The organism is Robertmurraya sp. GLU-23 (genome assembly GCF_052983275.1).
This window is the reverse complement of record NZ_JBRKCV010000002.1, coordinates 173,015-288,357: the sequence shown is the minus strand read 5'-3', so window position 1 is coordinate 288,357 and position 115,343 is coordinate 173,015. Positions and strand designations below refer to the sequence as shown.

The 115,343-nt window shown below is 39.0% G+C and carries 121 protein-coding genes and 1 other annotated feature (2 of these 122 running past the window's edge); of the genes, 2 read left to right on the top strand and 119 right to left on the bottom strand.

Annotated elements, in window-relative coordinates:
• The 70 genes from ACVBAX_RS05805 to ACVBAX_RS05460 all read right to left on the bottom strand — a co-directional run.
• Nucleotides 1-215: the start of a DUF6115 domain-containing protein gene (locus ACVBAX_RS05805; RefSeq protein WP_447116213.1), read on the bottom strand. It extends 400 nt beyond the left edge of the window; only the first 215 of its 615 coding nucleotides appear in the window; the start codon lies at nucleotides 213-215; the stop codon falls past the left edge of the window.
• Between the two features lie 9 nt (nucleotides 216-224).
• The gene (locus ACVBAX_RS05800; protein WP_430773928.1) at nucleotides 225-533 is read right to left on the bottom strand and encodes a hypothetical protein; all 309 of its coding nucleotides are present in this window, start codon (nucleotides 531-533) and stop codon (nucleotides 225-227) included.
• Nucleotides 534-584: 51 nt separating this feature from the next.
• A complete protein-coding gene (locus ACVBAX_RS05795; protein WP_430773927.1) occupies nucleotides 585-1,346 on the bottom strand; it encodes a FliA/WhiG family RNA polymerase sigma factor in 762 nt (253 codons plus the stop codon).
• A gap of 157 nt (nucleotides 1,347-1,503) precedes the next feature.
• A complete protein-coding gene (locus ACVBAX_RS05790; RefSeq protein ID WP_447116212.1) occupies nucleotides 1,504-2,001 on the bottom strand; it encodes a chemotaxis protein CheD in 498 nt (165 codons plus the stop codon).
• Entirely contained in the window at nucleotides 1,994-2,635 is a 642-nt protein-coding gene (locus tag ACVBAX_RS05785) for a chemotaxis protein CheC (protein ID WP_447116211.1), read from the bottom strand. The genes ACVBAX_RS05790 and ACVBAX_RS05785 overlap by 8 nt, the downstream gene beginning before the upstream one ends.
• Before the next feature lie 4 nt (nucleotides 2,636-2,639).
• Nucleotides 2,640-3,110, bottom strand: coding sequence for a chemotaxis protein CheW (locus tag ACVBAX_RS05780; protein ID WP_447116210.1), 471 nt, complete (start codon nucleotides 3,108-3,110; stop codon nucleotides 2,640-2,642).
• A gap of 45 nt (nucleotides 3,111-3,155) precedes the next feature.
• Nucleotides 3,156-5,201 carry a chemotaxis protein CheW gene (locus ACVBAX_RS05775; protein WP_447116209.1) on the bottom strand — a complete coding sequence of 682 codons (2,046 nt, stop codon included), beginning with the start codon at nucleotides 5,199-5,201 and terminating at the stop codon, nucleotides 3,156-3,158.
• A 19-nt stretch (nucleotides 5,202-5,220) separates the two neighbouring features.
• Nucleotides 5,221-6,300 carry a protein-glutamate methylesterase/protein-glutamine glutaminase gene (locus tag ACVBAX_RS05770; protein WP_447116208.1) on the bottom strand — a complete coding sequence of 360 codons (1,080 nt, stop codon included), beginning with the start codon at nucleotides 6,298-6,300 and terminating at the stop codon, nucleotides 5,221-5,223.
• Nucleotides 6,301-6,309: 9 nt separating this feature from the next.
• Entirely contained in the window at nucleotides 6,310-7,173 is an 864-nt protein-coding gene (locus ACVBAX_RS05765; RefSeq protein WP_447116207.1) for a MinD/ParA family protein, read from the bottom strand.
• Between the two features lie 3 nt (nucleotides 7,174-7,176).
• A complete protein-coding gene (gene flhF / locus ACVBAX_RS05760) occupies nucleotides 7,177-8,391 on the bottom strand; it encodes a flagellar biosynthesis protein FlhF (protein WP_447116206.1) in 1,215 nt (404 codons plus the stop codon).
• Complete coding sequence (flhA, locus tag ACVBAX_RS05755; RefSeq protein ID WP_447116205.1) at nucleotides 8,388-10,424, bottom strand: flagellar biosynthesis protein FlhA; 2,037 nt, start codon at nucleotides 10,422-10,424, stop codon at nucleotides 8,388-8,390. Before flhA ends, flhF begins: the two co-directional genes overlap by 4 nt.
• A 33-nt stretch (nucleotides 10,425-10,457) precedes the next feature.
• Nucleotides 10,458-11,540 (bottom strand): flagellar biosynthesis protein FlhB, encoded by a 1,083-nt coding sequence (gene flhB / locus ACVBAX_RS05750; RefSeq protein ID WP_447116204.1) that lies wholly within the window; start codon nucleotides 11,538-11,540, stop codon nucleotides 10,458-10,460.
• 1 nt (nucleotide 11,541) lies between these two features.
• On the bottom strand, nucleotides 11,542-12,318 hold the full coding sequence (fliR, locus tag ACVBAX_RS05745) for a flagellar biosynthetic protein FliR (protein ID WP_447116203.1): 777 nt from the start codon (nucleotides 12,316-12,318) through the stop codon (nucleotides 11,542-11,544).
• A gap of 3 nt (nucleotides 12,319-12,321) precedes the next feature.
• Nucleotides 12,322-12,591, bottom strand: a complete 270-nt coding sequence (gene fliQ / locus ACVBAX_RS05740) for a flagellar biosynthesis protein FliQ (RefSeq protein WP_430773916.1) — start codon at nucleotides 12,589-12,591, stop codon at nucleotides 12,322-12,324.
• Nucleotides 12,592-12,605: 14 nt separating this feature from the next.
• The gene (gene fliP / locus ACVBAX_RS05735) at nucleotides 12,606-13,271 is read right to left on the bottom strand and encodes a flagellar type III secretion system pore protein FliP (RefSeq protein WP_066053298.1); all 666 of its coding nucleotides are present in this window, start codon (nucleotides 13,269-13,271) and stop codon (nucleotides 12,606-12,608) included.
• A complete protein-coding gene (locus tag ACVBAX_RS05730; RefSeq protein ID WP_447116202.1) occupies nucleotides 13,268-13,948 on the bottom strand; it encodes a flagellar biosynthetic protein FliO in 681 nt (226 codons plus the stop codon). Before ACVBAX_RS05730 ends, fliP begins: the two co-directional genes overlap by 4 nt.
• A gap of 25 nt (nucleotides 13,949-13,973) precedes the next feature.
• Complete coding sequence (locus ACVBAX_RS05725; protein WP_066053291.1) at nucleotides 13,974-14,336, bottom strand: response regulator; 363 nt, start codon at nucleotides 14,334-14,336, stop codon at nucleotides 13,974-13,976.
• 21 nt (nucleotides 14,337-14,357) lie between these two features.
• Nucleotides 14,358-15,647, bottom strand: coding sequence for a flagellar motor switch phosphatase FliY (fliY, locus tag ACVBAX_RS05720; protein WP_447116490.1), 1,290 nt, complete (start codon nucleotides 15,645-15,647; stop codon nucleotides 14,358-14,360).
• Complete coding sequence (gene fliM, locus ACVBAX_RS05715; RefSeq protein WP_447116201.1) at nucleotides 15,637-16,635, bottom strand: flagellar motor switch protein FliM; 999 nt, start codon at nucleotides 16,633-16,635, stop codon at nucleotides 15,637-15,639. The genes fliY and fliM overlap by 11 nt, the downstream gene beginning before the upstream one ends.
• 39 nt (nucleotides 16,636-16,674) lie before the next feature.
• Nucleotides 16,675-17,103 (bottom strand): flagellar basal body-associated protein FliL, encoded by a 429-nt coding sequence (gene fliL / locus ACVBAX_RS05710; protein WP_430773913.1) that lies wholly within the window; start codon nucleotides 17,101-17,103, stop codon nucleotides 16,675-16,677.
• Nucleotides 17,090-17,314 carry a flagellar FlbD family protein gene (locus ACVBAX_RS05705; protein ID WP_340903205.1) on the bottom strand — a complete coding sequence of 75 codons (225 nt, stop codon included), beginning with the start codon at nucleotides 17,312-17,314 and terminating at the stop codon, nucleotides 17,090-17,092. Before ACVBAX_RS05705 ends, fliL begins: the two co-directional genes overlap by 14 nt.
• A gap of 49 nt (nucleotides 17,315-17,363) precedes the next feature.
• Nucleotides 17,364-18,575 carry a flagellar hook protein FlgE gene (locus ACVBAX_RS05700; RefSeq protein ID WP_447116200.1) on the bottom strand — a complete coding sequence of 404 codons (1,212 nt, stop codon included), beginning with the start codon at nucleotides 18,573-18,575 and terminating at the stop codon, nucleotides 17,364-17,366.
• 79 nt (nucleotides 18,576-18,654) lie between these two features.
• Nucleotides 18,655-19,038 carry a TIGR02530 family flagellar biosynthesis protein gene (locus ACVBAX_RS05695; protein WP_447116199.1) on the bottom strand — a complete coding sequence of 128 codons (384 nt, stop codon included), beginning with the start codon at nucleotides 19,036-19,038 and terminating at the stop codon, nucleotides 18,655-18,657.
• A 13-nt stretch (nucleotides 19,039-19,051) separates the two neighbouring features.
• Nucleotides 19,052-19,687, bottom strand: a complete 636-nt coding sequence (flgD, locus tag ACVBAX_RS05690; RefSeq protein WP_447116198.1) for a flagellar hook assembly protein FlgD — start codon at nucleotides 19,685-19,687, stop codon at nucleotides 19,052-19,054.
• Nucleotides 19,688-19,696: 9 nt separating this feature from the next.
• Nucleotides 19,697-20,902, bottom strand: coding sequence for a flagellar hook-length control protein FliK (locus ACVBAX_RS05685; RefSeq protein ID WP_447116197.1), 1,206 nt, complete (start codon nucleotides 20,900-20,902; stop codon nucleotides 19,697-19,699).
• 36 nt (nucleotides 20,903-20,938) lie between these two features.
• Nucleotides 20,939-21,538 (bottom strand): MotE family protein, encoded by a 600-nt coding sequence (locus ACVBAX_RS05680; protein ID WP_447116196.1) that lies wholly within the window; start codon nucleotides 21,536-21,538, stop codon nucleotides 20,939-20,941.
• A gap of 8 nt (nucleotides 21,539-21,546) precedes the next feature.
• Complete coding sequence (gene fliJ / locus ACVBAX_RS05675; protein WP_119707539.1) at nucleotides 21,547-21,990, bottom strand: flagellar export protein FliJ; 444 nt, start codon at nucleotides 21,988-21,990, stop codon at nucleotides 21,547-21,549.
• A gap of 2 nt (nucleotides 21,991-21,992) precedes the next feature.
• On the bottom strand, nucleotides 21,993-23,306 hold the full coding sequence (fliI, locus tag ACVBAX_RS05670) for a flagellar protein export ATPase FliI (protein WP_447116489.1): 1,314 nt from the start codon (nucleotides 23,304-23,306) through the stop codon (nucleotides 21,993-21,995).
• Nucleotide 23,307: 1 nt separating this feature from the next.
• On the bottom strand, nucleotides 23,308-24,072 hold the full coding sequence (gene fliH, locus ACVBAX_RS05665) for a flagellar assembly protein FliH (RefSeq protein ID WP_447116195.1): 765 nt from the start codon (nucleotides 24,070-24,072) through the stop codon (nucleotides 23,308-23,310).
• Complete coding sequence (fliG, locus tag ACVBAX_RS05660; protein ID WP_340903197.1) at nucleotides 24,065-25,081, bottom strand: flagellar motor switch protein FliG; 1,017 nt, start codon at nucleotides 25,079-25,081, stop codon at nucleotides 24,065-24,067. The genes fliH and fliG overlap by 8 nt, the downstream gene beginning before the upstream one ends.
• A 15-nt stretch (nucleotides 25,082-25,096) precedes the next feature.
• Nucleotides 25,097-26,692 carry a flagellar basal-body MS-ring/collar protein FliF gene (gene fliF / locus ACVBAX_RS05655; RefSeq protein ID WP_447116194.1) on the bottom strand — a complete coding sequence of 532 codons (1,596 nt, stop codon included), beginning with the start codon at nucleotides 26,690-26,692 and terminating at the stop codon, nucleotides 25,097-25,099.
• A 66-nt stretch (nucleotides 26,693-26,758) separates the two neighbouring features.
• A complete protein-coding gene (fliE, locus tag ACVBAX_RS05650) occupies nucleotides 26,759-27,064 on the bottom strand; it encodes a flagellar hook-basal body complex protein FliE (RefSeq protein ID WP_447116193.1) in 306 nt (101 codons plus the stop codon).
• 14 nt (nucleotides 27,065-27,078) lie between these two features.
• Entirely contained in the window at nucleotides 27,079-27,507 is a 429-nt protein-coding gene (gene flgC, locus ACVBAX_RS05645; protein ID WP_317458104.1) for a flagellar basal body rod protein FlgC, read from the bottom strand.
• A 2-nt stretch (nucleotides 27,508-27,509) separates the two neighbouring features.
• Entirely contained in the window at nucleotides 27,510-27,902 is a 393-nt protein-coding gene (gene flgB, locus ACVBAX_RS05640) for a flagellar basal body rod protein FlgB (RefSeq protein ID WP_160545603.1), read from the bottom strand.
• A 405-nt stretch (nucleotides 27,903-28,307) separates the two neighbouring features.
• Nucleotides 28,308-29,087, bottom strand: coding sequence for a GTP-sensing pleiotropic transcriptional regulator CodY (codY, locus tag ACVBAX_RS05635; protein ID WP_251515732.1), 780 nt, complete (start codon nucleotides 29,085-29,087; stop codon nucleotides 28,308-28,310).
• 130 nt (nucleotides 29,088-29,217) lie between these two features.
• Complete coding sequence (hslU, locus tag ACVBAX_RS05630) at nucleotides 29,218-30,624, bottom strand: HslU--HslV peptidase ATPase subunit (RefSeq protein ID WP_447116192.1); 1,407 nt, start codon at nucleotides 30,622-30,624, stop codon at nucleotides 29,218-29,220.
• Between the two features lie 10 nt (nucleotides 30,625-30,634).
• Nucleotides 30,635-31,177, bottom strand: a complete 543-nt coding sequence (gene hslV, locus ACVBAX_RS05625; protein ID WP_160545606.1) for an ATP-dependent protease subunit HslV — start codon at nucleotides 31,175-31,177, stop codon at nucleotides 30,635-30,637.
• Nucleotides 31,178-31,194: 17 nt separating this feature from the next.
• On the bottom strand, nucleotides 31,195-32,097 hold the full coding sequence (gene xerC, locus ACVBAX_RS05620; RefSeq protein WP_447116191.1) for a tyrosine recombinase XerC: 903 nt from the start codon (nucleotides 32,095-32,097) through the stop codon (nucleotides 31,195-31,197).
• Nucleotides 32,098-32,158: 61 nt separating this feature from the next.
• The gene (gene trmFO, locus ACVBAX_RS05615; RefSeq protein ID WP_447116190.1) at nucleotides 32,159-33,466 is read right to left on the bottom strand and encodes an FADH(2)-oxidizing methylenetetrahydrofolate--tRNA-(uracil(54)-C(5))-methyltransferase TrmFO; all 1,308 of its coding nucleotides are present in this window, start codon (nucleotides 33,464-33,466) and stop codon (nucleotides 32,159-32,161) included.
• A 162-nt stretch (nucleotides 33,467-33,628) separates the two neighbouring features.
• Nucleotides 33,629-35,704 (bottom strand): type I DNA topoisomerase, encoded by a 2,076-nt coding sequence (gene topA, locus ACVBAX_RS05610; RefSeq protein ID WP_447116189.1) that lies wholly within the window; start codon nucleotides 35,702-35,704, stop codon nucleotides 33,629-33,631.
• A 309-nt stretch (nucleotides 35,705-36,013) separates the two neighbouring features.
• Nucleotides 36,014-36,826, bottom strand: coding sequence for a DNA-processing protein DprA (gene dprA, locus ACVBAX_RS05605; protein WP_447116488.1), 813 nt, complete (start codon nucleotides 36,824-36,826; stop codon nucleotides 36,014-36,016).
• A complete protein-coding gene (locus ACVBAX_RS05600) occupies nucleotides 36,801-36,872 on the bottom strand; it encodes a hypothetical protein (RefSeq protein WP_447116487.1) in 72 nt (23 codons plus the stop codon). Before ACVBAX_RS05600 ends, dprA begins: the two co-directional genes overlap by 26 nt.
• A 91-nt stretch (nucleotides 36,873-36,963) precedes the next feature.
• Nucleotides 36,964-37,866 carry a succinate--CoA ligase subunit alpha gene (sucD, locus tag ACVBAX_RS05595; RefSeq protein WP_447116188.1) on the bottom strand — a complete coding sequence of 301 codons (903 nt, stop codon included), beginning with the start codon at nucleotides 37,864-37,866 and terminating at the stop codon, nucleotides 36,964-36,966.
• 15 nt (nucleotides 37,867-37,881) lie between these two features.
• Nucleotides 37,882-39,039 (bottom strand): ADP-forming succinate--CoA ligase subunit beta, encoded by a 1,158-nt coding sequence (gene sucC / locus ACVBAX_RS05590; RefSeq protein ID WP_430773897.1) that lies wholly within the window; start codon nucleotides 39,037-39,039, stop codon nucleotides 37,882-37,884.
• A 218-nt stretch (nucleotides 39,040-39,257) separates the two neighbouring features.
• Nucleotides 39,258-39,545 carry a FlhB-like flagellar biosynthesis protein gene (locus ACVBAX_RS05585; RefSeq protein WP_430773896.1) on the bottom strand — a complete coding sequence of 96 codons (288 nt, stop codon included), beginning with the start codon at nucleotides 39,543-39,545 and terminating at the stop codon, nucleotides 39,258-39,260.
• Nucleotides 39,542-41,299, bottom strand: coding sequence for a hypothetical protein (locus ACVBAX_RS05580; protein ID WP_447116187.1), 1,758 nt, complete (start codon nucleotides 41,297-41,299; stop codon nucleotides 39,542-39,544). Before ACVBAX_RS05580 ends, ACVBAX_RS05585 begins: the two co-directional genes overlap by 4 nt.
• A 20-nt stretch (nucleotides 41,300-41,319) precedes the next feature.
• Nucleotides 41,320-42,093 (bottom strand): ribonuclease HII, encoded by a 774-nt coding sequence (locus ACVBAX_RS05575; protein WP_447116186.1) that lies wholly within the window; start codon nucleotides 42,091-42,093, stop codon nucleotides 41,320-41,322.
• Between the two features lie 87 nt (nucleotides 42,094-42,180).
• The gene (gene ylqF, locus ACVBAX_RS05570) at nucleotides 42,181-43,056 is read right to left on the bottom strand and encodes a ribosome biogenesis GTPase YlqF (RefSeq protein ID WP_430773893.1); all 876 of its coding nucleotides are present in this window, start codon (nucleotides 43,054-43,056) and stop codon (nucleotides 42,181-42,183) included.
• A gap of 16 nt (nucleotides 43,057-43,072) precedes the next feature.
• Nucleotides 43,073-43,624 carry a signal peptidase I gene (gene lepB / locus ACVBAX_RS05565; protein ID WP_430773892.1) on the bottom strand — a complete coding sequence of 184 codons (552 nt, stop codon included), beginning with the start codon at nucleotides 43,622-43,624 and terminating at the stop codon, nucleotides 43,073-43,075.
• A gap of 186 nt (nucleotides 43,625-43,810) precedes the next feature.
• Nucleotides 43,811-44,155: a 50S ribosomal protein L19 gene (rplS, locus tag ACVBAX_RS05560; protein WP_430773891.1), complete on the bottom strand. Its 345-nt coding sequence runs from the start codon at nucleotides 44,153-44,155 to the stop codon at nucleotides 43,811-43,813.
• A 136-nt stretch (nucleotides 44,156-44,291) separates the two neighbouring features.
• Nucleotides 44,292-45,038, bottom strand: a complete 747-nt coding sequence (gene trmD, locus ACVBAX_RS05555; protein ID WP_447116185.1) for a tRNA (guanosine(37)-N1)-methyltransferase TrmD — start codon at nucleotides 45,036-45,038, stop codon at nucleotides 44,292-44,294.
• Entirely contained in the window at nucleotides 45,035-45,553 is a 519-nt protein-coding gene (gene rimM / locus ACVBAX_RS05550) for a ribosome maturation factor RimM (RefSeq protein ID WP_447116184.1), read from the bottom strand. The genes trmD and rimM overlap by 4 nt, the downstream gene beginning before the upstream one ends.
• A gap of 17 nt (nucleotides 45,554-45,570) precedes the next feature.
• Nucleotides 45,571-45,957 (bottom strand): YlqD family protein, encoded by a 387-nt coding sequence (locus tag ACVBAX_RS05545; RefSeq protein ID WP_430773888.1) that lies wholly within the window; start codon nucleotides 45,955-45,957, stop codon nucleotides 45,571-45,573.
• A 68-nt stretch (nucleotides 45,958-46,025) separates the two neighbouring features.
• On the bottom strand, nucleotides 46,026-46,256 hold the full coding sequence (locus tag ACVBAX_RS05540) for a KH domain-containing protein (protein ID WP_430773887.1): 231 nt from the start codon (nucleotides 46,254-46,256) through the stop codon (nucleotides 46,026-46,028).
• A 10-nt stretch (nucleotides 46,257-46,266) separates the two neighbouring features.
• The gene (rpsP, locus tag ACVBAX_RS05535; RefSeq protein WP_447116183.1) at nucleotides 46,267-46,539 is read right to left on the bottom strand and encodes a 30S ribosomal protein S16; all 273 of its coding nucleotides are present in this window, start codon (nucleotides 46,537-46,539) and stop codon (nucleotides 46,267-46,269) included.
• Nucleotides 46,540-46,648: 109 nt separating this feature from the next.
• On the bottom strand, nucleotides 46,649-48,001 hold the full coding sequence (ffh, locus tag ACVBAX_RS05530; RefSeq protein ID WP_430773886.1) for a signal recognition particle protein: 1,353 nt from the start codon (nucleotides 47,999-48,001) through the stop codon (nucleotides 46,649-46,651).
• Between the two features lie 13 nt (nucleotides 48,002-48,014).
• Nucleotides 48,015-48,332, bottom strand: coding sequence for a putative DNA-binding protein (locus ACVBAX_RS05525; RefSeq protein ID WP_447116182.1), 318 nt, complete (start codon nucleotides 48,330-48,332; stop codon nucleotides 48,015-48,017).
• Nucleotides 48,333-48,461: 129 nt separating this feature from the next.
• Nucleotides 48,462-49,454: a signal recognition particle-docking protein FtsY gene (ftsY, locus tag ACVBAX_RS05520; protein WP_430773884.1), complete on the bottom strand. Its 993-nt coding sequence runs from the start codon at nucleotides 49,452-49,454 to the stop codon at nucleotides 48,462-48,464.
• Between the two features lie 14 nt (nucleotides 49,455-49,468).
• On the bottom strand, nucleotides 49,469-53,035 hold the full coding sequence (smc, locus tag ACVBAX_RS05515) for a chromosome segregation protein SMC (RefSeq protein WP_447116181.1): 3,567 nt from the start codon (nucleotides 53,033-53,035) through the stop codon (nucleotides 49,469-49,471).
• Between the two features lie 19 nt (nucleotides 53,036-53,054).
• On the bottom strand, nucleotides 53,055-53,834 hold the full coding sequence (gene rnc, locus ACVBAX_RS05510) for a ribonuclease III (protein ID WP_251515796.1): 780 nt from the start codon (nucleotides 53,832-53,834) through the stop codon (nucleotides 53,055-53,057).
• A gap of 151 nt (nucleotides 53,835-53,985) precedes the next feature.
• Entirely contained in the window at nucleotides 53,986-54,219 is a 234-nt protein-coding gene (locus ACVBAX_RS05505; protein ID WP_119707510.1) for an acyl carrier protein, read from the bottom strand.
• A gap of 67 nt (nucleotides 54,220-54,286) precedes the next feature.
• Nucleotides 54,287-55,030, bottom strand: a complete 744-nt coding sequence (fabG, locus tag ACVBAX_RS05500; RefSeq protein WP_447116180.1) for a 3-oxoacyl-[acyl-carrier-protein] reductase — start codon at nucleotides 55,028-55,030, stop codon at nucleotides 54,287-54,289.
• A complete protein-coding gene (gene fabD / locus ACVBAX_RS05495; protein WP_447116179.1) occupies nucleotides 55,027-55,974 on the bottom strand; it encodes an ACP S-malonyltransferase in 948 nt (315 codons plus the stop codon). Before fabD ends, fabG begins: the two co-directional genes overlap by 4 nt.
• Before the next feature lie 2 nt (nucleotides 55,975-55,976).
• On the bottom strand, nucleotides 55,977-56,978 hold the full coding sequence (plsX, locus tag ACVBAX_RS05490) for a phosphate acyltransferase PlsX (RefSeq protein ID WP_447116178.1): 1,002 nt from the start codon (nucleotides 56,976-56,978) through the stop codon (nucleotides 55,977-55,979).
• Nucleotides 56,979-56,996: 18 nt separating this feature from the next.
• Nucleotides 56,997-57,560 (bottom strand): transcription factor FapR, encoded by a 564-nt coding sequence (fapR, locus tag ACVBAX_RS05485; protein ID WP_447116177.1) that lies wholly within the window; start codon nucleotides 57,558-57,560, stop codon nucleotides 56,997-56,999.
• A gap of 120 nt (nucleotides 57,561-57,680) precedes the next feature.
• Nucleotides 57,681-59,738 carry an ATP-dependent DNA helicase RecG gene (recG, locus tag ACVBAX_RS05480; RefSeq protein WP_447116176.1) on the bottom strand — a complete coding sequence of 686 codons (2,058 nt, stop codon included), beginning with the start codon at nucleotides 59,736-59,738 and terminating at the stop codon, nucleotides 57,681-57,683.
• On the bottom strand, nucleotides 59,719-60,615 hold the full coding sequence (gene sdaAA / locus ACVBAX_RS05475; protein ID WP_430773877.1) for an L-serine ammonia-lyase, iron-sulfur-dependent, subunit alpha: 897 nt from the start codon (nucleotides 60,613-60,615) through the stop codon (nucleotides 59,719-59,721). The genes recG and sdaAA overlap by 20 nt, the downstream gene beginning before the upstream one ends.
• A gap of 63 nt (nucleotides 60,616-60,678) precedes the next feature.
• Nucleotides 60,679-61,341, bottom strand: coding sequence for an L-serine ammonia-lyase, iron-sulfur-dependent subunit beta (gene sdaAB, locus ACVBAX_RS05470; RefSeq protein ID WP_447116175.1), 663 nt, complete (start codon nucleotides 61,339-61,341; stop codon nucleotides 60,679-60,681).
• A 168-nt stretch (nucleotides 61,342-61,509) separates the two neighbouring features.
• Complete coding sequence (locus ACVBAX_RS05465; protein WP_447116174.1) at nucleotides 61,510-63,186, bottom strand: DAK2 domain-containing protein; 1,677 nt, start codon at nucleotides 63,184-63,186, stop codon at nucleotides 61,510-61,512.
• A gap of 82 nt (nucleotides 63,187-63,268) precedes the next feature.
• Nucleotides 63,269-63,631 carry an Asp23/Gls24 family envelope stress response protein gene (locus ACVBAX_RS05460; protein WP_119707502.1) on the bottom strand — a complete coding sequence of 121 codons (363 nt, stop codon included), beginning with the start codon at nucleotides 63,629-63,631 and terminating at the stop codon, nucleotides 63,269-63,271.
• A 317-nt stretch (nucleotides 63,632-63,948) separates the two neighbouring features.
• On the opposite strand from ACVBAX_RS05460, the gene rpmB reads away from it, so the two are divergent.
• A complete protein-coding gene (rpmB, locus tag ACVBAX_RS05455) occupies nucleotides 63,949-64,137 on the top strand; it encodes a 50S ribosomal protein L28 (protein ID WP_066053137.1) in 189 nt (62 codons plus the stop codon).
• A 185-nt stretch (nucleotides 64,138-64,322) separates the two neighbouring features.
• Here the strand turns inward: rpmB and spoVM are convergent, their stop codons facing one another.
• The 17 genes from spoVM to ACVBAX_RS05370 all read right to left on the bottom strand — a co-directional run bounded on the left by spoVM (nucleotide 64,323) and on the right by ACVBAX_RS05370 (nucleotide 81,943).
• Nucleotides 64,323-64,403, bottom strand: a complete 81-nt coding sequence (gene spoVM, locus ACVBAX_RS05450; protein ID WP_019381739.1) for a stage V sporulation protein SpoVM — start codon at nucleotides 64,401-64,403, stop codon at nucleotides 64,323-64,325.
• A 93-nt stretch (nucleotides 64,404-64,496) separates the two neighbouring features.
• The gene (locus ACVBAX_RS05445) at nucleotides 64,497-65,135 is read right to left on the bottom strand and encodes a thiamine diphosphokinase (RefSeq protein ID WP_430773874.1); all 639 of its coding nucleotides are present in this window, start codon (nucleotides 65,133-65,135) and stop codon (nucleotides 64,497-64,499) included.
• 56 nt (nucleotides 65,136-65,191) lie between these two features.
• On the bottom strand, nucleotides 65,192-65,836 hold the full coding sequence (gene rpe, locus ACVBAX_RS05440) for a ribulose-phosphate 3-epimerase (RefSeq protein WP_430773873.1): 645 nt from the start codon (nucleotides 65,834-65,836) through the stop codon (nucleotides 65,192-65,194).
• 2 nt (nucleotides 65,837-65,838) lie between these two features.
• Complete coding sequence (rsgA, locus tag ACVBAX_RS05435; protein WP_430773872.1) at nucleotides 65,839-66,723, bottom strand: ribosome small subunit-dependent GTPase A; 885 nt, start codon at nucleotides 66,721-66,723, stop codon at nucleotides 65,839-65,841.
• A 45-nt stretch (nucleotides 66,724-66,768) separates the two neighbouring features.
• Nucleotides 66,769-68,736 (bottom strand): Stk1 family PASTA domain-containing Ser/Thr kinase, encoded by a 1,968-nt coding sequence (gene pknB, locus ACVBAX_RS05430; protein ID WP_447116173.1) that lies wholly within the window; start codon nucleotides 68,734-68,736, stop codon nucleotides 66,769-66,771.
• Nucleotides 68,730-69,491: a Stp1/IreP family PP2C-type Ser/Thr phosphatase gene (locus ACVBAX_RS05425; protein WP_430773870.1), complete on the bottom strand. Its 762-nt coding sequence runs from the start codon at nucleotides 69,489-69,491 to the stop codon at nucleotides 68,730-68,732. Before ACVBAX_RS05425 ends, pknB begins: the two co-directional genes overlap by 7 nt.
• Nucleotides 69,492-69,497: 6 nt before the next feature.
• A complete protein-coding gene (rlmN, locus tag ACVBAX_RS05420) occupies nucleotides 69,498-70,583 on the bottom strand; it encodes a 23S rRNA (adenine(2503)-C(2))-methyltransferase RlmN (protein ID WP_430773869.1) in 1,086 nt (361 codons plus the stop codon).
• Nucleotides 70,584-70,587: 4 nt separating this feature from the next.
• Nucleotides 70,588-71,934, bottom strand: a complete 1,347-nt coding sequence (gene rsmB, locus ACVBAX_RS05415; protein WP_447116172.1) for a 16S rRNA (cytosine(967)-C(5))-methyltransferase RsmB — start codon at nucleotides 71,932-71,934, stop codon at nucleotides 70,588-70,590.
• Nucleotides 71,931-72,881, bottom strand: a complete 951-nt coding sequence (gene fmt / locus ACVBAX_RS05410) for a methionyl-tRNA formyltransferase (protein ID WP_447116171.1) — start codon at nucleotides 72,879-72,881, stop codon at nucleotides 71,931-71,933. The genes rsmB and fmt overlap by 4 nt, the downstream gene beginning before the upstream one ends.
• A complete protein-coding gene (gene def, locus ACVBAX_RS05405) occupies nucleotides 72,878-73,363 on the bottom strand; it encodes a peptide deformylase (RefSeq protein ID WP_447116170.1) in 486 nt (161 codons plus the stop codon). The genes fmt and def overlap by 4 nt, the downstream gene beginning before the upstream one ends.
• Before the next feature lie 66 nt (nucleotides 73,364-73,429).
• The gene (gene priA, locus ACVBAX_RS05400; RefSeq protein ID WP_447116169.1) at nucleotides 73,430-75,832 is read right to left on the bottom strand and encodes a primosomal protein N'; all 2,403 of its coding nucleotides are present in this window, start codon (nucleotides 75,830-75,832) and stop codon (nucleotides 73,430-73,432) included.
• Nucleotides 75,829-77,037, bottom strand: coding sequence for a bifunctional phosphopantothenoylcysteine decarboxylase/phosphopantothenate--cysteine ligase CoaBC (coaBC, locus tag ACVBAX_RS05395; protein ID WP_447116168.1), 1,209 nt, complete (start codon nucleotides 77,035-77,037; stop codon nucleotides 75,829-75,831). The genes priA and coaBC overlap by 4 nt, the downstream gene beginning before the upstream one ends.
• A 108-nt stretch (nucleotides 77,038-77,145) precedes the next feature.
• Entirely contained in the window at nucleotides 77,146-77,358 is a 213-nt protein-coding gene (gene rpoZ, locus ACVBAX_RS05390; protein WP_119707491.1) for a DNA-directed RNA polymerase subunit omega, read from the bottom strand.
• A gap of 3 nt (nucleotides 77,359-77,361) precedes the next feature.
• On the bottom strand, nucleotides 77,362-77,976 hold the full coding sequence (gene gmk, locus ACVBAX_RS05385) for a guanylate kinase (protein WP_447116167.1): 615 nt from the start codon (nucleotides 77,974-77,976) through the stop codon (nucleotides 77,362-77,364).
• 10 nt (nucleotides 77,977-77,986) lie between these two features.
• Entirely contained in the window at nucleotides 77,987-78,250 is a 264-nt protein-coding gene (remA, locus tag ACVBAX_RS05380) for an extracellular matrix/biofilm regulator RemA (RefSeq protein ID WP_066053091.1), read from the bottom strand.
• A gap of 59 nt (nucleotides 78,251-78,309) precedes the next feature.
• Nucleotides 78,310-79,194 (bottom strand): YicC/YloC family endoribonuclease, encoded by an 885-nt coding sequence (locus ACVBAX_RS05375; RefSeq protein WP_447116166.1) that lies wholly within the window; start codon nucleotides 79,192-79,194, stop codon nucleotides 78,310-78,312.
• Between the two features lie 70 nt (nucleotides 79,195-79,264).
• Nucleotides 79,265-81,943: a calcium-translocating P-type ATPase, SERCA-type gene (locus ACVBAX_RS05370; protein WP_447116165.1), complete on the bottom strand. Its 2,679-nt coding sequence runs from the start codon at nucleotides 81,941-81,943 to the stop codon at nucleotides 79,265-79,267.
• A 342-nt stretch (nucleotides 81,944-82,285) separates the two neighbouring features.
• Between ACVBAX_RS05370 and ACVBAX_RS05365 the strand changes: the two genes are divergently transcribed.
• Nucleotides 82,286-83,995 (top strand): Rqc2 family fibronectin-binding protein, encoded by a 1,710-nt coding sequence (locus ACVBAX_RS05365; RefSeq protein ID WP_447116164.1) that lies wholly within the window; start codon nucleotides 82,286-82,288, stop codon nucleotides 83,993-83,995.
• Between the two features lie 80 nt (nucleotides 83,996-84,075).
• On the opposite strand, the gene pyrE is transcribed toward ACVBAX_RS05365, so the two are convergent.
• The 32 genes from pyrE to murG all read right to left on the bottom strand — a co-directional run.
• Nucleotides 84,076-84,711, bottom strand: a complete 636-nt coding sequence (gene pyrE, locus ACVBAX_RS05360; RefSeq protein ID WP_430773859.1) for an orotate phosphoribosyltransferase — start codon at nucleotides 84,709-84,711, stop codon at nucleotides 84,076-84,078.
• A complete protein-coding gene (gene pyrF / locus ACVBAX_RS05355) occupies nucleotides 84,692-85,423 on the bottom strand; it encodes an orotidine-5'-phosphate decarboxylase (RefSeq protein ID WP_447116163.1) in 732 nt (243 codons plus the stop codon). The genes pyrE and pyrF overlap by 20 nt, the downstream gene beginning before the upstream one ends.
• Nucleotides 85,395-86,336 carry a dihydroorotate dehydrogenase gene (locus ACVBAX_RS05350; protein ID WP_430773857.1) on the bottom strand — a complete coding sequence of 314 codons (942 nt, stop codon included), beginning with the start codon at nucleotides 86,334-86,336 and terminating at the stop codon, nucleotides 85,395-85,397. The genes pyrF and ACVBAX_RS05350 overlap by 29 nt, the downstream gene beginning before the upstream one ends.
• Complete coding sequence (locus tag ACVBAX_RS05345; RefSeq protein WP_447116162.1) at nucleotides 86,333-87,112, bottom strand: dihydroorotate dehydrogenase electron transfer subunit; 780 nt, start codon at nucleotides 87,110-87,112, stop codon at nucleotides 86,333-86,335. The genes ACVBAX_RS05350 and ACVBAX_RS05345 overlap by 4 nt, the downstream gene beginning before the upstream one ends.
• On the bottom strand, nucleotides 87,109-90,324 hold the full coding sequence (carB, locus tag ACVBAX_RS05340; protein ID WP_447116161.1) for a carbamoyl-phosphate synthase large subunit: 3,216 nt from the start codon (nucleotides 90,322-90,324) through the stop codon (nucleotides 87,109-87,111). The genes ACVBAX_RS05345 and carB overlap by 4 nt, the downstream gene beginning before the upstream one ends.
• Nucleotides 90,303-91,406 (bottom strand): carbamoyl phosphate synthase small subunit, encoded by a 1,104-nt coding sequence (locus tag ACVBAX_RS05335; RefSeq protein ID WP_430773854.1) that lies wholly within the window; start codon nucleotides 91,404-91,406, stop codon nucleotides 90,303-90,305. The genes carB and ACVBAX_RS05335 overlap by 22 nt, the downstream gene beginning before the upstream one ends.
• Nucleotides 91,403-92,689, bottom strand: a complete 1,287-nt coding sequence (locus ACVBAX_RS05330; RefSeq protein WP_447116160.1) for a dihydroorotase — start codon at nucleotides 92,687-92,689, stop codon at nucleotides 91,403-91,405. Before ACVBAX_RS05330 ends, ACVBAX_RS05335 begins: the two co-directional genes overlap by 4 nt.
• On the bottom strand, nucleotides 92,652-93,584 hold the full coding sequence (locus ACVBAX_RS05325; RefSeq protein WP_430774053.1) for an aspartate carbamoyltransferase catalytic subunit: 933 nt from the start codon (nucleotides 93,582-93,584) through the stop codon (nucleotides 92,652-92,654). Before ACVBAX_RS05325 ends, ACVBAX_RS05330 begins: the two co-directional genes overlap by 38 nt.
• Nucleotides 93,585-93,742: 158 nt before the next feature.
• A complete protein-coding gene (locus tag ACVBAX_RS05320; protein ID WP_430773852.1) occupies nucleotides 93,743-95,044 on the bottom strand; it encodes a solute carrier family 23 protein in 1,302 nt (433 codons plus the stop codon).
• A 142-nt stretch (nucleotides 95,045-95,186) separates the two neighbouring features.
• The gene (pyrR, locus tag ACVBAX_RS05315; RefSeq protein WP_119707477.1) at nucleotides 95,187-95,729 is read right to left on the bottom strand and encodes a bifunctional pyr operon transcriptional regulator/uracil phosphoribosyltransferase PyrR; all 543 of its coding nucleotides are present in this window, start codon (nucleotides 95,727-95,729) and stop codon (nucleotides 95,187-95,189) included.
• Nucleotides 95,730-95,908: 179 nt separating this feature from the next.
• The gene (locus ACVBAX_RS05310) at nucleotides 95,909-96,820 is read right to left on the bottom strand and encodes an RluA family pseudouridine synthase (RefSeq protein WP_430773851.1); all 912 of its coding nucleotides are present in this window, start codon (nucleotides 96,818-96,820) and stop codon (nucleotides 95,909-95,911) included.
• Entirely contained in the window at nucleotides 96,795-97,283 is a 489-nt protein-coding gene (gene lspA, locus ACVBAX_RS05305) for a signal peptidase II (RefSeq protein ID WP_430773850.1), read from the bottom strand. The genes ACVBAX_RS05310 and lspA overlap by 26 nt, the downstream gene beginning before the upstream one ends.
• An 82-nt stretch (nucleotides 97,284-97,365) precedes the next feature.
• A complete protein-coding gene (locus ACVBAX_RS05300) occupies nucleotides 97,366-97,650 on the bottom strand; it encodes a hypothetical protein (protein ID WP_430773849.1) in 285 nt (94 codons plus the stop codon).
• A gap of 175 nt (nucleotides 97,651-97,825) precedes the next feature.
• On the bottom strand, nucleotides 97,826-100,597 hold the full coding sequence (gene ileS, locus ACVBAX_RS05295) for an isoleucine--tRNA ligase (protein ID WP_447116159.1): 2,772 nt from the start codon (nucleotides 100,595-100,597) through the stop codon (nucleotides 97,826-97,828).
• Nucleotides 100,598-100,685: 88 nt separating this feature from the next.
• Nucleotides 100,686-100,922: a binding site (T-box leader), on the bottom strand.
• 46 nt (nucleotides 100,923-100,968) lie between these two features.
• Nucleotides 100,969-101,493, bottom strand: a complete 525-nt coding sequence (locus ACVBAX_RS05290) for a DivIVA domain-containing protein (RefSeq protein ID WP_430773847.1) — start codon at nucleotides 101,491-101,493, stop codon at nucleotides 100,969-100,971.
• A 92-nt stretch (nucleotides 101,494-101,585) separates the two neighbouring features.
• A complete protein-coding gene (locus ACVBAX_RS05285; protein ID WP_430773846.1) occupies nucleotides 101,586-102,359 on the bottom strand; it encodes an RNA-binding protein in 774 nt (257 codons plus the stop codon).
• Nucleotides 102,360-102,428: 69 nt separating this feature from the next.
• Nucleotides 102,429-102,692, bottom strand: coding sequence for a YggT family protein (locus tag ACVBAX_RS05280; RefSeq protein WP_430773845.1), 264 nt, complete (start codon nucleotides 102,690-102,692; stop codon nucleotides 102,429-102,431).
• A 7-nt stretch (nucleotides 102,693-102,699) separates the two neighbouring features.
• Nucleotides 102,700-103,152, bottom strand: coding sequence for a cell division protein SepF (locus tag ACVBAX_RS05275; protein ID WP_430773844.1), 453 nt, complete (start codon nucleotides 103,150-103,152; stop codon nucleotides 102,700-102,702).
• A gap of 17 nt (nucleotides 103,153-103,169) precedes the next feature.
• A complete protein-coding gene (locus tag ACVBAX_RS05270; protein ID WP_447116158.1) occupies nucleotides 103,170-103,844 on the bottom strand; it encodes a YggS family pyridoxal phosphate-dependent enzyme in 675 nt (224 codons plus the stop codon).
• Nucleotides 103,841-104,671, bottom strand: coding sequence for a peptidoglycan editing factor PgeF (gene pgeF / locus ACVBAX_RS05265; protein ID WP_447116157.1), 831 nt, complete (start codon nucleotides 104,669-104,671; stop codon nucleotides 103,841-103,843). Before pgeF ends, ACVBAX_RS05270 begins: the two co-directional genes overlap by 4 nt.
• Before the next feature lie 76 nt (nucleotides 104,672-104,747).
• Nucleotides 104,748-105,020, bottom strand: a complete 273-nt coding sequence (locus ACVBAX_RS05260; RefSeq protein WP_119707466.1) for a YlmC/YmxH family sporulation protein — start codon at nucleotides 105,018-105,020, stop codon at nucleotides 104,748-104,750.
• A 99-nt stretch (nucleotides 105,021-105,119) separates the two neighbouring features.
• Nucleotides 105,120-105,899: an RNA polymerase sporulation sigma factor SigG gene (sigG, locus tag ACVBAX_RS05255; RefSeq protein ID WP_119707465.1), complete on the bottom strand. Its 780-nt coding sequence runs from the start codon at nucleotides 105,897-105,899 to the stop codon at nucleotides 105,120-105,122.
• 174 nt (nucleotides 105,900-106,073) lie between these two features.
• The gene (sigE, locus tag ACVBAX_RS05250; RefSeq protein WP_066053008.1) at nucleotides 106,074-106,793 is read right to left on the bottom strand and encodes an RNA polymerase sporulation sigma factor SigE; all 720 of its coding nucleotides are present in this window, start codon (nucleotides 106,791-106,793) and stop codon (nucleotides 106,074-106,076) included.
• Between the two features lie 44 nt (nucleotides 106,794-106,837).
• Entirely contained in the window at nucleotides 106,838-107,776 is a 939-nt protein-coding gene (spoIIGA, locus tag ACVBAX_RS05245; protein ID WP_447116156.1) for a sigma-E processing peptidase SpoIIGA, read from the bottom strand.
• A 240-nt stretch (nucleotides 107,777-108,016) separates the two neighbouring features.
• Nucleotides 108,017-109,162, bottom strand: coding sequence for a cell division protein FtsZ (ftsZ, locus tag ACVBAX_RS05240; RefSeq protein ID WP_430773840.1), 1,146 nt, complete (start codon nucleotides 109,160-109,162; stop codon nucleotides 108,017-108,019).
• Between the two features lie 51 nt (nucleotides 109,163-109,213).
• A complete protein-coding gene (gene ftsA / locus ACVBAX_RS05235) occupies nucleotides 109,214-110,497 on the bottom strand; it encodes a cell division protein FtsA (protein WP_447116155.1) in 1,284 nt (427 codons plus the stop codon).
• Between the two features lie 128 nt (nucleotides 110,498-110,625).
• The gene (locus tag ACVBAX_RS05230) at nucleotides 110,626-110,976 is read right to left on the bottom strand and encodes a small basic family protein (protein WP_119707461.1); all 351 of its coding nucleotides are present in this window, start codon (nucleotides 110,974-110,976) and stop codon (nucleotides 110,626-110,628) included.
• A 2-nt stretch (nucleotides 110,977-110,978) separates the two neighbouring features.
• Entirely contained in the window at nucleotides 110,979-111,707 is a 729-nt protein-coding gene (locus tag ACVBAX_RS05225; RefSeq protein ID WP_447116154.1) for a DUF881 domain-containing protein, read from the bottom strand.
• Between the two features lie 52 nt (nucleotides 111,708-111,759).
• The gene (locus tag ACVBAX_RS05220) at nucleotides 111,760-112,461 is read right to left on the bottom strand and encodes a DUF881 domain-containing protein (protein ID WP_447116153.1); all 702 of its coding nucleotides are present in this window, start codon (nucleotides 112,459-112,461) and stop codon (nucleotides 111,760-111,762) included.
• Nucleotides 112,439-113,233, bottom strand: coding sequence for a cell division protein FtsQ/DivIB (locus ACVBAX_RS05215; protein WP_430773836.1), 795 nt, complete (start codon nucleotides 113,231-113,233; stop codon nucleotides 112,439-112,441). The genes ACVBAX_RS05220 and ACVBAX_RS05215 overlap by 23 nt, the downstream gene beginning before the upstream one ends.
• 164 nt (nucleotides 113,234-113,397) lie before the next feature.
• Complete coding sequence (gene murB, locus ACVBAX_RS05210) at nucleotides 113,398-114,306, bottom strand: UDP-N-acetylmuramate dehydrogenase (RefSeq protein ID WP_447116152.1); 909 nt, start codon at nucleotides 114,304-114,306, stop codon at nucleotides 113,398-113,400.
• 75 nt (nucleotides 114,307-114,381) lie between these two features.
• Nucleotides 114,382-115,343, bottom strand: the 3' portion of a protein-coding gene (gene murG, locus ACVBAX_RS05205) for an undecaprenyldiphospho-muramoylpentapeptide beta-N-acetylglucosaminyltransferase (RefSeq protein WP_447116151.1). It continues 145 nt past the right edge of the window; 962 of the gene's 1,107 nt are visible here — the last part of the coding sequence; its start codon lies beyond the right edge, outside the window; its stop codon occupies nucleotides 114,382-114,384.

The window sequence follows — 115,343 nt, the reverse complement described above, 5'->3', positions numbered from 1 at the left end:
TTGGTAGCTATCTTTGTCATTCTTTCAATAAAGCTTTCATTTTCTTCTTTCATTTCAGCCAAATATGTTGAAATAACATCTTCCATTTCCTCAATCATTCTTTGTTGCTTTTTCTCCACTTCAAACAGCTTTGACTGACGGAGGTATAAGATTACAATGGAAAACAACGCAATTATATTTAATACGATACTGATAAACAAAAATACACTCGTCATATCATCCCTCTATCCGGAAAAGTCAAAAAAGTTTCCTTTATATGGATGAACTTCTTTCACTGACTGACTCTCTTTATTTTTCCGATTTTTCTTCCCCTCTTGGTTCCCTTTCTTATCTCGTTGTTGATCCTTTAGGCGAACCTGTTCCTTTTGCTCATGCTTAGTAACTGAGATTCTATTTTTTTCTACTTCTTTTGCGACGCTGTTTGCAGCAACCTCATTTTGCTGTTGTCCACGCTGTTGTATTTGTTCTTGAAGCTTGCTAGCATCTTGCATCCTAGGAAGAGCAATTTGCATTTCTATTGCTTTTAAACTCATACCCGGTTGCCATCTCCCAACCTAATTATGTACAGATAAAAATAACATCTATTAAACGATTTTTTGTAATGTTTGTCTTAGCTTAAATATAGCTTTTGAATGTATTTGCGATATTCTTGACGTCGATAAGTCCATCACTTGGCCAATTTCAGTTAATGTTAGCTCTTCCTGATAAAACAGGCTTAATACAAGCTGTTCTTTATCATTTAAATGAGAAATCATAGATGATAGCTCTGAAATTAACTCATTTTTAATAATTGTATCCTCTGGTATTTCAGCACGCTCATCCTTTAACGAGAATCCAGCACCGTCTTTTTCCTCACCATCGGGTTGCTCATCAATTGATAATACATTAGCAAAAAAATGCTCGTTCATCGTATTGTGAACATCGTCCTCGCTCATATTTAACTCTTCTGCAATTTCTTTAGAAGTCACATTTCTCATTAATTTTTGTTCTAACTTTTCAATCGTTTGCTCAATTCGTTTCGATTTATCTCTTGTATTCCTAGAGAGCCAATCTTCCTTTCTTAATCCATCAATGATGGCTCCTCGAATACGAAAGGACGCATATGTATCAAATTTCAAGTCCCTTGTTGGATCAAATTTTTCAAGTGCATCGTACAAACCAATCATTCCTAAGCTCTTTAAATCATCTCGTGAAACATTCTTCGGTAAACCAACGGAAATCCTTTGGACATGATAGCTAACAAGCGGCATATATTTTCTTACTAAATAATCACCTGCATCACTGTCTCTTTTGGAAGTCCATTTTTCCCATATGTTTTGTTCCTCGATCGAAGGTGCCTGTCCCATGCTTTCCTCCTCCAAACGACATTGTTCAAATCAATCGTTAGTTTAAATACTTTCTTAATATAAACAGTCCTTATTTCTTTCAAACAATAATCGATTTTTTAGTTGCAAAAAAAATCAGCCATTCCAATAAAAGGCTGATCGTTCATTGTTTTCCATTCTAACATTCCTGAGTGCCTTTGTTAACCGTTCGAATGTGTAAGATTTTTGACTTTGGACAAAACTCAATTGTTCGTCCACTATTTCCTCCAACATCCTCTGCCATGATAGCAATTTTTAACTCAGCCAGCTCTCTTTTTACCGCTTCTACATTTCTCGGACCAATTCTCATCATGTCACTTGTGTTGCTAAATTGAAACATTTGCGCTCCACCTGCGATTTTTGCTTTAAGCATAGAAGGTCTTGCGCCTGCTTGAACGAGCCTTTTCACCAGCTCTTTCACCCCTGTATCGGCGTATTTTGCAACATTCATTGTACCAGCTTTAGATAGGGATGAGTCGGGGAGCATAATATGAACAAGGCCTGCAATTTCTTTAATTTGATCATATATGACGACACCCACGCATGATCCAAGACCAGATGTTCTAATTCGGTTAGGAGCAGATACTATATTCATATCTGCTATGCCAACCTTAATAATCTCTACTTTTTCATCCATTATCCCTAACTCCTAAAGATTCAAAGATAATGTGAAAGGAATCCGGGTCAGGCAACAGGAAGAAGTGGCCTCGTACACTTTCACTTATTTCAACATCATCTTCATTAAGTGCTGTATCAATAACTATCGCATAATCACTTACCTGTGATAGTTCAATCAATCCAAAGCTTATAATAGCCCCAACCATATCAACGCTTAATGCAGGAACGGATGGATACAAAGCAAGGCCAGTAAAATCGGATAGTGAAGACAAATAAGAACCAGATAAGATATTTCCAAGCTCCTGCAAGGCAGAGGTAGCAATTTCACTGTCTTCTAATTGATCAAAGGTAAATTCTTCATCACCAATCATCTGCTTAATGAAGACAGTTGCCTGCTCAGGAGGTAGGACAAAAAACATACTGCCAGGTGCTTCTCCTTCAATACGGAGAAACACCGCTGCAACCACATGATCTGCTCCACCCGAGAGCTCCATCATTTCATCAAAAGTTACAATTTTAACATTAGGAACCTGCATATCTATCTTTTTATTTAATAGTTTAGAAAGAGCAGTCGCTGCGTGGCCTGCACCAATATTGCCTATTTCTTTTAAAATGTCCAAATGAATAGAAGAAAGATTGCTAATAAACCCCATTTGTTTATCCTTCAATCCCTTGAGTTGCATTAACTTCTTCTGGTTTTAAGACCATTTCAAGGTCAAGTAAGATCATTAAGCGCTTGTCGACCTTTACCACACCACTAATATAGTTCGCCTCTTCTGTTCCGACCACATCTGGCTGAGGTTCGATGGATTCTGTTTGGACATCTAGAACGTCGTTGGCTGCATCTACGATTAAGCCAACCTCCATATCCTCTAAAGTAACAATAATAACTCTTGTACTATCCGAATAGGCTTCCTCTTCGATTCCAAAGCGGCTTCTTAAATCTATAATAGGAGTGACAACTCCTCTTAAATTGATCACACCCTTTACAAAGTGCGAGCTACTAGGGACTCTAGTAATATGCTGTACCTTTTCAATGGAACGAACCTTGCTTACTGGAATCGCATATTCTTTTCCTTTTAATTGGAAGATAATAAGCTTTAAATCTGCTACTGATGTCTCACTCATGAGACTTCCCCCTCTTTCCTAACATGCTAGACACACTAGTAATTGTTATTTAATTAGTGCATTGCAATCTACAATGAGTGCCACTTGTCCGTCTCCAAGAATTGTTGCTCCTGAAATAGCAAATACATTTGTTAAATAGTTTCCTAGCGACTTTAACACTACTTCTTGCTGTCCAATAAATGAATCAACCACAAGGCCTGCCATTTTGTCGCCTTTTCTTACGATAATCACGGAGAAAAACTCATCCTCTTCTTCAAAAACAGGAACTTCAAAAATGTCCTTTAAATATAGAAGTGGGACTACTTTCCCTCTGAAATCAATCACCTTTTGATTGTGCGCGTTCAGAATATCTTCCTTTTTAACAATTGCTGTCTCAATAATTGAAGAAAGCGGAATTGCGTATTTTTCCTTCTGAATTTCTACTAACATTACAGAAATAATAGAAAGAGTAAGAGGAAGTTGAACGGAGAATACAGAGCCTTCTCCTTCTTTCGAATCAATTGACACGGTTCCACCAAGTGCTTCAATCGTATTTTTCACAACATCAAGACCAACGCCTCGTCCAGAAACATCGGAGATTTTTTCCGCAGTTGAGAAACCTGATGCAAAAATTAGTTCATACACTTGCTTGTCTGTTAATGTTGCAGCCGTTTGTTCAGTAATAATACCGTTTTTTAATGCTTTATTTAATACTCTATCACGGTTAATTCCAGCACCATCATCAGATAATTCAATAAACACATGGTTCCCACTGTGGAAAGCCTTTAAGATAACGGTTCCTTCTTCACTCTTACCCTTCGCTCTTCTTACCTCAGGTGTTTCCACCCCATGGTCTAATGCGTTTCGAATTAGGTGAACAAGCGGGTCACCGATTTCATCAATTACGGTACGATCTAGTTCCGTTTCTGCACCGATAATTTCTAAATTAATCTTTTTCCCTAGATCCCGTGCTAATTGTCGTACCATTCTTGGGAAACGGTTAAATACCGTCTCAACTGGTACCATTCGCATATTTAAGATAATATTTTGAAGATCTCCAGAAATTCGGCTCATACGCTCCACGGTTTCATGAAGTTCTGAATTATTTAGATCCCTAGAGATTTGCTCTAATCTTCCTCTGTCAATGACAAGTTCTTCAAACAAATTCATTAAAATATCTAGTCTTTCAATATTTACGCGAATTGTTTTATTACTAGCTTGTTTCACCGATGTTTGCTTTTTCTGTTCCTCTTGTTGAGCAGGTTCTTCCATTTTCACTTCTTCTGTATGGATTACTTCCTGTTTGATTGGTTCAGAAATTGTTTCCGCAGTGGGACGGAGTTGTTCAATGGAGATAGGGTGAATATCTACTCTATCAACCTCTGATACTTTCATTACCTTGCTTTGAATATCTGACATTGGTTCTTTTGATACAATCGTTACCGTAAACTCTTGATCAAATTGTTCCTCTTCTAGCTGGTCAACCGAAGGAGTCGATTTAATTACTTCTCCTAGCTTCTCAATCACTTCGAATACCATAAAAACTCTTGCAGCTTTCAACAAGCAGTCTTCTCTCAGTGCAATAGTTATTTCATATGTTTGAAACCCTTGTTCGATTGATTGTTGTAGTACTGTATACTCAAACTCATCGTATTCGCCTTTTAATGCACGAGGAGCATCTGGAGCTAATGTTGCAGCTACCTCCTTCGCCCCTTGAGACATAGCAGGACTTTCTCCCTTTTCAATCAACTTAAGCTTATCCACTACGATAGCTACATCACGTTTTCCGTCGCCTCCATCAGCAATCGAAAACACCATCGCCTCTAAATCATCTGTAGCTTCAAACACAACATCAAGAATTTCAGGTGTAACAGAAATTTTTTGGTTTCGGATGGCGTCCAACACGTTTTCCATCTGATGAGTTAAACTAGCTAAGTCTTCATACCCCATTGTTGCTGACATTCCTTTTAACGTGTGTGCTGAGCGAAAAATATCATTAACAATGCTAAGATCACTTGGATTTTTCTCAAGATCAAGTAATCGTTCATTACAGTTTTGAAGATGCTCTTTACTTTCCTCGATAAAAACCTCTAAATATTGGCTCATTTCCATGCCCAACAGCTCCTTGGAGTTATACGTATTTCATAATTGTTTCAGCAATATTATCAACGTTTTTGATTTCATCTACTAACTTTGTTGCTATAGCTGCTTTCGGCATTCCAAAAACGATGGATGTTTCCTCTGATTCCGCGATAGCAACTACATTTCCTGACTCTTTTAACTTGATTAGTCCTTTTGTACCATCCGATCCCATCCCAGTCATGATAACGGAAATTTTCGCATGGGAAGATAGCTCACTACAGGACTCAAACATCACATCCACAGAGGGACGATGACCATTTCTTGGAGGGGATTGATCTAAATGGATCGCTAAGTTTGCTCCTACCCCTTTAAGTTTCAAATGAAATCCACCTGGTGCAATATAGACTGTTCCTTTTTGAATAATGTCTCCTTCTTCAGCTTCTTTAACATGAACCTCTGAAATGGAGTCTAATCTTACAGCCAGGCTCTTCGTAAATCCAGCTGGCATATGCTGGACTACTAAAACAGGGGCATCAATCGTCTTCGGTAGCTTCGTTATCACTTGTTGTAGCGCACGTGGTCCACCCGTAGATGTACCTATACACACTATTTTTTTTCCTGATAAAACATTGAATTGATGCTTTTTACTTGGTTCTATTTTACTATAATCAATATGCTTTTTTACAGTGTTTTTTTCCTGACTATCCGCCTTCACAAGCTGCTTTATATTGGCTTTACTTGCAGACACTACCTTTTCTACCAATTCTTCCTTCACTTTATGCAAGTCTAGAGAAATAGCACCTGATGGCTTTGTAATAAAATCAGTTGCTCCATATTGAATCGCTAGTATCGTGTTTTCGGCTCCCTGTTTTGTTGTACTCGAGAGCATGACGACTGGAGTTGGTTTCTCAATCATAATTCGTTTTAATGCTTCAATCCCATTTAATATCGGCATTTCAACGTCCAATGTTACTACATCAGGTTCAAGTTCTATTACTTTTTTTATTGCGTCTTCACCATTTCTTGCTGAACCGACAACAGTCATTCTTGGATCCTCGGTTAAAAAGTCTTGAATGAGCTTTCTCATAAATGCCGAATCATCCACTATAAGCACTTTAATTTTGCTCATGAACAAGCACTACCTTTCAAACAAAAATCGCTTTAATTTTGAAACAAAATGCGTCTTAGGCTTATCAGAAATTGTTTCAAATTGTCTTGCCTCAAAACGACTGGTCATTTGTTGTAACGCTTTAGCAGCTGGTGCTTTCTCGTTAAAAATAAATGGCGTTTGTTTCGTTACCGCTTGATGGACCTGCCGATCATCCGGTATCATACCGAACTCGATAATATCACGGTTTAAAAATCGATTGACTACAGTTCGTAATCGTTTAAATGTTTCCATTCCTTCACTTTCAGAATGTACTCTATTTACGATAAGCAAAAATGGAAGACTCGAATCATGTAAATGAATATGTTTCATCATCGCATATGCATCTGTAATTGACGTTGGTTCTGGAGTTGTAACCACTAGAATTTCATCAACTGCGAGGATAAAAGGCACCGTTTCTTTTGTGGCACCTGCACCCATATCAAAAAGGATGTATTCATAATCTGAAAGAAGACTCGACAAATCTTCTGTAAACTTCATGTGAACTAGCTTGTCCATATTAACAAAATGGGTTAAACCTGTTCCACCAGCAACATAATGTAACCCATGTGGACCAGTAGAAACAATTTCGGACAGTGTTTTACGTCCTTCAAAATAGTCGACTATCGAGTTGGATGCAGATTGGCCAATCAAAATATCTATATTCCCCATTCCAACATCCATATCAAAAAGGAGGACCTTGTATCCTCGACTCGCTAAAGAAATGGAAAAGTTTAATGAGAAATTTGATTTCCCAACCCCACCCTTTCCACTAACGACTGCCAGGGTTTTTGGTGATGGCTTTCCACTCATTTGTTGAATTCTTTGTCTTAACATTTCTGCTTGATCTTTCATGGCTTATTCGACCCCAAGTATCAAATTCGTTACTTGCTCACGATTTGCTGAAATCATATCATCAGGTACATTTTGTCCGTTTGTAATGTAGGCCACACCGATATGACTCGTTTTCATCATATGGAGCATGGCACCATATGTAGATGTTTCATCAGCTTTCGTAAAAATAAATTTATTGATTTTTATCAACGAAAATTGTTTGTAAATATCAATCATGTCTTTTTGTTTAGCTGTTAAAGCTAACACAAGAAATGTTTCCATATCCTGTTCAAAATCAACAACTTTTTTTAAGTCCTCAACATATTGTTGGTTCCGAAAATTTCTGCCTGCGGTATCAATCAACACAATATCGTAATCCTTAAATGCTTCACACGCTTGCTTGTAATCTTCTAGGCTATAGCAAACCTCTAATGGGACATTTAGAATTTTTGCATAGGTTTTCAACTGATCAATGGCTGCAATTCGATACGTATCAGTAGTGATTAACGCCACCCTTTTGTTATACTTCAATGCGCACTCGGCAGCAATTTTCGCTAATGTTGTCGTCTTTCCAACACCCGTTGGTCCAACAAGGTTTATATATTTTTTTGTAAAGGTAATCCCACCAAAGGAAAGAGTACTTAAACGTTCGTATAATTCTTGACGCAACCACTTATTTACTTCTCTTTCGTTTGCACCCGAACCATTTGAATACCATTTTTGGAGAAGGGAAGACATGAGTTCATCTCTTATGTCTTTGGGAACATCCTGATCAAGCAACAACTGCCCACATTTCTGAATAGGCTCAGGAAGAGGAAGATCCGGTTGCTGCTCTGTAACTGTTTGTAGCATCTTTTTTAATCCTGCAATTTCTGCAAGCATATCCTGTTCAGGCTTTTTATTCCCTTCACTTGTCAGTTGCTTAGGTAAGGGCTTAGGGATAGAGGGTTCTACAGTCCTGCTCGGTAAATGTTCCTCTTCTCTATTTATCATTGTAGGCACTGGCTTCACAATAGGCTTTACCTTTACCTTTGGCTGTTCAAATTGCATTTTTCTTTCGGCTTGAATCACTTCATCAATGGCCGCAATGACTTCAATATTTTCCTTTGTAAAAAAACCTAAGAATCCCCCGGTCGTGACAATCTTAGAATTTAATATAACTGCATCGTTTCCAAGCTCCGCTCGAATTTGTTTCATTGCCTCAGGCATATTTGGAGCTGTATATTTTTTTACTTTCAATCTATATTCACCACCCCAACGCTTTGTACTTCTACATTCGCTTCAAGCTCATTGTATGAGAGAATCGGTATCTGTGGAAAATATCGTTCTGTTAATTGTCTAACGTACATTCTTACAGCTGGTGAACATAACACAATTGGCGATTGTTCTATAATAGATAATTGTTCTACCTGAGTAGCCAGTGATTCTAAAATAGATTGTGATACAGAAGGGTCAAGTGCTAAGTAGTTCCCATGCTCTGTTTGTTGAATGTTATCGACAATCAGCTTTTCAATTTTCCCCGATACCGTCACCACTCGAATCGTTTGACCACCGGCACGATATTGATTGGTAATTTGTCGCGCTAGTGCTTGTCGAACGTATTCAGTTAATAAATCGGTATCGGTAGTTACCTTTCCAAAGTCGGCAAGTGTTTCAAATATAATTGGTAAGTTTCTGACCGATACATTTTCACGAAGAAGCTTTCCAAGTACTTTTTGGATTTCACCAACTGTTAGAGGATTAGGTGTAACCTCTTCTACTAAAATCGGATAGCTTTCTTTTAAATGATCGATTAACTGCTTCGTTTCCTGACGACCCAGTAATTCATGTGCGTTGTTCTTTATTACTTCAGTAATATGAGTAGATACTACAGAAGGAGGATCGACGACGGTATATCCGAAAATTTCCGCTTGCTCTTTTACTTCCTCAGTAATCCATTTAGCAGGTAAGCCGAACGAAGGCTCTACTGTATCAATTCCCTCAATACTATCGTCATCAATGCCAGGGCTCATTGCCAAGTAATGATCCAATAACAGCTCACCTCTTGCCATTTCACTCCCCTTAATCTTTAAACGATACTCATTCGGTTGAAGCTGTATATTGTCTCGTATTCGCACAACAGGTATCACAAGACCAAGTTCGATTGCCAGCTGTCTACGGATCATAACAATTCGGTCGAGTAAATCTCCGCCCTGATTTGAATCAGCTAAAGGGATAAGCCCATAACCAAATTCAAATTCTATTGGATCTACATTAAGTAGACTGACGACACTTTCTGGCTTCTTCATTTCATCTGTCTGAATTTCTTCTTCCATTTCTTGAATCTCTGTGATGTCCTGCTTAGGAACTCTAGAGTACATATACCCACCAAAAATTAAAAGTCCTGCGATTGGAATGGTTAATATATCTTCTATCGGTGTAAAAAGGCCAAGTATAAAGATTGTTCCACCGGTAATATATAGCATTTTTGGATAGGCCATTAACTGACCAGTAATATCTGTTCCTAAATTCCCATCTGATGCGGCTCTTGTTACAACAATACCTGTCGCAGTTGATATTAATAAAGCAGGCAGCTGACTAACAATTCCATCTCCCACCGTTAGTAAAGAGAATTGTTTTGCAGCATCCGCAATTGGTAAACCAAGTTGAGTTACACCAACAACAATTCCGAAAATCAAGTTGATCATTACGATAATGATCCCTGCAATGGCATCTCCCTTAACAAATTTACTTGCTCCGTCCATCGCTCCATAAAAATCTGCTTCCCTACTAACTTTTTCACGACGATCTTTTGCCTCATGTTCAGATATCATTCCTGCATTTAAGTCTGCATCTATACTCATTTGCTTACCAGGCATAGCATCTAGTGTAAATCTCGCAGCAACCTCAGATACACGCTCTGACCCTTTTGTAATAACAATGAATTGAATGATAACAAGAATAATAAAAACAACAATCCCAACAATTACATTTCCACCAACTACGAAAGATCCAAAGGTTTCAACCACTCCACCTGCTTCCCCATGTGTAAGGATTGCCCTTGTTGTTGATACGTTAAGCCCCAATCTATAAAGAGTTAATAGTAATAACAAGGATGGGAAAACAGAAAATTGTAGAGGTTCCTTCATATTCATACTATTTAACAGCACAAGAAGAGCCAATGAAATATTTAGCATAATTAGTATGCTTAATAGCCATGTTGGGAAAGGGATAATGAGCATCGCGACAATTAATATTACGCCTACTACTACCGATAAATCTCGTCCTGACATCACTATCTCTCCTCAAGTAATACAATAATATCTTTATATCTTTTGCTTTGTTTTATAAACAAATGCTAGAATTTCTGCAACTGCCTTAAAAAACTCCTCGGGAATTGCTTCTCCAATTTCTGCTTGACTGTACAATGCTCTTGCTAACGGACGATTTTCCATCATAACGACATCATGCTCTTTAGCGATCATTTTAATTTTTTGAGCCATAAAATCTACTCCCTTGGCTACTACAAAAGGAGCATCCTGCTTTTTTTCATCATATTTTAAGCAAATAGCATAATGGGTTGGATTCGTAATAACAACGTCCGCAGTTGGAACATCCTGCATCATTCTTCGCATCGCCATTTCCCGTTGTTTTTGCTTAATTTTTCCTTTAATTTCAGGATTCCCTTCGATGTTCTTATACTCATCTTTTATATCTTGTTTAGACATTCGAATCTTTTTTTCAAAGTCGTATTTTTGATACATATAGTCAAGGATGGAAAGAAATAAAAGGGAAGCAGAAGCAATTAGTCCCATTTGTACGGTTAAACCAGCTAACGTAATCATAGAAGCGCCTATGGATTTTTGTGACAGTATTAAAATATCTTCTTTCCGGTTCCAAAGTACAGCAAAGGTGACTCCACCGACAAAACTAATTTTCAACATGGACTTTAGGAGCTCTACAATCGCCCGCATTGAAAAGATATTCTTTGCTCCCTTTATTGGATCAAGCTTTTCAAGCTTAGGCTGAATCGCTTCTGTCGAAAAGAGAAATCCAAATTGAGCAAAATTCGATGCAACACCAGCTACCATAGCGACTGCCATAATTGGTGCTAGTATAAGTACCATTTCACTAAGAATTTCGATAAACATCATTTGAATATTGCTTTCGGTTATCTCTAGCTTCATATATTCTTGGAAGGAATGTTGAAATAAACGAAAAATGATATCCTTAAAATATCCACCTGCAAAGAATAGGAACAAAAAAACAGCAAGTAAGACGACGGCTGTATTTACATCTTGACTTTTAGCAACCTGACCTTTTTTACGAGATTCTTGCCGTTTCTTTGGGGTAGCTTTTTCTGTTTTTTCCCCTGAAAAGAACTGCAAATCTAAACGTAGGGTTTTCAAGCTACAGACCCCCAATCAATTCCATTAACCCTCTCATTGTTGATAACATCGTTTCAAATAGTGTTGCAACAGCACCCATTAATATACTCATTACTGCAATAAGAACTATAAAACCAACACCTAATTTTAAGGGAAGACCCACTACAAAAATATTTAGCTGTGGTACTGTCCGTGCCACAATTCCGAGGGCAACATCGACCAAAAATAGGCTTCCAACAATCGGTATAGATAATTGGAGGGCAACGCCAAACATTTTTGAAATGGATGTAAGAATATAATTAGGTATGCTTTCATCTCCTAAAGGAATCCAAGCTTGATCTAATGGAATGAATTGATAACTAAAATAAATTCCATCCAGTAAAAGATGATGTCCGTTTAATGCCAATAAGAAGAACAATGATATCGTATATAAATATTGCCCCATTAATGGACTCTGTGTTCCCGTCTGAGGATCTATAACATTGGCAATCGCTAAGCCCATTTGAAAGTCAATAAAGCCACCAGCTATTTGAATGGCCGCCATAATGACATAAGCGATAAAACCTAACATAATACCAATCATTGCCTCTTTAATAATTAATAAAAAGTAAGCACCGTTTATTTCTAAAACCGGTGCATCGAATGTAAAAATCATAATCCATGACAAGAAAAAGCCAAGTCCTACCTTATGAGTAGTCGGAATTGAACGATAAGAAAATAAGGGCATTAATAAGAAAAAAGAAGTAACCCGTACAAACACTAATAAAAATGCCGGGAACGTCGGAAGAAAGTCTACCATAGGTTATCCCACATACCTTGTTAAATTAGTAAAGATTTCGCTTGCATAAGATAGCATATGACTTAGCATCCAAGGTCCAAAAAACACTAGCCCTAGCAATACTGCAACAATCTTCGGAACGAACGCAAGTGTTTGTTCTTGAATCTGTGTTGTTGCCTGAAATATACTTATTATTAAACCCACTATTAAGGCCAATGCTAGCAAGGGTCCGGAAATCATAATGACCACCCATATCCCCTGTTCAGCAATGGCAATTACACTATCTGGAGTCAAATCCAATCACCTTCTTAGAAGCTATCTAGTAGTGATTTAACCACTAAGTACCAACCGTCTACTAAAACAAATAGCAATATTTTAAATGGCAAAGAAATCATAACCGGTGGAAGCATCATCATACCCATAGACATTAAGACACTTGCAACGATCATATCGATAACTAAAAATGGAATAAATACCATAAAACCGATCTGAAAAGCCGTCTTTATCTCACTAATAGCAAACGCTGGTACAAGTGTCGTTAGAGGAATATCCGCTACCGTTTCTGGTCGCTCCGCCTTTGAATATTCTAGAAATAGAGCTAGATCTTTTTGCCTTGTATGTGCACTCATAAACTCTTTTAATGGTAAAGAAGCTCTTGAATAGGCTTCTTCAAGATTAATTTCTTCGTTAAATAACGGTGTTAACGCTTGATCGTTTACTTCTTGAAAAGTTGGGGCCATGATAAAAAAGCTTAAAAATAAAGCTAATCCAATTAACACTTGATTCGGTGGCATTTGTTGTGTAGCAAGCGCCGTTCTGACAAAGGAAAGAACGATTACAATTCGGACGAAGGAAGTCATCAGAACCAAAATACTAGGAGCCAAAGAAAGAACCGTAAGCATTAACAGTAGCCTTACTGAGGTAGACACATTTTCAGGATCGCTGCCGTTAAAAAACTCCATAAATTCATTCATCGCTTGTCTGACCCTTTCTTTTCCAATTCATCAAGAAGCTTTTTCCTCCCTTTAGAGAGTTCCTCAAGCTGAGCTTTTAACGTAGAGGAAAATGATGATGCTTCTTCTCCTCTATTACTTTGTTTCATATTCCGAGTTCTTTCAATTAGCTTTGTCACAATATCGCTTGGTTGAACAAGCTGGTCCATACGATTGTTATAATCTTCAATGATTTGACGTGCTTCTTCCTCATCATCGATCTCTTTTAGAAGCTTTACATCCTCGCCTACTCCAACTACTAACACACGGTTCCCTATTTTCACAATTTGAATGGAACGATTTGTTCCTAACGCTGTTCCACCTAAATTCTCCACAAGTTGATTACTTGAGAAGGACCGACTTCTTTTATTGATAAACTTTAATACTGTATACAATAATGCAATGACAAATATGGTTGCAAAAATCATTTTTAAGAAGTCCCAGAAGGTCAAACCTACACTTGGTGTATTTTCATTATTATCAGTCGTAGTTTCCTCATTATTTTCTACTTCTTTAAGTTGATCTTCACTACATTTGCTTTCGTCCTCTAAGCAGTCCTTAATACTGTTAAATTGCTCTGCGAAGGCTCCTTGATTGGAGCCCAGCAAAGCAATAAGTACTAGAAGCAACACTTTGAAGAATAACTTTCCTTTTTGCAATGCGCTGCACCTCTAATTTTAATTATTAACCAAGTGTTTTTGAGATTGCTTCAATTACACGATCCGCTTGGAAAGGTTTTACAATAAAGTCCTTTGCTCCAGCTTGGATTGCATCAATAACCATCGCTTGCTGACCCATAGCAGAACACATAATGACCTTTGCATTTGGATTAATTTTCTTAATTTCCTTTAATGCAGTAATTCCATCCATTTCTGGCATCGTGATATCCATTGTCACTAGGTCTGGGCTTGTCTCTTTATATTTCTCAACCGCTTGAGCTCCGTCAGCCGCTTCTCCAACAACTTCATATCCATTCTTCGATAGTATATCCTTTATCATCATTCGCATAAATGCAGCATCGTCAACAATAAGTATTTTATGTGCCATAATAATTTAACCCCCAACTGATTATCTTAGTTTTTTTATTCGATCACTCTGACTAATGATGTCTGTTACACGAACACCAAAGTTTTCATCAATAACAACAACCTCACCTTTTGCAATTAGGCGATTATTTACAAGAATATCCACTGGTTCTCCTGCTAGTTTGTCCAGTTCAATAATCGATCCTGAAGATAACTCAAGGATTTCTTTTACTGATCGCCTTGTTCGACCAAGCTCGACCGTTACCTGAAGAGGAATATCTAACAACATATCAAGGTTTTTAGACTCTGATTGCTGAAGTGGCGGATATTGCTCAAAGCTCGAAAAACTTGCTGGCTGAACATTTGGTTGTGCCCCCATTGACGCATAAGGTGAACCAAAATGCTGTGGCCCTTGTGGATATGCCTGATTTGGTGGCGCTTGGTAAACCCCAGGTGGTGGTACTTGACCCCATTGCTCTTGGGTCGGATGAGTTTGTGTAGGTGGTTGCATTTGCCCACCATACCCTCCTTGCATTGGAGGTTGATGCGATACGCTAGGAACTGGTGTAGGCTCCACTAGGTCATTAGCCCTATGAGCATTCGTATCCTCTATTTTACCTGATTCCATCTCATTTGTGGGAGTCGGATTTAACAATTCATCCACTAGCCCTTTTGCAAATTCTAATGGCACCAATTGCATGATACTTGAGTCAATTAATTCTCCCACTTTTAGTCGGAAAGATATCTTTACTAACATATCATCAACAGGAAGTCTATCTGTTCCTTCCCCTTCAAGTACATTTAATATGTCAATCGAAGGTGGTGAAATATCTACCTTTTTACTAAAAATGGTCGACATTGATGTGGCTGAAGATCCCATCATTTGATTCATTGCTTCTTGAACTGCACTTAATTGAATTTCTCCCATTAGATCGGCTGGTTGAATCCCATCTCCACCTAACATTAAATCAGCTATAATCGCTGCATCAGACTGCTGAATAACCAAAAGATTGGTTCCTGAAAATCCTTCTGTATAACTCACTTGTATCGCAACATATGGTTGTGGGAATTCCTCTGCCAGTCTACTTTTTGGTATAACAACAACAGTTGGTGTTGTTATATCTACCTTTTGATTTAGAAGAGTTGATAGTGCTGTTGCTGAACTACCAAACGAAATATTCCCTATTTCCCCAAGAGCATCTTGTTCCATTGAAGAAAGATAGTCTTCCACATTAATGGCCTTTTCTTTCGTATCCATATCATTTTCAGGTTCATCTGTTCCTCTAAGTAGAGCATCTATTTCATCTTGTGAAAGCATGCCATCACTCACCATCATCGTCTCCTCCCTTCAATGTTTCTAATACTTGCACTGCAAGCTTTTTATTTACCTTTCCTGGTTGTGCTAAGAATTTAGGTATATCTCCAACTCTTATGGTTAATGCTCCATCAATTGCTTGATTCAACTCAATTACATCACCTATATCTAACATAAGGAAATCTTGGATGGAAATTTCCGAATGTCCAAGCTCTGCTGAAATAGGTACGTTAGCTGTTTGAATTCTTTTTTCTAAATGAGCAATCTCCTGTGGCTCTCTTTCCTTCTTTTCTGTTTGCATCCAATAGTGGACAGAAAGCTTTGGAATGATTGGTTCTAGCACAACATGAGGAATACAAATATTGATCATTCCCGTTGTTTCCCCTATTACGGTATTTAGAGAGATTACGACGACTGTCTCATTAGGGGATACCATTTGCAGAAATTGCGGATTCACCTCAAACGCAGCTAAATACGGATCAATTTCTGAGATTGTTGACCATGCTTCCTGTAAGTTTTCAAACGATTTTTCAAACGTATTGGACATGATCTTTGTTTCGATTTCTGTTAAATTTTCTACTTTATTGATACTAGACCCTCTTCCACCCATAAGGCGGTCTAACATGGCATAAGCGATATTAGGATTCACTTCCATTAGAATTCTTCCTTCAAGTGGAGGAACCTCGAAAACATTTAAGATTGTCATTTTCGGAATGGAGCGAATGAATTCCTCGTATGGAATTTGGTCTGCTGATGCAACTGATATTTGCACATACGTACGTAACTGAGCCGAGAAGTAAGTGGTTAACAAGCGAGCAAAATTTTCGTGTATTCGGGTTAAACTACGGATTTGATCTTTTGAAAATCTTAGTGCTCTTTTAAAGTCATACACACGAACTTTCTTCTCGGATTGCTCCTTTTTTAACTCATCGGCATCCATTTCCCCTGTTGAAAGTGCAGATAAGAGAGCATCTATTTCACTTTGTGAGAGTACTTCACCTGACAAATTTCCTCACCTCCGTTCTTCCTCTCTAAGGTTGTAAACTTACTGGAGGAGAGATTCAGTAATATACACATGCTCTACTTTTCCTTCTTGCATAATCTCAGAAATCTTTGATTTCAAGTCATTCTCGAGCTTTTGCTGACCTTCTTTACCTTTTAAATCTTCAGCTGACTTTTCAGATAGCTCTAAAATAATGATGTTTTTCACCTGAAAATCTCTTTTTTCTAATTCTTCTTTAGCTTCTACACTATCTGTTTGAATTTTGAATGAGATACGAATAAAGTCATTACTAGCAAGATTTGCTGTCATTTGCGGAATATCTACTGATGCTTCTAATACTTCATCGATGGTTAATTCCTTTTCTTTATCTTCCCCAGTTACCTTAAGAATCACTACAACCGCTATGGCACCCACCAGTGTAATTGCGACTAGCAAGATTGCCATAATCATGACTAGCTTATTTTTCTTCATTTTCTTTATCCTCCACCTGAAGCCGTCCTAAAAGGTTGACAGATTGGTAAAACTTCTGTATCGCTTCATAAACTTGATCCTCTGCCTCTTTTACGACATATTTCCGCCCGTTTGAAAGCGTGATGGTCGTATCGGGAAAAGATTCGATTGTTTCTATATAAACAGCATTTAACATGAATGACTTGCCATTTAGACGGGTTACTTTAATCACGGCTATTATTAGGGTTGAGAGTTTAGCTCAACCCTATCCCTCCCTTAGCTTATCGTTTTAGGTTTACAAGCTCTTGTAAGATTTCATCTGAAGTTGTAATAATACGTGTATTTGCTTGGAATCCTCTTTGTGCAGAGATCATTTCAGTAAATTCTTCAGATAAGTCAACATTGGACATTTCTAGTGTTCCAGCTGCGATTGAACCTCTACCTTCACCTGCTACATTAATATTTGCCACACCAGAGTTAATGGACTCTTGGAAAAGGTTTCCTCCAGCTTTTGTTAAACCTGAAGAGTTACTGAATTTAGCAAGAGCAAGCATACCTAGAGTTCTAACTAGACCGTTTGAGTAAACTCCATTGATTTCACCAAGTGAACCGATGTTAAAGCTTTCTAGTGAACCTTCTGTGTTACCGTTAGGGTTTACTAGTGCGCTGGTTGATCCTGCTACTTGTGTTAATTCTGAGAAATCTAGATTAACATCGGTGATTGTCGTAGTTCCAATGGTAATATCCGTTTGCGCTGATGCTGGAACTGGATTTCCTGTACCAAAATTAAGTGTAGTAGTAGGTGTGTCAAACGATCCGTCTGCCAATTGAGCTGGCTTACCAACATACACGCCCCACTGATTATCGCCTGTTTTTGCAAAATGTACATCTATTCTATGAGCTTGTCCCGTATTATCTACCACTTGTACCTGCTGAGTAAACGGAGTCCCATTGCTTACTGAGTTACTTGCTAAGTTCCCAGAAATTTCAATATTACTTGTTGTAACCGGAGGTAAAACAGCATTTACGTTAACCGCCACATCACCAAGCTGATTTGTCGCGTTTCCGTTTGCATCAACTGTAAACGCTTGTACTTTGTATCCATCTCCATTTACGAGCGTTCCATTATCGTCTAGATAAAAGTTCCCAGCTCTTGTATAGAACTGAGCATCTCCTTGATTCACCATAAAGTAGCCATCACCAGAGATCGCTAAGTCAAGTGAGCGACCTGTTGTTTGCAAGCTTGATTGTGTATGAATGGTATCAATCGTTGCTAGTGTTGATCCTAGACCAACTTGTAATGGATTTTTACCACCACGGTTGTCTTGTGCAGCACTTGCTCCAGAAATTGTTTGGTTCATTGTGTCTTTAAATGTCACACGACCTTTTTTGAAGCCATACGTATTGACATTTGCAATATTGTTACCAATTACATCTAACTTAGTTTGGAAGTTTTTCATTCCACTAATTCCTGAATACATTGAACGTAGCATTTTTCCGTTTCCCCTTTCATAGTAAGCTACTTCTATCGGTCAGTAGCTTGTTGGCCTCCAATTGGTCCAGCCAAAACATTTATTCTAAAATAATCGTTCCATTTATATTTGTAAAAATTTGTGCAGTTGCTTCCTGCCGATCCATAGCCGTTATCACTGTATTATTCTTTGCACTAATAATAAGGGCTGCATCCTGTAACAATACGAGCGAATCTTTGACACCCATTTTCTTCGCTTCATTTACTTTCTCTTGAATTTGACCCCACTTGGCCTCATCGATTTGAATTCCCCTTTGGGACATTCGTTCTTTTGCATGTTTACTTATCGTTAGTTTTTCTGGTTGTAATGCACCTTGTAAATGCTTAGAGAAAGAGTCCGTGCTCGTAGGTTTAGATGTAACCGATCTGAGTTGATGGTTACTAATCGGCTGAGAATGAATCGGTCTAAACATAGACTTGTCCATTCAAACCATTCCTTTACGCTTCTATTTTTGTAATGCTCGTACTTGACACACTCTCTCCATTTTCTAACTGAAATAATGATTTCCCATCTTTAAAGGAAACGGATGTTACCTTGGCTTGTATTACTTCATTGTTTTCAGAAGAATAAGTAACGGTTTTGCCTATCAACATACTTGCTTGTAAAAGCATGGTGTCACCTTTGGTATCGTTGATTTGCGAAATATTACCAGAAGTTAAACTCGTTCCATCCTCTAATAGGAACTCTGCTATTCCATCAGTAAATTTCAAAGAGACAATTTTCCCTGTTCCTTGTTCAACTTCAGAAGTACTACCATCTTCAGATTCAGTAAGCTTATGCCAACTAACCTCTTTTCCAATAAATTGACTGTATGAAACTAATTGGTTTTGTTCTTGAGCACTAACTAATGTTTCAATTGATTTGTTCATATTGGTCATTTGCTCAAGACTTGTAAAAGTGGCCATTTGTGCTATAAAGTCTTTATCCTGCATTGGATTTAAAGGATCTTGATTTTGCAACTGAGTCATTAATATTTTTAAAAACTCATCTTTTCCTAGGTTACTAGAGCCCGTTTGCCTTTGTGCAGTTTGATAGTTTGATAGTAAAAGAGATGAATTAATCGTGTTTGCCATTTGTTTCACCTACACTTCCGTATTTAAGAGTGCTTCTTCAAAGGATGAGATAAAATCTTGATCAGATGTTTGCTCTTCCTTTCGTTCAGCTTGTTCCTGTCTTGCCTGTTCTTGTTCACTATCTCGGTTTAAAAATCGCTCTTGACCTGTTGTTTGCTGAGATATCTCGACACGTTCAACCTGAATGTTTTGAGTATTAAAGGCTTGTTTCAATTGACTTAGCTGCCCTTCAATCGCTTCCTTTGCCGCCTGCGTTGATGTGACAATTTTCGCAACCATAACAGAATCCTGTTGAATAATCTCAATTCGTAACGAACCTAAATGACCTGGATTTAGCTGTAGAAACAATCTTTGAACACCATTTACATTTGAAAATTGACTTCTAGCTAAAATACTTTCAAACTGCTTTATTAATTGTTCCGTTTGCACTTGCTTTGTACCAGTTGAAAGAGTTAGCGTCAATTGTTCCGGTCTTGATATCTGCATAAATTGAACAGAACCAGAAATCATCTCTGTTTTTGATGAGTTTGTACTGGTTGATTCTTCTTTTGCAGAGGAATTCGTTAAAATACCTGAAAAAGTTTGCTTTAAAAAGGCTAATCTGGAAGCAGCTTGGTCACTTTTTAACAAATTCCCCTCAAGGATGCTTGTTAACTTTGCACTTAACGACTTAAAATCAATTTTGCTAGATTCCTCATTTAAAGAATCTTGATTTTTCGCCATAAGTTCATAAAGCTTTGCCGACTTTATCAGCTTTAACGAGTCTTTATCTAGAACGCTATGGAGCTGGCTCACCGTTAAATTACTCATTTTCTCTATGACTTGAAGCAGTTTGGCTAAATCACTTTGACCTTCTCTGCCTTCAATCTGAAGCTTCTCCATTACGTTAGACAATAGATTTTGAAATTGGAGATGACTCATACCTAAATAATTCTCAATCATCGTAAGTAAATCTTCGTTACTATTTGAAATCAATTGATCTAGCAACTGTAAACCGTCTTCCACATCTAAGAGATCATCCTTAGATAATAAGGCTAAAAGGTCTTTTACTTCGGTAGCAGTTAGTTTCAATTCCGCGTTATCATTCGAAGTCTCTTCTGCAGAAGTAGTAACTGATTGGAGAAGATTTGAGAAGGATGATGTCGCTTGGCTCGTAGAAACCTTGTTCAACTGTGAAGCAAGCTTTTGCGTGAAACCTAGGTTCTCGATTTGCATGTTTTCATTTTCACCTCCTTCTAATGAAATAAAAGGTTACTGTTCGTTGCTTTCAGCTGTTAGAAGCTCTGTATATTTTGCAGCATCCTCTGCTGTCATATTTTCCATAATCGCAGCAAGTTGATCTGATTTAATGGTTGTTAGTATTTTTAGTGCTTCTTGTTCACTCATAGCTGTAATAATTGGTGCAGCCTTTTTCGCAGACATCGTTTCATACGTTTTAATAATATCTTTAAACGCTCGCTTGTTTTCCTCTTGAATTGCCAAAAGTTCATCAATTTGTTGCTGTAGTTGTTCTTTTTCAAGATTTGACCGCTCTAACTGATCATCTTTACCTTCAATCTCAGATTCCAGTTTTTCAATCTTTGCCTCTCGATCCTTGATCTCACCTTCTAATGCGATTACGCTCTTTTCCCACTCTTCCTCTGATTGTGTTCCTTCTTCTGTAATTAGTGAGGAAACAAACGGAATCTGTGCACCAAGCTCTTTGGACTTTTCAAATATATTGACCCCAGCAAAGCTTAAAACGACTAACGCAACTGTGACTAAAAACAAGAAGGGAATAAGAAAGACAAAAATGAACATTTGAAATTTATTCGATTTCTTTTCTTCTATTTCTTCGATTTCCTTTGCCATTCTATCACCTAACCTTCTCGATTCATGTACATTTGTATCGAGATATCGTCCATTTGTTTACCTTCAATCACTTTTATATCCTCGGTAAATTTTAAGTAATCCTTTTCACGGATTTTTTCATATTTCTTTACTTCTATATTTTTTTCTAACAATTTTTCCTGAAATAGCAGCATTCTGTTTCTTGCGTTGATCACCATCTTTTGGTAGTGATCAATCATCTTTTCGATATTACTTATAAACTGTTGGTGATGACGAATCTCTTGAATGGATAGTCCTCCATGAAGCCGCTCAGATTGATACACTTCAAGATCCTCTTTCCTTTTTAACAGCTCATATAGCTTTTCAGCCACTTCCTCAAACTTTCTAACTGAATCTTGGTAGATTGAAACAGCTTCATCTTTTTCACGTTCTTTTACAGCGAGGATTTTATGAAACTTGAACTCATATCTCATTATTAGTCACTTCTTCCAAGTAATTCATATAACGATTGGACACCTTCTTCAAAGGATACCCTTTCATCTGTTGCTTGCTTAATAAACGAAATAATTTTAGGGTATGAAGTAATGGCATCATCTATTTCTTTTGAAGAACCTCGCTTATAAGCACCAATATTTATCAAATCTTCAGAATTGATATAAGTGCTTAACAGCTCTCTCAGTTTTTCAGCAGATTTTTTATGGGCTTCAGGTACTATATTGTTCATGATTCTACTCACGCTTTTCAGCACATTAACAGCTGGATACTGGCCTTTATTAGCTAATGATCGATCCAGAACAAAGTGTCCGTCCAATATCCCACGAACGGTATCCGCAATCGGCTCATTCATGTCATCACCATCGACTAGTACCGTATAAAACGCCGTAATTGATCCATGCCTATTCGTTCCAGTTCTCTCTAATAATCTTGGTAAGATCGCAAAGACAGAAGGTGTATACCCTTTCGTAGTCGGCGGCTCACCAATAGCCAACCCTACTTCTCGCTGTGCCATAGCTACCCTTGTCACTGAGTCCATCATCATCATGACGTTTAACCCCCTGTCACGAAAATATTCAGCAATTGCGGTTGCCGTAAAAGCACCCTTGATTCTCATCAGTGCTGGCTGATCAGAAGTTGCGACAATAACGATCGACCTTGCTAAGCCCTCGGGTCCTAAATCCTTTTCAATAAACTCTCGAACCTCACGACCACGTTCACCAATTAATGCAATCACATTCAAATCAGCATTTGTATTACGCGCAATCATTCCAAGTAATGTACTTTTACCTACACCACTCCCGGCAAATATTCCTACACGCTGACCCATACCAACTGTGAGAAGACTATCGATTAATCGAACTCCTACTTCTACAGGTTCTGATATCGGTGGTCTTGTCATTGGATTAGGTGGATCCTGGTCTGTTCCAACCGAGCCAAGCCCTTTTGGAAGTTGACTACCATCAAGTGGTTGACCTAAAGAATCTAGTACACTGCCGATTAAAGCTGGACCTATCTTCACCTCTAATGGCTTCAATGTTGCCTCTACCAAACAGCCAGGGGAAATTTCATTTAAGCTCGTATACGGCATAAGCAGTATATTTTCATCCTTAAAACCAACAACCTCAGCTTGAATTTTTCGGTTGTTTTTGCCGATATGAATGTAACAAACATCACCGATTGAGCTTTCTGGCCCTTGCGATTCAATCATTAGACCTACGACACGCTTCACTCTACCATAGCGCTTAAACGTTTTCATCTGATCAATTTGTCCCAACAAATCAGCAGCTAGCACTCTATTCACTCTCCAATAGTTCGTAAAGTTTTCTTTTGATTTCATCGAGCTGCTGATCCACACTTGCATCAATTCGACCATTTGCAGATTCTATAATGCAGCTCTGTTCTGTTAGCTCACTATCTGGAAAAATATATAGTTCCGTTTCCTTTGGAAAGATTCGAATTAAATCTTCCTTTTGGACAAGTAAAAATTCGTAGTGTGAAGGATGAACATGAAGCTGAATTTCACGATATTCCCTTGCTTCTTTTAATGCTTTTTTCACTATCGGTAAAAACTGCTCCGAATATCCTGTTAGTGTATCAGCAATAATTTTTTCAGCGACCTTAAGGGCTAGAGACAGAATCGTACGCTCGCTTGAATCAATCTTCTTCTCATAGTCGTACTTTGACAAGGTAACCGTTTCCTTCGCTTGCGCTATGATGGCTTGTGCTTCATTATATCCAATCTGTTTTCCTTCTTCATGGCCTTGCATAAAACCTGAAGTTTGGGCTTGTTCAGCCAGCGCTTGTAACTCCAGTTGAAACGATTGATGCTCTTGCTCCATTTGTTCGCGAATTTGAGCTTCATATTCTCTAGCATCTTGAACGATTCTGTCCGCTTCACTTTGCGCTGCTGCAAGTATTCTCTCTCTTTCTTGGTAACTAAGAAAAGAGGATTCTTCTTCTTTTTCATCGGAGTAATTCTTGATTGCTTTAATCGAAATTACTTTGTTTTCGTTGGTAAATTCTTGTGGAACCCACGTTGATTTAATTAGCCTAGACAATGATATCGTCACCTCCGCCTCGAGCAACCACAATTTCTCCTGCTTCCTCTAAACGACGAATGATGGCAACGATTCTTGACTGTGCTTCCTCTACATCACGAAGACGAACTGGTCCCATAAATTCCATTTCATCCTTAAAGCTTTCAACCATACGTTTGGACATATTTCCAAACACGATGTCCTTGACTTCGTCGCTTGATACTTTTAGAGACAGCTTTAGATCTTCATTATCACAGTCACGAATAATCCTTTGAATGGCACGGCTATCGAGTGTAACAATATCTTCAAATACAAACATTCTTTTCTTAATTTCTTCCGCTAATTCCGGGTCTTGAATTTCGAGTGCATCTAGGATCGTTCTTTCGGTTGCACGGTCGACTCCGTTTAACACTTCCACAACAGCCTCAATACCGCCCGTTTGCGTATAGTCCTGTGTCACAGATGCAGAAAGTTTTCGCTCCAAAATTTGCTCAACTTCATTGATGATTTCTGGAGATGTACTATCCATTACCGCAATTCTTCTTGCAATATCAGCTTGAACTTCCTGAGGTAGCTCAGATAAAATTTGACCTGCTTGGGCCGAATCCAAATAAGATAAAATAAGTGCAATCGTCTGTGGATGTTCATTTTGTATAAAATTAAAAATTTGTCCTGGATCAGCTTTTCTAGCAAAGTCAAAAGGTCGAACTTGAAGGGATGAAGTTAAACGGTTAATGATAACAGCTGCCTGTTCAGTCCCAAGCGCTTTTTCAAGAACCGTTTTTGCATATCCGATACCACCTTGTGATATATAATCCTGTGCTAGAGCGATATTATGAAATTCCTCTAAAATCTCTTCTTTAGCGGTAGATTCCACTTTCTTTACTCCAGAAATTTCTAACGTTAATTTTTCTATCTCTTCTTCACTTAAGTGTTTATATACTGATGCAGATACATCCGGCCCAAGTGAAATGAGAAGAATGGCTGCTTTTTGTTTACCTGTTAATTCCTTTTGATCTCTTTTTGCCACCTTCACTCACTCCTCCTAGTCTTCAGCAATCCATGAACGCAATAGTTTTGCGAAATCCTCTGGCTTTTCTTTCGCCATTTTTTCTAGCTGTTTCTTTCTCAACGATCCTTCTGTTTCTTCCTTGTCTTCATCAAGGTCACGAATAGAAATAGGTGTGTAATTATCAAATGCCGCAGCTTCTTCCACTTGTGCCTTCTTCTTTCTTGCACGCATAAATAGAATAATTAACACAATGATAGTAGCTAAAAGGACTCCACCGATCGCGTATACCCACCATGGAATAGAAGCCGTTTGAGTTTCTTCAAACTCTACCTTGCCGTTAAATGGTTGAACCGATACTAGAATCTTGTCCTGAATTGCCTCATCCGTTAGTTCTCCATCAACGGTTGTTTTATCTATAGAGGTACGAACGATTGAAGCTAGCATTTGCGTAATATCATCCACACGTTCTTGAGGTAATGTTGTAGGATCATCCGCTGTAGGAGGTTCTACCATTACTTGGATACCTAAGTCTCTAATTTTATAAGGACTCTCAACAATTTCTTTACGAATTTTATTCACTTCATAGTTGATTGTCTCTTCAATTCTTTCATAATCACCAGTACCAGTTGCACCCTCAAGGTAACCTGTTCCAAGAGAGTCTGCTGCATCTTCAGTCACTGGTTCACCACCAACATCCGCTGCGTCACCAGTAAAGGTTTCTGTGATTTTTTGTGCGCTTGCCGCAATACCTTCCAGATTCTCCTCATCTACAGGAGTAACAAGATTTTCTTCACGATTTTCCTGTGTAAAGTCCACATCTGCAGTAACAATTACTGCTACTTTGTCTTGTCCCATTAAGGTACCAAGCATACTTTGTACTTGGCGTTGAACATCACGTTCAATCTGTTTTTTGATATCATTTTGAGCAGCAAAAGTAGAACCTGAAGAATTTTCTTCATTATTTAAGTCAAAGTACTCAAAGTTTTGGTTCGTAATGACGATATTATCTGTAGGGAGATTGGGAACACTCTTTGATACTAGATGGTACAACGCTTTGATCTGGCTTTCCTCAAATTCATAACCAGGTTTCGTGTTCAGTACAATAGAAGCACTGGCCGCTTCTGATGCATCTGTTACAAAGATCCCTTTCTCTGGAAGATTAATCATAACCTTCGCATCATTAATCCCTTCTATACCTTTCATTAAGTTCGCTAACTCTGTTTGCATTGCATCAAGCTTCATCACATTGAACTCATTCTCAGTCATTCCGATTCCAGCATTTTGACTAAAAAATGAATAATCAATGCTTCCTGAATTAGGTATACCTTCCGCAGCAAGCTCAACCTTCAACGTATCAATGCTCTCTTTTGGCACCAATATCGTCGTTCCATTATCAGCAATCTCAGACACGATTCCTCTTGCATCTAAGCTTTCTTTAATAGCCCCGGTTTCAGCTGCGGATAAATTACTATATAAAGGTTCTAAAGTCGTTCTAGTTGCAAAAAACGTTACTAATGAAATCAGTGTCACTAAAGACACTAAACCGCCCACAAAGAACATTTTTTGCTTTTTAGAACGACTCGTCCAATATTCTTTTATTGCATGTAATTGTTTCTGCAATTGGTTCATCACGTTCCTCCGGTTCAGTGTGTCATGCCAAAAGGTGCCTATAGCACCTTTCCAACACAAAAGCTATTAAACTTGCATTCTCATTACTTCTTGATATGCTTCAATTACTTTATTTCTCACTTCAATCGTTGCTGACATGGTGATGCTTGCTTTTTGGCTTGCAATCATCACTTGGTGAAGATCTACATTTTCACCTCTGGCCAATTTTTCTGTCATCACATCCGATTGATTCTGTGCTGAATTAACTTTTTCAATTGAATCCTTTAATACGGACGCAAAACTCTTTTGTGCTTCGTATGGTGTAGTAGATGGAGCAGAAACTGCTGCATCTGATTGAAAAACTTTAGATACAGACGGAATAGATATAGTCATTATTTATTCTCCTTTTATTTACCGATCTCTAATGCTTTCATAAGCATTCCTTTAGATGCATTCATTACAGTCACGTTTGCTTCATAAGATCTAGTCGCGCTAATCAAATCCACCATTTCACGGAGTGGATCAACATTCGGTAGTTCAACATAGCCATTTTCATCCGCATCAGGATGTTCAGGGTCATACACAAGTTTAAAAGGAGTTTCTGTGTCCTCAACAATTTTTGAGACTTTCACACCGTTCCCAGCACCTGTCGTTTGTTTTGACATAGCCTGACTCATAAACGAAGAAAAGTTTCCCTCCTTCGGTTGAAGCACAACTGATTTCCTTCTGTAACCCGCTGTGTCTACGTTAGCCATATTAGAAGAGATAACATCCATGCGCAATCTTTGTGCGGTTAAAGCAGAAGCAGAAGTATTAATGCTATGGAAAATTGACATGATTATCTTCCTCCTTTTATGACAGTTTGTAGCGAGTTAAACTTTCCGCTAATTCGTTCGATCATGGCATTATAATAAATTTGATTGGTTGCAAGGTCTGACATTTCTTTATCAATATCCACATTGTTTCCCGTGTGGTTGTATGATGTAGTGCGATCCGTAGATATCGTTACTCCCGCTTGTCCTGAGCTTTGAATGGCCATATGCTTACTGTTCGTTTGTTTCCCGGTCACAGTTGATATCGCATCATTAAGTTCTGACTTAAAGCTAACATTTTTAGCCTTATACCCTGGAGTATCAGCGTTAGATATATTTTGTGCTATCACTTTTTGTTTTGTAGAAGAATAATTCAACGCATTTTCAAGCGTATTAATTGTATTTGAAAAGAGCTTCAAGTTCTCCACCTCATATATAAATATATATATTTTGTTGATTGGTGCAGAAACTTGTAGTTTTACGTCGGATTCTGCAAAACAATCATACTACTAATTTTAATGAATCGCATATAGGATGTCTATCTCAATAAGGGCGAAATACTTAATCTATAAGTCCTATTTTAATCGAATTGACCTATAAGCAAAACACTGAAAAGATTGGAATCATGTACATATTTTTGTCATTTATTCAGTTCGTCAGATCCATTTATCTACTAAGAAAAATGAACTAGTTAGAATGTCTTATATTTGTAATCGTGTATTTAGCATAAGGGAACGCATTTTTATTGTAAAGAAAAAGTAGATTTTTGTCGAAATGTACCATAAAAAAACTCCTTATTTCTTATCGAAATAAGGAGTTTTTCATTAGTTTGATTTTAATTTACTTAGTTCAACTAAAAACTTGTCGTTTAGTACTTTAATATATGTTCCTTTCATACCTAACGAACGTGATTCAATAACACCAGCACTTTCTAGTTTTCTTAGTGCATTAACAATCACAGATCTTGTAATTCCTACACGATCCGCAATTTTTGAAGCAACTAATAACCCTTCTTTTCCACTAAGCTCTTCAAAAATATGCTCAATTGCTTCTAGCTCACTATAAGATAACGAGCTAATTGCCATTTGTACTACTGCTTTGCTTCTAGCTTCTTCTTCAATTTCTTCTGCCTTTTCTCTTAATATCTCCATTCCTACTACTGTTGAGCCATACTCAGCCAGAATTAGGTCATCATCATGGAATTGTTCTTGAGTTCTAGCTAGGATTAATGTCCCTAGTCTTTCTCCTCCACCGATGATAGGAACGATCGTCGTTAAACCGTTTTTAAATAAGTCTTTATTTTCCACTGGGAATGCTGTGTACTCACTATTTACATCTAAGTTAGGTGAGGTTTCATTGATGTTAAATAGGTTGTTTGTGTACTCTTCAGGGAATTGACGATCTTCAAGCATTTTTTTAATACGCTCGTTTTCAATTTGTTGATTTACCGCAAAGCCTAATAATTTTCCACGGCGACTTACGATAAAAATATTTGCTTCGATCACTTCACTTAGTGTTTCTGACATTTCTTTAAAGTTAACCGGTTTTCCTGCTGCCTTTTGAAGTAAGGCATTAATCTTTCTTGTTTTTGACAGTAAATCCATTTGTTCTTCCTCCTAATTAGCTAAAACCATTGCAGTAGCACTTACTATGAATTCTGCATATGTATTAAATTGTTATGTGTAACATAATATACATTTGATTCCCCCATCACGAGGGAATCAAACCAATGTATTACAAAATAAATTGACTTAAGTCTTTATTACGTGAAATAGGACCGAGTTTTTCTTCTACGTATTGTGGTGTGATTGTGATTTTTTCCATTGTGATATCCGGTGCCTCGAAGGACAAGTCCTCTAGAAGCTTTTCTAAGATGGTATGCAATCTTCTTGCTCCAATGTTATCCGTATTTTGATTTACGTCATAAGCAACTTCTGCAATCTTACGAATAGCATCGTCAGAAAATTCAATTTCTATACCTTCAGTCACTAACAATGCTTGATATTGCTTTATTAGTGCATTGTCGGGTTCAATTAGTATTTTATAAAAATCGTCTACCGTTAGCTTTGTTAATTCTACTCTAATCGGAAAACGACCTTGGAGCTCTGGTATTAAATCAGACGGCTTGGCGATATGGAAAGCACCAGCAGCCATAAATAGAATATGGTCTGTCTTCACTGATCCATATTTCGTAACAACCGTTGAACCTTCAACAACCGGAAGAATATCTCGTTGTACTCCCTCTCGAGATACATCCGCCGAAGATCCGCCTCCGTTTTTACTAGCAATTTTATCAATTTCATCAATAAAGATGATTCCTGTTTGCTCAGCACGGAACACAGCTTCTGACGTGACTTCATCCATATCTATCAGCTTTGCGGCCTCTTCATTCGTTAACACCTTTCTAGCATCACGAACCGAAAGCTTCCGTTTTTTTCGTTTTTTTGGCATTAAGCCACTTAGAGCATCTTGCATGTTCATTCCCAATTGCTCCATGCCTGAACCTTGAAGCATATCAAACATGGATGGCTGCTGTTCTTCCACTTCAACAGAAACCATTTCATTTTCAAGCTCACCCTTAGAAAGCTTTTCAGCAACAACCTTCCTTTTTTCAACGATATTCATGTCTTCAGTAGGTGTTGGTTCTTGTTCCTGTGCACCACCTCCACCGAATAGCATCTCTAAAGGATTTTTATAGCCTGTTGCTTTTTTCGCAGAAGGTACCAACATGTCAACTAAGCGTTTATTTGCATTTTCCTCTGCACGCTCTTTCACTTTTTGCATCTTTTCTTCTTTTACAAGCCTAACTGAAGTTTCAACGAGATCTCTTACCATGGATTCAACATCACGACCCACGTAGCCCACTTCCGTAAACTTCGTAGCTTCTACTTTTACAAACGGAGCTGAGACGAGCTTTGCCATTCGCCTAGCGATTTCTGTCTTTCCAACACCCGTTGGTCCAATCATTAATATATTCTTAGGATTGATTTCATCCCTTAAACTTTCGTCAAGCAAACTACGTCGGTAACGATTTCTCAGAGCAACCGCTACTGCCTTCTTTGCATCCTTCTGCCCAATGATATACTGATCCAATCGTTCAACAATCTGACGTGGGGTTAGATTTGTCCCTTTAGTGACCATTCGATCCCTCCTAAAGCTCTTCAACGATAATATTGTGATTTGTATATACGCAAATTTCAGCGGCAATTTCAAGGGAAGCCTTTGCGATTTCCTTTGCCGTTAGATGCTCTCCAGAATACTTCTTTAATGCTCTTCCCGCAGATAGTGCATAATTACCACCTGATCCAATTGCAAGGATTCCATCATCTGGTTCAATGATCTCTCCCGTACCAGAGACCAATAGCATATCCGTGTCGTTCATTACAATTAGCATCGCTTCAAGACGTCGAAGTACTTTATCGCTTCGCCACTGTTTCGCAAGTTCAACAGATGCCCGTTGCAGATTGCCATTATACTCCTCTAACTTACTTTCAAACATCTCAAAAAGGGTAAAAGCATCAGCAACAGAGCCGGCAAATCCTGCTAGTACTCTGCCGTTAAATAACTTTCTAACCTTACGAGCTGTGTGCTTCATCACGACAGCATTGCCGAAGGTTACTTGACCATCTCCAGACATGGCACATTGACCATTATGACGAACAGCAAAAATAGTTGTTGCATGAAATTGCGTCATATTACTCCTCCTAAAGCTTAAGCCCGGGGGTGGTGGGCCATATATGTTTTTCGCAAGTAATCATTTGTAACATGTGAATAAATTTGTGTAGAAGACAAGAACGAATGCCCTAAAAGTTCTTGTACACTCCTCATATCTGCTCCATTATTTAGGAGATGTGTCGCAAAGGAGTGTCTTAGCTTATGCGGATGGATGGACCCGTTTAAAGATGATTTTTTTATCATTTGATCAAGTATATGTCTAACTCCGTTTGTTGTAAGTGGTTCTCCACGAAAGTTAACAAATACGGAATCATGTGAATGCTTTTCTCCAAGAAGTGCTTTTCTGCCGTTGTTGATATATGTATCAATAGCCTCTTGAGCAAAGCTACCAAATGGAATATATCGATCCTTTTGGCCCTTCCCATGAACAAGTACCGTTCCAATGTATAAATCAATATCTTTTAAACGGAGCTGACAGCATTCACTAACGCGCATTCCTGTAGCATATAAAATTTCTAACAAAGCAAGATCCCTTTGTCCGATAGGAGTATCAACTTCACAACTCGAAAATAAAGCTTTAAGCTCCTCTTCATAAAAAAAATCGGGCAATCTCTTTTCTTGCTTAGGCATAATCACTTGTGCAAAAGGATTATTCTTTAGAAGATTATCTCTTAATAAAAACCGGTAAAAGCTTCTCATACTAGATATTTTTCTTGCGACAGATTTTCTAGACAAGTTCTTTTCAAAAAGCTTCGTTAAATACAGCCTAACATCGGAGTACTCGACATCAGCATAATTTGCTAACGATTGCTCCCTCATAAAAAGAGTAAAATCCCTAACATCAACTTGATAATGCTCAATTGTATATTGTGAATAATTTCTTTCTATTTGTAAATATTCAAAAAATAACTTTGCTGAAACGTTCACATCTTCTGACAATATTCGTCACCTCACAAAGGCTACTAAATCGTATCACACTTCACAAACCCTTGCAAGCAATTTACAAATTTTTCACAAAGTTCTGAATTGTTTCTAAAGCCCGATTAGCATGTTGCTCAGCTCTTTCCTTTTTCCCTCGGATTTTAGTCGGTAAATCCGGGAACAAACCAAAGTTTGCATTCATCGGCTGAAAATTCTTTGCGCTTGCATTCGTAATATATCTTGCCATACTTCCGATTGCTGTTTCCTCTGGGAACACAATAAGCTCTTCACCTTGCACAAGTTTGGCTGCATTTAGTCCAGCAACTAATCCACTTGCTGCAGACTCCACATAGCCCTCTACCCCTGTCATTTGACCAGCAAAGAATAAATCCTTACGATTTTTGAATTGATACGTAGGTTCTAGTACTTTAGGTGAATTAATAAAGGTATTACGGTGCATCACACCATACCTTACGATTTCAGCATTTTCTAAACCAGGGATTAATGAAAGGACTTCTTTTTGAGGTCCCCACTTCAAATGTGTCTGAAATCCAACAATATTATAAAGTGTACCTGCAGCGTCATCTTGTCTCAGCTGAACAACAGCAAATGGACGCTTCCCTGTTTTAGGATCCTCAAGACCAACTGGCTTCATCGGACCAAATAGCATCGTTTTCTTACCTCTGCTAGCCATTACCTCAATCGGCATACAGCCTTCAAAGAAAATCTCCTTTTCAAACTCTTTCAAAGGAACTGTTTCTGCTGTGACAAGCGCTTCGTAAAAGCGATCAAACTCTTCTTCGGTCATCGGACAATTTAGATAAGCTGCCTCCCCTTTATCGTAACGGGATTTTAAATACACCTTATCCATATCAATACTGTCTTTTTCAATGATTGGTGCTGCAGCGTCATAGAAGTATAAATATTCTTCACCCGTTAATTCTTGCAGCTTAGTTGAAAGCGAAGGACTTGTTAAAGGTCCAGTCGCTATGACAGTAGGTCCCTCTGGGATTTCTGTAATTTCTTCATTAATGACAGTTACATTAGGATGATTTTTTACTTTATCTGTTACATGTGCTGCAAATTCATGACGATCCACTGCAAGCGCTCCACCTGCTGGCACTGCACAAGCATCCGCAGAAGCGATAATAACAGAGTCTAACTTTCGCATTTCTTCCTTCAGGACCCCGACTGCATTTGTTAAATTATTAGCACGAAGGGAGTTACTACAAACCAACTCAGCAAATTTATCTGTATGATGTGCTGGAGTTTGCTTCACTGGCCTCATTTCGTACAAGCGGACCTTTATCCCTCTTTTTGCAAGTTGCCAAGCTGCTTCGCTTCCAGCTAAACCTGCTCCAATAACATTCACTGTTGCATCTATCATTTTATGAACCTCCAATAGCTCGTATGTATCTTTTTTGTATTAGTTTCTCCATATTCCTTCTGCATTTTACACTACGTATGAAAAAGTATAAAGTTTCACGTTTTAAGTTTTGAAAGCGAAAGTGCTTTTACGCAATAAAAAGAGTGAGCATAGTGCTCACTCTTAGCTTTGTGGCTCTTCCTTGTAGTCACAACCAATGCATTGAACTTGGACACCTTTTTTAAGCTTCTTCTCAATCAATAGTGATTCACATTTCGGGCAATTTCTAGGCAGCGGTTTATCCCATGAGATAAAATCACATTCTGGGAATGTATCACAGCCATAGAAAATTCGACGCTTTTTACTTTTTCTTTCTATTATATTTCCAGTCTTACAATTTGGACATTTTACACCGATATCCTTTACGATTGCTTTTGTGTTACGACAATCCGGAAAATTGCTGCATGCCATGAACTTTCCGTAACGGCCCATTTTATAGACCATCTCATGTCCACACTGCTCACAATCCTCACCAGCAGGCTCATCTTTAATTTCAACCTGCTCCATTTCTTTTTCGGCCTTTTCTAAATGCTTTTCAAAACCTCGATAAAACTCATCGATGATCCGTACCCATTTTGTTTTTCCTTCTTCAACATTATCTAAATCCTGTTCCATTTTTGCGGTAAACTCGACATCTAAGATATCTGGGAAGAATTCTACCATGAGTTCATGCACGATCTCTCCAAGTTCTGTTGGAATAAATCGTTTATTATCAAGAGTAACATATCCACGTTTTTGAATAGTATCTAATGTTGGAGCAAATGTCGATGGTCGACCAATTCCTAGTTCCTCCAACGTCTTAACTAATCTAGCTTCCGTATATCTTGGAGGTGGTTGGGTAAAGTGTTGTTTCGGTTCTATGTCCTTTTTGAGGACCGTATCGCCTTCCTTTAAATCAGGCAGCATTTTGTTCTTGTCCTCTGTTTGATCATCTGTTCCTTCAACGTACACCTTCATAAAACCTGGAAACTTAACCTTTGATCCGGTTGCTCTAAAGATTACCTCTCCATTTTTCAAGTCCACACTCATCGTGTCCATCACAGCCGGGGCCATTTGACTAGATACAAAACGCTCCCAAATTAACTTATAAAGCCTCAATTGATCTCGTGACAAGAATTCTTTCATACTAGCAGGGTCACGTAGCGTACTTGTTGGTCTGATCGCTTCATGAGCATCTTGAGTGTTTGCACCTTTTTTTTCTTTACGCTTTTCCTCTGGTAAAAAATTGGCGCCGTAAGTTGACTCAATATACTGACTTGCTTCTGTTTGAGCTACTTCAGAAATTCTAGTTGAATCTGTTCTCATGTATGTAATTAACCCGACGGTGCCTTCTTTTCCTAAATTGATCCCTTCGTACAGCTGTTGGGCTAGCATCATTGTCTTTTTTGCTCGGAAGTTTAATTTTCTAGCAGCCTCTTGCTGAAGAGATGAAGTAGTAAAAGGAACCGCTGGATTTCTTTTACGTTCTTTTTTGGTCACAGAGGTTACTTCGAATTTATTCCCATTCATTTTTGCTAAAATCGCCTTTACCTCTTCTTCTGATTTTAGCTCCATTCGCTTATTTTCTATACCATAGAAGTCAGCTTCAAAACCTGTTGTTCCCTTTAAAAATTCGCCTTCAATCGTCCAATATTCTTCAGGAATGAACTCTTTAATTTCGTTTTCTCGGTCAATAATTAAACGTACAGCTACTGATTGAACTCGACCTGCGCTAAGCCCTTTTTTTACCTTTTTCCAAAACAACGGACTAATATTATAGCCAACCAAACGGTCTAAAATTCTACGTGCTTGCTGGGCGTCTACTAAATCCATGTTAATTGGTCTTGGATGCTTAAAAGACTCTTTAATCGCATCTTTCGTAATTTCATTAAAAACTACTCGGCAATCCGAATGGATGTCCACATCTAGCGTATGAGCTAAATGCCAAGCTATCGCTTCCCCTTCACGATCCGGGTCAGCCGCTAAATAGATTTTCTTTGCTTTTTTTGCTGCGGTTTTTAATTCCTTTAGAACCGGGCCTTTTCCGCGTATAGTAATATACTTTGGTTCGAACTCATGTTCCACATCCACTCCCATCTGACTTTTGGGAAGATCGCGAACATGCCCCATCGACGCCTTAACTTTATATTTTTTTCCTAAGTATCTTTCGATCGTCTTTGCCTTTGCTGGCGACTCAACGATTACTAAAAACTCCGACATCTATTGTCCTCCTCAAGAGGGATTATATAAAAACTTTACTGATTGAATGTTTATTGTAAATATTCATTATTATTAAACTATTTATTGAAACTTGTCAAATATAACGTAAACGGTTTCAGCCTGTTAAATTTAAAATTTGTATCCTTATTTTCGAACTACTGTTGCAAAATGTATAACAGTTTGAGCGATATTTCAACCTTTTTCATAAAAATATATAAAAAATTGGTGAAAAAGTATGGTAAATCGATGACATTTCTCTTTTCCATACCTTTTTGTCATCATATGTGATGTTCATCCGAATTACAAACATTATGCATAAAATAATTCATTTAGTATGTCTTCATGGCTTCTAACCAGCTTTGCTCCTTGCTGAATAAGATCATTCGTTCCTGTCGAATGCTGACTAAAAATATTTCCTGGCAAGGCAAACACCTCTCGTCCTTCATGAACGGCAAAATTCGCGGTGATTAACGAGCCGCTTTTTCTTTTTGCTTCTATTATAAAAGTGCCTTTTGAAACGCCACTAATAATTCTATTTCTCATTGGAAATTGCCACCGTGAAGGAGTCGTATTAGGGGGATATTCGGAGATCATTAGATGGTTTTTCATAATACTAAGAGCAAGCTTCTGATTCGTTTGTGGATATATATGATAGATACCACCGGCAATGACCGCTATCGTTTTCCCTCCCAACCGAATAGCTGCTTCATGCGCAAGCGTATCAACACCTAAGGCTAATCCGCTAACGATAATAATTCCCTTTTCAATCAGCGGTGGAAATAACCGATCTATTGCTCTTTTTCCATACTCTGTCGCTTGTCTAGAGCCGACGACAGCAAGCTTGGTTTGCTTCCCAAGCAGAGAGATATCTCCCTTAGCATACAATACCCATGGAGGTTGATATGTTTCCTTTAATAATTCAGGATACGCAGAATCAAAGTAAGTAATAATCTCAATATCATTTTGTTGATAATGGCGTATTTGTTCCAGTAAAGCTGGTGAATGAAGATCTTCGATTAAAGGTTGAATGATAGATGATGGGATTTCATGGAATTGATAGAGGAAAGTTGGGGAATATAATTCTTTCAACTCGGGATCATTTTTTAAAATATAGTAAACCATTTTCCAGCCTATGCCACGACAATGAAGCAAATGGCACAGTCGCAATGAAAAAGATTCCAAAATAAATACCTCCTTTATAAATAGTATTTTAATAATATCATAAATAGTCCCTCTAAAAAGAGGGACTATTTGAATTTTTAGTGAGTTTTACATTGATCGTAAAGATCTTTTTCTTTTAATACTTTTATTAAAGTTTCACCCATAACTGAAGGTGTATTAGCCACTTGAATTCCGCACTCATTCATCACACGAATCTTTTCATCAGCTGTTCCTTTTCCACCAGAAATAATCGCACCAGCATGGCCCATACGCTTTCCTGGAGGGGCAGTACGACCACCGATGAAACCAACTACCGGCTTAGTCATGTTTGCTTTTACCCACTCTGCTGCTTCTTCTTCAGCAGTTCCACCAATTTCACCGATCATTATTACGGCATAGGTTTCTGGGTCTTCATTAAATGCTTTTAATACATCGATGAAGTTTGTTCCGTTAACAGGGTCCCCACCAATACCAACTGCTGAAGATTGGCCAATACCTGCTTGTGATAATTGGTGAACCGCTTCATACGTAAGGGTTCCAGAACGTGATACCACGCCAACATGGCCCTTTGTATGAATATATCCTGGCATAATACCAATCTTACACTCATCAGGAGTAATAACACCTGGGCAGTTAGGACCAACTAGGCGAGTCTTTTTCCCTTCCATGTAGCGTTTTACTTTTACCATATCTAATACTGGAATATGCTCAGTGATACAAATCGCTAAATCAAGATCAGCATCAACCGCTTCTAAAATGGCATCAGCAGCAAATGGTGCAGGCACGTAAATAACAGAAGCATTCGCTCCAGTAGCTTTTACAGCATCTGCAACCGTGTTAAATACAGGTACACCCTCTACCTCTGTACCACCTTTACCAGGTGTTACCCCAGCAACAATTTGCGTGCCATATTCTAACATTTGTTTTGTATGGAAAAGGGCTGTCGAACCAGTAATCCCTTGAACTATCACTTTAGTATCTTTATTAATAAATACGCTCACGTCAATTCCCCTTCCTTATACTAATGAAACGATTTTTTGTGCGCCGTCAGCCATAGATTCAGCAGCAATAATGTTGATATCTGATTCAGCAAGAATTTTCTTACCAAGTTCAACATTTGTTCCTTCCAAACGAACAACTAAAGGTACGTTTAGACCAACCTGCTTAGCAGCTTCTACAACACCAGTAGCAATAACGTCACACTTCATAATTCCGCCAAAGATATTTACAAAAATACCTTTTACATTTTTATCAGAAAGGATGATTTTGAATGCTTCTGTTACCTTTTCAGCTGTTGCTCCGCCCCCAACATCAAGGAAGTTTGCAGGATCTCCACCGTAATGCTTTACGATGTCCATTGTAGCCATAGCAAGACCAGCACCATTAACCATACAGCCAATGTTTCCGTCTAAAGAAATATAGCTTAGGTCGTATTTGGATGCCTCAATTTCCTTTGCATCTTCCTCGTCAAGGTCACGATACTCTAACACGTCTTTTTGACGGTATAATGCATTTGAATCAAAATTTAACTTTGCGTCTAACGCCATTACATTTCCATCACCTGTTACAACAAGCGGGTTAATTTCGGCGATTGAGCAATCTTTTTCAACAAATGCTTGGTATAAGCCCATCATAAACTTAACTGCTTTATTTACTAATTCTTTTGGAATATTAATATTAAATGCAATACGACGAGCTTGGTAGCCTGTTAACCCAACTACCGGGTCAATCACTTCTTTGAAGATCTTCTCAGGAGTTTTTTCTGCTACCTCCTCGATTTCTGTACCACCTTCTTCTGAAGCCATTAATACAACACGTGAAGTGGCACGGTCTAGTACTAAACCAATATAGTACTCTTTCTTAATGTCACAGCCTTCTTCAATTAATAGGCGCTTTACTTCTTTGCCTTCAGGACCAGTTTGGTGAGTGATGAGTGTTTTTCCGAGAATTTCGCTCGCATATGTACGGACTTCATCCAAGTTTTTGGCAACCTTAACCCCACCTGCTTTTCCACGTCCACCTGCATGGATTTGGGCTTTTACTACACAAACTTGTGTTCCAAGTTCCTTTGCAGCTTCCACCGCTTCTTCAACTGTAAATGCTACCTTCCCATTTGGAACAGCAACCCCGTATTTTCTGAGGATTTCTTTCCCTTGGTACTCATGGATATTCATTTCCCATCCTCCTTTTAATCTTGCTTTTGGCTATTGCAGCAATAAAGATATTCTACACTTTTTCCTGCAATCCTGCCTGCTTTCATTTTTCCCTTTGGTCATTTTATATCTTAAAAAACAAGACTGCGCTTTCATTTTATATAACAACACATACCTTGTCTACTATTTCACACAAAATATTAAATTATTCAGAAATAAAAAAATAAAAGAAGTAGGATTTAAGATTTACTTTTTCCTACTTCTTTATCTGTACGATAAACAAACGCAAACACTTCGGCCACTACTTGATACAGCTCTTCTGGGATGCTGTCATTTATATTTAATTTACTTAGTAACTCAATTAACGTTGGGTCTTCTTGGATTGGAATATTATTCTCTTTTGCCTTCTCTAGAATATTATCAGCTACTATTCCTTTTCCTTTCGCAATCACCTTTGGCGCTTCACTTTTTGTTGCTTCATAACTTAAGGCAACCGCTTCTTTTCTTTTATGTTTTTCAACTATCATATCTTTATATCCACTCCACTATAAGATGAGGTCAATGGACTAGAAATGCTTGCTTTTCTCGTTTTAACAGCAACTCTATCAGCCTGGGTTTGAAAGCTAACATTCGAAAGCTGGTAATCTAGCTTTTGTAAGCTATCTTTTAAACTTGCTAAATAGGGGGAAGAAAGTTGTTTAATATTTTCATGATCATTGATAATTGTAATTTTCATGATTCGATTCTGAATTTGCATATCGATGATCGTCTCATTCATGTTCTCTAAATCTAAGTAAAAGAGGACACGACAATAGCTTGGATCAATCTTCCCATTGGCGTCCTTTCTACCATTCCACTGAATAGTAAGATCAGTTTGCTTATTCATTAAAGCAAGTGGAATCTGAATGACAATTTGCTGGACTGGAGTTGTATCCGACGACATGAGTTGTATCCCTGTTAACCGGTTCAATAAAGCTTCTGCTGAATCCTTTACCTTGGTCGGAATATCTTCATTTAATAATTGAATCAATAATGATTTCACGTTCTCCACTTTTGAACCTTCATCTGATACTTTTCCCTTTATCATATCAAATGACTCAGATTCATGAGAAAGTCCTAGCGTTTGTATGCCTGATTTTAACAATGATTTAAATTCTTCTACTGGCTCACTTTCTACCTGTGAAAGTACCGTTTGCAACTGCTGTGTCACTTCTTTATTAAAAGCTTTATTAGCGTCTATTCCATCCTTACTCACTAGGGAGGAAACTCCTTCGTCAAATGTGGCCGAATCCATATTTGGTGATAACAAGTTGAACAGTTGCTTTATCGTTTGATTGTTTACACTAGAATCCTTGAGGATCCCACCGATCCAGTTTTTCAATACTGTTGATACATCTTTTGTATTTCCTGCTGCTATCAGTGCCGAAACTTGTTTTGCCGTTGAATCCATTCCAGGTAACTGAACCTGTTCTTTGCCTGCTGAAAGTCCTGTTAGCCTTTTAGCAGCTTGATGCAAGATGTTTTGTTCATCCTCAATAGGTAGGAAACCCATTTGCTGCAACGCTTTCAATGACTGTTGTGAGGCGAACGGGTCCTTCGCCTGAGTCCACCCTCTAACAATCTCTTTTAGCACTTGAGCAGAAAGCTTTTCTTTCCCTGTTTGAATATACGGTTCTATCGCCTCTTTTAAACGTCCCCCTGTTTGTGGCAGGGTACCTAGAGCGTCTAGCTCATTTTTGAGAGATGTTATGACCGCATGAAACGGAGGGCTTTTTATCGTCGATCTCATTGCCTCAAACGTCGCCTTTGTTAAAGGTAGTTCCCGACTGATCAACTGCTTAATTGCCTCCAAGTCCTCCTTCGTCATCGTTTTCCCTTGAAATAAGCTGTTTGCCATAGAAATGGATTCTTTTGTGATAGGAAGCTGCTCACTAAGAAAAAAACGTAATATCGCGGAACTCGTTTTTGTTTCAGGGATGGAGAACTGCTTTAATAGTCCTTCTAAATTGGTATTCCCTGTCCCTTTTCCTTCCGTAAGTACCTTAAGATGAACCTGTCCTTCTCCTTGTTGTACTTGAAACCAATATCGTTCCCCTGCTGTAAGCGGGATTTCTAACTGTGCGATTACCTTTTGAGAACCCACTTGTACTTCTGCAGTTTGATTAGGAAAAAGCTTCAATACCTTTCCTTGAAATACTTGTCCAGCCCGAAAATTTTGTTTGTTTCCCTCTATAGAGTTCGGCCGATTAACTATTGTTTGAACAAGATCGGCTTGTATCAAGTGAGTTCCTCCTCTCTAGTTTATCGATTGTTTAACTCTTTAACAGGTGCGAACGATCTTCTGTGATGCGGAGTGGCACCATAAAGTTGTAACGCTTCAACATGTTCCTTTGTTCCGTACCCCATATTTTGTTCAAATCGGTATTCTGGGTAACTTAAGGCAATTTCTTTCATCATTCGATCTCTTGTGACTTTTGCAACAATGCTAGCAGCAGCAATAGAAATGCTTTTGCTATCCCCTTTAATAATGGCTTCAGATGGGACTGGGGCCGTTAGCTTCATGGCATCAACTAATAGGAAATCAGGACTGATATGTAATTCATTTAAGGCCGCATACATCGCCTTTTTAGTTGCCTCATAAATATTGATTTCATCAATTTCCTTTGCTTCAATAATTCCCACACCGATGGAGACAGCAGCTGTACGGATTAATTCATAAAGCTCCTCACGCTTGGTTTCCGTCAATTTTTTTGAATCATCAATTCCTAAAATTTCAAAGTCGTCTGGTAAAATAACTGCCGCAGCAACGACTGGACCTGCAAGCGGGCCCCTTCCAACCTCATCGATTCCAGCGATATAAGCAAAACCTTGACTTTTGTATAATCTCTCATATTCACTCATTGTGATTAACTTAAGCCTCGCCTGCTCGAGCAACGCTTTTTTTTGCATCCACTTCTTTACTAATTGCTGTACGCCCTTTCTACTATCTTTTTGAATATCAATAAGAAAAGGGTCTCTTTCATCCTCAACGGTTTCTATCTTTGTTTGAATTTCATCAATCGTTAATCTGTTCAAAACAAGTACGTCCCTTCACTACTTATATCTTTTATATCGGTATATTATAAAAAAAATAAAGCCTTCTTCGAAAAGAAGGCTTCCCATTTACTCTTCTAAATTACTTGTAACAAGGTCTGATGGTCTTTCTAGCGTAATAGGACCAAATAGCTCAGAGCGAAACTCTCGGATAACTAATTCAGCTACCTTGTCATAATCTACCTCGCCACCGCCCATGAGACAGCCTCTACGCTTTCCAATTTGATCGAAGAAGTCCACTATATCCTCAGGGATATATTCAAGCTGAAAACGTTCCTTCAAGCGCTCTGGATATTCACGTTCTAAGAAACGAAGTGCATATACACATATATCCTGCAAATTAAGAATTGTATCTTTTATGGCCCCTGTTAGAGCAAGCTTTGATCCTACTTCTTGATCCTCGAATTTTGGCCATAATATACCCGGTGTATCTAAGAGTTCTAACTCTTTGCCTACTTTGATCCACTGTTGGGCTTTTGTTACACCTGGTGTATTCCCAGTCTTTGCAATGTTCTTTTTCGCTAGTCGATTGATAAGCGTCGATTTCCCTGCATTTGGAATCCCGACAATCATTGCTCGAATCGCTCTTGGTCTCACAACACCTTTTGCTTTCATACGATCAAATTTTTCTTTTAAAATTAATTCGGATGCGGAGACTATTTCTTTCATCCCCACTCCAGCCTGAGAATTAATCGCCAGTGCCTTTATTCCTTTTTTGTCAAAAAACTGAATCCAGTCTTTTGTAATCCTTGGATCTGCCATATCCGCCTTATTTAGCAGCACTAACCTTGGCTTGTGCTGAATAATTTCATCTATCATTGGATTTCTAGAAGAATACGGTATTCTTGCATCCACTAATTCGAATATGATGTCAACAAGTTTTAGCTTCTCCGTGACCTGCCTTCGTGCTTTTGCCATATGCCCCGGAAACCATTGAATCGTCATGGGTGCATCCCTCCTTCTATTTCACTATTTTCACGTCTTCAATCGGCCAGTAAATCACGCTCGTATTTCCTAGAACCTTCTCCATTGGGACGGTTCCAATATGACGACTATCTTTACTGAATCTTCGGTTATCTCCCATCACAAATAAGTGTCCATCAGGCACGGTTTCTTGTCCGATAATTTCTTCTAATGTAAAGGGCTCAGTTAAAGGACCATCTACTACTTGCTTTTTAAATTCATCTAGGTACGGCTCCTCATAAGCTTTCCCATTTACATAAAGTGTATCATCCTTGTATTCAATTTTATCTCCTGGTAAACCAATCACTCTTTTTATGTAGTCTTTATTTTCAGGGGCATGGAACACGATAATATCAAAGCGTTCTGGTTCCCCAATTTGATAGCTAAATTTATTCACAATCATACGGTCTTGATCTTGTAATGTCGGCATCATGGATAACCCGTCCACGACTATCGGTGCAAATAAGAAATAACGAATAATTGCTGCTAATAACACCGCAATGATTAGTGCCTTTGTCCATTCCCATAGTTCATTTTTGCTCTTTGCCATAACGCATCCCACCAATCACTGTTCTTTTCATTTACCTCTCGCCGTTCAGCTTTATTTTACAGTATCGGTATTTATTATACACGTAATAACTCCTAGATAGACTACGAAAAAGGAGCTTGTATGACAAGCTCCTTTCGCATTTGTCCAGCAACTGTCCATTTATCATGAAACGGTCGCTTTTCTTTTTTATCGGATTTCTTTAATACGAGCCTTTTTACCACGTAGGTTACGTAGGTAATAAAGTTTCGCACGGCGTACTTTACCGCGACGGATCACTTCAAGCTTCGCAATTTTTGGTGTGTGTACTGGGAATGTACGCTCAACACCTACACCATAAGAAACTTTACGTACTGTGAAAGTTTCGCTAATTCCACCACCACGACGCTTAATCACAACACCTTCATACACCTGAACACGCTCACGAGTACCCTCGATAACTTTAACGTGTACACGTACAGTATCACCAGGACGGAAAGCAGGAAGATCAGCGCGAAGTTGTTCTTTTGTGATTTCTTCGATTAATTTTTGCATCGTTTTCAACTCCTTCCAACAGACGCTCATGCATTACTGAAGCATATACTGATTGCAGCGGAACATCGTTATAAGACTGAACTATTTGTCACAGTCACAAAAAATATCATAACATATATATTAATGAACTTCAATACTATTTCTTTTGATTTTCAAACTCTAGCAACCATTTTTTCTGCTTTTCTGTAAGGTCAAATGTCTCTAATAAATCTGGACGTCTTTCAAACGTCCGCTTAAGAGACTCTTTCTCTCTCCATTCATCTATTAAGCGATGATTTCCTGACGTTAATACTTCTGGAACTTTTAACCCGCGAAAATCAGCTGGTCTCGTATAATGAGGATGCTCTAATAAACCTGTACTAAAAGAATCTTGTAAATGGGACTCTTCTTTCCCTAGTACGTTCGGAAGCAGACGAACTACACTATCAATAATAACCATGGCACCAAGCTCTCCACCCGTTAATACAAAATCACCAATTGAGATTTCATCTGTCACCACATGCTGCCTAATGCGCTCGTCATATCCTTCGTAATGGCCGCACACAAAGATAAGATGCTCTTCCTTTGATAGCTCCTCCGCCTTCTTCTGGTTATAACGCTCACCTTGTGGACACAGTAACACCACACGTGGTGGCTTTGTCGTTTTGGCGTGTTCTTGACAACTCTTAACGGCATCAAAGATCGGTTGCGGCTTCAAGACCATTCCTGCTCCCCCGCCATAGGGGTAATCATCCACCGTCTGGTGCTTATTATCAGCAAACTCTCGAAAATTGACAATATTGTACCGGACAGACTGTTGTTCCACCGCTTTTTTTAAGATCGATTGTCCTAACACCCCATGGAACATTTCAGGAAACAGGGTTAGTACATCTATGTTCATCATGATAGCAGCCCTTCCATTGGCTCAATTAAAACGATCTTTTCCTTCACATCCACCTTTTTTACAATCTGCTCGATATAAGGAATGAGAATTTCTTTTCCACCTTTGCCCTTTATGACCCATACATCATTTGCTCCAGGTGTTAGGATCTCGCGAATCTTTCCAATTTCTTCCCCTTTTGTAGTGAACACGAGACAGCCAATAATTTGGTGGAAGTAAAATTCGTTTTCCTCTAGCTCACCTTGTTGCTCCTCTGTGATCTTCAGAACTCCACCCTTCATCGGCTCCACATCATTCACATTCGGGTAACCATTAAAGGTTAATAAATCAAATGATTTGTGCTTTCGATGGGACTCAACAGTCAGCTTAATTGGCTCCGTTGAGTTAGGCATAAACAAATAAACGTGATTACCTGGTTTGTACCTTTCATCAGCAAAGTCAGTTTGAGATATCACTCGAACTTCCCCTTTGATCCCATGCGTATTTACAATCTTTCCAACATTAAACCATTTTTCCATATCATCTTCACCTCAAACTACCGAATTTCATCAACGATTCCGTCCTTGATGATAATCGTTTTTTCAGTCTGAATATCCTCCCAAGCGTCACCTACATTTACTTCTACGATTGCTTGGCATTCCTTTTCTTTTAATTCGCTTCCTAAAGGTAGCATATGTAATTGTTCTATTTTAAAATCAAGCAGCTTAATCTTTTCTAATCTTGTATGAATCTCATTTTCGAATCGATTCTTAAATGTGTTCACGGTCATTTTCTTAGATTTTTCAAGCTTCCTCATTTCAAAACGAAGCTGTTCTGATTCCTTCTGAAGTTGGCTTTTCTCAAGTTCAAACTTGCTTAGCAATACTTGTTTGCTAGTTTCCGTTAATACTTGCTTTACCACGACGGTTTGAAGAATGTTCACGGACCGCATCTCCCTTCAGAAATAACTACGAAAAAAGGAGGGTTGTCCCCCTCCTTCTTCAGTAGCATTTATTCAATAATTTCTAGGTAGACTTTCTTCTGCTGTGATGCTCCTGCTGAATAGACAACAGTTCGAATAGCTTTTGCAACACGGCCTTGTTTTCCGATTACTTTCCCCATATCTGTTTTGTGAACAGCTAGCTGATAAGTAATTTTTTCGGCTTCTTCTAGCTCGGTTACACGAACTTCGTCTGGAAGATCAACAAGCGCCTTGACAATGGTTTCGATGAGCTCTCTCATTATCTGCAGATTACTTGCTTAATTTTGCGTTATGGAATTTTTCCATAAGGCCTTGTTTAGAGAACAAGTTACGAACTGTGTCAGATGGCTTCGCGCCGTCTTTTAACCATTTTAAAGCTAATTCTTCGTTGATATCAACGATTGCTGGCTCAGCAACTGGGTTGTAAGTTCCAACTGTTTCAATGAAACGTCCATCACGTGGTGAACGAGAATCTGCTACTACAATACGATAAAAAGGAGATTTTTTTGCTCCCATACGCTTTAAACGAATTTTTACTGCCATTTTAAATAAGCACCTCCGAATAGTTTCACACAAGATAGTATAATATCAATTGTTTTTTAGTTTGTAAAGTCTTTTTTCTTGTCACTATTATTTTCCTGTAATTTCGGCATCAAAAAGGGTTAAACGGAAGCTTAAATCCGCCTTTTTTCTTGCCCTTTGCCTGCATACCAGACATCTGCTTCATCATCTTCTTCATGTCTTCAAATTGCTTTAATAGACGGTTTACCTCCGGTACAGAAGTTCCGCTTCCCTTTGCAATCCGCTTTCTGCGTCCAGCATTAATGATTTCTGGATGAGTTTTTTCTTCCTTTGTCATCGACTGGATGATCGCTTCTACATGAGAAATTTGCTTTTCATCGATTTGCAGATTATTCAGGCCTTTAATTTTGTTCGCACCAGGCATCATCTTTAAGAGTTCATCAAGTGGTCCCATATTACGAACTTGTCCAAGCTGATCTAAAAAGTCATCAAATGTAAACGAAGCTGTACGCATTTTTTGTTCAAGCTCTTTTGCCTTCTCTTCATCGACATTTGCCTGAGCTTTTTCGATTAATGTTAAGACGTCGCCCATTCCAAGGATTCGTGAAGCCATTCGTTCTGGGTGGAACGGCTCAATCGCATCCATTTTCTCCCCTAAACCGATAAATTTAATCGGTGTATTCGTTACGGAGCGGATAGAGAGGGCGGCACCTCCTCGAGTGTCTCCGTCGAGCTTCGTTAAGACGACTCCTGTAAGCCCAAGCTGTTCATTAAAGCTCGAAGCCACATTTACAGCGTCTTGACCAGTCATCGCATCGACAACAAGAAAGATTTCATCAGGGTTTGCGAGTTCTTTAATCTCTTTTAGTTCTCCCATAAGGGCTTCATCGACATGCAAACGACCAGCTGTATCAATTAGAACGTAGTCATGATGGTCCTCTTTCGCCTTTTGAATCGCTTGTTTCGCTATTTCAACCGGACTTACTTGATCACCAAGTGAAAATACCGGCATGCTGAGCTGCTTTCCAAGCGTCTCTAGCTGCTTAATGGCAGCAGGACGATAAATATCGGCCGCAACTAATAACGGGTTGCGGTTATATTTTTTTCGAATCAGGTTGGCAAGCTTTCCAGTGGTCGTCGTTTTCCCGGCCCCTTGCAATCCCACCATCATAATAACGGTTGGGGGACGATTAGAAACAGCAATTTTGCTTTGCTCTCCACCCATCAAGGTTGTCAGTTCTTCTTTAACCACTTTAATTACCTGCTGTCCAGGTGTTAAGCTTTGCATGACTTCCTGACCAACAGCACGCTCGCTTACTTTTTTGACGAACTCTTTTACAACCTTAAAGTTAACGTCCGCCTCTAAAAGTGCTAAGCGCACCTCGCGCATCATTTCTTTAACATCGGCCTCATTGACTTTCCCTTTGCCGCGAATTTTTTGGATCGTATTTTGCAGTCGGTCGGCTAATCCTTCAAATGCCATCTTAGGCCGCCTCCTAATCTAATTTCTCAAGCTGCGCTACTAGCTCTAGCTGTGTGTCATCTGATAAAGAATCCTTTAGCTTTACTAGCAGCTTATTCCGCTCCTGAAATTTATGGAATAATAATAGCTTTTCCTCGTATTCCTCAAGCATCGCTTCTGTTCGTTTAATATTATCATAGACCGCTTGACGACTGACATTGTACTCATCAGCAATTTCGCCTAGCGAATAGTCGTCCAAATAATACAGGGACATATAGCTTTGCTGCTTAGGAGTAAGTAATGACTGATAAAAGTCATACAAATAATTCATCCTATTTGTTTTCTCCAGCATCGCTCATCCCCCTTTGTTAAGTGAAAAGCCTTTACATACTTTAGTTTACACAGAGAGTCGTTTAATGTCAAGGTAGACCATGTGTGTCAAAGAAAAAGCCCGGGTATTTTTAACCCGGGCTTTACTCGTTTACTCTTCTACTTCTTTATCAACTAAGTCTGCAAACAATCCGTACACGTATTGTTCGGCATCAAACTGTTGAAGGTCATCCATTTTTTCACCTAGACCTACAAATTTCACTGGAATTTTCAGCTCATTACGAATGGCTAATACAATTCCACCTTTTGCGGTTCCATCAAGCTTTGTTAACACAATTCCGCTTACATCTGTCGCTTCCTTGAATGTTTTTGCTTGAACCATCGCGTTTTGACCAGTCGTAGCATCAAGAACAAGGAGTACTTCATGAGGGGCACCAGGAATTTCACGTTCAATAACACGCTTTACCTTTTCAAGCTCCTTCATCAGGTTCACTTTGTTTTGAAGTCGTCCAGCTGTGTCGCACAATAGAATATCAGCGTTTCTTGATTTGGCTGCTTGTACAGCATCATACATAACAGCAGCAGGATCGGAGCCAGCACTTTGCTTAATCACTTCCACTCCAACTCTTTCTCCCCATACCTCAAGCTGTTCAATTGCCCCTGCACGGAAGGTGTCTCCCGCAGCTAACAATACTTTTCTACCTTCACTTTTATATTTATGTGCAAGTTTTCCGATTGTCGTTGTTTTTCCGACACCATTTACTCCAACGAACAAAATAACGGTTAGGCCCTCTTGGATATTAATCGTATTAACTTCTTCTTCCTCATCACCCTTATAGATGTCCACAAGCTTTTCAGAGATGACGGCCTGAACGGCTGCTGGGTCTTGAATGTTTTTACGTTTGACTTCCATTTTTAATTCATCAATGAGTTCCATGACGGTATCAAAGCCCACATCAGCCCCAATTAAGATTTCCTCAAGCTCCTCGAAAAAGTCTTCGTCAACTTTCCTGTAGCGAGCAACAAGATCATTAACTTTGCCAGAAAAGTTGTCTCTTGTTTTTGTTAAGCCATCCTTAAACTTTTCGGTTACTGAATCTGTTTGCTTTGTAATTTTTTCTTTTAGCTTTTTAAAAAAACTCAAAACTCACACGTCCTTTACGTTTCAATCAATTCTTTTGTTTCTTCCAATCTAACAGAAACAAGCTTGGAAACCCCCGACTCCTGCATCGTTACACCGTAAAGCACATCCGCTTCTTCCATTGTACCTTTCCGGTGAGTAATAACGATAAACTGCGTTTCGGCGCTGTATCGTTTTAAATATTGGCTAAAACGATAGACATTGGCCTCGTCTAAGGCAGCTTCTACTTCATCAAGAATACAAAATGGTACAGGTCTAACTTTTAAAATGGAGAATAATAGAGCAATTGCTGTTAACGATCGCTCTCCACCGGATAAGAGTCCTAAATTCTGCAGTTTTTTTCCTGGTGGTTGTGCCACGATTTCTACCCCGGTATTCAATAAGTCTTCTGGATTCGTTAACTTTAAGTCTGCTCTCCCTCCGCCAAATAGCGCTTGGAAAACAAATTCAAAATGCGAACGAATTCCGTAGAATGTTTGCTCAAATCGCTTCTTCATTTCTTCGTCCATTTCATCGATGACCTGGAACAATGTATCCTTTGCTTCCTGCAAATCATTTTTCTGCTCGAGCAAGAATTCGTAGCGTTCGGAGACACGCTCATATTCTTCAATTGCACCGATGTTTACGACTCCGAGCTCTTCAATTGCAAGACGAATAAGCTTTACTTTTTTACGAGCCTCCTCAACCGGGAGAACAAGAGGATACTCCTCTTTGGCCGCTTCAAATGACAGTAGGTACTCTTCCCGGAGGTGAGACAATCTGTTTTCTAACTCCACATCGAGACGCCCAAGCTTTACTTCTTCATCCTTAAGCGCAAGCGTTAAACCCTTATGTTGTCTTAAAAGCTCTCTTAATTCAAGCTCAGAGTCCTCTAATGTACTGTGAAGCTTCAATCTTTCTTCACGGCGCGAGGAAATCATAGAGATGGTTTCATTTTTATCTTGCAACTTTTTAGAAGCCTCTTGTTCCAAAAACTGTTCCCCTGAACTACTAGAGTTCATCTCCGTTGATAACAGGGATAGATCTTCTTCATACGTTTCATGTCGTTTCGTATGCTCTAATAGAGATGCTCTATTTGCTTCAAGCTTTTCGGATAACCCGTGATGTTGCTCCATTAGTGCAGCGAGTTTCACCTTCAGTTCCCCAATTTCATTGACCACTGATTCTTTAGAACTATTTTGTAAAGATTTCTTTTCTGATAATGCTTGAATTTGCTTATCAAGTTCGGCTAGTTCATTCGCATATGTTGATAATAATTCCGTTAACTCAACTTTACGTGAAGACAACTGTGTCTGGTCTTGTAAAAATTGAGACATGTCGAGATCATAGATTTTTAACTTTTCATTGATATTTTTTTCTTCAATCTCTATTTCTCTGAGGTCACCCTTTTTCGATTGCTCGAGAAGGCGAAGATCTTCCCCTTGTTTTCGGATATCCTCAAGTATTTGCTCCTGAGTTGTGATAGAGGATTTTAGCTCCTTCACCTGTGCCTCTAGCTCATGTGTTTGAACTTCCATTCCGACTAGTCTACCTTTAAGCTCTTCAAGCTCACCTTTACGACTTAGTAGAGAAGATGTATTTGCCTTTACTGCACCACCAGTCATCGAACCACCTGGGTTTACGATATCCCCATCTGTCGTAACAAATCGACACCGATACTGTAAAAGCTTAGCGAGTTCGTTCGCACCCTTTAAGTCCTTCGTAATGACCACCGTACCTAAAAGATTTGAAAAGATTTCTTCATATTTTTGATCAAACCCAATTAGATCCTTCGCTACTCCTACATATGATGGATGCCCTTTTAATGCCTGAAGCTGACTATTTGAAAGACTCTTCCCTCTTATGACACTAAGAGGCAGGAATGTTGCTCGTCCAAACGAGTTTTGCTTTAAATAAAGTATTGCATTTCTCCCATTTTCCTCATTCGCAACAACTACATGCTGCATCGCAGCACCTAAAGCAGTCTCAATCGCCACTTCATACGATTTCGGAACTTGGATAAGCTCGGCGACAGCCCCTTCAATCCCTGAGAGCCTGCCTTCTCTTGCCTTTAATACTTCCTTAACTCCTTGAAAAAAACCTGAATAGTCATCTTCCATCTCTTCTAGCATATCTTTTCTAGACTTTGCTTTTTGTAAGAATTGATACGCTTGATATAGCTGGGTTTCTTGCTTTTGGTACTTATTCTTCAAGTTCTCTAACTTTTTCTGCTCTTCTCTAAATACATGCACTTGTTCTTCAAGATTTTTTTGAACATCCGCAATACCCGCTTCAATTTCCTGCTTACGGTCCGAAATCCCCTGTCTTTCTTGAAGATACTTTTCGTTATCAGCTTCTAATCTTGTGTTTTTTACACCTTGCTGACCAAGCTGTTTGTCTGTGTTTTGAAGTTCATTCTTACTAGATGCTTGTTTGTTTAGAATTTCAATATAATCACTTTTTAATGACTCGATTCGCTCTTCAATATTCTCACTAAACGATGCGAGAACTTCCTGTTTTTCTTTTAGCAGTTTTTTAAGAGAGAGTACCTCTTCGTTCATACGGTGATAATTTTCCTCTTGCTTGAGTTGAAGCGAGGTTAATTCTTGGATTTTCAGAGAAACTTCTTCGATGCTTTTTCTAAGCTGTTCCTTGTTTTGCGTAGCATTTTTCTTTCTCTCTTTTAGAACCTCTTTTCTACCTTCAACCTTTTCAAGCTCCTCACTCACCCGCAGTAGAACATCCTGTAAATCGGTAATCGATTCATCGAGTGCCGCCATATGATCTCTCATTTCTACAATCCTAGCTTCCTTCGATTGAAGAACGGTAGATAGTTTTAATTCATCTTCTTTATGCTGTTCAAGCTGACTCGTCAGCTTTTCCCACTTTTCATGAAGATCCTCAATTTCGTGCACCGTTACTGCAACTTCTATCTTTTCAAGCTCTTCTTTTTGTTGTAGAAAATCCTTTGCAATCGACGCTTGAATTTTAAGTGGCTCTACTTGCGTCTCTAATTCATGTAAGATATCACTCACACGATTTAAATTATCCTGAGTTTCTGTTAGCTTTGACTCAGCTTTCTTTTTACGATTTTTATATTTTAGAACACCAGCAGCCTCTTCAAAGATCGTTCTTCTTTCTTCGGCCTTGCTGTTTAATATTTCTTCTACTTTTCCTTGGCTAATGATCGAAAACGCTTCTCTCCCTAGTCCAGAGTCCATAAACAAATCAACAATATCTTTTAGTCTGCATGTTTGCTTATTGATCTGAAACTCACTATCTCCAGAGCGATACACACGTCTAGTGACACTTACCTCATTGTAATCAATGGGTAATGCTTGATCTTCATTATCCAACGTCAACGTTACTTCAGCAAAATTCAATGCTTTTCGCGAATCACTACCAGCAAAGATAATATCCTCCATCTTTGAGCCACGAAGCGATTTCGCTGACTGCTCTCCTAACACCCAGCGAATCGCATCGGTGATATTACTTTTTCCGCTTCCATTTGGACCAACCACTGCTGTGACACCCGGGACAAAATCGACCCCAATTCTCTCAGCAAACGACTTGAATCCGACTACATCCAAACGTTTGAGATACACAGCTTTTCCCCCTTTATCTCTACTCCTGTTGTTTTTCTTCTAGCTGTTCTTTTGCTCCATTAAGGTGAGATTTGATCTTTTCTAAAGCCATTTGTGCAGCATGCTGCTCCGCTTCTTTCTTTGATCTCCCTGTACCTTGTCCAAGCTCTTCGTTGTTTAAACAAACCTTTGAGACAAACTCCCTGTTATGGGCCGGTCCTCGCTCTAGTAAAATTTTGTATTCGATTGTACCAATTCCATCTCTTTGTACAAGCTCTTGCAACTGACTTTTAAAATCCATCACATGAGAAAAAGCACCTTCGTTTATTTTAGGAAATACCACTCTTTCTAAAAATCCAATTACAGTGTCAATTCCTTTGTCCAAAAAGAGTGCACCAATAAATGCCTCAAACACATCCGCTAACAGGGCTGGACGCTCACGGCCTCCTGTCATTTCTTCCCCTTTTCCAAGAAGCACTAGCTTCCCAAAAGAAAGTTCGTTTGCAAACCTTACTAAAGAAGGCTCACAAACAACGGCTGCACGCAGCTTCGTTAACTCCCCTTCGCTCATCATCGGATATTTCTTGTAAAGGAATTGTGAAACCGTTAATTCTAATACAGCGTCTCCTAAAAATTCAAGCCTCTCATTATCTTCATAAGGCTTTCTACGATGCTCATTCACATATGATGAATGGGTAAATGCTTGTTTTAATAGCTTCTCATCTGTAAAGTTAATTCCTTGTTCTGCTTGAAATTCTTTAAATAATTTATCATAAGAGCGAAAGCTACGTTTCTCTCTTTCTTTCCCGTACTTGCTCATTTTGCCTCCACCTTGCTAATAGTTTACATACCATATCAAGTTTACGTAAAAGTTCTTAAAAACGCAAAGGAAGATTGAAGGTTTTTCATATTTTATTTACAACAGAAGAAAGCCCCGCATTGCTGCGGAGCTTTTTCATAAGTTCTAACGATTATTGAGTACTTTTTATGTAATTCACAGCGTCACCCACTGTAGAAATCTTTTCAGCATCATCGTCAGAGATTTCCATATCAAACTCGTCCTCTAATTCCATAACTAGTTCTACTACGTCAAGGGAATCAGCACCAAGATCATCCTTGAAAGAAGCTTCAAGAGTCACTTGATTTTCTTCTACTCCAAGTCTGTCAACGATAATCTTCGTTACGCGCTCTAATACATCTGCCATGCTTTTCACCTCCCCTCAAGGGACATTATAGTGTATTTCTAACAATTAATAAATGTTGAATTTTCGGTTACATGACCATTCCGCCGTTTACATGGATAGTTTGTCCCGTAATATAGCGGCTGTCATCAGATGCTAAAAACGCAACTGCATTCGCAATATCCTTCGGTTCACCAAACTTAGCCAGTGGAATCATTTTTAGCATTCCCTCTTTAATCTCATCGGTTAGCTTATCTGTCATATCGGTCGTAATAAAACCAGGTGCTACAGCATTAACCGTGATCCCACGAGGAGCAAGTTCCTTTGCCGTCGTCTTCGTTAAACCGATTACCCCAGCCTTTGCTGCCACATAGTTGGCTTGACCAGCGTTCCCGCTTTCTCCAACAACGGAAGAAATATTAATAATTCTGCCACTCTTCTGCTTCATCATTTGACGAGTAACGGCCTTTGTACAAAGGAACACACCTTTAAGGTTGGTATTAATAACATCGTCCCATTCATCTTCCTTCATACGCATGATTAAGTTATCTCTAGTAATTCCAGCATTATTGACAAGAATATCTAGACTTCCCCAACGCTCAATCGTTTGTTTGACCATCTCTGCTACGGAATCTGCATTAGCAACATCGCATTGAACGGCAAATGCTTCTCTTCCAAGACTTTGAATTTCTTGAACCACTTCATTTGCACGAGCTTCACTTCCAGCGTAGTTAACCGCAACATTTGCGCCCGCTTTTGCTAGTTCAATAGCAATGTCTCTTCCGATTCCACGTGAAGCACCTGTAACAAGTGCCACTTTTCCTAAAAGCTTCATACTGTTCTCTCCTTTAATGCATTAATCGTTGCCAGTAGCGTTTCTTCATCTGAAATTGAATAGGTTTGAACAGAACGTTCCACTTTCTTTACTAATCCAGACAACACTTTCCCAGGTCCAATTTCAACAAATGTATCTACACCAAGTTCAATCATATGCTTTACGCTGTCTTCCCATAACACAGGAGAGTATAGTTGCTCAAGCAATCGCTCTTTAATTTCTTTAGAAGCTGCCATTTCTTGTGCATTCACATTTGCGATGACAGGAACAGTCGCTTCACTGATTGATATTCCGTCTAATACTTCACGTAAACGCCCTGAAGCTGGCTTCATAAGCTGCGAATGAAATGGACCACTAACTTCAAGCGGAAGAACTCGTTTCGCTCCAGCTTCCTTTGCAAACTGAGAAGCAAGTTCCACTCCTTTTCTAGAGCCTGAAATAACGATTTGGCCAGGGCAATTCATATTCGCTAGCCCTACTACCTCTCCTTCAGCCGCTGCTTTTCCTACCGCTTCTGCCAATATATCACGGTCTAGACCTAATACAGCCGCCATCGTACCTTCCCGGTTAGGTACAGCTTCTTCCATAAATTCACCGCGTTTACGAACCGCGTACACTCCATCCTCAAAACCAATCGCTCCAGCAGCTACCAATGCTGTATATTCACCTAAGCTATGTCCAGCCATATAGTCAGCTTTGATCTCAGCTTTCTTGAATTGCTCAAACAACGCAATGGACGTTGTTAAGAGCGCAGGTTGAGTATTAGTTGTTTTCGTTAACTCATCTTGTGGGCCTTCAAAAATAAGATTGGATAGAGAAAAACCTAATTTGTTATCCGCTGATTCAAAAACAGATTGAACTTCCTTGTTTGTCTCTGCAAAGACTTTTCCCATTCCAACTGTCTGTGAACCTTGTCCAGGAAAGATAATCGCTAATTTACCCATAGTTACTCCTCTCTAGCTTCTGTATATTTTGATACCGCGTCTTTAATGGTAGGCGCAACCTTCTTTTCGACCATGTCCCTCGTTTGTCTAATGGCATTGAAAACAGAGTTTGCATCAGATGATCCATGGGCTTTAATAACAGGTGCCTTTAGTCCGAACAATCCTGCACCGCCATACTCCGAATAATCCATCTTTGCTTTTAATTGCATAAGGTCTGGTTTTAGAACAGCCGCTGCTAGCTTCGTCTTTAAAGAGCTATACAAAGTTGTTTTAAGCATTTTGAATACAGACAAAGCCGTTCCTTCAATCGTCTTTAAAACCATATTGCCAGTGAATCCATCGGTGACCACTACATCTGCCACACCATCTAGCAAATCCCTTGCTTCCACGTTTCCAATAAAGTTAACAGGAGCTTCCTTTAGAAGATCATAAGCAAGCTTGGATAACTCATTTCCCTTTTTCTCTTCTGTTCCGATATTCAAAAGCCCGACTCTTGGATTCTTTACCCCTCTTACATTTTCAGCATAGATGGAACCCATGATGGCATTTTGCAATAAGTGCTCAGGCTTTGCATCTACATTTGCACCAACATCAAGCAAAAGAAACCCTTCTCCACCAATCGTCGGTAGAGTAGGAGCTAATGCTGGTCTTTCAATCCCTTCAATACGTCCTACTACGAACAAACCTGTCGCCATTAAGGCACCTGTATTACCAGCAGAAATGCAACCATCTGCCTCACCGTCAGCAACTAGTTTTGCAGCAAGAACCATGGATGAATTCTTCTTCCTTCTTACCGCTTTTACAGGCTCATCAGTGCCTAAAATAACCTCTTCTGTATGTAAAATCGTTATTCTGTCGTGTGTTATGAGATGCTCCTTAATTTTTGCTTCATCACCGACTAGACATATATGTAAATCATCAAATGCTTGAACGGCCTTTATCGCTCCTAGAACGATTTCTTTTGGAGCATGGTCGCCGCCCATTGCATCAAGGGCCAATTTCATTGTTATTCATTCCTTATGTCATTTTTTATAGCGATACATTTCAAATTCACCAGTAAATACTAGTTCATTATTCACAAAACTTTTGACTTCCACAAGAGTTCTACCTTTTTCTTCATCAATTCGTAACACTTTCGCTTTTGCTATGACACGTTCATTTTCCTTAACTAATCTGGTAAATTGGATATTTGCCTTTGCTGTTAAAGCCAGTTCATCGTTGATTACTGCAACCGCTAATGAATTAGCCTGAGCAAAAACGTGGTGACCCCTTGCGATTTGGTTTCTCTTAAACACATGTTCATGCTTGACATCAAAAATAGAAATAGCTGTTTGGTCAAGCTCAATATCAATAATTTCACCAATCACTTCATCAATTGGTAAAGAACGTACTTCATCGTCGAACCGCTTTTCAGCGACATTCTTTATTCTTTCCCGTAGCTCAGGAATCGATAACTCTAACCGATCTAACCGGATGGTTTGTACGCTAACCGTAAATTGTTCAGCAAGCTCCTCATCGGTAATAAACGGGTTTTCTTTTATTGTTTCTATTAAAAGTCGTTGACGTTCTTTTTTGCTTTTTCTCATATGTAAAACACCGTCCGAAGTATTAAGACTAGGTACTAATAGTAGTATATAAAACTAAAAAGCAGATTGCAACAAACTTTTTTGCAATCTACTTTTTGATCATGGTACTTCCGCTTTTTATCAATCTAGCTTTTCATTTTCCAATACACCAGAATCTGCAAGCTTTGAACGCAGCTTGGCATATTCATCACCGTTCCAAAACTCCTCTGATTCAATTAAGACCATTGCGTCGTTTCGAGCAGTTTCCAACGCACGGTAATCATGGACCATATCAGCAACCTTAAATTCAGGAAGGCCACTTTGCTTTCGACCAAAGAAATCCCCAGGTCCTCGAAGCTCTAAGTCCTTCTCACTGACTACGAAGCCGTCATTTGTTTCAGTCATAATTTTCATTCGTTCTTTCCCAACCTCTGTTTTCGGATCGGCCAGAAGAACACAATACGATTGTTCGCTTCCTCTCCCCACTCGTCCCCTTAGTTGGTGAAGCTGCGCCAATCCAAATCTTTCGGCATCATAAATGACCATCATTGTAGCATTAGGAACATTTACTCCCACTTCTACAACCGTAGTTGATACAAGTACTTGATATTGGTTCGAACTAAATGCCTTCATTACTTCATCTTTCTCATCAGAGCTTAGTCTTCCATGCATTAAACCAACTTGATATCGATTATGAAAATATGTTTGTAAGGCAACATGAACATCAATTGCATTTTGCACATCAAGCTTGTCCGACTCCTCGATGAGTGGACAAATCACATATGCCTGTCGTCCTTTTACAAGTTCTTTTTCCATAAAGGAAAGGACGCGATCTAGCATATCTGCCTTTGCCCAATACGTTTCTATCGCTTTACGACCAGCAGGCATTTCATCAATGATAGACACATCCATTTCTCCAAAGACTGTAATCGCTAGTGTACGAGGTATGGGTGTAGCTGTCATAAAGAGCACATCTGGGTTCTCCCCTTTTTCACGTAAAACCCTTCTTTGCTCCACACCGAAACGATGCTGCTCATCGGTAATAACAAGACCGAGTTTGGAAAATATAACTTCATCTTGAATTAATGCGTGTGTTCCAATTAATATATGAATTTCACCGTTTTTTAATCGTTCTAACACTTCACGGCGCCTTTTTCCCTTTACAGAACTTGTTAATAACTCGACTGATAATCCAACAGGCTCAAGTAATCCCTTTAACGATTCCGCATGTTGTTCTGCTAATATTTCTGTGGGCACCATTAAAGCTCCTTGATATCCAGCTGTATAACTAGAAAAAAGTGCAATAGCAGCAACGACTGTTTTCCCAGAACCTACATCTCCTTGCAGTAAACGATTCATACGGTATGGAGATTTCAGATCTTTTAACACCTCGTTTACCACTCGTTTCTGCGCAGTTGTAAGCGGGAAAGGTAGATGATCAATGAAGTCCTTTACTTTATCTAAGTTATAGTTTTGAGGAAGTCCCTTGGAATTCTCCCTTTCAAACTTTCGTAACGCTTGCATCTTTAACTGAAAATGTAAAAATTCTTCATACACAAATCTCCGACGAGCTTTTTTTACATCTTCTTCGTTTAGCGGATTATGCATGGAAAGCAACGAATCCTTCCGATTTCCAAGCTTATATTTGCTAATCATTTTTACAGGAAGCGTTTCTTTAATGTCCTTTCCATACTGGGAGAATGCTAGATTAATAAATCTTCTTAGACCTTTAACCGTCACATCTCCTTTTACACTATAAACTGGAACAAACTTTTTTTCTGATTCATTTGATCCCATTTTTGCTTGAGTGGCTGTGATCATTTGGCGATGCTGATCCCATTTGCCGGTTACGGTAACCATTTCATTTACTTGAAACTTATTTTTTAAATAGGCCTGATTAAAAAATACAACTTGAATTAAATACCTCTCTACTAACAATCGGATGGTTAGTCTTGAGCGCTTTTTCCCATAATACATAAGAGAAGGCTCACTATGAACCTTCCCTTCTACGGTAATCCTCTCGTCATGCTTAACTTCTGTTAAGTCGCGAAGGCGATAATCTTCATAACGATATGGAAAATATTCAAGTAAATCTTCAATCGTCAATATTCTCATTTCAGCTAGACTTTGTGCAGTCTCAGCACCGATTCCTTTTACAGCTGTTACGGATTGCTTTAAATTACTGTTGTTGTTCTCCATGAACATGCGGTATTCCGAAAATTTTCGCTTCCAGTCTGCGACCTGTCGGAGTTGCCGCCAACCCTCCCTGCGCCGTTTCTTTAAGAGCGGTAGGCATCGTTTGACCGATTTTATACATCGCATCAATTACTTCATCACATGGTATTCGACTAGTGATGCCTGCTAATGCCATATCCGCTGCCACCATTGCGTTTGCAGCTCCCATTGCATTACGTTTTACACAAGGGACTTCTACTAAACCAGCAACGGGGTCACACACTAATCCTAACATATTTTTTAATGTGATCGCCATAGCTTCTGCACATTGAGCAGGAGTTCCGCCAGCCATTTCTACAATAGCAGCCGCAGCCATTCCAGCTGCAGATCCAACCTCTGCTTGACAGCCTCCAGCAGCCCCGGAGATCGAAGCATTGTTGGCAACAACAAACCCAAATGCTCCGGATGTAAATAAGAAGGCTATCATCTGTTCTCTCGTAGGATGTAGTTTATCTCTTACGGCAAATAACGTTCCTGGAACCACACCAGCTGATCCTGCTGTAGGGGTCGCACAAATCGTCCCCATTGCCGCATTCACTTCGTTTGTAGCAACTGCCTTCGAGACGGCATCAAGGATTGTGTTTCCACATAATGACTTTCCAGACTGAATATATTTTTGCAGGAGCACAGCATCGCCACCAGTGAGACCTGAATGGGACCTTACCCCATTAAGGCCACGTTCAACGGCTTGCTCCATTACGGTCAAATTCACATTCATTTGCTCTAAAATCTGTTCTCTTGTTCGACCAGTGACTTCCATTTCTTGTTCAATCATAATATCTGATATTTTTTTATTTTGTGTACTAGCGAGCTCTACTAGCTCTGCGACATTGCGAAACATGATGTACACTCTCCCTGCATTCTAGTAATCTATTTTTGAAAGCGTTACCATAAAATCCCTCTTCTATTCAACAATTTTGGCAACCTTTACCACATGGTCAAGCGCTTCTAATTCTTTGATAACTACATCGTCAATATTCTGATCCACTTCAATCGTCATTAACGCTAGCATCCCTTTTTCTTTCCTTGAAACTTCCATATGCCCGATATTTAGCTCATGTGAAGCTAATATATTTGAGACACTGGCAATCGCACCAAAACGGTCATTATGAACGACTAAAATCGCAGGATGGTGACCAGATAACCTAAGCTCAAAACCATTCAACTCGGTGATTTCGATTTTGCCACCACCAATAGAGATTCCTACTAACTCTAACTCTCCTTGATCGTCACCAATTGATATCTTAGCTGTATTCGGGTGTTCTGGAATCGCTTCTTCTTCAATAAATGTGATTTCCATTCCGTTCGTTTGCGCGATAGAAATGGACCCAATTATCCGTTCATCAAATGTATCAAAGTCTAATAGCCCGCCGATTAATGCTACATCTGTTCCATGTCCCTTATATGTTTGTGCAAAGGATCCGTAAAGTGAAATTTTAGCCCACTTTGGTTCACGACCAAAGAGGCTTCTTGCTACTCTTCCAATTCGTGCTGCTCCTGCTGTATGTGAGCTAGAAGGACCTATCATTACAGGGCCTATAATATCAAAAACACTTTTGTACTTCATCAATTTTCCCCCTTGTGGAGAATATCCTCTTTAACTTAATGGTTTCCCACATTGTATTATACATTATTGTATGAAAAAAACATTGTAGTTTCTTCTATTTCCACTATATACAAAGTGGATTTTCTCAAACGAAAGGAAGCACAGCTTTGAGCCATGCTTCCATACTAATTATTCAACCGAGAAAACGAATGCATATAACGGTTGTTTTCCATCGTGGATTTCGATTTCAACATCACCGTAATTTGCTTCTACAAACTGGACAATTGCATCTACATCCGCGTCTGTTGCATCTTCACCTTTTAGAATTGTTAAAATCTCTGAGTCTCCATCAAGAAGCTGATCGAGGAGTTTCGATGCAGAGACAACTTTGTCTTTATCCTTTACAACGATTTTACCCTCAGCAATTCCCATGAAATCATCTTTTTCAATCTCAAGACCATCAATACTTGTATCACGGACGGCATACGTAATTTGACCTGTTTTTACATTTTGTAATGCTTCTGTCATGCCCTCTTTATTGCCTTGTAGGTCTGCACCTGGGTTAAAGGCAAGAAGAGCAGACATTCCTTGTGGAACAGTTTTAGAAGGGATAACAATTGCATCTTCTTCTGTTACTTCGGCTGCTTGTTCAGCTGCCATAATGATGTTCTTGTTATTCGGCAAAATAATCACTTTCTTCGCATTCACTTCTTTAATGGCCTTAACGATATCCTCTGTACTTGGATTCATCGTTTGCCCACCCTCTATCACTGCATGTGCACCGATACTCTTAAACAATTCTGCAATTCCTGAGCCCATAGAAACGGTTACAATACCGTACTCTAGCATTTCCTTCGGCTTTGGTGGAGCACTAGTTTTTTCATAAGAATCGGACAACAAATTCGTATGTTGCTCCCGCATATTTTCAATCTTTAAATTCACTAAGCTTCCATATGTTTGTGCATACGTTAGCACATTTCCCGGATACTCTGCATGAATATGTACTTTGACCAGCTGATCATCAGATATTACCAAGAGAGAATCACCGTGCTGACTTAAATCTTGACGGAAAGTTTGCTCACTAAATGGTTTAGAGTGGAGTTTCTCGTCGTCCAACTTGACCATAAATTCTGTACAATAGCCAAACTCGATGTCTTCTGTGTTCATATGGCTTTGTACACTCTTGTGATGTTCTGCATTTACTAGATCATCCATCGAGGATGCTAGTGTGGGACCTTCAGGTAATTTTTCTCCCTTTAGTACGGCTAGGAAGCCTTCATACACAAACACAAGTCCTTGACCGCCACTATCAACTACTCCTACTTCCTTTAAAACCGGTAGAAGATCAGGGGTACGCTTTAAGGATGCCTTTGCTTCTGCAACTACTGCCTCCATAATTGTAACAATATCATCTGATTTTTTCGCTACTTCAACTGCTTGCTTCGAAGAGTCTTTTGCAACCGTTAAGATGGTTCCTTCTACAGGCTTCATAACCGCTTTATAAGCTGTAATCACTCCTGCATCAAGAGCAGCGGCAAATTCAAATGCATTGATACTAGCTTTTGTTTCAATTGCTTTAGAAAAGCCTCGGAAAAGCTGGGATAAAATAACACCAGAGTTTCCTCTTGCACCCATCAACAATCCTTTGGAAAGTGCAATACCAACCTTTCCAATATGATCTTGAACATTATTTCTTACTTCCTTTGCTCCAGAAGTCATCGATAAGTTCATATTTGTTCCAGTGTCACCATCTGGAACGGGAAACACATTCAGTGCATCCACATATTTTGCATTAGAGGACAAGTGATTCGCTCCTTGTAACACCATTTCAGCGAAACGTTTTCCATCTAAAGATTTAATTGACACAAGTCTTTCCTCCTCACTAATGTTCGTCACTACGAACTTACTGCTCGAGGAAGCCTAAGCTTCCTAAAGCAACGCATTTTACTTACGGGTTCGTGACGCGAACACCTTGAACGTAAATATTAACTGAGTCAACAGCAAGGCCAACTGTTTTGTCTAAGGTATATTTCACTTTTGATTGTACATTATGAGCAATCTCAGAAATTTTTGTACCATAGCTAACAATAATATACATATCAATATGTACTTCATCATTTTCTTGACGAACAATTACACCTCGAGTAAAGTTCTCTCTTCTTAATATTTCCGTAAGGCCATCTTTTAGTTGATGTTTTGAAGCCATTCCTACTATACCGTAGCAATCAACAGCTGCTCCTCCAGCGATTGTTGCAATTACTTCATTTGAGATATCAATTTGTCCGAAATTTGTTTTCAGTTCGATGGACATAAATGCTTCCCCCTTTGGAATTTGCTCCTTAACTACAGTCATTTTACTATATGGACTCAAAATTTAAAAGTCATATTCCCCGCACTTATAATAGAGCCCTAAGATTTTACCTATGTCAAGGAAATTTTCTTGAAACCTTTTGTTACAACTGTTGCATTCCGAATGGTTGTATGATAAATTATTAAAGTATCTTTTAATGCTTGAAAAACGGACAATCCGCTATTTTCACATTAAATAAAACTTGAAAGCAATTTTACATTGCATTTTAAAGATGAACAAATAATGCTTCACCTTTGATAGTAAGGAGGGAAATGTATATGCCACGTAAATGTGTTGTAACAGGTAAAGGAACTCGTTCAGGTAACGCACGTTCTCATGCTATGAACGCTAACAAGCGTACTTGGGGTGCTAACCTTCAAAAGGTACGTATTCTTGTAGACGGAAAGCCAAAGCGTGTTTGGGTTTCTGCAAGAGCACTTAAATCAGGTAAAGTTGAGCGCGTATAATGTGTAAAGAGTATCCAATTGGATGCTCTTTTTCATTTTCCTTATAAAATTAGCCTTCCCAGTAACCTTTAGAAATAGACTTTTAATTAATCACAAAAAAATACACCGATGTGAACCTCTTACATCGGTGTACATTGGTTTTTAAGGTTGTCTTTCTTGAAAACGTGTTACAAATACCACTTGGTTTAACCCTTTTTAAACGTACCCAGCATCGCGCGGACAATGCCGCCTAAGAATTTCGGCAATTTAATCGTGTAAAATCTCATAATGTCCCTCCTCACCATCTCACGCATGAACAAGTTTCAGAACTCTCATTATCATATTCAAAATATAAAGATAAGTACTCAATATAAGGAAGTTTAATCTCGACTCCTTATCACCATTAATATGCCTTCCGAAAAAGATATAGTACCAATATCAGAAATTAGTTCATTGCTAATACATAGTGTAGAGTGAATTGGAATATGACGAAGCGTTAATGGATACTTAAAACCAACAAGTGTTAAGCCCTCAACCTCGCCATGAAAAGGTATAAAAGAAATATATGCGTACTCATCATTTCTTTCTATTGTATGTGTGCCTGCTTGTATTAATGAAATAATATTTTGACAATCAATGATTTCTATTGGAACTGTTCGATGTAAAGCCAATGGCTTGAAAAGTAGCTGAATATTTGCAAAAAAATGATCCAGCCTCCCACCCGTAGCGCCAAAGATACGAATTTTTTTCGGAGCTTGTTTCATTGCCCATGAAATCGCAATTTCCATATCAGTTTCATCTTTTTCTGGTGGAAACGTAAGTAATTCTCCAACATGTTTCTTTATAAAAGCTAATTCTTCTTCCTCCACAGAATCAAAATCACCAAAGGCTTTTTCAACAAAAATTCCTTCTTTTATTAGTGTTAATACTCCACGATCCACACCAATCCATTCTCCACTGAATAAGTGAAGAGAGGGGATTAGCTCTAATGGGCCACCTGCTAAAATATTGATCTCCATTTTGGAGCCTCCTCTGTAATAAGGAAAGGCTAGCTTCTAAAAGCTAGCCAACATTCTTATCCTCTTATTTTTTCTATCGCTTGTTTTCTATCACTTTCATTGTATATAGCAGATCCAGCCACGAGAACATTCGCACCAGCTTCTACACACTTTCTTGCTGTTTCCTCATTCACTCCACCATCTACTTCGATTTCAACAGATAGCCCTTTTTTATCTACAAGTTCTTTTACTTGTCTAATTTTCGGAAGGACTCCTTCAATAAATTTCTGACCTCCAAAGCCCGGGTTAACCGTCATTAATAGGACCATATCAATATCGTCAATCACATGTTCAATCGTCTGAACAGGGGTGGCAGGATTTAGGACAACCCCTGCTTTTACACCAAATGACTTAATATAGTGGATGGTCCGATGCAGATGTTTACAAGCTTCTACATGAACAGTAAGATAATCTGCTCCTGCATTCGCAAAGGCCTCAATATACTGATCCGGATTATCAATCATTAAATGTACATCAAGCGGAAGTTTTGTAATTGGTCGGATCGCTTCTACAATCAGGGGACCGATCGTAATATTGGGTACAAAATGACCATCCATGACATCCACATGGATATAGTCTGCTCCCCCTCGTTCTACATCTTTAATTTCTTCTCCCAGTTTTGAAAAATCAGCTGATAGTATGGAAGGTGCAATTTTCACCATAATTAATACCTCGGCTTTCTATCTTTAATTTCTTGAGCAAATAGCTCATAATGCTCATATCGATACTCAGGAAGCTCTTCTTTTATTACCGCTTCTTTTACGGCACATTTGGGTTCTTTTAAATGAAGACATCCACGGTATTTGCAGTTTTCACTTAGCTTTTCAATATCGGGGAAACAATAGTTTAAGTCCTCCACCTCAATGTCAGTGAATTCTAGTGAACTAAAACCAGGAGTATCTGCAACTAACCCTTCCCCAATTTTTATTAATTCCACATGTCTCGTTGTATGCTTTCCTCGACCTAAATGGGAGGATATATCATTTGTCTTTAATTCTAGATCAGGTCGAATCGCATTTAATAGTGAAGACTTCCCTACACCTGACTGACCAGCAAAAACGGATATGACTCCTTTTAAATGCGGAAGCAGTTGCTCTAACCCGTCCTCCGTTTCTGATGATGTTAAAATCACTTCATAACCCGCCTTCGTATATTGATCTCGGTAGGTTTCGATCTTTGCTCTATCATCAGCACTCGTTAAATCCATTTTCGTGACACAAATAATAGGCTTGATTCGATTAAACTCAACTAAAACAAGAAAGCGGTCGAGCAATGAAGTACTAAAATCAGGCTCAACAGCCGAAAACACTAATATCGCCTGATCAACGTTAGAAATAGGTGGTCTTACTAGTTCGTTTTTTCGATCCTTTACTTCTAAAATATATCCCTCAAATTCATTTTCAGCCTGAAAAACAACTTCATCACCTACAAGAGGAGTCACTTTATTTAAACGAAATACCCCTCTTCCTCTGCATTGAATCACTTGATTATCATCTGAAAGAACATAATAGAACCCACTTAATGCTTTAATAATTTTGCCTTCTGGCATACATACACTCCTTTAACAGAATGTGAAAAACTAGATCTATCCCCATTAGTTTGTAGGGTATGGAACTGGTTCTTCAATGATCACTTCATCGTCCCTTTGAACTTTGTAAATGGCTTGCTCACCAGGAGCGATAATTAACTTAATGGGTCGAGTTTCTGTTTTTGTAATTTCAAAGGTTTCCACCGGTTCAGTGATATTATGATCCATATCCTCGATATAGATTTGAACAATTTGTGGATTTCCTTCTACTAACGGCTGATACGGAATGGTAATTTCCCTTTGAACTTCTTTAGGAGTCGGTTTTTTCCCTTTAGAGAGAACTACGGTCACTTTCGACCCTTTTTGTAAATCTGTACCTGCTGAAGGCTTTTGCGACATAACTGTCCCTTCCGCTACCGTATCGCTAAATTCGCCCTCACTGGCAATCTCAACATATAATCCAGAGGATTGTGCGTACTCTTGGATTCCTTTTTCATTATAACCAGAAAGATCCTTGAGCTTTATTAACTGTGGGCCCTTACTAACGGTAAATGCCAGTTCTGTTTCTGCCGGAATAATTTCTTCCCCGCTAGATGGATCTTGAGAGATGATTTGTCCCACTGGGGCAGAATCATCGTAAACTTCCGTTTTTGTAATGTCTTTAAAGCCCCTTGCTTCCAACAAATCAATCACATCATCATATTGACGTCCGGTATAATCAAGCAATGTCCATTTCTCTTTGCCAATACTTAAATAAAGGTCCACTTCCTGCCCTTCTTTTACCGTTTTCCCTTCCTTAGGGTTTGTTTTTATGATGAGTCCTTCTTCTACCTCTTCATCTGTAACTTCAATCGTTTCACCAATTTTCAAACCTTGCTCCTGAAGGATTTCCATTGCTTCATCTAACTCTTTTCCAGAAACGTCAGGAACAAGCACATCTTTTGGTCCTAATAATTTAGGCAAAACCGTTACAGTTAAAACCGCAAGGATAACCAATGTGAGAAAGATAGATACGAGCACAATGGGCCATTTTCTCTTCTTTTTCTTCTTCTTTTTATCTACGTCTTTGTCTGTTGTCTGTTGAAGAACAGGATGCTCTTTACTATGTACGAGTGTCTCATCAGAAGTAAGGTACTGATCAGCGGTAATGACTGGAATTGCTTTTGTTGCATCATCATCTATCGGAAGCGCAAACTTCGGCTCGTCGATTCGATCAGGATCGAGTGCGGTTACTAAATCCATCTCCATATCTTCTACACTATCATAACGATGAAAAGGATCCTTTGCTGTTGCCTTCAATACAATGTTTTCCACACTTTGTGGAATCTTTGGATTCCATCTTCTTAACGAAGGTGTTTCCGATTGAAGGTGTTTTAATGCAATAGAGACGGCTGACTCACCTGAAAATGGAAGTCTTCCTGTTAACAGTTCAAACATAACAATTCCAAGAGAATAGATATCCGATTTACGGTTTGCCATTCCACCTCTAGCTTGTTCTGGTGACAAATAATGGACGGAGCCAAGCACTGAGTTTGTTTGCGTTATACTTGTCGCACTCATTGCCATAGCAATGCCAAAATCAGTTATTTTCACATTTCCTTCACGATCAATTAAAATATTATGTGGTTTAATATCTCTATGAACAATGTGATTTTGATGAGCATGTGAAATAGCGGAGGTTAACTGCTTCATAATATTAATGGCATCTACTACGTGTAACGATAGCTGCTGCTGTATGTATTGTTTGAGAGTTTGGCCCTCAACATACTCCATAACAATATAATAAATAGAATCTTCTTCACCAACATCGTATATACTAACAATATTCGGATGAGCCAAGCTCGTAGCGGATTGTGCTTCTCGGTGAAACCGTCGAATAAATTCCTCGTCATTCGAAAAATCAAGTCTCAATACCTTAACAGCCACATCTCGATCTAAGATCATATCATGTGCAAGATAAACATTTGCCATTCCGCCACCGCCAATCATCTCTAGCACTTTGTAGCGGCCGCTTAAACGCTTACCGATTAGCATGTATCCCCACCCCAATCATCGCCAACGTCAAATTGTAAAATGACCAAGGTAATATTGTCCTCACCACCATGCTCATTTGCAAGGTTGATGAGAGTGGTTGCCTTTTCCTCTAAATTTTCAGCATCTTTTAAAATACTAACCATTTCATCAGACGAAACTTTATTTGATAAACCATCAGAGCATAAAAGGAGGACATCTCCTTCTTCAAAAATGATGGTACGAATATCCATCTTTATATCTTGCTCTGTTCCAAGAGCACGTAAAATAACATTTTTACGCGGATGATGTTCTGCATCTTCTCTTGAAATTTGTCCCGTTCTAACAAGTTCATTCACAAGTGTATGATCCTCTGTTAACTGCTGAAAACCTGTATCATTTAAAATATAGCAGCGACTATCACCAATATTCAGCACAGTTGAAAACAATGGCGTAACAATGGCAGCAACTACTGTTGTACCCATCCCTTCACACTCGGCATGTTGCTGTGAATGCTGGAATACTACATGATTGATATGTGGAATACTCTTACTTAACCAATCCTCTGCATCAGAGGCAGTCTCAATTCCACTTGAATCTTTCCACATCTCTTCTAAATGCTGGATGGCCAGGGAACTGGCGACATCGCCTGCTCGATGTCCACCCATTCCGTCTGCAACCACACATAGATAATGCCCATCACGATTGATAAAGATTCCCCCACTGTCCTCATTATGCTGGCGAATCCGACCTCGGTCCGTTTTAAATACCGCTTTCACCTAATGTCACCTCGTCTCTTCTTTTCGTTCCTTTGCACGAAGCTGTCCACATGCTGCATCAATATCATGACCGTGCTCTCTTCGTATCGTCACGTTTACTCCATGATTTTTCAACGTTTTTTCAAATGCAAAAATTTGATCTTTAGGTGTTCGTACGTAATCTCTTTCTGGTACATAGTTTACCGGAATTAAGTTCACGTGACATTTGACACCCTTGATGAGCTTCGCAAGTTCTTCGGCATGTTCAACCTGGTCATTTACTCCCCCAAAAAGCCCATACTCAAAACTCACTCGTCTACCAGTCTTCTCAATATAATAACGTACCGCATCCATTAAATCAGGGAGCTTATATGCACGGTTAATGGGCATTAAACGACTGCGGATCTCCGTATTTGGTGCATGAAGTGAAATCGCAAAGTTGATTTGCATGTTTTCATCGGCAAACTGATAAATCTTCGGAATAATTCCACTTGTCGAAACCGTAATATGCCTAGCTCCAATGTTCAATCCCTTATCATGGTTGATAATTTTCAAAAATGAGAGCATATCATTGTAATTATCAAAAGGCTCTCCTATTCCCATAATAACGACGGAGCTTACTCTTTCATCTGTTTCATCTAATGCTTGCTGTACTTTTACTACTTGAGCGACGATTTCACCAGCTTCTAGATTTCGTTTCAATCCACCTAATGTTGATGCACAGAAAGTACATCCAATTCGGCAGCCGACCTGTGTTGTTACACACACAGAATTCCCGTATTCGTGCCTCATAAGGACTGTTTCAATGGAGTAACCATCATGTAGTTCAAATAAAAACTTAATCGTCCCATCTGATGATTGTTGTTGAATTAGCGTGTTTAGTGTGGTTAGTGAATAATGCTCTTCTAACGTTTCACGTAAAGTTTTTGACAGATTAGACATGTCCTCAAAACTCGTCACTCTCTTTTTGTATAACCAATCAAAGATTTGTTCGGCACGAAATGCCTTTTCATTATGTTCTACTAACCATGCTTTTAAATCGTGTAACTCTATTGAGTAAATGGATGGTTTCTGTACGGATGTTTGTTCTTTTTCAATAGTTGTCTGTTCCATTTCTTTATACCTTCTTCCTTAAACTTGCAATATAAAATCCATCTGAACCAAAATCTTGAGGGAAAATCTGAAGCTGAAAGTCCGTCATAAGTGGCTGAATGGCCTTAGGCATCCTCTCAATAACCGAAAGGTCTCCTTCAAATTCTGTATGCTTTTGTAAAAATGCTGCCACTACCTCTTCATTTTCAGAGCGATCAATTGTACACGTACTGTACACCAACGTTCCACCGGGCTTTAAAAGTGGAGTAACAGAATCTAATAACTGCAATTGAATGCTCTGAAGACGATGTAAATCCTCTTCTTTTTTTGTGTATTTCATATCTGGCTTTCTTCTCATTACACCAAGACCAGAGCACGGGGCATCAAGCAAAATCCGATCAAACATTTTACCCTCAAACTCTTCAAGTACTTTACGACTATCCATTGCTTTGGTTTCTATATTTTTCAATCCAAGTCGGGTAGCATTTTCATTAATCAACTTCACTTTATGCTCATGAAGATCCAGTGAAACAACTTGTCCTGTTTCTTCTAGCTTTTCGGCGATATGAGTGGACTTTCCACCAGGAGCTGCGCACGCATCTAAAATCGTTTCATTTTTTTCGATTCCTAATGCATATGCTACAAGCATGGAACTTTCATCCTGAATTGTAATCAATCCTTCTTTAAAGCTTTCCGAATGAGCAAGATTTCCTCTTAAGCATTTAATTGCCTCAGGAACAACCACACTTTCCTCGACTTGAAAGCCTTCATCTGAAAGCCTTTTGATACAAGCTTCTCTGGTGATTTTATTTGTATTAATACGTGCAGTTTGCATTGGTGCAGTTAAATTGATCTCACACATCTCTTTGGCTTTATTATACCCAAATTGTTCGGTCCATCTTCTAACAAGCCAAGTAGGATGACTAGTTTCTATGGATAATCGCTCGACTTCATCCTTAATCTCATTGACATCTCGAGTACCTTCACGTTGCAAAGACCGAAGAACACCGTTAACCATACCTGATATCCCTTTATGCCCCCTCTTTTTAGCAATTTCCACTGCCTCATGAATGGCTGCACGATCAGGTATTTTATCTAAATAGAGCATTTGATATAAAGTCATTCGCAGTAGCTGCTTCACCCAGTTTTCAAGCTTTTTGGGATTTTTAATAAATGGCTCTAAGTAATAATCAAGAGTCATTTTTCTTTGTAACGTTCCGTAGGTTAATTCTGTTAACAATCCAATATCCTTCGATGCAATTTGATTTTTTTTAATCACATTATTTAAAAGAAGATTGCTATATGATTGATTTTTTTCGATTTGCTCTAGAATAGCTACAACACTTTCTCGGACATTTGTTTTTTCTGTCATTCGCTAACTCCTATACGATCGCCAACCTTCAAAAACGAACCTGCCCCTCGTAAAAACTGATCGGCTGTCATTTTCTTTTTACCAGAAGGCTGGAGCTCAAGCACTTTAATCGCTGTATCATTGCCAGTTGCAACAACAAATCCATCTTCTTCGATTGCAATAATTTCTCCTGGAACTGCCTTTTTCACTGCCTTTACTTTTGTCGCCCACCATAGCTTCATCACTGAATCTGAAAGGTGGGTGTATGCAACTGGCCATGGGTTCATGCCCCTGATATGGTTGTATATTTCTTCGCCTGTTTTAGACCAAACAATTTTCTCTTCCTCGCGCTTTATATTATACGCAAATGTTGCTTCCTTCTCATTTTGGGGAATTGGTTCTAGCTCCCCTTTAATCAGTCTTGGCAAAGTGTCTAACAATAACTTAGAACCCGCCTCACTCAGCTTATCATGCAAAGATCCAACCGTATCTACTTCTGTTATTTCTACTTCTACTTGCGTTAATATATCACCTGCATCAAGCTTTTCTGCCATATACATGATTGTAATTCCGGTTTTCTCTTTTCCTTGAATAATGGAGTAATGAATGGGAGCCCCTCCACGCAATTCTGGTAACAGAGAGGCATGAACATTAATGCATCCGAGAGGTGGCGCTTCTAGTAGCTCCTTCGGGAGGATTTGTCCGAACGCTGCCGTTACGACTAAGTCAGGCTTTAGGCTTAATACTTGATCCAAGTCCTCTCTTACACGAATCTTTTCAGGTTGAAGAACCGGAATACCATGCTTTTCCGCTTCCACTTTTACAGGAGGCGGAGTAAGTACTCTTTTTCTTCCAACTGGGCGATCTGGTTGAGTAACTACACCGATCACTTCGTATCCTGCTTCAATTACACTTTTTAAAACGGGAACAGAAAAATCAGGAGTACCCATAAATACTATTTTCGTCATTCGCTTTCGACTCCCTCTAACTCTTCTTCAGATAAATACCTTGTTACTTTGGAGGTAAATAGAATTCCATGCAGATGATCGATTTCATGAAGAATCGCACGTGCTAAAAAATCTTCTGCTTCGATCACGAACGCTTTTCCTTTTCGATCTCGAGCTTTCACCTTTACAAAGTACGGTCTTGTTACCTCTCCGTAAACTCCAGGGAAACTAAGACAACCTTCCGGACCTGTTTGTTCGCCGGACACTTCTAATATTTCAGGGTTAATGAGTTCAATCGTCCCCGACTCATCGTCTATATCAACGATGGCAATTTGTCTTGCTATGCCTATTTGAGGGGCTGCAAGACCAACCCCATCGAATTCAATCATCGTATCGTACATATCGTTTAGTAGCTTTTCTAATTTTTTATCAAATACCGTTACTCTCTCACATTCTTGCTCTAGTACCTCTGCAGGATGAGTAACTAGCTTCTTTACCGTCAAAATACTTCCTCCGATTTTTTCATATTTATCACTATTCTCTACGAAAACAACCTGCTTCATAACCAACTACATGAGAATATAAGGATTCACGTCTGTAGATATGGTTAACCCGGTTGTTGCAGATTCATGCTGATATTGATCAAGTACAGTTTTAATAGCACGACCTAACTGTGGCTCACGTTTGTATTTTATCAAACATTGGTATCTATATCTATTTTTGATTCGAGGAATTGGTGAGGCAACAGGCCCTAGAACAATCGCTTCTTTAGAAAGACTATTCCGAATGTATCCGGTAATCTTCTCGGTCACCGACACCACCTTCATCAAATTCTCATGGCTAACCGTGATCAGTGATAAATAATAGAAAGGGGGATAATGATGAAGCTTTCTAATTTGCATTTCCCTTTCATAATACAAATCATAATCCTGTTGGGCTGCAAACTGAATACTGTAATGTTCAGGAGTATAGGTTTGTACAATTACTTCCCCTGTTAGCTCATGTCTTCCGGCTCTTCCACTTACCTGTGTAAGCAGCTGAAAGGTTTTCTCAGATGAACGGAAATCAGGGATATGCAGCATCGTATCAGCTGAAAGAACTCCAACTAGTGTTATCTTTGGAAAATCTAATCCTTTTGCAATCATTTGAGTTCCTAACAGAATATCTGCTTTTCCTTCACCAAAATCAGTTAACAGCTTTTCATGCGCCCCTTTTTTGGAAGTCGTATCCACATCCATTCGGATCACTCTTGCCTCTGGTAACACTTTGCCAAGTTCTTCTTCAATCTTCTGAGTACCTGTCCCAAAATAACGAATATACTCTGATTGGCATTCTGGACATTCGGTTGGAACAAAGGATTCATAGCCACAATAATGACACTTCATTCTCTCGCTAAATCGATGATAAGTTAACGAAATATCGCAATCTGGACAGTTAACAACATACCCGCAATCTCTACACATCACAAAGGAGGAATGTCCTCGTTTGTTTAGAAACAATACTGTTTGCTCCTGCTTTTCAAGTCTATCTTTCAGTTTTTCCATTAATACCCTCGAAAACATGGAGCGATTTCCTTCGCGAAGCTCTTCTCTCATATCCACGACTTCAACATGAGGCATTGGACCACTATTCATCCGGCTCGGCAATGATAAAAGCTCATACACACCTTTTTTTGCGCGAGCAAAGGATTCAAGTGCTGGAGTTGCACTTCCGAGTACAACCGGACAGCCATACTTTTTGGCACGTTGAATCGCAACGTCTCTTGCATGGTATCTAGGATTTTCTTCTTGCTTATAACTGGTTTCATGCTCTTCATCAATGATAATAATTCCGAGATTTTCAAAGGGAGCAAAAATGGCAGACCTTGCACCTACAACCACTTTTACTTCTTTTCTTTGAATCTTGCGCCACTCATCGTATTTTTCCCCTGTTGAAAGTCCGCTGTGCATGACAGCCACTTCATCTCCGAATCTCCCTTTAAATCGTTTCACCATTTGTGGAGTTAAGGCGATTTCAGGGACGAGAACGATCGCTTCCTTTCCTTTTTCTAACACTCGTTGAATCGATTGTAAATAGACTTCCGTTTTTCCACTACCTGTTACCCCATAAAGTAAAAACACTCGATGAAGATCTTCTTCAATGGTTTGTAAAACGGGGGTAATAGCTATCGTCTGCTCAGGGGTTAATGGTAAAGCTTGTGTCCGTTCAAATACACGATTTTCGTAAGGATCTCGGTACACTTCTACTTCTTCTTCCCTTAACATCCCTTTATTAACGAGACCCTTTATAGCAGATGAAGAGGTGTTTAGTAAGTTCATTAAATGTTGTAGAGGAACTGGATCTGGGTTCGCTAGGAAATACTCTATAATTTCCCTTTGCTTCGTTGCCTGAATGGATAATAGCTTGAGTGAATCAGATAGCTCGTCTCCATTCACATGTGGCATAACATACTTGCGCTTTTTCTTATTTACCCGTTCCTTTACTTCATATATAAATTCAACATGACCACTAGCTATTTCTTTTTGTAATACCTTCCATACACCCTTTTCAATCGTTTCAAACGGTACAGTATGACTTTTCTCGAATACTTTTTGTAGGGTCTGTGGCAACAGATTCAAATCAGTCGTCAGGCGGATTTTTTTTTCGTATTTCGCTTTTAGTGCCGCCGGTAGCATCACCTGATAAGCAGAAATTCGATAACAAAGAGTTTCTTCAGATAACCAATCCCCAAGCTGTATAAGTTCTTCATTTAATACCGGAACAATATCCATTGGAGCAATAATATCTCTAAGCTTTTCGAACTCTGAGCTAAGCTGAATAGAAATGACAAACCCTTGAATTTTCCGAGGTCCAAACGGAACAACCACCCTCATCCCAAGGGTAATAACCCCTTCTAAATGCTCAGGAATTCGATAATCAAACGGTCTGTCGGTTTGCTTAGCTGGAACATCTACAATCACACTCGCAATCATTCAGCTTCCTCTTTTGGTAGGAGCTTTAAAGCCTCTAAAAGGAGGGTTTTTGCCGCTTCTTGCTTTGTCATTAATGGTAACGAGATAGAATGACCATCTCGCTTGTAAATCGTTATTTTATTTGTATCTGTCCCAAATCCAGATCCTTCTTCTGAAACATTGTTGGCCACGATCATATCAGCATTTTTTTTCTCAAGCTTTCTCAATGCATACTCTTCTACATGATCCGTCTCAGCAGCGAAACCAACTAATACTTGGTGCTTTTTGATTTTTCCAAGCTCAAATAAAATGTCCTTGGTTCTTTCTAATGTGATACTTTCATTGCCTTCCTGCTTTTTAATTTTACGATCAGATACGGTTTTTGGCTTATAATCAGCAACCGCAGCCGTTTTTACAACTAAATCACTAGATTCATATTGGGCGATGGTCGCATCAAGCATATCCTGCGCACTTTCCACATGGATAACCTTAACTCCCAGTGGTGGCTTTATGGAAACAGGGCCTGTTATGAGAGTAACCTCCGCTCCAAGATTCCTAGCTTGTTCTGCAATGGCATACCCCATTTTTCCGGACGAATAATTCGTAATATATCGGACAGGATCTATTTTTTCTCGAGTTGGACCAGCTGTTACAACTACCTTTTTTCTCTTTAAAGGAGTATTCATAGGTTGGAAAAATTCAGCAATTTTTTCTACAATCGTCTCAGGCTCTTCCATTCTGCCTTTCCCCACATAGCCACATGCTAAATAACCCTCACCAGGCTCGATAAAACCATATCCGTAGCTTCGTATTGTTTCTAAATTCTTTCTTACTGCAGGATGGTCATACATATGAACGTTCATTGCAGGGGCGATCCATACAGGAGATGTAGCAGCCAGTAAGGTCGTAGTAATCATATTATCAGCAATTCCATTCGCTAGCTTACCAAGGAGATTCGCTGTTGCCGGAGCAACAACAATTAAATCTGCCCAATCAGCCAAATCAATATGGGCAATCACTTTTGAATTCTTTTCATCAAACGTGTCTATATGTACATCGTTTCTTGAAAGTGCCTGAAAGGTTAAGGGTGTCACAAATTTTGAAGCCGAATCACTTAGAATGACCTTTACTTCAAGCCCAGCTTGGGTGAGTTTGCTTGTTAAAGCTGCCGCTTTAAAAACCGCAATTCCCCCAGTAACACATAGTAAAATCTTCTTTCCTCTCACAGAAAAAACCTCCGTTCGATAAACATCTTTCTTCCATTATGCAAGAACCTAACCTCATTTGCATCTTTAAAACAAAAAACAACCTAAAATTTAGGTTGTTCCCCGTTTTTATTCAGCTGATTCGTCTTTTACGATACGGTAAGTAAGCTTATCGGCATGAATTTCTTCTAAAGCTTTTCCAACCTGCTTATGAGAAACATACTTATCTAAGTGCAGGTTTTCTCCTTGTTGTAGCTTTCGTGCTCTTTTTGCAGCAACCGAAACTAGTGAATACTTTGAGTCAATTTTTGTCATTAATGAATCAATTGATGGATATAACATGGATTAATCTACCTCCAAAATTCTTCTATATCTAGGTTCTACTCGTTCACGACGTAAATGCTCGGCAACGACGATTGCTTTAATTCTCTCAACAGCTCTGTCGACTTGGTCGTTTTCCACAACATAATCATACAAATGCATCATTTCTAATTCTTCTCGTGCTGCATTCATTCGATTGTTGATTACATCCTCAGTTTCCGTACCACGTGTGACAATCCGGTTTTTCAACTCAGATAAACTTGGCGGAACGAGGAAAATAAAAAGTCCATCCGGAAACTTCTTTCTAACCTGTCTCGCACCTTGTACTTCAATTTCCAAGAATACGTCTTTTCCACTATCTAATGTTTGTCTGACGTAATCAACGGGTGTACCGTAGTAATTGTCCACAAATTCGGCATACTCAAGTAGCTTTTCCTCTTTTATAAGTTGTTCAAATTCTTCTCTAGACTTAAAGAAGTAATCAACTCCATCAACTTCCCCTTCTCTTGGAGCACGGGTAGTCATTGAAATAGAGTATTCAAAGGCGGTATCAGGCTGTGAAAATACCTCTTTCCTTACCGTACCTTTTCCTACTCCAGAGGGTCCAGATAATACAATTAATAACCCTTTTTCTTGCATGAATCTTTTCCTACCCTTCATCAATAATATCATCTTTATCATTTAAACGGGCCGCAACCGTTTCTGGCTGTACCGCAGAAAGAATAACATGGTCACTATCCATTACAATTACTGCACGAGTTCTTCTTCCATATGTAGCATCTATTAACGAACCACGATCCCTAGCATCTTGAATAATTCTTTTTATCGGAGCTGATTCGGGACTAACGATAGAAATAATTCGATTCGCAGAAACGATGTTTCCAAAACCGATATTTATTAGTTTAATTGACATGATTGTCCTCCAATCATAAGAATTATTTTTACCTTCCTAAAGCTTTTCTAAACCAAGAGCTATTCAATATTTTGAATCTGCTCCTTAATCTTTTCAATCAAGCTTTTTAACTCCACCACTTCGGCAGCGATTTTTGCATCATTTGCCTTTGATCCAATTGTATTTGTTTCCCTATTCATCTCTTGTACAAGGAAATCAAGCTTTCTTCCAACAGGCTCCTGATCATTTAGGAAGGTATGAAATTGAACAACATGACTATCGAGTCTTGTGAGCTCTTCATTGATATCTGCTTTATCTGCAAAAATAGCAATTTCAGTCACGATTCTCGCTTCATCCAACTGCAGATCTACATATTCTTGAATTCTCTTTTTTAATCGATTCGCATATTGTAGAACAACTGTAGGAGCATATTGTCTAAGCGCTTGGACAGTCGATTGTATCTTTTCAATATGTGAGCGGATATCCTGTTGCAATGCCTTCCCTTCCACTTCACGCATATTCACACAATTTTGAACAGCCTCTAAGCTTGCATCTAACACAAGCTCTTCAATACTCTCAGTGCCAGATTCTTGCTCTTCAATACTAAATATCTCGTCACGATTAAGTATATCCTTTAATGAAACATCTTCATTAATTTGAAAACGTTTTTGAATTTCCTTTATGTACTGAAGATAGTCTTCTAAGAGACTCCAATCGACTAAGAGTTTTCGATCTGTAAGTCCTTCACCTTCTATGATAATGAAGACCTCAATTCTTCCTCTTTTTATGTATTCATTTAGCGTCTTTTTAAGCTTATCCTCGAAGTTAGAAATACTTCTAGGTATTCGGAAGTGATATTCGGCAAATCGGTGATTCACCGTTTTAACCTCAACAGTTACCTTGATATGTTCGTTGCTACGGATGCTCCTACCAAAGCCTGTCATGCTTTTTACCAAACCCAACACCCCATAACTTTCCTGAGTATAGAAAAAGGTAATAGAGCTTTCTCTATCACCTTTTGGATTATAACATACTTTATTTATTTTTACTTGCCAAAAATGAACCTGCTAGTAAAAAAGTTGGGATGGACGCAAAACCAATGACTAATAACCAATCGCGAAGAGCAAGTGGAACGGTATGGAAGATTGGTTGTAGTGGCGGATAGTACATAACTACTAGCATTAAAGCTAATGAGGAAATAACCGCCCATACAAGATACATGTTTCCAAATGGATTTCTTGAGAAAACTGATTTTTCACTGCGGCAATCGAAAACATGAATCAGTTGGGCTAAAACAAGAGTAGCAAAAGCAACTGTTTGAGCATGGATTAAATCATCGGGATTTTCATTATACGAAATGATGAACGCAAGCAAAGTAGAAATTCCAATTAAAAAACCTCGTGAGATAACCTTCCAGCCTAACCCTCTTGCAAAAACTCCTTCTTTAGGACTCCGCGGACCACGCTTCATCACATTTTCCTCTGGCTGATCAAGACCTAGCGCCATTGCTGGTAATCCATCCGTTACTAGGTTGACCCAAAGAATTTGAATCGGCACTAGAGGCAGTGGGAGTGCAAGCAACATGGCAAACAGCATCACTAATATTTCACCAACATTGGAAGCAAGCAGATAACGAATGAATTTACGAATGTTCTCGTAAATATTCCTTCCTTCCTTAATCGCTGCTTTAATCGTTGCAAAATTATCATCGAGAAGAACTAATGCAGATGCTTCTTTCGCTACATCTGTACCGGTAATTCCCATTGCAACACCAATGTCTGCTGCCTTAATAGCCGGCGCATCATTGACCCCATCACCAGTCATCGCGACGATATGACCTCTACTTTGTAATGCTTTTACAATCTTCAACTTATGTTCTGGAGAAACACGTGCGAATACTGAAACATCATCCACAACTTCTTCTAGTTCTTCTACGGACATTTCATTTAGTGCATGACCATCTAGCACCTTACTTTTTGGTGTTAAAATACCTAGCTGTTTGGCAATCGCCTTCGCTGTAATGATATGATCTCCGGTGATCATGACGGTCTTAATGCCTGCTTCTTTACATTCTTTTACTGCATGCTTCACTTCTGGACGAGGTGGATCAATCATCCCTTGTAACCCGATAAAAGTGAGATCCTTCTCTGCTTCTCTTTCATCAAGGATGAGCGTTCCAGGTGATACCTCTCGGTAAGCAATCGCTATCGTTCGTAATGCTTGAGATGCTAACCCTTCAATGGCATCCTTTACCTTTTCCTCCATGTCACGAGACATAAACTGTCGACGATTTTCCCAGAGGATTGATTCACTTTTTGAAATTAACACGTCTGGGGCACCCTTTGTGACAATAAATTGTCTTCCGTTCGTATCCTTCACAACAACACTCATCATTTTCCGGGCTGAATCAAACGGAAATTCTTTTACTAACTCATATTGCTTGTGAAGTTGGTCTCTTGTAAATCCTGCTTTTAGTGCAGATACGAGAAGCGCGCCTTCTGTAGGGTCTCCATCAATAACATACTCACTGCCCTTTTGAGTGATTTCTGCATGGTTACAGAGCATACCAAACATTAACATTTGCTGAAGTGCTTTCTCTTCTTTTATGGAAACCTTATGATCTCCCCGATAGAATTCGCCTCTTGGCTCATATCCAACTCCACCAACTTGGGAAACCTCTCCCCCGCTCCATAAATGGGTAACGGTCATTTTATTCTGTGTCATCGTTCCGGTTTTATCAGAGCAAATAACAGAAGCACAACCTAATGTTTCAACAGCGGGAAGCTTACGAACAATGGCTTTTTGCTTTATCATTCGTTGAACTCCAAGGGATAAAGCAACTGTTACAATTGCAGGTAGCCCCTCAGGAATCGCTGCTACTGCTAGAGATACCCCAGCTAAAAACATTGTATATAAATCGTGCCCGCCAAATACCCCTGCAATCACAACTAATACAGTTAAAAGAAGGGCTGCTGTAATTAAAATTTTTCCTAATTGCTCTAATCTTCTCTGGAGAGGTGTTTCCATTGTTTCCGCATTTTGCAGTAAGTCAGCAATTTGTCCCATCGCTGTTTTCATTCCGGTTCCAACGACAACTCCCACACCGCTTCCCCTCGTGATCATCGTCCCCATAAAGGCCATGTTTTGCATATCACCAAGACCAAGGTTTTCTTCTTGCAATTTGTTATCTGTTTTTTGTACAGGTAACGATTCTCCCGTTAATGCTGACTCCTCAATTTCTAAACTATTGGTTTCTATTAATCTCACATCTGCCCCGATGCGGTCGCCACTTGTAAATCGTAAAATGTCTCCTGGTACGACTTCTCTTGAAGCAATTTTAATCCAGTTCCCGTCTCTTAAGACGTATACTTGTGGTGCTGATAACTCCTTTAGTGCCTGAAGAGAACGTTCAGCTTTACGCTCTTGGAAAAAACCTAAAAATCCGTTGATAATGACAATCGCGATGATAGCAATCGCATCTATATACTCACCCAACAGTCCCGAAATTAACGTCGCTGCTAATAAAACAAGAACCATGAAGTCTTTGAATTGACTAAAGAATAAGATTAAAGCAGACTGCTTTTCTCCTTCTTCTAGCTCGTTGAATCCATGTTGTTTTATTCGATTTACTGCATCAGCCTCAGATAATCCGACCATGTAATCAGTATTTAAGGCTTTTTCTACTTCCTTTTTATCCATTCCATGGAATTTCATCCGGCAATCCCTTCCTCCTTTTGATTAGGCTCTTTTCGTTCACTTGTTTGCTATAGGAACAAGAAAAAACCGGAATTAACGTTTTTTCTATCCCTCTACATACTGAATCAGGATGTTTAGACTCCATTCTGAGGAAAAGAGCACGAAACGTAATTAGATTCGTGGAACTCACTTAGTACGTAAAACAACAAGCAATGCGAAAACTGCCACTAGTCTACAGAGTTGTCCCAACTCACTCTAAACTAAGCTTATTCAGCCTCGTCCAAAAAAATGATATAATTATTACAAAAGTGGAAGCGACGCTTTTTTTTGAAATGCAACTTATAGAAAAGGATGTTTCTTATGTCATTTGACGGACTGTTTACGCGTGCTATCACGAAGGAGCTTTCTGAGGCTTTACGTGGTGGACGTATTAATAAAATTCATCAGCCATTCAAAAATGAAATCGTGCTGGTTATTCGAGCGGGCGGAAAGAACCATAAGCTTTTGCTTTCTGTCCATCCTAGTTACGCGAGGGCACAAATTACCAAAGAGTCTTATGAAAATCCAAATGAGCCTCCAATGTTTTGCATGTTATTAAGAAAGCATTTAGAAGGATACATATTAGAGGATATTCATCAGGTTGGACTTGAAAGAATGATTGTTTTGGATGTGAAGGGAAGAAACGAACTCGGTGATCTGTCGAGCAAACAACTCGTTATTGAAATTATGGGACGCCATAGCAATATTATCTTAATTGATAAAACACGAAACATGATTTTAGACAGCATCAAGCACGTCTCATATGCTCTTAACAGCCATCGTGCCATTCTACCTGGTCAGGAGTACAAACTTCCTCCTGCTCAAAACAAATATAATCCTCTTGAGGCAACAGAGGAGGATGTGTTAAAGAGAGTGGACTTTAATGCAGGAAAAATGGATAAGCAGTTGGTTGAACAATTTGCTGGTTTATCTCCTTTATTAGCAAGAGAAATCGTCTATGAAGCAGGCATTGTTAACCGGAATACCTTACCCAAAGCTTTTATTAATCGCATGGAAAAAATTCAAACCCATCAATATGAGCCATCAATTATGAGTGCTCACGGAAAAGAAATGTTTTACCTTTTCCCGATGACTCATACATCAGGTGAAGTTCAGACGTTTTCTAATATGAGCGATATGCTCGACCGTTTTTATTTTGGGAAAGCCGAAAGAGACCGTGTGAAGCAGCAAGGAAATGATCTGGAACGATTGATTATTAATGAACGTGATAAAAACAAGAAGAAAATCGATAAGCTTCATAAAACATTGGTAGATGCACAAAATGCAGAGGAGTTTCAATTATTTGGGGAGTTATTAACCGCCAATCTCTATGCTGTTGAAAAAGGTATGACATCCGTCGAGGTTATTAATTATTATGATGAGAATGCTGGAATGGTTACCATTCCACTCGATCCACAGAAGTCACCATCAGACAATGCGCAGCGATACTTTACAAAGTATCAAAAAGCAAAAACAGCACGTAGAATTGTTCAAGAACAAATTGAAAAAGCAAACGAGGAAGTGCTGTATTTTGAGACATTAATTCAACAAATGGAGACCGCCTCTATCAAAGATATTGAGGAAATCCGTCAAGAGTTAATTGAAGAAGGATATATTCGTGACCGACACAAAAATAAATCAAAAAAGCAAATTGTAGCAAAGCCAGTGCTTGATCAATATGTATCCTCCGACGGAACAGACATCCTCGTAGGAAAAAACAATAAGCAAAACGATTATTTAACAAACAAAGTAGCTAGTCGTGACGATATATGGCTTCATACTAAGGATATTCCTGGGTCACATGTTGTCATTCGAAGCAAAACTCCAAGTGATAGTACCATTTTAGAAGCAGCCAATATCGCTTCCTACTTTAGTAAAGCACGAAACTCAAGCTCGGTTCCCGTTGACTTCACACAAGTTAGACATGTAAAAAAACCAAATGGAGCAAAACCAGGCTTCGTCATATATGACAATCAACAAACAGTATATGTCACACCTGACGAAAACCTTATTATCCAGTTAAAAAAATAAAAAAGGGTGTCAGACACCCCAAATGGACAGATTTACTACTTTTGTCCGTCTGGGGTGGACACTCTTTTTTCTTCATTTTATTATGCTTTTACCACCGGTTTCCAAGCTGTTGGGTCTTGGCTCCAGCTACGAAGACTAGCTACTGCATCTTCTTCGATTTTTCCAGCCGCTAATGCTACATCTACTAATGTTGAGAAATCCGTAAGTGAATATGTCTTTATGTTTGCTTCCTCTAATAGCTTTTTCCCTTTTTCCAGTTCATACGTAAAGATAGAAACGACTCCTAATACTTCACAACCCGCTTCTCTTAATGCATCAACTGCTGTAATTACGCTACCGCCTGTTGAGATTAAGTCTTCCACTACTACTACTTTTTGTCCTGCAACGACACGACCTTCTATCTGATTTCCTTTGCCATGCCCTTTAGCTGATGAACGGACATAGCTCATCGGTAAATCAAGTAATTCACTTACCCATGCTGCATGAGGAATTCCAGCAGTTGCTGTTCCAGCTACCATTTCTGTGTCAGGGAAGTGCTTAAGTATAAGTGCCTTGAGTCCAGCTGCAATCTCTCTTCTTGCTTCAGGAAAAGATAAAGTAAGTCTGTTATCACAATAAATAGGTGATTTAATTCCTGATGTCCAAGTAAAAGGATCGTTCGGTTGTAACGAGACTGCTCCGATTTCTAAAAGTGTGTTAGCTATTTTTTGTTTCATATACTTTTCCCTCCCAAGCGTTTTTGTAAAGCTGATAAGCTAGTACCGGATCTTCGGCTCTTGTAATGGAGCGACCTACAACAATCATAGAAACACCTGCGTTCCTAGCAAACTCAGGAGTGGCTACTCTCTTTTGGTCACCAACTGACTCCGAACTCATCCGAATTCCCGGTGTAACCGTTAAGAAGTGTTCACCTAATTGTTCGCGGATGAGCTTCACTTCATTTGAAGAGCAAACCACACCATCAAGTCCTGCATCCTTCGTTACCTTTGCATAATGAAGAACGGATTGTTCGAGGCTCACTGAAATTAATTGTTCACCCTTCATTTGTTCTTCTGATGTACTTGTTAACTGTGTTACTGCGATGATGCTTGGTCTTTTCGCACCTGAAGCCGTTCCAGCCTCAAGTCCTTCTACAGCTGCCATCATCATTTCTTTTCCGCCTGCCGCATGAACATTCACTAAGTCACAGCCTAGGCTAGCTAGATTTCTCATGGCCCGACCTACTGTATTTGGAATATCGTGCAATTTTAAATCTAAGAAAATATCATGACCCATTTCCTTTAGTTCTTTAACCATAGCAGGTCCTTCTTTATAGAAAAGCTCCATGCCAACTTTAACGAATAGTTGCTCGTTAGTAAATTTCTTTAAAAAACCGTACACATCATTTTTATCTGGAAAATCAAGCGCGATGATTAGCGAATTTTTCATTCTTTTTCCAGCTCCTTCCCGTACATTCTGAAATATGATCAAATCCAAGTTCATTTAATAACGATGGAAGTTGTTCAATGATTTTCGGACATACAAGCGGATCCACAAAATTAGCTGTACCAACTGCTACTGCGCTCGCTCCGGCATAAAAAAATTCAATCACATCTTCTGCCGATTGAACGCCACCCATCCCGATAATAGGAATATTTACGTGCTGACTTACCTCATAAATCATTCGAATCGCAACCGGTTTAATAGCTGGGCCTGAAAGTCCACCTGTATTATTAGCGAGCACAGGCTTACCTGTCTTCAAATCAAGCCTCATGCCAATTAAAGTATTTATCATGGTTAAACCGTCCGCACCGCCTGCCTCAACAGCCTTTGCCATCTCAACGATATTCGATACATTCGGTGAAAGCTTGACATAAACAGGTACACTTGATACCTCTTTCACCTTCTTCGTTAATTCCTTTGCTACTTCAGGAATCGTTCCAAAAGCAATACCACCTGTTTTTACATTTGGGCAAGAGATATTCAGTTCAAGAGCATGAACATTACTTACCTTTGAAATTTCACGTGCAACTTCAATATAGTCCTCTTCAAGTGAGCCAGCTACATTTGCGATGATCGGAACATCAAATTGGTCTAACCAAGCTAACTCCTCATCAATCACCTTTTTAAGGCCAGGATTTTGTAAACCAATCGCATTTAACATCCCAGCAGTTGTCTCTGCTACCCGTGGAGTTGGATTCCCAAACCGAGGTTCTACGGTTGTTGCTTTAATCATGATGGAGCCTAATGTACTTAAATCATAAAACTGACTATACTCTCTACCGAATCCAAAGCATCCTGACGCAGGCATGATTGGGTTTTTTAATTGTAAACCAGGTAGGTTCACCGCTAATTGACTCATATAAGAACCTCCCCTCCTTTAAACACTGGCCCATCCGTACAAACCTTTTTATACGCATATCCTGTAGGATCTTCCTGTGTTCTACATACGCAGGCAAAGCAAGCACCAATTCCACAGCCCATTCGCTCTTCAAGAGAAAGGTATACTTTTTTCTCTGGATAAGCGGCCTCTAATGCTCGTAACATCGGGGTAGGACCACATGTGTACAATGTATCAAATGAAAGATTCTGTGCGGAGATCACATCCGTTACAAATCCTTTCTCCCCATGAGTTCCATCAACCGTTACGATATACGTATCACCTAATTCAGCAAATTTCTCCTCGTAAAATACCGCATCCTTTGTTGCAAAGCCTAACACATGAATGACATTCACATTTCGCATCTTTAGCCTTAGAGATAATTCATATAGTGGAGGCACACCAATTCCACCACCTACTAAAAGGGCGGTTGATCCAGCCTTTGCTTCCTCTACAGGAAATCCATTTCCTAATGGCCCTAGAACGTCTATAACATCTCCGACTTTTTTCTGTGCAAGCAGCTTTGTTCCAGTACCTTCTGCCCGGAAAATCATCGTAAACATGTCATTTGCTTGGTCGATTTTTGCAATACTAATTGGTCTACGCAAAAGTGGATCTACACTATCACTAACTTTTAGATGTACAAATTGACCTGGTTCATTCATCTGTTGGACGAGCTCACCCTTAAGGGTGAGCTCAAATATATTGTGAGCTATTTCTTGATTGGAAAGTACGATACATTCCTCATTACGAATCATAGTAGTACTGCCTCCCTGCTGTTTGCGGGACTTTTTTCCATCGCCTCAGCTGAAAAATTCATTGATTCAATTACTCGTAAAATGGCCTCTGCTGTATCTAATGAAGTTAAGCAAGGAACACCGTTTTCAACTGATTCTCTACGAATTCTAAATCCATCACGTTCTGGCTGCTTTCCTTTTGTTAATGTGTTAATGACAAATTGCGCTTGCCCGTTACGGATTACATCAACAATATCCGGATGGCCTCCACCAATCTTCTCAACAACCTTCACTGGAATTCCTTGTTCTTGGAAGAACTTTGCTGTCCCTTCTGTTGCCATTACTTGGAATCCGATTGAGAAGAAGCGCTTTGCGATCCCTAAAGCTTCTTGCTTATCTTTGTCAGCAATCGTCATAAGAACTGAACCAAATCCTTGGATTTTCATTCCTGAAGCAACTAAGCCTTTATATAGTGCTTTTTCAAGCGTATGGTCTTTCCCCATTACCTCACCAGTGGACTTCATTTCTGGTCCTAAAGTAATATCAACTCGTCTTAGCTTAGCAAATGAGAACACAGGTACTTTAACAAATACACCTTGCTTTTCTTCAACCAGTCCTGTCTCATAGCCCTGCTCCTTTAGCGATAATCCAAGAATCGCTTTTGTCGCCAGATTTGCCATTGGTATATTTGTGATTTTACTTAAGAATGGCACCGTACGACTTGAACGAGGATTTACTTCCAACACATACACTTCTTCTTTTGAAACAACGTATTGAATGTTGAAAAGTCCAATGATTCCTAAACCTTTTGCCATACGAATGGTGTAATCAACAAGCTTGTCTTTCACTGCTTGTGATATGCTTTGTGGCGGGTACACAGCGATTGAGTCTCCAGAGTGAACTCCTGCTCTTTCAATATGCTCCATAATCCCTGGAATAATTACTGTTTCACCATCGCAAATCGCATCTACTTCTATTTCTTTTCCAGTTAGGTAACGGTCAATTAATATCGGATGCTCTGGATTAATCTTTACTGCTTCTTTCATGTATTGCAATAACTCAGCTTCTTGGTAAACGATTTGCATTGCTCTACCACCAAGTACATATGATGGACGAACCAAAACCGGATATCCGATTGAGTTAGCAATTACTGCAGCTTCAGCGGCTGTTCTTGCCGTTTTTCCTAACGGTTGAGGAATTCCTAGCTCTTGCAATGCAGCTTCAAAGCGGTCGCGATTTTCTGCACGATCGAGATCATCCAAGCTCGTACCTAGAATCTTAACCCCTCTTTCAACAAGCTTAGAAGCTAAGTTAATCGCTGTTTGTCCACCGAATTGGACAACCACACCAGCTGGTTTTTCTAAATCAATAACATGCATAACATCTTCGATTGTTAAAGGCTCAAAGTAAAGCTTATCAGAGATACTGAAGTCAGTTGATACTGTTTCAGGATTATTATTAATGATGATGGCTTCATATCCAGCCTCTTGAATGGCCCAAACCGCATGAACCGTTGAGTAATCAAATTCAATCCCTTGACCGATTCGGATTGGCCCAGAACCAAGCACAATTACACTTTCACGTTCAGTAACAATCGATTCATTTTCATCTTCATACGTTCCGTAGTAATATGGAGTTTCTGACTCAAACTCAGCAGCGCATGTATCAACCATTTTGTATACAGGAACGATTCCTTTTTCTACTCTCCAGTCATATATAGCGCGCTCGTTTGTAGACCAAAGTTTCGCAAGAGTACTGTCAGCAAAACCTAGCTCCTTTGCTTCTCTCGTGATTTCCTCGTCAAATGGAAGAGCTTGTAACTTTGCTTCGAAATCAACAATCTTAGCAAATTTCGCAAGGAAGAATAAATCAATTTTGCTCCATGCATGGATGGTTTCGATCGTAACGCCACGTCTTAATGCTTCTCCGATATAGAATAGGCGCTCATCTCCAGCTTTACGAATTCGTTTCTCAAGTAACTCATCAGAAATTTCATCTGCTTCGTTTAGTGAGAAGTGGAACACATTCGCTTCAAGTGAACGAATTGCTTTTAATAAAGATTCCTCAAAGGTACGACCAATCGCCATTACTTCACCGGTAGCCTTCATTTGTGTACCTAGTGTACGGTTAGCACTTTCGAACTTATCAAAAGGCCATCTTGGAATTTTTGAAACAATATAATCAAGTGCAGGTTCGAAACTTGCATAGGTTTTTCCTGTTACAGGGTTCATCATTTCATCAAGCGTTAACCCAACCGCGATTTTTGCAGCAAGCTTAGCAATCGGATATCCTGTTGCTTTTGATGCAAGAGCAGAGGATCTACTCACACGAGGATTTACTTCAATGATGTAATAATCATAGCTGTCAGGATCTAATGCCAGCTGTACGTTACATCCACCCTCAATTCCGAGGGCACGGATAATTTTTAATGATGTGTTTCTAAGCATTTGATACTCGCGATCACTTAGCGTTTGACTCGGTGCTACAACAATTGAATCTCCTGTATGAACACCTACTGGATCGATGTTTTCCATATTACAAACAACGATTGCATTGTCATTAGCATCTCTCATCACTTCGTATTCAATTTCTTTAAAGCCAGCAATACTCTTCTCTAATAAACATTGTGTAACTGGGCTATTTTTTAACCCACTTGTTACGGTTTCAACCAATTCCTCTTCGTTATGACAGATGCCTCCACCCGTTCCACCGAGTGTAAACGCTGGACGAACGATAACTGGGTAACCAATTTGTGCAACGAAGTCATATGCTTCTTCAAGGTTATGAATAATTTCACTTTCAGGTACTGGCTCGCCTAAGTCATTCATTAATGTACGGAATAAATCACGATCCTCCGCTTGCTCAATGGCTGAAAGCTTAGTACCTAAGATTTCTACATTACATTCTTCAAGAACTCCAGAGTTAGCTAACTCTACTGCTAGGTTTAATCCTGTTTGTCCTCCAAGTGTTGGGACAAGTGCATCTGGACGTTCTTTTCGGATGATTGTGCTAACGAACTCCAAAGTTAGTGGCTCAATATACACAGCATCTGCCATCGTAGTATCTGTCATAATTGTTGCTGGGTTAGAGTTAACTAAGATAACACGGTACCCTTCTTCTTTTAATGCGATACATGCTTGAGTACCTGCATAATCAAATTCTGCTGCTTGCCCAATGACGATGGGACCTGATCCGATAACTAGTATGCTTTTTATATCTGTACGCTTTGGCATTCGATTGCACCTTCCTCTTTTTCTGTCTCAATCAACTGTAAAAACTGTTCGAATAAATAATTTGCATCCTCTGGTCCAGGTGATGCTTCCGGATGATACTGGACTGTAAATGCTTTTGCTTCTTTATGCTTTAATCCTTCAACCGTACCGTCATTTAAGGCGATATGTGTAACTTCTAGAGAAGTTCCTTGAAGTGATTCTTCTTCAACTGTGTACCCGTGATTTTGTGATGTAAGAGCTACTTTTCCTGTTGCCAAATCCTTTACCGGATGATTCGAACCTCTATGTCCAAATTTCAACTTAACAGTGTTTGCTCCACATGCTAAGGCAAACAACTGATGGCCTAAGCAAATTCCAAACAGTGGAACATGTCCAATTATTTGTTGAATCATTTCAATTGCTTCTGGAACATCCTTAGGGTCTCCAGGTCCATTCGAAAGCATCACTCCGTCTGGCTTCAATCGTTTGATCTCTTCAGCTGTTGTGTTATAAGGAACAACGATTACGTCACAATCACGCTTATTTAATTCGCGTAAAATTCCATGCTTCATTCCAAAATCAACAAGAACGATTCTTCTTCCTCTACCAGGGCTTGCATAAGCAGATTTTGTGGAAACTTGCTTTACTTGATCGTTTCTAAAAGGTGCTTTTAGCCCTTCAAGCACTTCCTCAACACTTGCATCGATCGAACAGATAGCGCCCTTTAGTGCCCCATATTGTCGAATGATTCTTGTAAGCTTTCTTGTATCCACACCTGAAATTCCAGGAATATTCTTTTCTTTTAATAATTCATCTAATGTTTTTTCATTTCTCCAGTTCGATGCAAACTCTGCCGCTTCCTTCACAACCATTCCATGAACAGACGGAGAAATTGATTCAAAATCATCACGATTAATTCCGTAATTTCCAACAAGCGGATACGTAAAGGTAACGATTTGTCCACAGTAAGATGGGTCAGAGAGAATTTCTTGGTAACCAGTCATTCCTGTGTTAAACACGACTTCTCCCATTTTTTCTGTGTCACTTCCAAAAGCTTTTCCGATAAAAACTGTACCGTTTTCTAGAATTAATTGCCTTTTCATACTGTTACATACCCTCTTTTCCATGCGATTTTCCCAGCTGCGATTGTTACTACTGGCCATCCTTTACACTCCCATCCACCAAATGGAGTGTTTCTTCCTTTTGATAAAAAAGTATTTGGATCAATACTTTCTTCTTCTGTTAGATCTACAAGTACTAAATCAGCGACAGCTCCAACCTCAAGCTTTCCATATGGTAAGTCAAATGCCTGAGCCGGCTTCACTGTTAAGAAATCTACTAACTGCTTTTCTGTTAAAATTCCTTTTTCAACAAGATTTGTATATAAAAGTGGGAATGCAGTTTCTAACCCAACGATTCCAAATGGTGCGAGAGCCATTCCCTCTGCTTTTTCTTCAGCTGTATGAGGAGCATGGTCTGTGGCAATAAAATCAATCGTTCCATCAAGGAGACCTTCAATTAATGCCTCACGATCAGCTTTTCCTCTTAGCGGAGGGTTCATTTTATAGTTTGTATCTAATCCTGGAATATCCTCATCACATAATAGTAGATGATGCGGTGTTACTTCTGCAGTTACGCGAATCCCTGCACGCTTAGCGTCACGTACCACACGAACTGATTCTTTCGTACTAATATGGCACACATGGTAATGACAGTTTGCTGCTTCTGCTAATAATACGTCTCTAGCAATATGAACCGATTCACACACAGATGGAATTCCGTTTAACCCATGTTTTTTTGAAAATTCCCCTTCATGTACAGACCCTTTATGAATTAACGTGTTTTCTTCGCAATGTGCTACGATTGGCATATCTACACTTGCCGCAAGCTGCATCGCTTGTAACATCATATCTGCTGATTGGACCCCTACTCCGTCATCTGTGAAGGCGAATGCTCCTTCTTCTTTTAATGCGGCAAAATCAGTCAGTTCCTTTCCTAACTCTCGAATGGTAATCGAAGCATATGGTAGCACTCGAACAGCACCTGTTTCTGCAATTCGGTTATTTAAATTTTGAAGAGTTTCGACTGAATCTGGAACCGGCCTTGTATTAGGCATAGCTGCAATCGTTGTAAATCCTCCACGAGCTGCCGCTAGTGTACCCGTAGCAATCGTTTCTTTCTTCTCTCCCCCTGGTTCACGTAAATGAACATGCAAGTCAACAAACCCAGGAGATACGAGCAATCTTGTTGCATCTATGATCTCTGCATCCTCAGCTTGAAGATCCGGACCAATCGCTGCAATCTTTTCGTCTTTTATTAAAATATCGACTGCCTCTTTTTGTCCTTTATCAGTAAGCCATTGACCATTTTTGATGAGAATTGTCATTGTATTTTCCCCCTTCAGATTGTTGTAATGCTCTTTTTAATACTGCCATACGAACGTAAACGCCATTTTCCATTTGCTTAAAGATTCTCGAACGCTCGCATTCTACTAGACTATCAGCTATTTCTACATCTCTATTTACTGGTGCTGGATGCATAATAATGCTTCCTTGTTTCATTCGTTTTTCTCTATCTACTGTTAATCCAAAAGCTTGGTGATAATCAATTGTTTCTCCACCAACTTGATGTCTTTCGTGTTGGATACGGAGGAGCATGAGCACATCAACAGTTTCTGTTAACGTATCAATATCTTCATACCTTCCATATTGTAAAAGCTCTTGGTCAATCCATTCTTTTGGTCCTGAGAATACGATCTCTGCTCCTAATCGGTGAAGGGCAATCGCATTTGACCTTGCCACACGGCTGTGTATTAGGTCTCCCACAATTCCTATCTTAAGGCCTTGAAAATGTCCATATTCTTCGTAAATCGTTAGTAAGTCGAGCAACGATTGAGTTGGATGATGACCACATCCATCTCCAGCGTTAATTATTTTAACGTTTGTTTTGCCAACTAGCTGCTTGAAGTACTCATCTTCTGTGTGGCGAATGACCACTGCCTGCACCCCTATGGATTCTAAAGTTCGAACCGTATCATAAAGTGTTTCTCCTTTAGTAATACTTGATGAGTGTGTTTCAAATGGAATAATGTTTAAGCCCAGTCTTCTTTCAGCAATTTCAAAACTACATTTTGTTCTAGTGCTCGGTTCAAAAAACAAGTTTGCAACAAAGGAAGATTGATTAGGCTGCCACGCAGCTCCCTCAGAAAATTTTTTCGCCTCTGCAAGGATGTCGTATATCTCGGTAACGGAAAGCTCTGAAGTAGTAAGCAGATTCATGATCAAAACACTCCTTTTGTGGTTTATGTAGAAAAATAGCACCCTGACTACTTTGCCAGGGTGCTATGCAGATAGGCAGAAGCAGAACACACCAGATTAAGGTATCTCCACTTCTCCTATGCACCCTTACAAGCCTCTCTGGACTTTTTTAAAAGGTGAAACTATGCTACTTCATTTTCATTATCACTTTCAAACATATCTTCGGCAGCTTCTGGTCTACCAGGAAGGATTAAATTAATCAGTATCCCTAAGATCGCTGCTAATGCCATCCCATGAATTTCAAACCCTTCTGATACTTTAATTACTGCTCCTCCAATACCTACCACTAAGATTACTGATGAAATTACAAGGTTTCGCTTGTCTCCGAAGTCGATTTTGCTATCAACAAGCATACGTAATCCTGATGATGCGATTATTCCGAATAGTAGGATGGAAACTCCACCCATTACTGGAGTTGGGATTGAACTTATTAGTGCTGTTACTTTACCGATGAATCCAAATACGGTTGCAACGACTGCTGCTCCAAGAAGTACATATACGCTATATACTCTTGTAATGGCTAATACTCCGATGTTTTCTCCATATGTTGTCTTCGGAGGTCCACCGATTAGTGCAGAGATCATCGTTGCTGTTCCATCTCCTAAAATCGAACGGTGTAAGCCAGGGTTTTTAATATAATCACGCCCCACCACTTTCCCTAATACAAGCTGGTGACCAATATGTTCTGATAAAGTTACGATGGCTACTGGAGCCATTAATAATACTAAGTCAAGTGTTACTTTTACTTCATAATCTACGAACGGTACAAAGAAGTTTGGCATTTCGAACCATTTTGCTGCTGCTACTGGAGCAAAGTCAACGATTCCTACTACTAATGAGTACACATATCCGATAATGATACCTGCAAGTATTGGAATCATGCTCAATGTTCCTTTTCCGTAGATGGAGAAAATGATGGTTGCTACTAAAGTTACAAGTGCCGCCGAGAAATGCAGTAGACTGTACTCTCCAGCCGGGTTATTCATTGCCATACTAACTGCGGTTCCTGCCAAAGCCAACCCGATTACAATAATGATTGGTCCTACTACGATTGGAGGAAGGAGATTCATAATCCAACGGTAACCTGCTTTTTTAATGATTAGTGCAACAATTCCATACACTAAACCAGCAATGAAGCTTCCAATCATGGCTCCTGCTGGACCACCTGCTGCTTTTGCCGCAATAATTGGTGTAATGAATGCGAATGATGATCCTAAATAAGCTGGTACTTGCCATTTTGTTATCATAAGGAACGCGATCGTTCCCAAACCACTGGAGATAAGTGCAATTGCTGGATCAAGTCCAACTAAGAATGGTACTAATATGGTAGCTCCAAACATAGCGAATAAGTGCTGTAGGCTAAGTGTGAGCCAATGGACTGGTTTCGGTGTTTCGTGTACATCTAGGATTGGTTTGGTATTCATGTATGTGTCTCTCCTCTGGTTAGTTAAAATAAAAACCCTCTTTTGCACAAGAGGGTCTAGTTGCAGGTCAAGGTATCTATTTCACCCCTCGAGTCTACATTTCCCCTTGAAAGCCTCTCTGTGCTTTTTTAAAAGGTTATATTTATTTTTCGTGTATACTTACTGTATCATGTTTGTCAACTTCTGCTAGTTGAACAACAATCTTTTCCGAACTAGAGGTTGGGATGTTTTTCCCAACATAATCTGCTCGAATTGGTAATTCTCTATGTCCTCTGTCTACTAGTACTGCCAGCTGTACAGAAGCCGGTCTTCCAATATCGACTAGTGCATCTAACGCAGCGCGTACAGTTCTTCCTGTGTATAATACATCGTCCACTAGGATAACAATTTTGTTAGTAATATCGTGCGGGATATCTGAGCCCTTTACTAGAGGTTCCTGATCATTTGTTTTCTTTGTTAGATCGTCCCGATACAAAGTGATATCTAATTCTCCTACTGGAACCTCTGTGCCTTCAATTTCCTTTATTCTTGCAGCAAGACGCTCAGCGAGAAAAATTCCTCTTGTTCGTATTCCAATGAGAACAATTCGTTCTACACCTTTATTTTTTTCAATAATTTCGTGAGCAACCCTTGTCAATGCTCTTCTAATGGCTTGTTCATCAAGTACAATTGCTTTTTGTGACAAGGTCTTCCCCTCCTCATTTCTCCATAAAAAGACCCTCTAGGCCAGGGCTTAGAGGGTACACGAATTCCATTTGTAGGCATACTTATGCCATACAAGCTCCGTTTCCTTCTCAGCCTCACAGGACCGTCTTTAAAGGACTTATTCAACTATAGAAATCATAAAACAGATGTAGAACTTTGTCAACGATTATTTCTTAAAGACTCAAGAAGCTCTACAAAGTACTCTGGTAATGGTGCTTCGAATTCTACGTATTCATTGGTTCGAGGGTGATTAAAACCTAACACACCCGCATGCAGAGCTTGTCCGCCTATATCTAGCGTTTTTCTTGGACCATATTTTGGATCACCAGCTAGCGGATAACCAATATACTTCATATGGACTCTGATTTGATGGGTACGTCCTGTTTCTAACTGACATTCAACAAGAGTAAAATCTTTAAAGCGCTCCATCACTTGAAAATGCGTAACCGCATGCTTTCCATTATCCACTACAGTCATACTTTGACGATCTTTAGGGTCCCTTGCCAGCGGGGCATCAATTGTCCCATAATCATGAGGAATGACTCCATGAACTATGGCACGGTATTTACGTGTTACAGACTTTGCAACGAGCTGATTTACAAGGCTTTCGTGAGCCAAATCATTTTTAGCAACCATCAGTAACCCCGAAGTGTCCTTATCGATTCGATGGACGATACCTGGTCGAAGCACACCATTGATGCCTGACAGATCTTTACAGTGAGCCATTAATCCATTCACAAGTGTTCCCGTTGTATGACCTGGTGCTGGGTGTACCACCATTCCCTTTGGCTTGTTTACAACTAATACATCACTATCCTCATAAAAGATCTCAAGGTCCATAGGCTCAGGAATCACATCAAGCTCCTCTGGATCAGGAATACTTATTTCTATTACATCCCCAACCGAACATTTATAACTGCTTTTTACTTTTTGTCCGTTAACAACTACGTTCCCGTCTTGCATCCATAGCTGTACTTGAGACCTCGACCATTCACTGTTTACACTTGAAAGGACCTTATCCAGTCTTTCGCCTTTATGCTCTTCATTAATTGTTTGTATTACTTTGTCCATTTGCTATCTCCTTAGATTGTCGCTCTTCTTGCCACATTTGTATCATTAATAAACCTACTCCAATAACTAAGGCTGAATCAGCAATATTAAAGATAGGGAAATTATAGTTAAAAATATACGTATGGATAAAATCGACTACTTCTTTATGTACTACTCGGTCGTAGAAATTACCAATCGCTCCTCCTAGCATTAACCCGAGAGCCACCCCAAGAAGCCTTTTACCTTTCGCTGCTTTTTGAAGATAATAAACAATCCCGACAATTACAATAACAGTTATTAAGTAAAAAAACCACATTTGTCCTTGTAAAATACCCCAAGCAGCCCCTCTATTACGGTGGGAGGTAATATAAAACCAATTTTCTATAACGGTTATGCTTTCTCCAAGCTCCATTCTTTTCACAACTAACCATTTGGTCCATTGGTCAAGAATTATGACAATTAATGCGATTATGTAATAAAACACAAAGGAAACCTCCAAACCTTCTCTTAATATTCCCTTTGCATTTTAGCACATTCTCTATAAAAACTACAGTAAACCCTTCAGATTAAAAAAGTGGTTTACATAAATACTGATCAAGCTTTCCACAGTCCTCCACCGTTTTTAAGGTTGGAACCATTTGAAGTAGTTCATAAGGTAATATTTCACCTGATATTTCGCATCTGCCAAATGTACCATTCTCCAATTTTTGAATGGCACTATTGATGTCTCTTAATTCTTCCTCAATAAGCGGTTTTACTAAGGGAGATCCTTTCGAATTTGATAATTGCATCATTAATTCAGTACGCGATTTCCGGAGTTCCAAATAGAGCTTTTGTTCAAATGCTTCCATTTTGTTCATACCTCCGTTTTCAGATGTTTTCCGTTAGTATATCGCGATGGACACGTTTCGACACGAACAACATTTAACAACGAAAACAATCATTAACGAAAGTGGAATAATTACTCATACATATTCCCTAAACACTAGAAAAACTCTCCGGAAATCCAGAGAGTTCTTCCATTTTTTATACAAGATGGCTGTAGTTTTCTTTTACTACGTCTGCACAACGTGGACAAAGCGTTGGGTGATCCTCTACTTTGCCAACTTCAGTTGTTACGGTCCAGCAACGTTCACAAGTTTCTCCTTCAGCTTTTGATACGACAATAGCAGCTGTTTCAAGCTTTACAGCTTCCGCAGGCGCAGTATCCATATCTCCAGCTAATTCGAAACCAGACACAATAAATAATTGTTGAAGGTTTTCATTAACAGATTGTAATAGTTCCTTTGTTTCCTTTGTTGGATACAAGCTAACTTTTGCTGTTAATGACTTCCCGATTACCTTTGCATTACGTGCTTCTTCTAAAGCTTTTAGGACATCATCACGAACCTTCATGAATTTCGTCCATTTTTCTTCAAGTTGCTTTGCATTAGGAAGGTCAACATGTAAAGGCATATCGGTTAATTGAACGCTATCTTCTTCCACATTAGGAATATAAACCCAAACCTCATCAGCCGTGTGAGAAAGAATTGGAGCTGATAATTTTGTTAACGCTAATAAGCTTTCATATAGAACCGTTTGGATTGCACGTCGCTCGTAGTGACTCTTTGCCTCAATATATAGAACGTCCTTTGCAAAGTCAAGGTAGAATGCACTTAGGTCTAGCGTACAGAAGTTATTGATTGCATGATAAATGCTTGCAAATTCGTATTCTTCATACGACTTTGTCACGGATTTAATTAATTTGTTTAGCTTCACTAGCATGAATTGATCTACTTCACGAAGCTTATCAAATTCTACTTTGTCCGTAGCAGGATTAAAGTCTGCTAAATTTCCAAGCAGGAATCGGAATGTGTTACGGATCTTACGATATACTTCAGCTACTTGCTTTAGGATAGCGTCAGACACACGAACATCTGATTGATAATCCACTGATGCTACCCATAAGCGTAAAATATCTGCACCAAGCTGATCCATTACCTTAGCAGGAACAACCACATTACCAATTGATTTACTCATCTTTCTACCTTCACCATCAAGAGCGAAACCATGGCTTAGTACTCCCTTATATGGAGCCTTCCCTGTTACAGCTACCCCTGTAGATAATGAAGAGTTAAACCATCCACGATACTGGTCAGATCCTTCGAGATAAAGATCCGCTGGTCTTTGTAAATCACTTCTCTCTTCTAGAACTGCTTGATGGGAAGAACCAGAATCAAACCAAACGTCCATAATATCCGTTTCTTTTGTAAATTTCCCATTCGGGCTTGATGGATGTGTAAAGCCTTCAGGTAACAGATCTTTAGCTTCTCTTTCAAACCAAATATTTGAACCATTTTCACGGAATAACCCGGATACATGCTCAATGGTTTCATCCGTGATAATTGGTTCTCCGTCTTCGCCATAAAATACAGGAATTGGAACACCCCATACACGTTGACGAGAAATACACCAATCTCCACGGTCACGTACCATATTGAATAGACGAGTTTCTCCCCAAGCTGGAACCCACTTCGTTTCTTTCACAGCTTCCAACAAGTCTTCTCGGAAATCTTTAATTGAAGCAAACCACTGTGCCGTTGCACGGAAGATAACTGGTTTCTTTGTTCTCCAGTCATGCGGATAAGAGTGAGTAATAAATGTAAGTTTTAATAAAGCACCCACTTCTTGAAGCTTTTCCGTAATCGGCTTATTTGCTGTATCATAGAAAAGTCCTTCAAAGCCCACTGCTTCCTTCGTCATTACTCCTTTATCATCAACTGGACAAAGAACGTCTAAACCGTATTTTTGACCTACATGGAAGTCGTCTTCCCCATGCCCTGGAGCCGTATGAACACAACCCGTTCCCGCATCCGTCGTGACATGTTCCCCAAGCATCACTAAAGACGTACGTTCATATAAAGGATGCTTCGCTAAAACATGTTCTAGCTCCTGTCCTTTCACTGTCTTTACTACCGTTACTTCTTCCCAGCCAATTTCCTTTGTGACTGCTTCTAAAAGCTCTTCAGCCACCACGTACTTTTTATTATTTACTTGAGCAACAACATAATTTAATGTTGGATGAACGGAAATTCCAAGGTTTGCTGGAATAGTCCACGGTGTTGTTGTCCAGATAACGATTTCCGTATCCGCATCAAGCACACCCTTTCCATCTTGAACAGGGAAGCCAACATAAATGGAAGCTGACTTTTTATCCTGGTACTCAATTTCCGCTTCTGCTAATGCTGATTCGCTTGAAGGTGACCAGTAAACCGGCTTTAATCCTTTATAGATATAGCCTTTCTTCGCCATTTCACCAAAAACCTTAATTTGTTGTGCTTCATATGCCGGATCAAGAGTGATATAAGGATTCTCCCAATCTCCACGAACACCTAAACGCTTAAACTGAGTACGCTGAGAATCAATTTGCCCTAAAGCATACTCTTCACAAAGCTTACGAAACTCTGCAACTGTAAGTTCCTTGCGTTTCACACCCTTATTGGTTAATGCTTGCTCGATTGGCAGCCCGTGTGTATCCCAACCAGGAACATAAGGAGCATTGTAACCACTCATTGACTTATAACGCACAATAAAGTCTTTAAGGATTTTATTTAATGCGTGCCCCATATGAATATCTCCATTTGCATACGGAGGCCCATCGTGAAGAACAAACATCGGACGATCCTTCGTACGATCTTGAACTCTAGAATAAATATCCAGTTGGTTCCACTTTTCTTGAATCTCTGGCTCACGCTTTGGCAAATTTCCACGCATCGGGAATTCCGTTTGCGGCATCAATAACGTATCTTTATAATCCATTTTTAAACTTCCTCCTAAATCTTCCTCATCTAGCTACATTGTTACCAGTTATTAGTAAAAATAAATACAAAAAAGCCCTCTCATCCCAAAAAGGGACGAGAAGGCTTGTATTCCCGCGGTACCACCCTAGTAGATAGGCTAAAAACCCATCCGCTCTAAAATTCGTAACGTGAATTTAGACGCCAAAGCTTACTATTCCTAGTGGACGTTCAGCTTGGTACTCAAGGGTGATGTTCAAACTTATCGCTTTTGTTAACCTCCCACCAACTGTTAACTCGCTAGAAAAAGCATTGATAAATTCTACTATCCCTGTCATCGCAACATACAATTTTTACTTGTTAAAAAATTATATTCGAAGAACCGGCTTTTCGTCAAGCCAATGAATCTTCTTCTTCTTTTAAATTTGCAGATTTTAATTCTGCTGAATCAAGCTCGTATTGTAATAGATGATCCCAATCATCGTTATTAAGCATATCAAGCTGAGCTTCAATAAGCATTTTAAAGCGCGTTCTAAATACTTTGGATTGCTTTTTCAAATCCTCAATTTCTAGAGCAATTTTACGCGCTTTAGAAAGGGATTCATTTACAATACGATCCGCATTTTTCTCTGCTTCTCTAATAATTAGCTTAGCTTCTTTTTGAGAATTACGCTTTAGCTCTTCCGCTGCTTCTTGAGCTACAACAATTGATTTATTTAAGGTTTCTTCAATATTCGAAAAATGAGTTAAACGCTCATTCATATCTTTTAATCGTTCATCCAGTTCTTTCTTTTCTCGAATAATCAATTCGTAGTCCTTGATGACTTGGTCAAGGAACTCATTTACTTCATCTTCATCGTAACCACGGAATCCTTTTGTAAATTCCTTGTTATGTATGTCTAACGGTGTTAATGGCATTATAAGCCACCTCCAATTGCTTAATAGTATATACTATTCATTGTAACAGATATTCGACAAGTACTTTTAAATTCCTGCAAATTTTTTATAAATTATTGATGTTTTTCTACAACAATTCGCCATTTATCTTTCTTTGTTTTCCCATCGATGGAAGATAGTTTTGCCCTTCCGTATCCTCGTACCGATAAGACATCGTCTTCCTTACATTCAAATGAAGGATTTTCAATGGTCATCCAATTAATTTTCACTACTCCACCTGCAATTAATGTTTGAGATTTCTGACGAGAAATATTATGAGCAGCAGCTATAATTGTATCTAATCTTAGCGAAGAAACGGTGGTCGTGTACTCATTCCATTGTTCCCTCATTTGAATGGCTTCGTCCAGACGCCGCTCTTTTAAACTTACTTTTGAACGTCCTACCGACTCCAGCTGCATGGATATATAATCGCTTACTTCATTGGCGACAAAGAGTTGAATAGTTTCCTCTTCTATAAGGATGTCTCCAAATTTCCCTCTTTTTAATCCAAGCGACATCATGCTGCCTAATATTTGCCGATGCTCTATAGATACAAACTTATTAGGGTAGATTAGCTCATATAATGAAATTTGGAAATCCTCTACCTCTACAGAATAATAATCTGGATAAATGAAGGCTCTCTTTCTTTCCACTTGTTCTGCTCCACCGAAAAATTGAACCTTTACCTCCGAATTCGCTCCAATAATGATCTCGACAATTTTCTGCTCTCTCGGGTCAAGAAAGTCCGTCAGCTTCGGAGCATAGTTACTTTCCACCTGTTCCTTCCAGCTCATTACTTGATCGACAAAACTATGCTCTTCGCGTCGGAAGTGCTGATGCAAATCCATATTCATTCAAACTCCAATCCAATATTAAGATATGAAAGTGCAAAAAAGGGGCAATTATGCCCCTTTTAGCTAAAACCAACCAAATAACGTATACAAGCCTGTTGATGCTAATTTTAAAACAAAAATACCAACAATCGGGGAAATATCAATCATTCCACCGATCGGAGGAATAATTTTTCGGAACGGCTCTAAATACGGTTCACAAATTCTTGCTAAAAATTGCCCAATAGCGGTTTCTCTTGCATTTGGAAACCACGACATAAGAATATAAATAATCAATGCCCAAGAGTAGATTTCAATCACTTGTCTCAAAATATATAGAAGTAAATCCATTTACCTATTACCACCTCGTATCTTCGTATTCTGTTTCTTGAATAAGTTGCGAGATATTGCCTGAAACCTCCACATTATCTGGAGTACACAAGAAAATTTCTGCACCAATCTTTTGTATATCTCCACCGATCGCATACACTGTACCACTTAAAAAATCAACAATCCGTTTCGCTTGGTCACGTTCAATTCTGTGTAAATTCACAACAACCGCCCGACGGTTTTTTAATTGATCTGCAATTTCCTGTGCTTCTGCATACACTCTAGGTTCAATTAATACTACTTTTGAAGATTTTTGAACACTCTGCAAACTTACCACATTCTGTTTTGGAGACACACTTTGTTGCTGCTGTGATTGCGGTTGTCTTTGTGGCTTTGCTGCTGGAGCCTCGTACTCCTCTTCTTCATACTCATATTCATCATCTAAGAAAAAGAATGTTTTAAATTTTGATTTAAGACTCATTCATTACACCTCCCACACTATTCGCCCACTAAAGCGGTGCCGATTCGTATCATCGTAGCCCCTTCTTCGATGGCAATTTCAAAATCATTAGACATACCCATCGAAAGCTCCAAACATGGAGCATAAGGTAAAGCAATATGTTGAATTTCAACTTGAAGTTTTTTTAACGTCTGAAAGCATTGTCTAATGATCGTATCGTCCTCAGTAAAGGGTGCCATCGTCATTAGCCCTTCAACTCTTATTTTCGGGAATTTTTTTAATTCCTTAATAAATGGTACCACCATCTCTGGAGTTAATCCATGTTTTGATTCTTCGCCTGAGGCATTCACCTGTACGAAGCAAGAAATCGTTCTTTCTCCGGCTCTTGCATTAATCTCCTTTGCCAAAGACTCACGATCTAAAGAGTGGATATAATCTACTTTATCTATAATATTTTTTACCTTTCTTGTTTGAAGAGTTCCGATAAAATGCCAGGTAGGCTTGTCCCCTAAAGTGGTCCACTTTTCAAGTAGGCCTTCATCACGGTTTTCACCAAGATGTGTTACCCCAGATTTTAATGCCTCTGACGCTCTTTCTGTCGTTACATATTTTGTTACAGCAATGATTTTTACTTCCTCTGGGAATCTTTTGCTCCTTTGACATGCTACATTTATCTTTTCCTGGAGCATACGTAGATTTTCACTAACTTTCATTCTCTCGATTGCTCCTCCTTCCAACCAATAAAACTCATCATCCTACCTGTTTTCCCCTTGTCTCTTCGGTGGGAGAAAAAATAATCAGAATCACAACTCGTACATAAATCAGTTACCTGAATATTTGCCTCATTCATTCCTGCTTTGAGGAGAATGAGTTTATTTAACTCTTTTAGGTTTAAGTGGTATTGATTACCTTTGATACGATTATATGGTTTTTTTTCGACATCTTCCACTAAATTTTCCACATGTGAAATGACTTTATCATCTACAATATAACATTTTTCGCAAATGGAGGGGCCAATTACTGCGAAAATTTCCGAAACTGGAATTTTTTCGTCCTCAAAAACAGTTATCACTTCTTTTGCGATCCCTCCTACTGTCCCTTTCCACCCTGCATGAGCAATCGCAATTGCTTTGTATTTGGGAGCAATAAAATAGAGCGGAACACAGTCAGCAAAGCACAATGTTAAAAGCAGATTTTTATCATAGGTAAAGAAAGCATCGGTATCCCTGAAAGCATCGGCATATGAATTTGAACCTAGCCCACGGTCATGTACCGAGACTTTTTTTACATGTATATCATGCGTCTGCTCGGCACCAACCCAATGAGTTAACGGGATACCAGTGCGTTTTGACAAGATTTCTCGATTTGAGCAAACATCCCTTTCCAGATCCCCAACATGAAATCCTATATTCAATGTTGAAAAGGAGTTTTTGCTTTGTCCTCCGTTTTTCGTAGTAAATCCCGCTACAAGATCATCAAAACGATCGGTCCAATCTTTTATGATGAAATGAGACGATTCTTTTAGAATAAATGGTTCCATTTATAAAAACCTCAATTGTTTGTTGATTTTTCTATAGTTTACCATAATTCGTAGTATACTCCCAGTGAATTCAGGCTTACTTGGCCTCTGCTTCATCATATTGCCCTTCATTAACTCCTCTGTAACGAACTAATATGACATCTTCACCAATTTTAAGGATATTTCTCCATGAAATAATAATTTCTTCTTCTTTTCCAAAGAAGCCTAACATCCGTCCGTTACCACTCACAATAATGGCCTCAATTTTACCGTTTGATAAGTTTATTTCTATATCACTAATATTCCCTAACTTTTTGCCATCTGCAACATTGACCACATCTTTGATTTGAAATTCTGAAATTTTCACCATCACATTTCACTCCCGACTATTCGATAGTTAAATATATGAAGAAGGGAGGACTATTCATGATTGTTTTATACAAAAAAACTACCGAGAAGAATCGGTAGTTTAGGTTTGTATGTTTTTATTCATTTGTTTAATAGCAGCTTTTTCTAATCTTGATACTTGTGCTTGGGAGATTCCAATTTCTTCGGCGACTTCCATTTGAGTTTTCCCTTGGAAGAAGCGCTTTCTTAGAATGAGCTTTTCTCTTTCATTGAGTCGTCTCATACCTTCTTTTAAAGCAATTTCTTCAATCCATTGAACATCCTTGTTACGTTCATCACTCAATTGATCCATCACATAGATTGGGTCTCCACCGTCGTTATAGATTGGCTCAAATAACGAAACGGGGTCTTGAATGGCATCTAAAGCAAATACAATTTCTTCATGAGAAACATCTAGTACTTTTGCTATTTCTTCAGCAGTTGGCTCCTTTGACGTCTCACTCATTAGTTTTTCTCGAACTTGTAACGCCTTGTAAGCAATATCCCTTAAAGAACGGGATACACGAATTGGGTTGTTATCTCTTAAGTATCGTCGAATTTCTCCGATTATCATTGGAACAGCATAAGTAGAGAATTTTACGTTTTGACCTAGGTCAAAATTATCAATTGATTTCATCAACCCGATACACCCAACTTGAAACAGGTCATCAACAAACTCACCACGATTGTTAAATCGCTGAATGACACTTAACACAAGACGTAAGTTTCCATTCACGAGCTTCTCTCGGGCTGTTATATCCCCGGCTTGCATTTCTTTAAATAGCAATCGCATTTCTTCATTTTTCAAAACTGGTAACTTAGATGTATCAACACCGCAAATTTCAACTTTATTACGAGTCAATTCTTTTCCCTCCTCACAGGAGCTGCTGTACAAAAAACAGTATCTCCCCGAGAAGGAAAAATATGCACATCCAAAATGGACATGCATACTAAGAATTTCCTATAAATGTCTGTAGGACAGGCGTTACACATATAATTTTCTCGTAAAAATTTTTTCTTTCTACGAAGAATTATCCTAAACCATTTTATTAAACTCTTTCTTCAGTCTTTTTATAATTCTTTTTTCGAGCCTTGATATATATGATTGTGATATACCAAGCATATCTGCGACGTCTTTTTGGGTTTTTTCTTCCCCGGTACCTAATCCGAATCTAAGCTCCATGATTTGTTTTTCACGGTCATTCAGCTGGTGCAATGCTTTTAATAAGAGCTTTTTATCAACATTGGCTTCCAGGTCTTTTGTAATAATGTCTTCTTCTGTTCCTAATACATCGGACAATAACAGCTCGTTGCCGTCCCAGTCAATATTCAGGGGCTCATCAAAGGAAACTTCTGAACGAATTTTATTATTTCTCCGTAAGTACATGAGTATTTCATTTTCGATACATCTAGATGCATATGTAGCAAGCTTAATTTTCTTTTCAGGATTAAACGTGTTAACTGCCTTAATTAGACCTATCGTTCCAATACTAATTAAATCCTCAATATTAATTCCTGTATTTTCAAACTTTCTAGCTATATAAACGACAAGTCGTAAATTTCTCTCTATAAGGATGGACCTTGCTGCTTTATCCCCACTTGGAAGCTTTTGAAGCAACACTTCCTCTTCTTCTTTTGATAACGGTGGAGGCAAGGCCTCACTTCCACCAATATAGAAGACCTCATCTGTCTTGAGTCCTAGCTTAATTAATAATTTATACCAGTAATAAGAAAGTCGAAGTTTTATACTTTTCATGAGTTGTCCTCCTTCTAATTTGTGTTTTTCTGAGTATAGTATTATTAGCTTACCAATACATCTGATTTCACCTTTGCGACACCTGTTACCATCTTTGGATGTACAATACATTGAAACGCATCGTCAGAGGAAAGCTGCTGGGTTGTAAAGGAAACTAATCCTTTGTCCACTTGAATTATTTTTTCTTCCATCACTATTTGCAGTTGGTCAGGCTTAATTGCAATAATAAGCTGATGCTCTTGTCCAACTACTTTATATGGAATAATCCGGAGCTTATTTTCCCATTCAGTTGGAAGAGAGGCGGATCCATAAATGATTTCATCCTTTTCACTTGAGAGTATCCTAATGGATTCAGGGATCATGTCTAATTGGTTATGGACAGAAACAAACATGACAGGCATTTTGGTGAGAGGATCATAAAGTTGATTTCCACTGTCTATAAGCCCTTTACATGTCAATTGACTTTCTCCAATCTGAATATGAATAGAAACCATTTGATCAAATTGTATTTTCGTCATTTCAAATTGTTCAATATTTGATCTAGAGAAATGCCATGCAATCGGAAAGCCTAAGAGAACAAAGAACCAGCTAATCGGATCACCAAAGCCCTTTACACTTCCTATTAACACAGAAGAGGTCAATTGGTTATCAAACTGAATGAAATAATGAACCCCAATAAGAGCTCCACCTACCAAAAAGGTAACGAAATAGAAGGTCATCGTCGTACGGATGAAGGTCCGTACTCTTTTGTATCCAAAGGTAACAAGAACCATCACTAGAGAAAATGCTAATTTCACAATAGGATGACCAGAATAATTCTGAAAAGGAGTAAATGCTAATATAATAATGAAGGATCCTATGAGTCCTCCACAAAACAGTCTCCAAATCTTATACTCTCTTTTTACTATTATGGCAGTTAAATAAAGAAGTAACGTATCGAAAAGGAGATTTAGCAGCCAAATCACATCTAAATATAGTGTCAAAGATTTTCCTCCTTGCTCGTTTCTCCTTTTTCAATCTATTATTCTGTTATGAAAAAGTATAACGTACATAGATGTTGGAAGTGTGTCACTTTATGTACACAAAAAAGAAGAGATTTTCACAAATCCCTCCGTTTTTTGTCAAAATTTCTCATGTCAGGTTGGGAAAATCAATTTTCCTCTTAAACCAAAATAAAAAGCAGAATTCTAGACGAATTCTGCTTTTTGTATAGATAGGGTTAACTATCGCCTTCTATTGCGATTACGTAAGAAAGTAGGAATATCTAACGTATCGTCACTGTTATGTGAAGTAGTTGGTCGTACAGGTTCATTGTACTCCTCTTCACGAATAATTTCTCTTTGTGGCTTTGTAGTTGCTACTGATTGTTTTTGCTGCCCAAATGATGGACGATTGGTTGGTTTTGGTTGAGATATGTCTTCGTTGAATCCAGTCGCAATTACTGTTACAACAATCTCATCCTTTAAGTTATCATTGATTACCGAACCAAAGATCATATTCACTTCTTGGTCTGATGCTGAAGCGACGATGTCTGCTGCTTCTTGTACTTCATATAAGCTTAAATTTGACCCACCAGTAATGTTCATCAACACACCTTGAGCTCCATCAATGGATTTCTCAAGCAGTGGAGAAGAAATGGCTTTTTTCGCTGCTTCTGTTGCTCGGTTTTCTCCTGCAGCTACACCAATCCCCATAAGAGCTGAGCCTTTGTTAGACATAATTGTCTTTACATCTGCAAAGTCTAAGTTGATTAAACCTGGTGTTGCAATTAGATCCGAAATACCTTGAACCCCTTGGCGTAGAACATTGTCAGCCTCACGGAAAGCTTCAAGCATTGGCGTACTTTTATCCACAATTTCAAGAAGACGATCGTTTGGAATCACAATAAGTGTATCAACCGCTTCCTTCATAGACGAGATTCCGCCTTGAGCTTGAGTCGAACGCTTTCTACCTTCAAACGTAAATGGTCTTGTTACAACACCTACAGTTAATGCACCTAACTCACGGGCGATTTGAGCAATGACTGGTGCAGCTCCTGTTCCAGTTCCACCACCCATACCAGCCGTAACGAAAACCATATCCGCTCCAGCTAACACTTCTTCAATTTGTTCTCTACTTTCTTCAGCTGCTTTTTTTCCTACTTCAGGGTTTGCTCCTGCTCCAAGTCCACGAGTAAGCTTTCCCCCAATTTGCATTCTAGTTTCAGCTTTTGATAAATTCAATGCCTGAGCATCTGTATTTACAGCAATAAACTCGACACCCTGGACGCCATGCTCAATCATACGATTAACAGCATTATTTCCGCCTCCACCAACGCCGATTACTTTTATAGTTGCCAATGAGTCTAAATTTGTATCAAATTCCAACATGACGTATCCTCCTAATTCGTCGATATTCCCGGTAGCGGTCAATTGAAAACACTATTCAAAAAAGTAACCAAGGAATTTTTTCACTCGTGATGTCATTTTTTCTTCCGGCTGCTTGTCCGGTTTTGTTTTTGGTTGTGGCTGCTTTTGAACTCTTTTTTCCTTTGTTTCAGAGGCAGCTGTACTGTTACCAATAGACCGACCTTGTATTTTAGCATTTTTATAAGCGAATTTTATTAAACCGACAGCAGTCGTGTATTGTGGCTCACGCACTCCAATATAATCCGGAATGGCGATGCGTACTCGGTTTTGGAAAACCACTTGAGCTAATTCAAGAATTCCTTGGGTGTTTGCAACTCCACCTGACAACACATAACCACCAGGTAAATCACGAATCCCCAAACGTCTAATTTCATTTTGAATAAGGTCAAAAACTTCTTCCATTCTTGCTTCAATAATATCAGAAACTTCAAGCTGGTTAAACTGTTGATGCTGATCGCTTCCGATAATCGGTACGCTAAACACTTCTTCCTCGGAAGCATGGTCATAAAAAGCATGTCCATGTTTCGTTTTTATTTTCTCAGCATCTTCAGTAGATGTACGAAGACCAATCGAGATATCTTTTGTTATATGGTCTCCACCAACTGGAAGTACACTTGTTGCTCGTAAGAACCCTTGTTCAAAGACACTAATGGTTGTTGACCCTCCACCTATATCAACGAGTGCCACCCCTAAGTTTTTTTCATCCTTAGAAAGTGCAAAAGCACCAGAAGCTAGTGGTTGTAAAGTAATATCAAGGATTTCTAATCCAGAACGTTCTACGCATCGAAGAGTATTATGTAAAATCGTCTTAGAACCTGTAATGATCGTTCCTTCCATTTCAAGCCTTACACCTATCATTCCCCGCGGGTCATTTATTTCATCTAGTCCATCTACAATAAATTGCTTAGGAATGACATCAATAATCTCACGCTCAGGAGGAATAGAAATTACTTGCGCTGCATCAATTACTCGAGCTACATCATCATTGGTAATTTCACGATTTTCACTTGAAACAGCTACTACACCATGACAAGGCTGTAACATCACATGATTTCCAGTTACACCAACAATTACCTTATTAATTTCCATGCCTATCATTCTCTCAGCTTGTTCTATTGCCTTTCTAATAGAATGAACGGTTTCATCTATATCAACAATGGATCCTTTTCTTAGTCCTTCGGATTTAACATTGCCAACACCAATAATATTCAAAGAGTCATTGACCATTTCCCCAATGATCACTTTTACACTGGATGTACCGATGTCAAGACTTACATAAATTTCATTGCTGTTCATTCTTTGGCACCTCCTTTAACAATTCAAAAAATTGAACAACAATTCCGTTTTTCTGACCGTATAATAATGTATCTATAAAATTATTCGGCAAAATTAATATATTCCCTTTTAAAATATACAAATTTTTTCTATTTTTCTTTACTTGTAGACCATTTTGTTAGCAAAATTCTTCGAATAACGGCTATATTTTGAAACAGCCTTACTCCAAAGGCAAAAACTGCTGCTAAATACAAGTCTACACCAAGATGAACACCTAGAAAAGCTAAACTTGCAGCAAGAATAATATTAAAGAAAAAACCGGAAACAAAAACCTTTTCATCATATATATTTTGCAAATGCGCCCTAATTCCCCCGAATAAAGTATCAAGGGCTGCTAATACGGCGATGGATAGATAATTAGAATATTCCTCTGGAACAGATATATCGGTTAATAAACCTAGGACGACTCCAATTATTAATCCTAAAAGGGGAAGCCACATGATTAACTATCTCCTTTGTCAGATTTTACTTGCTCCATACCTCTAATTCGAATGGAATCTTCAAAGGCTGGTACAGTAATGGAAAGCTCAGGCTTCTTTACGGTAACGGTTAGATTATCAATAAAGAATTCTTCTGCTGATTTAGAAACCTGCATTTGATTGTACAGCTTTTCCGCAACGGTAAAATCCTCTGTCAAGACGATAATTTCGATAGGAAATTTCGTTAGAGAACGTCCGTTTATTTTCGTTTCGCCATTGATATCACGGATAACCGTTGTATTGATCACCCTTTGACCAGCGACTGAAACATGTTTTGCACCATACATATTTATTTCATTAAGTAGTCGTTCTAATAGGTCTGCTGAAAGCGTAGCACCTGCAGTCCCTAGGATCAATTCTTCATTCAGTTGTTCTATGTAAATCGTCAAACCTGGTCCAGACATCTCAGTTAGTCCTGCTTCTTGCTTTAATTCCTCTAGAGTATTCCTTAATGTATTCTCCTTGCCTTGTTCCCTTTCCGTTTCGTATTCGTTCAATTTTTCTTCATTGGAACGAATTTCTTTAATCAGTCGCGATTGAAGCTCCTTTTCCTTCACTAAGTCTTCACGAAGCTGCCATGTATCCCGTGTGTCTCTTACCTCTGGCTTAGAGACAGTTTGAAATTGGATTGCAAGCATAAAGCCTACAATTACCCCGATGATTACCAAGCTATTTATTTTCTTTCTGTCCACGCAATAATCACCTAGCTTTCTACAATATTTGTGGACAAAACTTGCAAATGAGTTAAGTACCTAATAGTGGATCTAAAATAACTTCTTCTTTTTTCTCGATCGTTACTTCAATATTGTCACTTACAAGCATATCTTTAATTCCACCTGTTATATTCAATGCAGAGGTCATGACATCAGGATCACCAATAGCCGTAATTACGAATGGAGCAGGATGCTGATAGCCATCCACTTCAATCACTGGACCATTACAAAGAATATAGGAATTATGTGTGAGCCTTTGCCCATTTATCGCAATTGCCGCAGCACCCGATATATATAACTCATTAATTACTTTAAAGACATGATGCTCATGAACAATATAGTTATTAATGTTTTCTTCATTTGGATTGTAGTCACCATCAGCAAGGGACACTTCTACTCCCCTTCCTTTTACCTTAACTTTCCCTACAAACATACGATATTTCTCAGCGTCTTCTGCAATATTGAAGAAAACTTGTTCTTCTTTCGCTAATTCTTCTTCAATCTCTACAATTTTATCTTGTTTTTCCTTTAACTCATTTTGAAGCTCTCGGTTTCTTTCTTCCTGAGCAATCAACTGATTGCGCAATTCTAAATCCCGATTCCACTGCTTGTCCGATATCGTATTTTGTGCCTTTTCCTGTTTAGTTAAGTGGTAAGAAAAAGACACCATATATCCTAATACAAGGAAAACTAACGAGAGGATAACATGTTTACCCTTCACCCTCTTCTTCACTTGTTTCAACTCCTCCTGATTCGTATGATTTAAAATACGAACCAACCTCTAAATCAATGACTCCCTTTTGTGATGGATCTAACTGACTCACGATGGAAGGGTAATGTATCATTTTTTTTGAAAAGCTCCTTAAAGATGCACTAACTTCATTTCCATCATTCATGTATAAAGAAATATGGAAACGATCCGTTTCTTTCGGTGTGTAATTCACTTCAGAAATGGAGTAAAGAATTTCAAACGGGAGCTCTTTCAAGCTACTAACCATCTCTTCAAGTATCTCTCCTTCTGTAAAACCAATTAATATTGGAGCATTAGAAGGTGAGCTCGTACTTCCCTCATCCTCAAGTATTTCACCATTCTCTAAAACGGGAATAAACGAATTTTCTTTTGCAATAACTGCTATTCGATCATATTCCTTTACAGTAATTAATACATTATTAGGGAATGACCATTTTACGGTTGCTGTTTTTATTTCCGGAAGCTTTTCTATTTCCTTTTCCACTTCTTTTTTATCGAGCTTCCAAATATTCATACCAGTGGACAAGCCACTGCTTTCCACTAGATGTTCAGCCTTGTATAAGTCATTACCAGAAACACTTATCCTTTTAATATGACTTAACGGTGATTGGAAATAAACGACACAAACGATTAACAAGAAGAATAAACTTAATAAAGTGACCAGTCTTCTATTAGCCTTTTTTCGTCTTTGTTGTTTCAACTTGGGAATCCGTTCTTCAATCGAGACTATTTTCCCTTGATCCAATCCAATCACCTCACCAATGCAACTATATTTTGTGTAATAAATTGATAATCCAATAATTTTTTATAAGTGAAAACAACGGCACGAGAAATCATGCCGTTATTTTTTAGGTAATAAGTAATTTCCCAAGTATTTATTATATCATATACTGATACTTTGTAAGGGGGACATTCATCCTATTTTATTCCTATTATTTCAACTTCTGTTTCCATTTTTACTTCATACAAGTCATATATTGTATCCTTGACATGCTGAATTAACTGTAAAACATCATCTGCCTTTGCATTTCCTGTATTTACAATGAAATTCCCATGCATCTCTGATATCTTAGCCCCACCGATTTGGTAACCCTTTAGGCCAGCAACCTCAATCAACTTACCTGCATAATTTGGCAGTGGATTTCGAAAAATACTGCCTGCACACGGGAAATTCCAAGGTTGTGTCTCTTTTCGGTAGTCCTTGTTCTTTTGCATTTCACTAAAAATAGAATCCTTGTTTCCTTCTTTCAATGAAAATACTGCTTCAACAACAACTCCTGGGCGTTTTTTTTGCAGCACAGAGGTTCGATAAGAAAATTCCATTTGCTCATTCGAAACCCATTCTAATGAACCGTCTTCAAATAGTACAAGCGCTTTGTCAAGTATCTTTGAAATATCAGATCCGTGTGCCCCGGCATTCATGAACACTGCCCCACCGACAGAACCAGGAATCCCACTAGCAAACTCTAATCCTGATAGCCCTTTTCTACTGATTGAGGTGGCCAAGCTCACAAGTGAGTGTCCACCACCAACCGTAAGTGTAGTACCATTTATCTCAACCTTATCTAACCCTGAACCAAGTTTAATGACCACACCGGAAATTCCTCGATCAGACACGAGTAAGTTTGACCCTCTTCCAATAGCAATCCACAGTACTTTGTACTTTCGGATCAAATTCATGGTCGTTTCTAAGTTTTCTACTGATGAGGGCTCTACAAAAAGTTCTGCAGGTCCACCAATCTTAATCGTTGTATGATTCGCCATTGGCTCATTTTCTTTAACCGTTCCAATCTTAGATTGCTTTAGTTCTTCAGCTAATCCAATCATTCCTACCTCCCCTTTCAGTCGGAGTTATTTTATCTTATGCATCGTGTCAAATCTAGGCTACAAACGAAGAATTCATTATCTACTGTTTCTCTCTTTTAATAACGTCTCCATTAATTGATACAGTCTCTGGGCCGCATCACGAATTCCTAATTTATAGGCCGCTTGCTTCATTTCTTTTAAGCTCTCTTTATGAAGTAAGAGAGAATCCATTTGCTCTATTAATTTAGTAGCCGTTAAGTCTTTTTCCAGCATTAGTATGGCAGCACCATGATCACTTAAGGCGCGAGCATTTTTTTCCTGGTGATTGTTTGTTACATAGGGGCTAGGAACTAGTATGCTTGGTACTCCTAATGATGTCAATTCAGCTAACGTCGTTGCACCTGCTCGAGCAACAATTAAATCCATTCCTGCAAGCACTTCTGGCATATTATGAATAAAAGGCTTAACAATTACGTTATTGGGATTACCTACCAATTCCACTTCTTTAAGTACTTCATCATAGTGCACCTCTCCAGTTACATATAATACCTGATAAGGTTTTTCACTAAGCACTGATAATGATTTTAAAATCGCTTCATTGATTGGTCGCGCCCCACGACTTCCACCTACTACTAGCACTGATGGGACATTCGTTTTTAAACCAACAGACAGCTTTCCCTTAATTCCATCCTTATTTAATACTTCAGATGCCCTAGGATTCCCTGTAAGCTCCACCTTTTCTTGAGGAAAATAGCTTTTGGCTTCTTCAAAACAAATAGCAACCTTATCAACATATCGACTTAAAAATTTATTCGTTAATCCTGGCACACTGTTTTGTTCATGTATGATGGTTGGAATTCCGAGCTTAGAAGCAGCATAAACAACAGGACCGCATACGTACCCGCCTGTTCCTATGACAACATCTGCTTTAAATTCTTTTAAATATTGCTTACTTTTTTGAACACCCTTTAAGAATCTAATTACCGTTTTCACATTATCTATTGAAAGTTTACGTTTAAACCCAGTAATATGTATTGATTGAAAAGGAATATTTTCTC

Coding starts and splice junctions, on each gene's coding strand:
- ACVBAX_RS05365 (WP_447116164.1), top strand. CDS start 82,286: ATGTCATTTGACGGACTGTTTACGCGTGCTATCACGAAGGAGCTTTCT.
- rpe (WP_430773873.1), bottom strand. CDS start 65,836: ATGGTGAAAATTGCACCTTCCATACTATCAGCTGATTTTTCAAAACTG.
- ACVBAX_RS05540 (WP_430773887.1), bottom strand. CDS start 46,256: ATGAGAGAGCTCATCGAAACCATTGTCAAGGCGCTTGTTGATCTTCCA.
- ACVBAX_RS05585 (WP_430773896.1), bottom strand. CDS start 39,545: ATGATAGTTGAAAAACATAAAAGAAAAGAAGCGGTTGCCTTAAGTTAT.
- flgD (WP_447116198.1), bottom strand. CDS start 19,687: ATGGCAAACACGATTAATTCATCTCTTTTACTATCAAACTATCAAACT.
- ACVBAX_RS05685 (WP_447116197.1), bottom strand. CDS start 20,902: ATGCAAATCGAGAACCTAGGTTTCACGCAAAAGCTTGCTTCACAGTTG.
- rimM (WP_447116184.1), bottom strand. CDS start 45,553: ATGGAAAAATGGTTTAATGTTGGAAAGATTGTAAATACGCATGGGATC.
- sdaAB (WP_447116175.1), bottom strand. CDS start 61,341: ATGAAGTACAAAAGTGTTTTTGATATTATAGGCCCTGTAATGATAGGT.
- sucC (WP_430773897.1), bottom strand. CDS start 39,039: ATGAATATCCATGAGTACCAAGGGAAAGAAATCCTCAGAAAATACGGG.
- ACVBAX_RS05525 (WP_447116182.1), bottom strand. CDS start 48,332: ATGCTGGAGAAAACAAATAGGATGAATTATTTGTATGACTTTTATCAG.
- remA (WP_066053091.1), bottom strand. CDS start 78,250: ATGTCAATTAAACTAATAAATATCGGTTTTGGAAACATCGTTTCTGCG.
- fliL (WP_430773913.1), bottom strand. CDS start 17,103: ATGAAGAAAAATAAGCTAGTCATGATTATGGCAATCTTGCTAGTCGCA.
- ACVBAX_RS05335 (WP_430773854.1), bottom strand. CDS start 91,406: ATGAAAAGGCAATTAATTCTAGAAAACGGTACAGTTTTTATCGGAAAA.
- ftsZ (WP_430773840.1), bottom strand. CDS start 109,162: ATGTTGGAATTTGATACAAATTTAGACTCATTGGCAACTATAAAAGTA.
- codY (WP_251515732.1), bottom strand. CDS start 29,087: ATGGATTTACTGTCAAAAACAAGAAAGATTAATGCCTTACTTCAAAAG.
- pyrF (WP_447116163.1), bottom strand. CDS start 85,423: ATGAAAAATTCGCTAATCATCGCGCTTGATTTTCCAGATAAAAATGAT.
- spoVM (WP_019381739.1), bottom strand. CDS start 64,403: ATGAGATTTTACACGATTAAATTGCCGAAATTCTTAGGCGGCATTGTC.
- ACVBAX_RS05350 (WP_430773857.1), bottom strand. CDS start 86,336: ATGAGTCAATTAGCGGTGAACCTACCTGGTTTACAATTAAAAAACCCA.
- ACVBAX_RS05780 (WP_447116210.1), bottom strand. CDS start 3,110: ATGAGTGAGACATCAGTAGCAGATTTAAAGCTTATTATCTTCCAATTA.
- ACVBAX_RS05320 (WP_430773852.1), bottom strand. CDS start 95,044: ATGAATACCAAACCAATCCTAGATGTACACGAAACACCGAAACCAGTC.
- pyrE (WP_430773859.1), bottom strand. CDS start 84,711: ATGAAACAAAAAATAGCTAACACACTTTTAGAAATCGGAGCAGTCTCG.
- rnc (WP_251515796.1), bottom strand. CDS start 53,834: ATGAGCAAGTACGGGAAAGAAAGAGAGAAACGTAGCTTTCGCTCTTAT.
- ACVBAX_RS05275 (WP_430773844.1), bottom strand. CDS start 103,152: ATGAGTCTTAAATCAAAATTTAAAACATTCTTTTTCTTAGATGATGAA.
- rsmB (WP_447116172.1), bottom strand. CDS start 71,934: ATGACAGAAAAAACAAATGTCCGAGAAAGTGTTGTAGCTATTCTAGAG.
- ACVBAX_RS05795 (WP_430773927.1), bottom strand. CDS start 1,346: ATGGGACAGGCACCTTCGATCGAGGAACAAAACATATGGGAAAAATGG.
- ylqF (WP_430773893.1), bottom strand. CDS start 43,056: ATGACGATTCAATGGTTTCCGGGGCATATGGCAAAAGCACGAAGGCAG.
- fmt (WP_447116171.1), bottom strand. CDS start 72,881: ATGACGAAAATAGTATTTATGGGTACTCCTGATTTTTCTGTTCCCGTT.
- fabG (WP_447116180.1), bottom strand. CDS start 55,030: ATGAAGCTTTTAGGAAAAGTGGCACTTGTTACAGGTGCTTCACGTGGA.
- trmD (WP_447116185.1), bottom strand. CDS start 45,038: ATGATGAACATAGATGTACTAACCCTGTTTCCTGAAATGTTCCATGGG.
- ACVBAX_RS05310 (WP_430773851.1), bottom strand. CDS start 96,820: ATGGACAAAGTAATACAAACAATTAATGAAGAGCATAAAGGCGAAAGA.
- ACVBAX_RS05330 (WP_447116160.1), bottom strand. CDS start 92,689: ATGACAATTCTCATCAAAAATGGTCAATGGCTTACTGATAAAGGACAA.
- priA (WP_447116169.1), bottom strand. CDS start 75,832: ATGATTGCGAGTGTGATTGTAGATGTTCCAGCTAAGCAAACCGACAGA.
- rpsP (WP_447116183.1), bottom strand. CDS start 46,539: ATGGCAGTAAAAATTCGTTTAAAGCGTATGGGAGCAAAAAAATCTCCT.
- ftsA (WP_447116155.1), bottom strand. CDS start 110,497: ATGAACAGCAATGAAATTTATGTAAGTCTTGACATCGGTACATCCAGT.
- fabD (WP_447116179.1), bottom strand. CDS start 55,974: ATGGGTAAATTAGCGATTATCTTTCCTGGACAAGGTTCACAGACAGTT.
- murB (WP_447116152.1), bottom strand. CDS start 114,306: ATGATTGGATTAGCTGAAGAACTAAAGCAATCTAAGATTGGAACGGTT.
- plsX (WP_447116178.1), bottom strand. CDS start 56,978: ATGAAATTGGCCCTTGATGCAATGGGCGGCGACCATGCTCCAAAAGAA.
- rplS (WP_430773891.1), bottom strand. CDS start 44,155: ATGCAAAAATTAATCGAAGAAATCACAAAAGAACAACTTCGCGCTGAT.
- sdaAA (WP_430773877.1), bottom strand. CDS start 60,615: ATGTTTCGCAATGTCGCAGAGCTAGTAGAGCTCGCTAGTACACAAAAT.
- ACVBAX_RS05290 (WP_430773847.1), bottom strand. CDS start 101,493: ATGCCATTAACACCGTTAGACATACATAACAAGGAATTTACAAAAGGA.
- ACVBAX_RS05300 (WP_430773849.1), bottom strand. CDS start 97,650: ATGGAAGCATTTGAACAAAAGCTCTATTTGGAACTCCGGAAATCGCGT.
- ACVBAX_RS05800 (WP_430773928.1), bottom strand. CDS start 533: ATGAGTTTAAAAGCAATAGAAATGCAAATTGCTCTTCCTAGGATGCAA.
- dprA (WP_447116488.1), bottom strand. CDS start 36,826: ATGGTTTACTATATTTTAAAAAATGATCCCGAGTTGAAAGAATTATAT.
- ileS (WP_447116159.1), bottom strand. CDS start 100,597: ATGGATTATAAAGATACGTTATTGATGCCGCAAACGGAATTCCCGATG.
- ACVBAX_RS05700 (WP_447116200.1), bottom strand. CDS start 18,575: ATGCTACGTTCAATGTATTCAGGAATTAGTGGAATGAAAAACTTCCAA.
- ffh (WP_430773886.1), bottom strand. CDS start 48,001: ATGGCATTTGAAGGATTAGCCGACCGACTGCAAAATACGATCCAAAAA.
- ACVBAX_RS05790 (WP_447116212.1), bottom strand. CDS start 2,001: ATGGATGAAAAAGTAGAGATTATTAAGGTTGGCATAGCAGATATGAAT.
- ACVBAX_RS05505 (WP_119707510.1), bottom strand. CDS start 54,219: ATGGCAGATGTATTAGAGCGCGTAACGAAGATTATCGTTGACAGACTT.
- hslV (WP_160545606.1), bottom strand. CDS start 31,177: ATGACGCAATTTCATGCAACAACTATTTTTGCTGTTCGTCATAATGGT.
- ACVBAX_RS05460 (WP_119707502.1), bottom strand. CDS start 63,631: ATGTCCATCGAACTGAAAACAAATTTCGGACAAATTGATATCTCAAAT.
- fliY (WP_447116490.1), bottom strand. CDS start 15,647: ATGGTGAGTGATGGCATGCTTTCACAAGATGAAATAGATGCTCTACTT.
- ACVBAX_RS05280 (WP_430773845.1), bottom strand. CDS start 102,692: ATGGATTTACTTCTATATATTTTGAGACAAGTGATTGAAATCTACTCT.
- pgeF (WP_447116157.1), bottom strand. CDS start 104,671: ATGGAACCATTTATTCTAAAAGAATCGTCTCATTTCATCATAAAAGAT.
- ACVBAX_RS05270 (WP_447116158.1), bottom strand. CDS start 103,844: ATGAAAGTTAGTGAAAATCTACGTATGCTCCAGGAAAAGATAAATGTA.
- flhA (WP_447116205.1), bottom strand. CDS start 10,424: ATGTCAGGACGAGATTTATCGGTAGTAGTAGGCGTAATATTAATTGTC.
- ACVBAX_RS05260 (WP_119707466.1), bottom strand. CDS start 105,020: ATGGTGAAAATTTCAGAATTTCAAATCAAAGATGTGGTCAATGTTGCA.
- ACVBAX_RS05775 (WP_447116209.1), bottom strand. CDS start 5,201: ATGGAAATGAGCCAATATTTAGAGGTTTTTATCGAGGAAAGTAAAGAG.
- ACVBAX_RS05370 (WP_447116165.1), bottom strand. CDS start 81,943: ATGAAATTCCATGGAATGGATAAAAAGGAAGTAGAAAAAGCCTTAAAT.
- trmFO (WP_447116190.1), bottom strand. CDS start 33,466: ATGATAGATGCAACAGTGAATGTTATTGGAGCAGGTTTAGCTGGAAGC.
- ACVBAX_RS05445 (WP_430773874.1), bottom strand. CDS start 65,135: ATGGAGATCAATATTTTAGCAGGTGGCCCATTAGAGCTAATCCCCTCT.
- rpoZ (WP_119707491.1), bottom strand. CDS start 77,358: ATGTTATATCCATCAATTGATTCATTAATGACAAAAATTGACTCAAAG.
- fliE (WP_447116193.1), bottom strand. CDS start 27,064: ATGACTATATCTATTCCGTCTGTATCTAAAGTTTTTCAATCAGATGCA.
- recG (WP_447116176.1), bottom strand. CDS start 59,738: ATGGAGAACAACAACAGTAATTTAAAGCAATCCGTAACAGCTGTAAAA.
- fliP (WP_066053298.1), bottom strand. CDS start 13,271: ATGAATGAATTTATGGAGTTTTTTAACGGCAGCGATCCTGAAAATGTG.
- fliR (WP_447116203.1), bottom strand. CDS start 12,318: ATGGTAGACTTTCTTCCGACGTTCCCGGCATTTTTATTAGTGTTTGTA.
- ACVBAX_RS05285 (WP_430773846.1), bottom strand. CDS start 102,359: ATGGATTTGCATCAGCACTTCCGACGCGAAGAGCATAGTTTTGTCGAT.
- ACVBAX_RS05695 (WP_447116199.1), bottom strand. CDS start 19,038: ATGGACAAGTCTATGTTTAGACCGATTCATTCTCAGCCGATTAGTAAC.
- ACVBAX_RS05725 (WP_066053291.1), bottom strand. CDS start 14,336: ATGGCACATAAAATACTTATTGTTGACGATGCTGCATTTATGCGAATG.
- fapR (WP_447116177.1), bottom strand. CDS start 57,560: ATGAGAAAAAGCAAAAAAGAACGTCAACGACTTTTAATAGAAACAATA.
- hslU (WP_447116192.1), bottom strand. CDS start 30,624: ATGGTCACTAAAGGGACAAATCTAACCCCACGTCAGATTGTTGAACGA.
- ACVBAX_RS05230 (WP_119707461.1), bottom strand. CDS start 110,976: ATGTGGCTTCCCCTTTTAGGATTAATAATTGGAGTCGTCCTAGGTTTA.
- ACVBAX_RS05345 (WP_447116162.1), bottom strand. CDS start 87,112: ATGATTCGTAATGAGGAATGTATCGTACTTTCCAATCAAGAAATAGCT.
- fliF (WP_447116194.1), bottom strand. CDS start 26,692: ATGAACCAATTGCAGAAACAATTACATGCAATAAAAGAATATTGGACG.
- sigE (WP_066053008.1), bottom strand. CDS start 106,793: ATGAAAAGTATAAAACTTCGACTTTCTTATTACTGGTATAAATTATTA.
- ACVBAX_RS05770 (WP_447116208.1), bottom strand. CDS start 6,300: ATGAGCAAAATTAAAGTGCTTATAGTGGATGATTCGGCATTTATGAGA.
- topA (WP_447116189.1), bottom strand. CDS start 35,704: ATGTCGGAGTTTTTAGTAATCGTTGAGTCGCCAGCAAAGGCAAAGACG.
- ACVBAX_RS05785 (WP_447116211.1), bottom strand. CDS start 2,635: ATGGGGTTTATTAGCAATCTTTCTTCTATTCATTTGGACATTTTAAAA.
- fliJ (WP_119707539.1), bottom strand. CDS start 21,990: ATGAGATATGAGTTCAAGTTTCATAAAATCCTCGCTGTAAAAGAACGT.
- gmk (WP_447116167.1), bottom strand. CDS start 77,976: ATGCAAGAAAAAGGGTTATTAATTGTATTATCTGGACCCTCTGGAGTA.
- rpmB (WP_066053137.1), top strand. CDS start 63,949: ATGCCACGTAAATGTGTTGTAACAGGTAAAGGAACTCGTTCAGGTAAC.
- rlmN (WP_430773869.1), bottom strand. CDS start 70,583: ATGGAACAGACAACTATTGAAAAAGAACAAACATCCGTACAGAAACCA.
- lepB (WP_430773892.1), bottom strand. CDS start 43,624: ATGGCAAAGAGCAAAAATGAACTATGGGAATGGACAAAGGCACTAATC.
- ACVBAX_RS05765 (WP_447116207.1), bottom strand. CDS start 7,173: ATGAAAGATCAAGCAGAAATGTTAAGACAAAGAATTCAACAAATGAGT.
- pknB (WP_447116173.1), bottom strand. CDS start 68,736: ATGCTAATCGGTAAGCGTTTAAGCGGCCGCTACAAAGTGCTAGAGATG.
- flgC (WP_317458104.1), bottom strand. CDS start 27,507: ATGTCAATTTTCCATAGCATTAATACTTCTGCTTCTGCTTTAACCGCA.
- carB (WP_447116161.1), bottom strand. CDS start 90,324: ATGCCAAAGCGTACAGATATAAAAAGCATACTAGTTATCGGATCAGGT.
- ACVBAX_RS05680 (WP_447116196.1), bottom strand. CDS start 21,538: ATGGCAAAGGAAATCGAAGAAATAGAAGAAAAGAAATCGAATAAATTT.
- rsgA (WP_430773872.1), bottom strand. CDS start 66,723: ATGCCAGAAGGCAAAATTATTAAAGCATTAAGTGGGTTCTATTATGTT.